The sequence below is a fragment of the Halobacillus sp. ABR2_026 genome (assembly GCF_056158545.1).
Window position 1 is genome coordinate 2,731,016 of record NZ_JBSWTM010000001.1, and the last position, 115,343, is coordinate 2,846,358.

110 protein-coding genes and 3 other annotated features (2 of these 113 running past the window's edge) are annotated in these 115,343 nt (G+C 42.9%); of the genes, 23 read left to right on the forward strand and 87 right to left on the reverse strand.

The genetic code is table 11. The features are described 5' to 3' along the window. The 3 genes from pheT to ACXADE_RS14230 form a co-directional block, all read right to left on the reverse strand. Window positions 1–2,202, reverse strand: partial view of a phenylalanine--tRNA ligase subunit beta gene (gene pheT / locus ACXADE_RS14220; protein ID WP_474981105.1) — the 5' portion only. Its footprint begins 225 nt before the window's first position; 2,202 of the gene's 2,427 nt are visible here — the first part of the coding sequence; the start codon lies at window positions 2,200–2,202; the stop codon falls past the left edge of the window. Window positions 2,203–2,217: 15 nt separating this feature from the next. Further along, window positions 2,218–3,252, reverse strand: a complete 1,035-nt coding sequence (gene pheS, locus ACXADE_RS14225) for a phenylalanine--tRNA ligase subunit alpha (RefSeq protein ID WP_474981106.1) — start codon at window positions 3,250–3,252, stop codon at window positions 2,218–2,220. 65 nt (window positions 3,253–3,317) lie between these two features. Then, window positions 3,318–3,536 (reverse strand) — a binding site (T-box leader). A gap of 58 nt (window positions 3,537–3,594) precedes the next feature. Further along, a complete protein-coding gene (locus ACXADE_RS14230) occupies window positions 3,595–4,329 on the reverse strand; it encodes a TrmH family RNA methyltransferase (protein ID WP_474981107.1) in 735 nt (244 codons plus the stop codon). A gap of 115 nt (window positions 4,330–4,444) precedes the next feature. On the opposite strand from ACXADE_RS14230, the gene sspI reads away from it, so the two are divergent. Beyond that, on the forward strand, window positions 4,445–4,660 hold the full coding sequence (sspI, locus tag ACXADE_RS14235; RefSeq protein WP_474981108.1) for a small acid-soluble spore protein SspI: 216 nt from the start codon (window positions 4,445–4,447) through the stop codon (window positions 4,658–4,660). Window positions 4,661–4,706: 46 nt separating this feature from the next. Here the strand turns inward: sspI and ACXADE_RS14240 are convergent, their stop codons facing one another. Together ACXADE_RS14240 and ACXADE_RS14245 are read right to left on the reverse strand one after the other, a co-directional pair. Continuing rightward, the gene (locus ACXADE_RS14240; protein WP_474981109.1) at window positions 4,707–5,792 is read right to left on the reverse strand and encodes a M42 family metallopeptidase; all 1,086 of its coding nucleotides are present in this window, start codon (window positions 5,790–5,792) and stop codon (window positions 4,707–4,709) included. A gap of 84 nt (window positions 5,793–5,876) precedes the next feature. Continuing rightward, a complete protein-coding gene (locus tag ACXADE_RS14245) occupies window positions 5,877–6,359 on the reverse strand; it encodes a dUTP diphosphatase (RefSeq protein WP_474981110.1) in 483 nt (160 codons plus the stop codon). A 115-nt stretch (window positions 6,360–6,474) separates the two neighbouring features. Here ACXADE_RS14245 and ACXADE_RS14250 point away from each other — a divergent pair, with 115 nt between their 5' ends. Continuing rightward, window positions 6,475–6,894 (forward strand): sigma-w pathway protein ysdB, encoded by a 420-nt coding sequence (locus ACXADE_RS14250; RefSeq protein WP_474982235.1) that lies wholly within the window; start codon window positions 6,475–6,477, stop codon window positions 6,892–6,894. Between the two features lie 17 nt (window positions 6,895–6,911). On the opposite strand, the gene ACXADE_RS14255 is transcribed toward ACXADE_RS14250, so the two are convergent. From ACXADE_RS14255 to citZ, 25 genes are all read right to left on the reverse strand, one after another. Then, window positions 6,912–7,484 carry a TVP38/TMEM64 family protein gene (locus tag ACXADE_RS14255; protein ID WP_474981111.1) on the reverse strand — a complete coding sequence of 191 codons (573 nt, stop codon included), beginning with the start codon at window positions 7,482–7,484 and terminating at the stop codon, window positions 6,912–6,914. Between the two features lie 38 nt (window positions 7,485–7,522). Next, a complete protein-coding gene (locus tag ACXADE_RS14260) occupies window positions 7,523–7,804 on the reverse strand; it encodes a DUF1294 domain-containing protein (RefSeq protein ID WP_474981112.1) in 282 nt (93 codons plus the stop codon). Window positions 7,805–7,931: 127 nt separating this feature from the next. Next, the gene (gene rplT, locus ACXADE_RS14265; RefSeq protein ID WP_035509566.1) at window positions 7,932–8,288 is read right to left on the reverse strand and encodes a 50S ribosomal protein L20; all 357 of its coding nucleotides are present in this window, start codon (window positions 8,286–8,288) and stop codon (window positions 7,932–7,934) included. 30 nt (window positions 8,289–8,318) lie between these two features. Further along, the gene (gene rpmI, locus ACXADE_RS14270; RefSeq protein WP_079479460.1) at window positions 8,319–8,516 is read right to left on the reverse strand and encodes a 50S ribosomal protein L35; all 198 of its coding nucleotides are present in this window, start codon (window positions 8,514–8,516) and stop codon (window positions 8,319–8,321) included. 32 nt (window positions 8,517–8,548) lie between these two features. Next, window positions 8,549–9,052, reverse strand: coding sequence for a translation initiation factor IF-3 (gene infC, locus ACXADE_RS14275; RefSeq protein WP_474981113.1), 504 nt, complete (start codon window positions 9,050–9,052; stop codon window positions 8,549–8,551). Between the two features lie 82 nt (window positions 9,053–9,134). Next, window positions 9,135–9,257: a sequence feature (ribosomal protein L20 leader region), on the reverse strand. A gap of 911 nt (window positions 9,258–10,168) precedes the next feature. Next, the gene (thrS, locus tag ACXADE_RS14280) at window positions 10,169–12,115 is read right to left on the reverse strand and encodes a threonine--tRNA ligase (RefSeq protein ID WP_474981114.1); all 1,947 of its coding nucleotides are present in this window, start codon (window positions 12,113–12,115) and stop codon (window positions 10,169–10,171) included. Window positions 12,116–12,439: 324 nt separating this feature from the next. Continuing rightward, the gene (gene ytxC / locus ACXADE_RS14285; protein WP_474981115.1) at window positions 12,440–13,258 is read right to left on the reverse strand and encodes a sporulation protein YtxC; all 819 of its coding nucleotides are present in this window, start codon (window positions 13,256–13,258) and stop codon (window positions 12,440–12,442) included. Between the two features lie 178 nt (window positions 13,259–13,436). Then, window positions 13,437–14,369, reverse strand: a complete 933-nt coding sequence (dnaI, locus tag ACXADE_RS14290) for a primosomal protein DnaI (protein ID WP_474981116.1) — start codon at window positions 14,367–14,369, stop codon at window positions 13,437–13,439. A 13-nt stretch (window positions 14,370–14,382) separates the two neighbouring features. Next, window positions 14,383–15,741, reverse strand: coding sequence for a replication initiation and membrane attachment family protein (locus ACXADE_RS14295; RefSeq protein ID WP_474981117.1), 1,359 nt, complete (start codon window positions 15,739–15,741; stop codon window positions 14,383–14,385). A 96-nt stretch (window positions 15,742–15,837) separates the two neighbouring features. After that, window positions 15,838–16,302: a transcriptional regulator NrdR gene (nrdR, locus tag ACXADE_RS14300; protein WP_474981118.1), complete on the reverse strand. Its 465-nt coding sequence runs from the start codon at window positions 16,300–16,302 to the stop codon at window positions 15,838–15,840. 31 nt (window positions 16,303–16,333) lie between these two features. Beyond that, window positions 16,334–16,714, reverse strand: a complete 381-nt coding sequence (locus ACXADE_RS14305; RefSeq protein ID WP_474981119.1) for a cytosolic protein — start codon at window positions 16,712–16,714, stop codon at window positions 16,334–16,336. 220 nt (window positions 16,715–16,934) lie between these two features. Next, the gene (gene speD, locus ACXADE_RS14310; RefSeq protein WP_474981120.1) at window positions 16,935–17,312 is read right to left on the reverse strand and encodes an adenosylmethionine decarboxylase; all 378 of its coding nucleotides are present in this window, start codon (window positions 17,310–17,312) and stop codon (window positions 16,935–16,937) included. Window positions 17,313–17,543: 231 nt separating this feature from the next. After that, on the reverse strand, window positions 17,544–18,578 hold the full coding sequence (locus ACXADE_RS14315; protein WP_474981121.1) for a glyceraldehyde-3-phosphate dehydrogenase: 1,035 nt from the start codon (window positions 18,576–18,578) through the stop codon (window positions 17,544–17,546). A gap of 132 nt (window positions 18,579–18,710) precedes the next feature. Continuing rightward, window positions 18,711–19,310, reverse strand: a complete 600-nt coding sequence (coaE, locus tag ACXADE_RS14320) for a dephospho-CoA kinase (RefSeq protein ID WP_474981122.1) — start codon at window positions 19,308–19,310, stop codon at window positions 18,711–18,713. A gap of 12 nt (window positions 19,311–19,322) precedes the next feature. Continuing rightward, window positions 19,323–19,925 (reverse strand): sporulation membrane protein YtaF, encoded by a 603-nt coding sequence (ytaF, locus tag ACXADE_RS14325; RefSeq protein ID WP_474981123.1) that lies wholly within the window; start codon window positions 19,923–19,925, stop codon window positions 19,323–19,325. A gap of 47 nt (window positions 19,926–19,972) precedes the next feature. After that, window positions 19,973–20,812, reverse strand: coding sequence for a DNA-formamidopyrimidine glycosylase (gene mutM / locus ACXADE_RS14330; protein ID WP_474981124.1), 840 nt, complete (start codon window positions 20,810–20,812; stop codon window positions 19,973–19,975). 15 nt (window positions 20,813–20,827) lie between these two features. Further along, a complete protein-coding gene (gene polA, locus ACXADE_RS14335; RefSeq protein WP_474981125.1) occupies window positions 20,828–23,464 on the reverse strand; it encodes a DNA polymerase I in 2,637 nt (878 codons plus the stop codon). 185 nt (window positions 23,465–23,649) lie between these two features. Continuing rightward, complete coding sequence (hflC, locus tag ACXADE_RS14340) at window positions 23,650–24,576, reverse strand: protease modulator HflC (RefSeq protein WP_474981126.1); 927 nt, start codon at window positions 24,574–24,576, stop codon at window positions 23,650–23,652. Next, window positions 24,573–25,532, reverse strand: a complete 960-nt coding sequence (gene hflK, locus ACXADE_RS14345; RefSeq protein ID WP_474981127.1) for an FtsH protease activity modulator HflK — start codon at window positions 25,530–25,532, stop codon at window positions 24,573–24,575. The genes hflC and hflK overlap by 4 nt, the downstream gene beginning before the upstream one ends. 296 nt (window positions 25,533–25,828) lie before the next feature. Beyond that, on the reverse strand, window positions 25,829–27,583 hold the full coding sequence (pnpS, locus tag ACXADE_RS14350; RefSeq protein WP_474981128.1) for a two-component system histidine kinase PnpS: 1,755 nt from the start codon (window positions 27,581–27,583) through the stop codon (window positions 25,829–25,831). Continuing rightward, window positions 27,584–28,279, reverse strand: a complete 696-nt coding sequence (locus ACXADE_RS14355) for a response regulator transcription factor (RefSeq protein WP_474981129.1) — start codon at window positions 28,277–28,279, stop codon at window positions 27,584–27,586. 222 nt (window positions 28,280–28,501) lie between these two features. Beyond that, window positions 28,502–28,978, reverse strand: coding sequence for a MaoC family dehydratase (locus ACXADE_RS14360; RefSeq protein WP_474981130.1), 477 nt, complete (start codon window positions 28,976–28,978; stop codon window positions 28,502–28,504). A 142-nt stretch (window positions 28,979–29,120) separates the two neighbouring features. Further along, complete coding sequence (mdh, locus tag ACXADE_RS14365; protein WP_474981131.1) at window positions 29,121–30,059, reverse strand: malate dehydrogenase; 939 nt, start codon at window positions 30,057–30,059, stop codon at window positions 29,121–29,123. Window positions 30,060–30,082: 23 nt separating this feature from the next. Continuing rightward, a complete protein-coding gene (icd, locus tag ACXADE_RS14370) occupies window positions 30,083–31,357 on the reverse strand; it encodes an NADP-dependent isocitrate dehydrogenase (protein WP_474981132.1) in 1,275 nt (424 codons plus the stop codon). 108 nt (window positions 31,358–31,465) lie between these two features. Beyond that, the gene (gene citZ, locus ACXADE_RS14375) at window positions 31,466–32,584 is read right to left on the reverse strand and encodes a citrate synthase (RefSeq protein ID WP_474981133.1); all 1,119 of its coding nucleotides are present in this window, start codon (window positions 32,582–32,584) and stop codon (window positions 31,466–31,468) included. A 407-nt stretch (window positions 32,585–32,991) separates the two neighbouring features. On the opposite strand from citZ, the gene ytvI reads away from it, so the two are divergent. Then, window positions 32,992–33,957 carry a sporulation integral membrane protein YtvI gene (gene ytvI, locus ACXADE_RS14380; protein ID WP_474982236.1) on the forward strand — a complete coding sequence of 322 codons (966 nt, stop codon included), beginning with the start codon at window positions 32,992–32,994 and terminating at the stop codon, window positions 33,955–33,957. 45 nt (window positions 33,958–34,002) lie between these two features. Here the strand turns inward: ytvI and ACXADE_RS14385 are convergent, their stop codons facing one another. The 9 genes from ACXADE_RS14385 to dnaE all read right to left on the reverse strand — a co-directional run bounded on the left by ACXADE_RS14385 (window position 34,003) and on the right by dnaE (window position 44,788). Then, entirely contained in the window at window positions 34,003–34,395 is a 393-nt protein-coding gene (locus ACXADE_RS14385) for an FxsA family protein (RefSeq protein WP_474981134.1), read from the reverse strand. A 108-nt stretch (window positions 34,396–34,503) separates the two neighbouring features. Continuing rightward, the gene (pyk, locus tag ACXADE_RS14390; RefSeq protein WP_474981135.1) at window positions 34,504–36,267 is read right to left on the reverse strand and encodes a pyruvate kinase; all 1,764 of its coding nucleotides are present in this window, start codon (window positions 36,265–36,267) and stop codon (window positions 34,504–34,506) included. Between the two features lie 28 nt (window positions 36,268–36,295). Beyond that, window positions 36,296–37,255 (reverse strand): 6-phosphofructokinase, encoded by a 960-nt coding sequence (gene pfkA, locus ACXADE_RS14395; protein WP_474981136.1) that lies wholly within the window; start codon window positions 37,253–37,255, stop codon window positions 36,296–36,298. A 219-nt stretch (window positions 37,256–37,474) separates the two neighbouring features. Continuing rightward, complete coding sequence (locus tag ACXADE_RS14400) at window positions 37,475–38,437, reverse strand: acetyl-CoA carboxylase carboxyltransferase subunit alpha (protein ID WP_474981137.1); 963 nt, start codon at window positions 38,435–38,437, stop codon at window positions 37,475–37,477. Beyond that, window positions 38,434–39,294, reverse strand: coding sequence for an acetyl-CoA carboxylase, carboxyltransferase subunit beta (accD, locus tag ACXADE_RS14405; protein ID WP_474981138.1), 861 nt, complete (start codon window positions 39,292–39,294; stop codon window positions 38,434–38,436). The genes ACXADE_RS14400 and accD overlap by 4 nt, the downstream gene beginning before the upstream one ends. 102 nt (window positions 39,295–39,396) lie before the next feature. Further along, on the reverse strand, window positions 39,397–39,780 hold the full coding sequence (locus ACXADE_RS14410; protein WP_474981139.1) for a hypothetical protein: 384 nt from the start codon (window positions 39,778–39,780) through the stop codon (window positions 39,397–39,399). 35 nt (window positions 39,781–39,815) lie between these two features. Then, a complete protein-coding gene (locus ACXADE_RS14415) occupies window positions 39,816–40,031 on the reverse strand; it encodes a FadR/GntR family transcriptional regulator (protein WP_474982237.1) in 216 nt (71 codons plus the stop codon). Between the two features lie 43 nt (window positions 40,032–40,074). Further along, window positions 40,075–41,313, reverse strand: a complete 1,239-nt coding sequence (gene ystJ / locus ACXADE_RS14420; protein WP_474981140.1) for an NADP-dependent malic enzyme — start codon at window positions 41,311–41,313, stop codon at window positions 40,075–40,077. 121 nt (window positions 41,314–41,434) lie between these two features. Next, window positions 41,435–44,788, reverse strand: a complete 3,354-nt coding sequence (gene dnaE, locus ACXADE_RS14425; protein WP_474981141.1) for a DNA polymerase III subunit alpha — start codon at window positions 44,786–44,788, stop codon at window positions 41,435–41,437. 130 nt (window positions 44,789–44,918) lie between these two features. Here dnaE and ytrH point away from each other — a divergent pair, with 130 nt between their 5' ends. Together ytrH and ytrI are read left to right on the forward strand one after the other, a co-directional pair. Beyond that, on the forward strand, window positions 44,919–45,251 hold the full coding sequence (gene ytrH, locus ACXADE_RS14430; RefSeq protein ID WP_089650537.1) for a sporulation membrane protein YtrH: 333 nt from the start codon (window positions 44,919–44,921) through the stop codon (window positions 45,249–45,251). After that, window positions 45,251–45,748 (forward strand): sporulation membrane protein YtrI, encoded by a 498-nt coding sequence (gene ytrI / locus ACXADE_RS14435; protein ID WP_474981142.1) that lies wholly within the window; start codon window positions 45,251–45,253, stop codon window positions 45,746–45,748. The genes ytrH and ytrI overlap by 1 nt, the downstream gene beginning before the upstream one ends. A 13-nt stretch (window positions 45,749–45,761) precedes the next feature. Here the strand turns inward: ytrI and ACXADE_RS14440 are convergent, their stop codons facing one another. After that, complete coding sequence (locus ACXADE_RS14440) at window positions 45,762–46,721, reverse strand: DHH family phosphoesterase (protein ID WP_474981143.1); 960 nt, start codon at window positions 46,719–46,721, stop codon at window positions 45,762–45,764. Window positions 46,722–46,842: 121 nt separating this feature from the next. On the opposite strand from ACXADE_RS14440, the gene ACXADE_RS14445 reads away from it, so the two are divergent. Beyond that, entirely contained in the window at window positions 46,843–47,145 is a 303-nt protein-coding gene (locus ACXADE_RS14445; protein WP_474981144.1) for a YtpI family protein, read from the forward strand. A 39-nt stretch (window positions 47,146–47,184) separates the two neighbouring features. Here ACXADE_RS14445 and ACXADE_RS14450 read toward each other — a convergent pair whose 3' ends face one another. The 7 genes from ACXADE_RS14450 to ACXADE_RS14480 form a co-directional block, all read right to left on the reverse strand. After that, on the reverse strand, window positions 47,185–48,498 hold the full coding sequence (locus ACXADE_RS14450) for a DRTGG domain-containing protein (protein ID WP_474981145.1): 1,314 nt from the start codon (window positions 48,496–48,498) through the stop codon (window positions 47,185–47,187). Between the two features lie 145 nt (window positions 48,499–48,643). Beyond that, entirely contained in the window at window positions 48,644–49,324 is a 681-nt protein-coding gene (locus ACXADE_RS14455) for a metal-dependent hydrolase (RefSeq protein WP_474981146.1), read from the reverse strand. Between the two features lie 27 nt (window positions 49,325–49,351). Then, entirely contained in the window at window positions 49,352–50,899 is a 1,548-nt protein-coding gene (locus tag ACXADE_RS14460; protein ID WP_474982238.1) for a polyamine aminopropyltransferase, read from the reverse strand. Between the two features lie 111 nt (window positions 50,900–51,010). Then, on the reverse strand, window positions 51,011–51,406 hold the full coding sequence (locus tag ACXADE_RS14465; protein ID WP_226591449.1) for a DUF350 domain-containing protein: 396 nt from the start codon (window positions 51,404–51,406) through the stop codon (window positions 51,011–51,013). Window positions 51,407–51,420: 14 nt separating this feature from the next. Further along, window positions 51,421–52,089 carry a DUF4247 domain-containing protein gene (locus ACXADE_RS14470; protein WP_474981147.1) on the reverse strand — a complete coding sequence of 223 codons (669 nt, stop codon included), beginning with the start codon at window positions 52,087–52,089 and terminating at the stop codon, window positions 51,421–51,423. A 65-nt stretch (window positions 52,090–52,154) separates the two neighbouring features. After that, window positions 52,155–52,826, reverse strand: coding sequence for a PspA/IM30 family protein (locus ACXADE_RS14475; protein WP_474981148.1), 672 nt, complete (start codon window positions 52,824–52,826; stop codon window positions 52,155–52,157). A gap of 12 nt (window positions 52,827–52,838) precedes the next feature. Next, window positions 52,839–53,351: a DUF4178 domain-containing protein gene (locus tag ACXADE_RS14480; RefSeq protein ID WP_474981149.1), complete on the reverse strand. Its 513-nt coding sequence runs from the start codon at window positions 53,349–53,351 to the stop codon at window positions 52,839–52,841. 210 nt (window positions 53,352–53,561) lie between these two features. Here ACXADE_RS14480 and ACXADE_RS14485 point away from each other — a divergent pair, with 210 nt between their 5' ends. Next, window positions 53,562–54,530 (forward strand): bile acid:sodium symporter family protein, encoded by a 969-nt coding sequence (locus ACXADE_RS14485; protein WP_474981150.1) that lies wholly within the window; start codon window positions 53,562–53,564, stop codon window positions 54,528–54,530. Between the two features lie 119 nt (window positions 54,531–54,649). On the opposite strand, the gene ald is transcribed toward ACXADE_RS14485, so the two are convergent. Together ald and ACXADE_RS14495 are read right to left on the reverse strand one after the other, a co-directional pair. After that, window positions 54,650–55,771 carry an alanine dehydrogenase gene (ald, locus tag ACXADE_RS14490; protein WP_474981151.1) on the reverse strand — a complete coding sequence of 374 codons (1,122 nt, stop codon included), beginning with the start codon at window positions 55,769–55,771 and terminating at the stop codon, window positions 54,650–54,652. 114 nt (window positions 55,772–55,885) lie between these two features. After that, entirely contained in the window at window positions 55,886–56,644 is a 759-nt protein-coding gene (locus tag ACXADE_RS14495) for an SDR family oxidoreductase (protein ID WP_474981152.1), read from the reverse strand. Window positions 56,645–56,723: 79 nt separating this feature from the next. On the opposite strand from ACXADE_RS14495, the gene ACXADE_RS14500 reads away from it, so the two are divergent. Both ACXADE_RS14500 and ACXADE_RS14505 read left to right on the forward strand, forming a co-directional pair. Then, the gene (locus tag ACXADE_RS14500; protein WP_474981153.1) at window positions 56,724–58,064 is read left to right on the forward strand and encodes a purine-cytosine permease family protein; all 1,341 of its coding nucleotides are present in this window, start codon (window positions 56,724–56,726) and stop codon (window positions 58,062–58,064) included. Window positions 58,065–58,189: 125 nt separating this feature from the next. Next, entirely contained in the window at window positions 58,190–58,654 is a 465-nt protein-coding gene (locus ACXADE_RS14505) for a universal stress protein (RefSeq protein ID WP_474981154.1), read from the forward strand. A 22-nt stretch (window positions 58,655–58,676) separates the two neighbouring features. Here ACXADE_RS14505 and ACXADE_RS14510 read toward each other — a convergent pair whose 3' ends face one another. The 4 genes from ACXADE_RS14510 to ACXADE_RS14525 all read right to left on the reverse strand — a co-directional run bounded on the left by ACXADE_RS14510 (window position 58,677) and on the right by ACXADE_RS14525 (window position 62,419). Then, window positions 58,677–59,189, reverse strand: coding sequence for a MogA/MoaB family molybdenum cofactor biosynthesis protein (locus ACXADE_RS14510; RefSeq protein WP_474981155.1), 513 nt, complete (start codon window positions 59,187–59,189; stop codon window positions 58,677–58,679). Then, window positions 59,190–60,020, reverse strand: coding sequence for an EcsC family protein (locus tag ACXADE_RS14515; protein WP_474981156.1), 831 nt, complete (start codon window positions 60,018–60,020; stop codon window positions 59,190–59,192). Between the two features lie 92 nt (window positions 60,021–60,112). Further along, window positions 60,113–61,303, reverse strand: a complete 1,191-nt coding sequence (locus ACXADE_RS14520) for an acetate kinase (protein ID WP_474981157.1) — start codon at window positions 61,301–61,303, stop codon at window positions 60,113–60,115. 123 nt (window positions 61,304–61,426) lie between these two features. Further along, on the reverse strand, window positions 61,427–62,419 hold the full coding sequence (locus tag ACXADE_RS14525) for a class I SAM-dependent methyltransferase (RefSeq protein WP_474981158.1): 993 nt from the start codon (window positions 62,417–62,419) through the stop codon (window positions 61,427–61,429). A 255-nt stretch (window positions 62,420–62,674) separates the two neighbouring features. On the opposite strand from ACXADE_RS14525, the gene ACXADE_RS14530 reads away from it, so the two are divergent. Further along, on the forward strand, window positions 62,675–63,478 hold the full coding sequence (locus ACXADE_RS14530) for an NAD kinase (RefSeq protein WP_474981159.1): 804 nt from the start codon (window positions 62,675–62,677) through the stop codon (window positions 63,476–63,478). A 183-nt stretch (window positions 63,479–63,661) separates the two neighbouring features. On the opposite strand, the gene ACXADE_RS14535 is transcribed toward ACXADE_RS14530, so the two are convergent. The 6 genes from ACXADE_RS14535 to ACXADE_RS14560 all read right to left on the reverse strand — a co-directional run bounded on the left by ACXADE_RS14535 (window position 63,662) and on the right by ACXADE_RS14560 (window position 69,875). Beyond that, the gene (locus ACXADE_RS14535; RefSeq protein ID WP_474981160.1) at window positions 63,662–65,251 is read right to left on the reverse strand and encodes an amidohydrolase; all 1,590 of its coding nucleotides are present in this window, start codon (window positions 65,249–65,251) and stop codon (window positions 63,662–63,664) included. Window positions 65,252–65,364: 113 nt separating this feature from the next. Then, window positions 65,365–66,576, reverse strand: coding sequence for a tRNA uracil 4-sulfurtransferase ThiI (thiI, locus tag ACXADE_RS14540; protein ID WP_474981161.1), 1,212 nt, complete (start codon window positions 66,574–66,576; stop codon window positions 65,365–65,367). A 5-nt stretch (window positions 66,577–66,581) separates the two neighbouring features. After that, complete coding sequence (locus ACXADE_RS14545; RefSeq protein ID WP_474981162.1) at window positions 66,582–67,721, reverse strand: cysteine desulfurase family protein; 1,140 nt, start codon at window positions 67,719–67,721, stop codon at window positions 66,582–66,584. Between the two features lie 119 nt (window positions 67,722–67,840). Then, the gene (locus ACXADE_RS14550; protein WP_474981163.1) at window positions 67,841–68,170 is read right to left on the reverse strand and encodes a hypothetical protein; all 330 of its coding nucleotides are present in this window, start codon (window positions 68,168–68,170) and stop codon (window positions 67,841–67,843) included. Between the two features lie 12 nt (window positions 68,171–68,182). Then, on the reverse strand, window positions 68,183–69,511 hold the full coding sequence (locus ACXADE_RS14555; protein ID WP_474981164.1) for a septation ring formation regulator EzrA: 1,329 nt from the start codon (window positions 69,509–69,511) through the stop codon (window positions 68,183–68,185). Continuing rightward, entirely contained in the window at window positions 69,477–69,875 is a 399-nt protein-coding gene (locus tag ACXADE_RS14560; RefSeq protein WP_474981165.1) for a septation ring formation regulator EzrA, read from the reverse strand. The genes ACXADE_RS14555 and ACXADE_RS14560 overlap by 35 nt, the downstream gene beginning before the upstream one ends. Window positions 69,876–70,034: 159 nt before the next feature. Between ACXADE_RS14560 and hisJ the strand changes: the two genes are divergently transcribed. Next, complete coding sequence (gene hisJ / locus ACXADE_RS14565) at window positions 70,035–70,838, forward strand: histidinol-phosphatase HisJ (RefSeq protein WP_474981166.1); 804 nt, start codon at window positions 70,035–70,037, stop codon at window positions 70,836–70,838. Here hisJ and refZ read toward each other — a convergent pair. Further along, entirely contained in the window at window positions 70,828–71,424 is a 597-nt protein-coding gene (refZ, locus tag ACXADE_RS14570; RefSeq protein ID WP_474981167.1) for a forespore capture DNA-binding protein RefZ, read from the reverse strand. The two genes, hisJ and refZ, sit on opposite strands and share 11 nt — an antisense overlap. A 122-nt stretch (window positions 71,425–71,546) precedes the next feature. Between refZ and ACXADE_RS14575 the strand changes: the two genes are divergently transcribed. Then, window positions 71,547–72,026, forward strand: a complete 480-nt coding sequence (locus tag ACXADE_RS14575; RefSeq protein WP_474981168.1) for a GAF domain-containing protein — start codon at window positions 71,547–71,549, stop codon at window positions 72,024–72,026. Between the two features lie 1,109 nt (window positions 72,027–73,135). On the opposite strand, the gene ACXADE_RS14580 is transcribed toward ACXADE_RS14575, so the two are convergent. Beyond that, entirely contained in the window at window positions 73,136–75,025 is a 1,890-nt protein-coding gene (locus ACXADE_RS14580) for a diguanylate cyclase domain-containing protein (RefSeq protein WP_474981169.1), read from the reverse strand. A 486-nt stretch (window positions 75,026–75,511) separates the two neighbouring features. Between ACXADE_RS14580 and rpsD the strand changes: the two genes are divergently transcribed. Then, a complete protein-coding gene (gene rpsD / locus ACXADE_RS14585) occupies window positions 75,512–76,114 on the forward strand; it encodes a 30S ribosomal protein S4 (RefSeq protein ID WP_474981170.1) in 603 nt (200 codons plus the stop codon). 136 nt (window positions 76,115–76,250) lie between these two features. Here rpsD and tyrS read toward each other — a convergent pair whose 3' ends face one another. Then, the gene (gene tyrS / locus ACXADE_RS14590) at window positions 76,251–77,516 is read right to left on the reverse strand and encodes a tyrosine--tRNA ligase (protein ID WP_474981171.1); all 1,266 of its coding nucleotides are present in this window, start codon (window positions 77,514–77,516) and stop codon (window positions 76,251–76,253) included. A gap of 95 nt (window positions 77,517–77,611) precedes the next feature. Then, window positions 77,612–77,817: a binding site (T-box leader), on the reverse strand. 120 nt (window positions 77,818–77,937) lie between these two features. On the opposite strand from tyrS, the gene ACXADE_RS14595 reads away from it, so the two are divergent. The 4 genes from ACXADE_RS14595 to ACXADE_RS14610 all read left to right on the forward strand — a co-directional run bounded on the left by ACXADE_RS14595 (window position 77,938) and on the right by ACXADE_RS14610 (window position 83,673). After that, complete coding sequence (locus ACXADE_RS14595) at window positions 77,938–81,072, forward strand: transglycosylase domain-containing protein (protein WP_474981172.1); 3,135 nt, start codon at window positions 77,938–77,940, stop codon at window positions 81,070–81,072. Window positions 81,073–81,201: 129 nt separating this feature from the next. After that, on the forward strand, window positions 81,202–81,849 hold the full coding sequence (locus tag ACXADE_RS14600; RefSeq protein ID WP_474981173.1) for a GNAT family N-acetyltransferase: 648 nt from the start codon (window positions 81,202–81,204) through the stop codon (window positions 81,847–81,849). A 4-nt stretch (window positions 81,850–81,853) separates the two neighbouring features. Then, window positions 81,854–82,501 (forward strand): acetoin utilization AcuB family protein, encoded by a 648-nt coding sequence (locus tag ACXADE_RS14605; protein WP_474981174.1) that lies wholly within the window; start codon window positions 81,854–81,856, stop codon window positions 82,499–82,501. After that, complete coding sequence (locus tag ACXADE_RS14610; RefSeq protein ID WP_474981175.1) at window positions 82,498–83,673, forward strand: acetoin utilization protein AcuC; 1,176 nt, start codon at window positions 82,498–82,500, stop codon at window positions 83,671–83,673. The genes ACXADE_RS14605 and ACXADE_RS14610 overlap by 4 nt, the downstream gene beginning before the upstream one ends. 40 nt (window positions 83,674–83,713) lie before the next feature. On the opposite strand, the gene motS is transcribed toward ACXADE_RS14610, so the two are convergent. The 14 genes from motS to ACXADE_RS14680 all read right to left on the reverse strand — a co-directional run bounded on the left by motS (window position 83,714) and on the right by ACXADE_RS14680 (window position 99,923). Continuing rightward, window positions 83,714–84,499, reverse strand: a complete 786-nt coding sequence (motS, locus tag ACXADE_RS14615; RefSeq protein WP_474981176.1) for a flagellar motor protein MotS — start codon at window positions 84,497–84,499, stop codon at window positions 83,714–83,716. Next, entirely contained in the window at window positions 84,489–85,316 is an 828-nt protein-coding gene (gene motP / locus ACXADE_RS14620) for a flagellar motor protein MotP (RefSeq protein WP_474981177.1), read from the reverse strand. Before motP ends, motS begins: the two co-directional genes overlap by 11 nt. A gap of 51 nt (window positions 85,317–85,367) precedes the next feature. Next, window positions 85,368–86,366 carry a catabolite control protein A gene (gene ccpA / locus ACXADE_RS14625; RefSeq protein WP_474981178.1) on the reverse strand — a complete coding sequence of 333 codons (999 nt, stop codon included), beginning with the start codon at window positions 86,364–86,366 and terminating at the stop codon, window positions 85,368–85,370. Between the two features lie 255 nt (window positions 86,367–86,621). Continuing rightward, window positions 86,622–87,680, reverse strand: a complete 1,059-nt coding sequence (locus ACXADE_RS14630; protein WP_474981179.1) for a bifunctional 3-deoxy-7-phosphoheptulonate synthase/chorismate mutase — start codon at window positions 87,678–87,680, stop codon at window positions 86,622–86,624. Window positions 87,681–87,841: 161 nt separating this feature from the next. Next, window positions 87,842–88,159: a bacillithiol system redox-active protein YtxJ gene (ytxJ, locus tag ACXADE_RS14635; protein ID WP_474981180.1), complete on the reverse strand. Its 318-nt coding sequence runs from the start codon at window positions 88,157–88,159 to the stop codon at window positions 87,842–87,844. A gap of 64 nt (window positions 88,160–88,223) precedes the next feature. Continuing rightward, entirely contained in the window at window positions 88,224–88,643 is a 420-nt protein-coding gene (locus tag ACXADE_RS14640) for a YtxH domain-containing protein (RefSeq protein ID WP_474981181.1), read from the reverse strand. Between the two features lie 13 nt (window positions 88,644–88,656). Beyond that, window positions 88,657–89,076 (reverse strand): DUF948 domain-containing protein, encoded by a 420-nt coding sequence (locus ACXADE_RS14645; RefSeq protein ID WP_474981182.1) that lies wholly within the window; start codon window positions 89,074–89,076, stop codon window positions 88,657–88,659. A 1,073-nt stretch (window positions 89,077–90,149) separates the two neighbouring features. Further along, window positions 90,150–91,445 carry a UDP-N-acetylmuramate--L-alanine ligase gene (gene murC, locus ACXADE_RS14650; RefSeq protein ID WP_474981183.1) on the reverse strand — a complete coding sequence of 432 codons (1,296 nt, stop codon included), beginning with the start codon at window positions 91,443–91,445 and terminating at the stop codon, window positions 90,150–90,152. A gap of 196 nt (window positions 91,446–91,641) precedes the next feature. Beyond that, entirely contained in the window at window positions 91,642–92,757 is a 1,116-nt protein-coding gene (locus ACXADE_RS14655; RefSeq protein WP_474981184.1) for a nicotinate phosphoribosyltransferase, read from the reverse strand. Between the two features lie 104 nt (window positions 92,758–92,861). Beyond that, window positions 92,862–95,756 (reverse strand): DNA translocase FtsK, encoded by a 2,895-nt coding sequence (locus ACXADE_RS14660; protein ID WP_474981185.1) that lies wholly within the window; start codon window positions 95,754–95,756, stop codon window positions 92,862–92,864. Window positions 95,757–95,908: 152 nt separating this feature from the next. Continuing rightward, window positions 95,909–96,514 (reverse strand): YtpR family tRNA-binding protein, encoded by a 606-nt coding sequence (ytpR, locus tag ACXADE_RS14665; RefSeq protein WP_474981186.1) that lies wholly within the window; start codon window positions 96,512–96,514, stop codon window positions 95,909–95,911. A 3-nt stretch (window positions 96,515–96,517) separates the two neighbouring features. After that, complete coding sequence (locus ACXADE_RS14670) at window positions 96,518–97,336, reverse strand: DUF1444 domain-containing protein (RefSeq protein ID WP_474981187.1); 819 nt, start codon at window positions 97,334–97,336, stop codon at window positions 96,518–96,520. 1,206 nt (window positions 97,337–98,542) lie between these two features. Continuing rightward, window positions 98,543–98,860 (reverse strand): thioredoxin family protein, encoded by a 318-nt coding sequence (locus ACXADE_RS14675; protein ID WP_474981188.1) that lies wholly within the window; start codon window positions 98,858–98,860, stop codon window positions 98,543–98,545. Window positions 98,861–98,894: 34 nt separating this feature from the next. Next, window positions 98,895–99,923, reverse strand: a complete 1,029-nt coding sequence (locus ACXADE_RS14680; RefSeq protein WP_474981189.1) for a PTS sugar transporter subunit IIC — start codon at window positions 99,921–99,923, stop codon at window positions 98,895–98,897. Between the two features lie 189 nt (window positions 99,924–100,112). On the opposite strand from ACXADE_RS14680, the gene ACXADE_RS14685 reads away from it, so the two are divergent. Next, complete coding sequence (locus ACXADE_RS14685; RefSeq protein WP_474981190.1) at window positions 100,113–102,257, forward strand: methyl-accepting chemotaxis protein; 2,145 nt, start codon at window positions 100,113–100,115, stop codon at window positions 102,255–102,257. Window positions 102,258–102,353: 96 nt separating this feature from the next. After that, window positions 102,354–102,794: a YtoQ family protein gene (locus ACXADE_RS14690; RefSeq protein WP_474981191.1), complete on the forward strand. Its 441-nt coding sequence runs from the start codon at window positions 102,354–102,356 to the stop codon at window positions 102,792–102,794. A 40-nt stretch (window positions 102,795–102,834) separates the two neighbouring features. On the opposite strand, the gene ACXADE_RS14695 is transcribed toward ACXADE_RS14690, so the two are convergent. Both ACXADE_RS14695 and ACXADE_RS14700 read right to left on the reverse strand, forming a co-directional pair. Further along, window positions 102,835–103,335 (reverse strand): DUF84 family protein, encoded by a 501-nt coding sequence (locus ACXADE_RS14695; protein WP_474982239.1) that lies wholly within the window; start codon window positions 103,333–103,335, stop codon window positions 102,835–102,837. A 147-nt stretch (window positions 103,336–103,482) separates the two neighbouring features. Next, window positions 103,483–104,550 (reverse strand): M42 family metallopeptidase, encoded by a 1,068-nt coding sequence (locus ACXADE_RS14700; RefSeq protein WP_474981192.1) that lies wholly within the window; start codon window positions 104,548–104,550, stop codon window positions 103,483–103,485. Between the two features lie 153 nt (window positions 104,551–104,703). Between ACXADE_RS14700 and ACXADE_RS14705 the strand changes: the two genes are divergently transcribed. Continuing rightward, the gene (locus tag ACXADE_RS14705; protein ID WP_075034533.1) at window positions 104,704–105,021 is read left to right on the forward strand and encodes a PepSY domain-containing protein; all 318 of its coding nucleotides are present in this window, start codon (window positions 104,704–104,706) and stop codon (window positions 105,019–105,021) included. 32 nt (window positions 105,022–105,053) lie between these two features. Here the strand turns inward: ACXADE_RS14705 and ACXADE_RS14710 are convergent, their stop codons facing one another. Both ACXADE_RS14710 and trmB read right to left on the reverse strand, forming a co-directional pair. Continuing rightward, a complete protein-coding gene (locus ACXADE_RS14710) occupies window positions 105,054–105,911 on the reverse strand; it encodes a YtnP family quorum-quenching lactonase (protein WP_474981193.1) in 858 nt (285 codons plus the stop codon). Between the two features lie 68 nt (window positions 105,912–105,979). Then, on the reverse strand, window positions 105,980–106,624 hold the full coding sequence (trmB, locus tag ACXADE_RS14715) for a tRNA (guanosine(46)-N7)-methyltransferase TrmB (RefSeq protein WP_474981194.1): 645 nt from the start codon (window positions 106,622–106,624) through the stop codon (window positions 105,980–105,982). 249 nt (window positions 106,625–106,873) lie between these two features. Between trmB and ACXADE_RS14720 the strand changes: the two genes are divergently transcribed. Further along, a complete protein-coding gene (locus ACXADE_RS14720) occupies window positions 106,874–107,059 on the forward strand; it encodes a hypothetical protein (RefSeq protein ID WP_474981195.1) in 186 nt (61 codons plus the stop codon). Window positions 107,060–107,265: 206 nt separating this feature from the next. On the opposite strand, the gene ACXADE_RS14725 is transcribed toward ACXADE_RS14720, so the two are convergent. Together ACXADE_RS14725 and ACXADE_RS14730 are read right to left on the reverse strand one after the other, a co-directional pair. Further along, window positions 107,266–108,072 (reverse strand): phosphotransferase, encoded by an 807-nt coding sequence (locus ACXADE_RS14725; protein ID WP_474981196.1) that lies wholly within the window; start codon window positions 108,070–108,072, stop codon window positions 107,266–107,268. A 158-nt stretch (window positions 108,073–108,230) separates the two neighbouring features. Then, window positions 108,231–109,160, reverse strand: a complete 930-nt coding sequence (locus tag ACXADE_RS14730; RefSeq protein WP_474981197.1) for a diacylglycerol/lipid kinase family protein — start codon at window positions 109,158–109,160, stop codon at window positions 108,231–108,233. 86 nt (window positions 109,161–109,246) lie between these two features. Between ACXADE_RS14730 and ACXADE_RS14735 the strand changes: the two genes are divergently transcribed. Further along, window positions 109,247–110,260, forward strand: a complete 1,014-nt coding sequence (locus ACXADE_RS14735) for an EAL domain-containing protein (protein ID WP_474981198.1) — start codon at window positions 109,247–109,249, stop codon at window positions 110,258–110,260. On the opposite strand, the gene ACXADE_RS14740 is transcribed toward ACXADE_RS14735, so the two are convergent. The 4 genes from ACXADE_RS14740 to ACXADE_RS14755 all read right to left on the reverse strand — a co-directional run bounded on the left by ACXADE_RS14740 (window position 110,247) and on the right by ACXADE_RS14755 (window position 114,282). Beyond that, window positions 110,247–111,152 carry a nuclease-related domain-containing protein gene (locus ACXADE_RS14740; RefSeq protein WP_474981199.1) on the reverse strand — a complete coding sequence of 302 codons (906 nt, stop codon included), beginning with the start codon at window positions 111,150–111,152 and terminating at the stop codon, window positions 110,247–110,249. The two genes, ACXADE_RS14735 and ACXADE_RS14740, sit on opposite strands and share 14 nt — an antisense overlap. A gap of 1 nt (window position 111,153) precedes the next feature. Then, window positions 111,154–111,714: an RNA 2',3'-cyclic phosphodiesterase gene (thpR, locus tag ACXADE_RS14745; RefSeq protein WP_474981200.1), complete on the reverse strand. Its 561-nt coding sequence runs from the start codon at window positions 111,712–111,714 to the stop codon at window positions 111,154–111,156. Window positions 111,715–111,886: 172 nt separating this feature from the next. After that, entirely contained in the window at window positions 111,887–113,260 is a 1,374-nt protein-coding gene (gene pepV, locus ACXADE_RS14750; protein WP_474981201.1) for a dipeptidase PepV, read from the reverse strand. A 2-nt stretch (window positions 113,261–113,262) separates the two neighbouring features. Then, window positions 113,263–114,282 (reverse strand): ion channel, encoded by a 1,020-nt coding sequence (locus tag ACXADE_RS14755; RefSeq protein WP_474981202.1) that lies wholly within the window; start codon window positions 114,280–114,282, stop codon window positions 113,263–113,265. 162 nt (window positions 114,283–114,444) lie between these two features. On the opposite strand from ACXADE_RS14755, the gene ACXADE_RS14760 reads away from it, so the two are divergent. Next, the gene (locus tag ACXADE_RS14760) at window positions 114,445–114,663 is read left to right on the forward strand and encodes a DeoR family transcriptional regulator (RefSeq protein ID WP_474981203.1); all 219 of its coding nucleotides are present in this window, start codon (window positions 114,445–114,447) and stop codon (window positions 114,661–114,663) included. 66 nt (window positions 114,664–114,729) lie between these two features. Here ACXADE_RS14760 and ACXADE_RS14765 read toward each other — a convergent pair whose 3' ends face one another. After that, on the reverse strand, window positions 114,730–115,343 hold the 3' portion of the coding sequence (locus tag ACXADE_RS14765) for a pseudouridine synthase (RefSeq protein WP_474981204.1). The gene runs 112 nt beyond the window's last position; 614 of the gene's 726 nt are visible here — the last part of the coding sequence; its start codon lies beyond the right edge, outside the window; the stop codon is at window positions 114,730–114,732.

Genomic DNA, 115,343 nt, shown 5'->3' on the forward strand with positions numbered 1-115,343 from the left:
ACCAGCCGTGATCTGTTCGTCTACGACAAGAGCAATATCTCTAGAAACCGACGGATGACGTGGAATCGTCTGGAACTTTTCTTCCTTCTTGTATTGATTGAACAAGAATTCCAAATTTATATCGAAGACATAGGTTTCTTTAAGTCCCAGCTGTTTTTGCAGCTTCGGATGAACTTGCCCGACAAAGCCGATAACCTGACTGTTCACAGAGACAACAGCTGTACGCCCAGGGTGCATATGATCAAGCTTCGCTTTTTCATAGGAGAAGGTTAGTTCCAGTTGGTCACTTAACCCCTCTACAATACCTTTAGCGACAAAGAAATCGACGGACTTTTTCTCCTGCTGCCACGGATGGGAAAGCCATTCCCCTGTAAGTGCTCCAGAGGCTCGAAGCATTTCATCCGGCTGTTTCGTCACTTTTTCTTCTTCACTTATAAATACGGTACCGACTTCATAAAACGCTAGATGTTCCTGTTTACGTGCAACATTATAGGAGAGAGATTCCAACAATTCCGGAATCATGCTCAAACGAAGCGTTCCATGATCTTCACTCATCGGCATAGCAAGAGCCACAGGACTTATAGCTTTATCCTTCACTTCTGGACTTACGAGCATTTGCGCTTTATCTTCATGCGTCAAAGAATACGTAATCGTTTCATGAAGACCCGCACTTTGAAAATAGGCTTTCACTTTCCGCTTCAGCAGCTGCTCGAGAGAGAGACCTCCAGCCTGTGAAGCTCCTTGAGGCAGCGTGAATGGTAAGTTATCATATCCATAAATACGTGCGACTTCTTCCAACATATCCTCAAAAATCGTAATGTCTCCTCGTCGCGTAGGGATGGATACGTAGAACGTATCTCCGTCTTGTTCATAGTTGAATTGAAGACGACGGAAGATATCCCCCATTTCCTCATTGGTAACCTCCGTACCCAGGCGGTCATTTATCTTATTTGCATTGACCGTGACTTGTTTTTCTGAGCGATCCAATTCATCATGCGACACGACTCCCTCCAAGACCGTGCCACCTGCATATTGAGAAAGAAGTTCACAAGCTCTCCGCCCTGCTCTTTCTACTCGATTCGGATCGACACCTTTTTCAAATCGTGTGCTTGATTCACTGCGTAATCCATGATCTTTAGAAGCTTCCCTTACGACTGATGGATGGAAGTAAGCCGCCTCCAGAATGATCGTTGAGGTATCTTCCTGGACTTCAGATTCTGCACCACCCATGACGCCTGCAATGGCATGGGCTTTTTCACCATTCGTAATGACAAGATGATCCTTCTTCAGCATCCGCTCCTGATCATCCAGAGTCGTTATCTTCTCTCCCTCTTCAGCTCTGCGTGTGACAATAGTATGAGAACCGAACTTGTCGTAATCGAAAGCATGAAGTGGCTGGCCATACTCAAGAAGAACATAGTTTGTAATATCCACGACATTATTAATTGGTCTGATTCCAGCTGCTGTCAGACGGTTTTGCATCCATAGAGGCGATGGACCGACTTTAATGTCTTTAATTAAGAATGCCCCATAGTAGGGGTTGGCTGTTGTATCGTCCACAACGACTGACAAACCGTCTGATGCCTTCTCTTGTGAAGTTTCAACATTCTCTTCAGCCAGTTCGTAAGTACCATCAATAGCTGCTGCTACTTCATAAGCGACTCCAGCCATACTTAACGCATCGGAACGGTTAGGAGTCAGTCCCAGCTCGATAATCAAGTCATCAAGGTTCAACAGGCTGATCGCGTTAGCTCCCACTTCGGCATCTTCAGGGAAGACGAAGATTCCGTCTGCGTATTCTTTCGGTACGTCTTTCTCATCAACACCGAGTTCCTGGAGCGAACAGATCATACCATTCGATTCTTCTCCTCGAAGCTTTGTCTTTTTAATTTTAAAATTCCCCGGCAGAACCGCTCCCGGTGTCGCAACCGCTACTTTTTGTCCTTGTGCGATGTTCGGCGCCCCACATACAATCTGCAGGGTTTCCTCGCCTACGTCTACCTGACAAACGTTCAATTTATCTGCGTTAGGGTGCTGCTCACAGGAGTGCACATAGCCAACGACAACTCCCGTGACTTTTTCCGCTACCGGCTCTACACCTTCTACTTCAATTCCTGTTTTCGTAATGATTTCTGCCAGTTCTTCAGGTGTATAGGCACTGACATCAATTAATTCCTGCAGCCAATTTAATGATACAAGCATGTTTTCATTCCTCCTTTAAGCTTTATGATACTGTTCTAAGAATCGAATATCGTTTGTGTAGAAATGACGAATATCGTCGACTCCATATTTCAACATAGCAATTCGTTCCGGTCCCATTCCGAAAGCGAAACCAGAATATTCTTTCGGATCATATCCAGCCATTTCAAGAACGTTAGGGTGGACCATCCCACCACCGAGGATCTCAATCCAGCCGGTTCCTTTACAAACAGAACATCCTTCTCCTCCACACACTTTACACGAGATGTCCATCTCAACAGAAGGTTCTGTAAACGGGAAGAAACTAGGACGAAGACGAATGTCACGATCTGCTCCGAACATTTGCTTGGCAAAAGCATTCAAAACACCTTTCAGATCGCTCATTCGTACATTTTTATCAACAAGCAGACCTTCAATTTGTGTGAATTGATGAGAGTGAGTCGCATCATCTGTATCCCGTCGATACACTTTCCCTGGACAAATCATTTTTACCGGTTCGCTTCCATCCTTAGCTCCCATCGTACGTGCCTGGACTGGAGAGGTATGGGTACGCATCAATAGTTCCTCGGTAATGTAGAAAGAATCCTGCATGTCCCTTGCCGGGTGTCCTTTAGGAAGATTCAACGCTTCAAAGTTATAATAATCAGTTTCAACTTCAGGGCCCTCTTTTATTTCAAAACCCATCCCGATGAAAAGATCCTCAATCTCCTCTACAATACTCGTCAATAAATGAGGTCCGCCAACATTAACAGGACGTGCTGGAAGTGTGACATCAATGCTTTCTTCTTCCAACTGTTTTTCCAACTCCGCATCTTCAAGAGCCGACTGTTTCGTGTCGATGGCTTCCGCAATACGTTCCCTAACATCGTTAGCTAATTGACCAATAACCGGACGTTCTTCCTTCGATAATTTCCCCATTCCTCTTAAAACTTCCGTAATCGGGCCTTTTTTCCCTAAGTATTCGACCTTCACATCTTTCAAGCCTTGGACAGAATTCGCCTGCTCTACTTTGGTCAACGCTTCCTGCTGCAGCTCTTCTAAACGTTCTTTCATGCTTTTTCCTCCTTTTTATATTCGTTTATACAACGATGAACAAATAAAAAAGTCCCATCCCCTGAAAAAGGGACGAGACTTGTAAAAATCGGTTCGCGGTACCACCCTTGTTGACACATATACACGTGCCCACTTTGATGTATAATAACGGATAAGATCCGGGCCAAAAGGCCAGCTCCAGAGTGAAAATTCAATACATGCCACATTAGAAGCACTTCCAGTCTATGGTGCTTCCTCCCTTAAATGATCTGCATCTATCTACTCGGCTCATTCACAGCTTTTATATTCATTCATTTTTATCAACTGAATATATTATAGTCAAAGAATCTTACGGATGCAAGGTCATCCTTTTAAATGATACATCAGAACAGCACCTGCAATTCCTACATTCAGCGACTCCGCCTGACCATAGATCGGAATATATACACGTTCATCCGCTGCATCCAAAAGGGATTGCTGAATCCCTTGTCCTTCATTCCCTACAATCAGAGCCGCCTTTTCAGGTGATGACAGTTGTTTATAAGGTACAGCTTTTTCTAATGCAGACGCCCAAATCCTGACTCCTTCTGACCTCAGGACGGCAGTCGCCTCTGATAATTCTTCAGTGATCACTGGAATATGGAAAATCGAACCTTGGGTAGCTCTGATAACTTTATCATTGTAAGCATCCACTGTTCCTGACCCAAGGATTACCTGATCAAATCCAGCAGCATCTGCGGTCCGGATCAGTGTCCCTACATTTCCCGGGTCCTGAACAGAATCAAGCATCAAAGTCAAAGCCGCTGGTTGGATGGAATCCTTTTTCTGCTTGACGACTGCAGCAACCCCTTGAGGTGTCTCTGTTTCAGCGACCACCTGGAAGACAGGTGCACTCACTGTAACGGATGGAATGGTTTCCGGTACAGGGAACTGAGTCCCTTCACGTATAATCATTTCAACAATTTCCCATTCACTTTTGAGAACCTCTTCCACGAGGTGGAAGCCTTCAACGATAAAAGTTCCTGTTTGGTTTCTATACTTACGTTTATGTAGTTTTTTCCATTCCTTCACTTTCGTGTTTTGTAAGGAAGTCAACATAGCAGTTCCCTCATTTACGTGTTTATTCTCATTCATCATACATAGCCGGACCATGGTTGGTCAAACTAAAAAAGAATAATCACGAAGCTTTGCAGCAAAGGAGGATCAATGAACAATGAACTTGAATTTAAGGGCTGCCATCCTTTCCAATGTCAGCGGGCATAATGCTGAACAATTGGAAGCGACTATCGATGATGCCATGCAAAAAGGGGAAGAAAAGATGCTTCCAGGTCTTGGAGTCTTCTTCGAAACCCTTTGGAGAGAATCCAATGAGCAGGAAAAACAAGAAATTCTCGATACTTTAGCACAGGGTTTAAAACAAAACCAATAAGAAAAAGCCAACCTGCATCAGGTTGGCTTTTTTCATACGGCGGCCATTAGTTAAATGTGATTTCCTGTACTTTATCCGTATCAAGTCCTTTAATGACTTCAACGATTAATCGTACAGCATTCTCGAAGTCGTCACGGTGAAGCATCGCTGCATGAGAATGAATGTAGCGGGTTGCAATGGTAATGGACAAGGCAGGTACGCCATCATGACTTAAATGAATCGCACCGGAATCCGTTCCACCGCCTGCTAGTGAATCAAACTGGTATGGAATCTCATGGGCATCTGCTGTATCCGTCACAAAGTCACGCAATCCTTTATGGGAAATCATCGAAGCATCATATAATATGATTTGTGGACCTTCTCCCATTTTGCTTGAAGCATCTTTGTCAGAAACACCTGGGGTATCTCCGGCAATTCCAACATCTACCCCAAAAGCAATATCCGGGTTGATGACGTTTGAAGATGTGCGAGCTCCACGAAGGCCCACTTCTTCCTGAACGGTTCCCACGCCATAAACGACGTTCGGGTGTTTTTCACCTTTCAGCTGCTTCAACACTTCAATGGCAATCGCACAACCAATTCTGTTATCCCATGCTTTCGCAAGAAGCATTTTTTCATTCTTCATTTGCGTGAATTCAAAATATGGAACGACTGAATCCCCTGGTTTAACCCCAAACTCCATTGCTTCTTCTTTACTGGATGCTCCTATATCAATAAACATATCTTTAATATCCACAGCTTTTTTACGCTGTTCCGGAGGCAGAATGTGTGGAGGTTTTGATCCAATGACACCCGTCAAGTCCCCATTGCGTGTCATAATCGTCACACGCTGAGCGAGCATCACCTGGCTCCACCAGCCTCCGACCGTTTGGAAGTAAATATACCCCTGATCATCGATCCGTGTAACCATAAAGCCTACCTCATCAAGGTGACCGGCAACCATGACGCTTGGACCTTTTTTATTACCCACTTTTTTTGCAATCAAGCTTCCCAGATTATCGGTAAATACTTCATCCGCATACGGAGTGATGTACTGTTTCATAACCTCACGCGCTTCCCTTTCATTACCGGGAACACCCTTGGCATCTGTCAAATCCTTCAACATTTGTAATGTTTCGTCTTTTTTAGCCATATGTATAATTTCCTCCTTTTCCTATCCAATGGATATTATATACCTTTTGAAGCGATTTCACAAAAAATTCTGTTTCCTGTCATGTTAATATCCCTGGTCCTGACGTTCGAAATTGATGGCATTCTTTCGTTCATATGCTTCAATTAATTCCTGTTCTGCTATTCCAAGGGTAAATCCTAACGCAAGATAATCGTAAAAGGCTTGTTGATAGGACGCCTCATCTCTCTTTTCTTTGAAGTTCTCAATGGAACGATACACTTTGAGAAAGGCGGTTGTTTCAGACGCTGCTTCGACCAGTGAAGAAGATGTGTACCGGTAATCAAAATCTAAGCCTAAGGATAGGAGGAAATGGACACCGTCTACATACTCTTCCAAAATTACAGATTTTTCACTCGGCCCTTTTTTACTCCAAAATTTAAAACACCTCGTTTCATTCGCAAGTTCTCCAAGCTCAACAAGCAAGGCAAGGATTTTTTCTTCAATCTTCCCCCCCTTTTCAATCCCGTGCTGTTCTTCAATATACTGATCTAATTTCTGTTGTCTTTTGTACAAAGATTTCCAATTCATAATCTTCTTCTCCTTCATCATAAAAATTTCTCAATTAATGTACCATTTTTTGAAACAAAAGGATACGTTCATACGTATGGAAGCAAAAGAACTTGTTTACAGGGAGATGAAATCAATGATCATCCTTTTATTCCGTCTACTATTACTTATCGCTATTGCCTTTATTATTTATACTGCCTATAGATTCATTGTCAATCCAAGAAGGAAGCTGGAACTTGCCAGAGACAAAAAACAGTTCTATTTTCATGATAACAAAGAGAATACAAAAGAGAACTTCCTTATGACATTGAAAGGACACGTTTTCGAAGGTGAGAAATACTTAGGAACTACTGAAGATGCGTTTGAAGTGGTCAACATCAGCGTCAGTGTCCATAACCCTGAAAGATTACAGGGATTAGACAGAGAAGATATTTATTTTATGGAACAAGAAATACTTATCCGTTATCCTTATGCGTCGATTGAATGGAAATATCCTATGAACCGTTTAATTATTCACCCTTTAAATAACCATGATGAAAAAAAGCCTCACTCCTGAAGGAATGAGGCTTTTCTTTATGGACTTGTTTGAAAGAAATCTCTCCATAAAAGTACTTCGTATTTTTTCCGGATCATGAAACACACCACGATCAAAGCTCCTGAAAAGAGAATCATTACCGGAATGGAAAACAAAGATATCCATTGACCTACAGATGTATAAACGACAGCAAGCGGCAGGTTAGCAAAAAGCGATGACTTCGCATACTCCTTAAAATCCGAGCTGATCTCCAATAAGCAGTAAGAAAGTAAATGAAAATGAATAAATGGCACGAGCCTAAGTACAGCAACCTGCTGAACGGTCAAGTGAGTATTTTTCTTCAGCCATTTTTCCTTCAGCAACCCCAATTTCTTCAACCCTGAAGGAACGAGACGGATCGTACGGTAAAACAATAAACTCGAAAGCATGGTACCTACTACCGAATAGGCACTACCTGCAATAGGTCCAAATAATACGCCGCCTGTAATACAAACTAGCATAACAGGCAAAAAGAAAAACGGTCGTAATAAATGAATAGCTATGAATAAGAGCGGTGCCCAGGCTTCTTGATGTTCTAACCATGCAAAGATGGTACTTGCTGTGTCGCCCATCTCATCCCCCTCCCTGTCTACATATTATGACAGGGAGTTCAAAGATAGAACCGATTCACCAGGTAGACGAGGGCTATGCCATACAAGAGAGTGATAAGAGGAAACCCCATGTTGAACCATCGATGTTTCGTTTTATGTTTAAAAACCTTCATACCGATCCAGCCGCCGAATGCACCTCCCAATAATGCTATTACGTACAATTTCTTTTCTTCAATACGCCAGGACCTACGTCTAGCTCGACGTTTATCGATCCCCATCATAATAAAAAGAATTAAGTTGATGGCGATTCCATATATGCCAAAAAGGATGAAAATATCCACCAAAACACTCCTTCCTCCTTTCCACCTTAGCTCCTTATCCTTGAAAAGTCATTTCAAGATATTAGAAGAATACATAAAAAAAGCCATTTCCTACCGTTCGGAAATGGCTCTTGACTTAGTTCTTCTATTACTTAAGGGCAGATTTAGCTTGCTCTGCCAAGCTTGCGAAACCTTGCTCATCGTTTACAGCAAGATCAGCTAGCATTTTACGGTTAACTTCGATACCTGCAAGCTTCAAACCGTGCATTAGACGGCTGTAAGAAATGTCGTTCAAACGCGCTGCAGCGTTGATACGAGCGATCCATAGCTTACGGAAGTCGCGTTTTTTCTGACGACGGTCACGGTAAGCATACTGACCTGATTTCATTACTTGTTGTTTTGCAGTTTTGAATAGTGCATGTTTTGAACCATAATAACCTTTTGCTAGTTTAAGGACACGGTTACGACGCTGACGTGTCACTGTTCCACCTTTTACTCGTGGCATGGTAATCCCTCCTATTTAAATCAGTCTATATTAGTCGTTTGGAAGCATGTGCTTGATGCGGCGGTAGTCTCCAGCAGAAACTAGTGCATCTTTACGCAACTTACGCTTTTGTTTTGTAGATTTGTTCGCGAACAAGTGGCTAGTGTAAGCGTGAGAACGTTTCACCTTACCTGTTCCAGTCTTTTTAAAGCGTTTTTGAGAACCTTTATGGGTTTTCATTTTTGGCATGTGAATTTCCTCCTTTGACTTGATACAATTTCTTACTTCTCGTTAAGAGGAGCAAGCATTAAGAACATACTACGACCTTCCATTTTAGGCTTGGTCTCAACTTGGGCAATGTCTTTGCACTCTTCCGCCATGCGTTCAAGTACTTTTTGTCCAAGTTCTTTGTGTGTGATTGCACGACCGCGGAAACGGACAGATGCTTTCACTTTGTCACCTTTAGACAAGAACTTGCGTGCGTTACGAAGTTTTGTGTTAAAGTCATGGTCTTCAATCCCTGGGCTGAGACGAACCTCCTTGACTTTGATGACGGTTTGTTTCTTACGAGCTTCTTTATCTTTCTTCTGCTGCTCGAAACGATATTTTCCGTAGTCCATCACTCGGCAAACCGGAGGCTTCGCATTTGGTGCCACCATAACAAGGTCAAGATTCGCATTTGCTGCTATATCAAGAGCTTCGTTACGTGATTTAACTCCAAGTTGCTCACCATTCACGTCGATTAGACGAACTTCACGGGCACGGATTTTTTCATTAACGTTCATGTTATCCTTGCTAATATCGAGCCACCTCCAACAAATTTTAGAAAACTTATATGATATCTGTCATCGACAAGATTTCCTGATACAAATAAAAAAAGTGTCGGTACATACTGCACCCACACGTCTCCTAAAAAACCAAAGGAATAAGTGACCTGCCAACTGCTTAACGCGTCGATCAGGTGAGAAGCGGGTGCTCCTACTTGTCTCTAGATCCGTTCATTCAGTTACCTAAATTATAATAGCATGCCTTATGATACATGTCAACACGAAACCTGCGTGGACATGACTACTTAATTTAGGATAAGACATGCACCCACAAAAATCAAGGCTTTTTTAGCCACCCCCAAATCCACCTTCTTCCACTAAAGCTCCCTTCTCTTGAAGATTCAGTTTCGAGATGTTTGTGTGGGAGTTAGGGGCTGCGGGGGATGACTCGCTTTCCGCGGGAGCGCGTTGAGCCTCCTCAGGCTTACGCCTCGCGGGGTCTCACCAAGCACTTTTTTCCTCATAGATATCCGGTTTCTGCGCCTAGCAGCTAGTGAGACTTCCCTCGCTTCTGTGCGATAAGTCAACATCGAATCCCTTCGTTCTTCGTGTTTCCTTTATCTCCTCCAGCTCAGTCCAGTCCATACGCCGCTGAACGAGGCGCCTGCACACTTAAGATAGGAGTCTCGCCATCCCCCTCCGCCCCTTGGCTAGATCAGTGTCTCGAAACCCCTTCATGAATCATCCGCTCTTCTAGTTGATGAGATGATAAGGTTCATACTTCCAAGCCAAAGGGCTAGAACCCGGAAAGCTATATAGCGTTTCTTGCCTACAACAATTGAGATAGAGGAAGGCCTTCCAACGTTGGTAAAGGGGTTCGTTTATCCCCTCCTGGAATGGGGGGTGGGAAGCTAGGAGACTCCCGTGGGAGAAAGGAGATTGGCGAGATCCCACAGGGCGTAGCCCGAGGAAGCTCGGCACTCCCCCACAGGAAAGCGGGTAGCTTCCCAGCCACCCCTGGCACTCAACACAATAACGAACCCCGAACCATCTCGAAACGGAGTCTTCAACAATCCTGCCATATAGCTAAATAAAAACCCGAAAGTCTTTGGGAGACTTTCGGGTTTTATTCTTTTACTTCCGTAAAAGTTTTTGATCGATTTCGTTGCGGATTTCCTGTTTGAAAGTATCCAGTGGTTTTGTTGCAGAATCTTTTTCTCCGTAACGGCGGACATTCACAGCATTATCTTTGATCTCATTGTCACCAACTACAAGTTGATATGGGACCTTTTGAATTTGAGCTTCACGAATCTTATATCCAATCTTCTCATTTCGTTCATCCACTTCTACTCGTACACCTGCTTCACGAAGTTCATCCTCAAGTTTTTTCGCGTGGTCTAGGTGGGCATCAGCAGAAACTGGAATGATCTTAGCCTGAACCGGTGCTAACCATGTAGGGAATACCCCTTTGTACTCTTCAATTAGGAAGGCTACGAAGCGTTCCATTGTAGAAACTACACCACGGTGGATGACTACAGGACGATGATCTTCCCCATCTTCCCCAACATATGTTAAATCAAAACGCTCTGGAAGGTGGAAGTCCAATTGAACAGTAGATAATGTTTCATCTTTACCTAATGCTGTCTTCACCTGGACATCAAGTTTAGGACCGTAGAAAGCGGCTTCGCCTTCTGCTTCCACATACTCAAGTTCCATATCTTCCATCGTCTCTTTCAACATGGCCTGGGCTTTATCCCACATTGCGTCGTTGTCCACATATTTCTCTGTGTCGGCTGGATCCCGGTATGAGAGTCGGAAATAGTAGTCATTGATTCCAAAGTCACGGTAGACTTCTTGGACGAGACGTACCACGCGCTTGAATTCGTCTTTCAATTGATCCGGACGAGCAAAGATATGAGCATCATTCAATGTCATCGCACGGACACGCTGCAAACCTGCAAGAGCCCCTGACATTTCATAACGGTGCATCATTCCAAGCTCAGCAATACGGACTGGAAGGTTACGATAGCTGTGGAATTGATTTTTATAGATCATCATATGGTGAGGACAGTTCATCGGACGAAGGACAAGGTCTTCATTGTCCATCTCCATAGTCGGGAACATATCATCTTGATAATGATCCCAGTGACCGCTTGTTTTATATAGATCGACGCTTCCAAGAACCGGTGTATACACGTGATCATAACCTAGTCTTTCCTCTGTATCGACGATGTAGCGTTCGATTGTACGGCGGATCGTAGCTCCCTTAGGCATCCACATCGGCAAGCCTTGCCCTACTTTTTGATTGACTGTGAAAATTTCAAGCTCTTTCCCTAATTTACGATGATCTCTTTCTTTTGCTTCTTCTAGCATTTGAAGGTATTCATCAAGATGTGCTTTCTTTTCAAAAGCTGTTCCGTATATACGCTGCAGCATTTGGTTATCACTGTCTCCGCGCCAATACGCTCCAGAAATGCTCAGCAGTTTAAAGATCTTAATTTTACTTGTTTGCGGAACGTGAACACCACGGCATAGATCGAAGAATTCTCCCTGCTGATAGATAGTCACTTGCTCCCCTTCAGGAATCGCTTCGATCAACTCCAGCTTCAAATCATCGCCGATCTCTTTATACTTTTCAATCGCTTCTTCTCGGGAAAGCTCGATACGTTGGATTTCTATGTTCTCATCAACAATCCGCTGCATTTCCTTTTCGATCTTCGGAAGATCCTCAGGTGTGAGAGACTCTTCCATATCGATATCATAATAAAATCCATTTTCTATGACTGGGCCCACACCAAGCTTCACGTTGCCATACAAACGTTTAATCGCCTGGGCCATCAAGTGAGCAGTAGAGTGGCGGGCGACTTCCAGCCCTTCAGGATTCTTATATGTCAAAATTTCAATTTCCCCGTCTTGTTCAATCGGTCTTCTCAAATCATAAGGTTCTCCATTCAATTTAATCGCCAAAGCCTGCTTTTTCAGGCCGGGGGAAATTGATTGAGCAATCTCTTCACCTGTCGTGCCCCGATCAAACTCCTTTAAGTTACCATCTGGAAATTTGATTTGAATCGCATTCGACATGTTTAACACTCCTTTTTTAATAAATATAAAAACGCCCGCCCCTCAGCACAAAGGCTAAGGGACGAGCGTTAAATCTCGTGGTTCCACCCAAATTCCCGCAGGGTATACCCATGCGGCTTCTTTCTCCTTAACGCGGATCAGACGCTGCCCATTACTAGTCGAGTGTTCACAGACAGAGCTCCAAGGTGGTAAACAGTAAAGCCGTCAACAAGGAGCTTCCAGCCGATGACTCCCCTCTCTGGTCCTGCGTCACTTTATGTTCGTGTCCTTTTCCAAGCCGTTGTTTGAATATGTAGGTTATTATATCCATTTAGGAAAAGGAAATCAACCCATTTTAAATGGAAATTGTGATTTGGGTCTCCAGGAAGCTTTTTCTTCAAAAATATTCATCAACAATTCAAGGTTGGAATGGTCCGTTTCATCCGAGTAGATGATCAACTCATCTGGAGCATGAGCAAGTGCTGCCGTCACCGGCCACTCAATAGGCAGATGAGAGATACTCTTATCCGGATACTGCTTCATGTAAAGCTTCGTTTCTGACTCGCTGATTTCATTACCTTCGTCATGATAATAAATCAATCGGCCATCATCCAGCAGATGGAGCAGTTGGACACCTGTGTCTGTATAATGAACCCTGTGACGCCAGGAGTCTACAAGTAACTGATAGGACTCCTCCTGTTTATACTCATCAATGATTTTCCCCGTGTATTCAATGAGCGATTCATGGACGGACTGCAGACACGCTGCGCTAAGCTCATCAAATTCAACAAAAGTTCTTGCAATTAAATAATCCTGAATAAAAGCGCGCAGGTAATGATAGATGGGCGGCAGATGAAGTCCTGCAGGGGGCTTGTCGTCGAAGTCTTGTCCTATCTCCAGTATCCGTTGGACTTCTTGTGGATCTTCGTAATAATACCTATGCTTCAGTACACCTTCCATCCACCCTAGAATCTTTCTTTTTCTCAACAATACTAAAAAAGCCCGGATTGCTTCTACATAGGCTCCTCCACTTAAAGAAGCATTCATCAGCCTGACATCAAATCCATTTCTATGCTCTTTGATGATCCAAAGCTTTTGCTCGGAGACTATAGCATTGTAGAACAGGGCAGCTTCCGTCCGATTAGAAAAATGAATGCAAAACACCAAAATTCCCCCTCGTCCCGACTTCATTCAGCGGCTATGTTCATATGGGGGGCATCAAGGGCATACCTGAAACCCCCATCATAAGTTGACGCATCTGTAACATAAAGTTGTCTTATCCCTGTTATATTTATGTGGGATGAGAAGGAATCATGCTAGTGTCTTCGTCATTTATTCCAGGTTATCCCCGTCTATTTTGGCCATTGACGTGGACGCCTTCACTCAACTGACGGATTCGCTCTGTAATCCTTTTCGCTTTCACTTGTTCAACGTCGCCACGGTTGCTCGTCATCAATACCTTTTCCAGTTCATTCAAATTATAATTGGACGTGAAGAATACAGGAAGCCTCTCCATCATCCGATAGTGAAGAATGCTTCCGAGTACCTCATCTCTGAACCAGGCAGATTGAGATTCCGCACCAATGTCATCCAACATAAGGACGGGAACTTCTTTGAATGCTTCAATTTTTTCATTCATCGAGTCATCCTTGATGGAGGCTTTGATTTCCCGAACGAATTCAGGCATATAAATGACCATGGAAGGGATATTTTTTGAACTGAGCTCATTCGCGATGGCTCCAAGAAAATAAGTTTTGCCGACTCCAAAGGGACCGTGAAAGTAAAGTCCTTTACTCGGCAGTTCATCATTCAGACTTTCAATGTAATGGACTGTCCTTTCAACAGCTGCTCCGCGCTCCGGGTCTTTAAGGTCCATACGCTCCAAAGAAGCTTCTAAAATTTCACGTGGCATATGAAGACTTCTCACTAAGGATTTTTGTTCTTCATGATGCTCGTGTTTTCGTTGACGTCGGCACTTATCATAAATCAACTTCACCTCAGAGCCCTCTACTTCCATTCGAGGGACATACCCCGGAAGAATATTGATGCACTCTTCACGTGTGGGACACTTTTCACAGTTTTTTGATTGCGTTCTGTATTCATAAAGCTTAATGAGCTGTTTCTCTATAGACTCTTCTGTTAATTCCTCATGTTCTTCCATCAACTTTCTTACTTCCGAAGAATCCATAACTTCAGCCTTCATGTGATTCATCCGCTTTTGGAACTGTTCATTGTTTCGCATCCATTTTTTCAATGATTGTTGAATGGGTTCCATACGTTACCCCCCTTTAATTTCCTTTGTTCGTCAGCCGCTTGATTCTTGCCTCTATATCTTCCGTATTGACCGGATTCTGTTCCTGTTTTTCATGTTGAGCTGCTTCCTGCTGCTTAAACCACGCGGGAATGACTTCCTCTTTTTGACCTTTACGCCTCTGGGACTTCTGCTTTCCCCACTGCTGGTATTTTTGGTGCTCGGCTTTGGCAAGGTTCATGGCTTGTCGGACAGTCGTTACATTCTTCCTTGTCCAATGACTCGCAATCTTTTCAAGATAAGGTTTGGATAACTTCATATCTGTTTTGAGCAGGACGTAATGGACAAGGACATTCATAACTCCAGGCTCTAACCCTTGTTCCGTCATCACATCACGGATCATTTTCAAATCCTGCTCGGAAGCGCGGTTCCCATGGGAGACGTCCTCAAGGAGCTCTCTTGGCGATATTTCCTCTAGCATTTGTATAAATTGATCTTCTTTCGTCCCATTCAGAGAAGTATTCTCCGCTTTAATTTTCTCTCTTCGATCGAGCGCCGTATCTTTCGGTCTTTCATTCTTTTGTTCTTTCATAAAGTCATGACACGCCGCTTTGAATTCTTCTTCCACCAATTGATGATTTTCATCAATGGCCCATGTGACAGCCTTTTCTAATTCAATGTTTGACAAATCATACAATGTCGCTAATTGCACAATCAGCTTCTTATTTCGTCCGGTCAAGATTTGTTCAGTAGGATACATCCGCTTCTTCAGTGCGTGATTCAACCATTGAAAGTCCACACGATCCATGGAAGCGATTGGTCCCCTATTTTCTTGTTGAAGCTTCTTCTCTTTAGCAATGGACTCCGTTTCTCTTTGGACCGTTTCAATCATTTTATTATGGAAAACCTCATCAAAAGTGGCTGTCACTTCATTAAAGCCTTCAAATGAGGTTTTGGAAGACAACAGTCTTCCTTTTAAACGCTCATATTTTTCCTTTCCAAGTTCATAATGGAGAAGCAATGAAAGCATATCATCAAGGAAAAATTCTTCAGGTGCAAATGGTGGATGAACAGAGTATAAATAAATAGCCTGCTTTTCTTCGTCTTGCGAACGGAAAGTCCGGAGAAGCCCAATCGCCTCCAGCTTTCCTCTTGCTTCATATATTTTATCCAAAGGAGCGGAAAGGTAAGACATCAATGTATGGTGGGACTGGATTTCTCCGCCTTCTAACATATCCGATTCAGAAATGAGGACGTGATAAAGCGAGATGGCAAGCCTACCTACGATCGGTTGATATAAATGTGATAACGAGCGATGAAAACTTCGTGGAAGTTCTCCGTTCCGGATGATCTTAAATCCATCCACCGGAAGCAGTTTCCCAACAGAGTAGTTCACAGCCTCCCCCTCCTTCAATCTTTTTATCATTTGTGAGCCCAAACAGGCTTCACTTTAATGGATCTTCTCAGAAAAAGAAAATGAGCCGGTTCAGGCTCATTCATTGTCATCATGTTTAATTAACTCTTTCAATTCATCGATGAAAACATTGATGTCCTTGAACTGTCGATATACAGATGCAAACCGCACATAGGCAACTTCATCAATCGAAGAAAGTCGTTCCATTACCATTTCCCCGATATCTTCACTCAAGACTTCTGAGACACCTCGGTTTCTTAATTCCTTCTCGATATCCATGGTCACTGCTTCAAGCTCTTCCACGGCTACCGGTCTCTTCTCACAAGCTCTGATCAGCCCGCGCATCAATTTTTCACGACTGAATTCTTCCCTTGTGCCTTCTTTTTTTACAACGATCAGAGGAACTTCTTCAATCCGTTCAAAAGTAGTGAATCTGAATTGGCATTGTTCACATTCCCTGCGTCTTCTGATCGCCTGTCCCTCTTCAATGGGTCTTGAATCAAGGACTTTTGTACTTTTATAGTGGCAATTCGGGCACTTCACGTATGATCAACTCCACATCATCTTCTTTTCCTCAATTTCCAGAAGGGTCCATTTTAGTGAACTGACGATCCAATTTATCATAAAGCTGAACGATCAAGTTTCGGCTGTAACCAAAATCAACCGGTCCTCCTGAGTCTGTAGTGACGGAGAAATCGACAGCTGTTTGAAAAGGGCGCACCATAATGATTGTCGCGACTATAAAGGCACGTCTATTCCCTTTATATTTGACAGTCAGCTCTCCTCGTTCTTTAGAACTTGCCACTATTTCAGAAGGCGAGGAAAACAGTGCTTCCACTGCACGGAAGAGATCGTCATGCTTTCCCTTATAATAGTGTGTGACAAGCGCAGAATCCTTATGCTCTTCACTAGTTTCAGAATGATTACTAAAATACCTGGAAATAAATGCTTTCACTACCCTATCTCCTTCAGATCCATTCGACATAATCTCCCTTTATTTTAACATGACTTTTTAAAATAAGAAATGATTATCAAATCAAGGTTCCATCCCCTAGACCAAAAGAACGTTCTTTTATAACAATCCAAAAGCATGATATCAAGACCTTTCACTCAGGGCTGAATATGACCGACCAAAAAATAAGCCACGCAGGCGGTTCCTGCGTGGCTCATTTGCATTATAAAGCGCGGGATTGCTGGACTTCTACCGGTCCCATTCCTCGCGGCACTTCGACTGTTTCGTTTCTACCTGCTTCAAGTGCATCTACGATGTACTGAGCAGCAACATTGGGATCAATACGATCACCACATGTATAAACATCAATACTTGCATAACCATGTTCTGGGAAACTATGAATCGTCAAATGTGACTCTGATATAATGACGACTCCACTGACTCCATGAGGAGCGAACTTATGAAAGGCAACTTCCCGCACCTCAGCTCCAGCTCTCAGAGCAGCATCTACAAAAACTTGTTCTATATACGACATATCGTTCAGCTTTTCTTCATTACAATTCCATAGTTCAGAAATTACGTGTCTTCCCATTGTATCCATATAAGGATCCCCCTTTGTACATTCACTCTACTACCTCTGAAATAACAGCCATGAACTACCACGGGGGAAAGTTAGTCCTGAGAGGTCCTAACCCTTTGAGTAGACATGAATGGGTATGAAATTCAGAAGTTCAAGAGAAAGTATATATGGTTTACCCATGATTTGCAAGAAATATTTTACTGCCGCTCCTCGCAATCATTCTATGGGCATAGATACAACAGGCTCAAACGACTAAGAAACACGTGCTTCTTTCTCTTGTTTCATCAAATTGCCAACATGTTTCGCCAGGTCAACCACTCGGCAGGAATACCCCCATTCATTATCATACCAGGCAAGAACTTTCACTTTATGATCGTCGATAACTTGAGTGGATAAGGCATCTATAATTGCAGATGAGGATGATGTCGTGTAATCAATGGAAACAAGTGGTTCATCACTATACTCCAAAATCCCCTTCATTCTACCATTCGCAAGCTTTGCAAACGTCTCATTCACCTCTTCGGCAGTTACTTTCTTCTTCAAATCGACGACCAAATCAACGAGTGATACATTAGGTGTAGGTACACGTAATGCCATCCCATTGAGTTTTCCCTGAAGCGATGGAATTACTTCCCCTAGAGCTTTTGCGGCTCCCGTGGATGTCGGGATGATGGACTGAGTACAGCCACGTGCCCTTCTCAAATCTTTATGTGGATTATCGAGGTTTTTCTGGTCATTGGTAAATGAATGAACGGTTGTCATTAAACCGTTTTCAATTCCGAATTCATCTTCCAGCACTTTTACTACAGGGGCCAGGCAGTTGGTCGTGCAGGATGCATTAGAGATGACGTCATGGCTTCCCGGCATATATGTTTCTTCGTTTACGCCCATAACGATTGTCGCATCCACCTGCTTTCCAGGGGCGGTAATGATGACTTTTTTTGCACCCGACTCTAAATGAAGCCCCGCTTCTTCTTTGGTTTTGAATTTCCCTGTTGCTTCAATCACAATGTCGATATCCAACTGATTCCAAGGCAATTCCAATGGGTCCCTTGTAGAGCAAAGTTTGACTTTACGCCCATTGACATGTAAGTCCCCGCCTACAACCTTGATCTCTCCTTCAAAACGACCATGGACACTGTCATATTTAAGCATGTGAGCAATGGTTTCAGCTGGATAGCTCGCATTAACGGCAACCAATTCCATTGATTCATCCGCCACAGCCTTTCTGAATACCATGCGACCAATTCTTCCCAAACCATTAATTGCAATCTTTGTTTTCCCCATGCTGTTCCAGCCCCCTATATATGATATACTTTTAAGCTTTAATTCGTAAATTAGTATAACATATTGCAACCGCTTTTACATACAGAATGATAACTTTCAACAAAAAAATAACACGTCTACCCAGACGTGTTATTATACGATCTTCCAAACTAGAAGTATGTCTTTTAATTGTTGAAAGCTTTCCTCAATGCTTCCACTGTTATCTATGACCGCATCGGCCTTTTCCGCTTTTTTGCGAACGGGCATCTGCGACTGGATGCGTTCTTCCGCATCTTCTCTGGACGACTGGTCCCGATCCATCAAACGTTTAAGTTGAGTTTCCTCATTTACATATACAACAATGATTTTTTCTACATAATCTGTTAGACGACTTTCAAATAGTAAAGGAATATCCAGGACGACTGCCTGATTCTGTGCCTGCTTGTATATCTCCCGTTGGAGTATCATCTCTTCTCGAACCCTAGGGTGGACGATACTATTCAACTGTTCCCGTTTTTTCTCGTTTGAAAAAACGATTTTCCCGAGTTTTTTCCGATCCAGTTCATTTTTTTCATCAAGGATCTGTTCCCCGAACGTACTTATAATGTCATTGTAAGCTGGTTCCCCGGGTTCAACAACATCCCTGGAAATCTGGTCGGCATCAACAACAGGGATTCCCATGTCCCTAAACATGTTCGCAACTGTACTTTTGCCACTGGCAATACTTCCAGTCAATCCTATGACCAACGTCATCCTGACACCTCCTTAAGATAATTTAATCAAACCGATAATAATGAGCAGTACTCCGGGTAATATAGAAAGACTTTCCGCTTTGTCACTCAGCTTCGAACCACTCAATATGCCGCAGCCGAGCATGCAGAAAGTAGCTAAAGTGATCATAATCGCTGTAAATAATACAGGGATTCCCATTAACGCTCCACTGATTCCCGCTCCAATTGTATCCAGCGATAAGGCAGCTCCGAGAAGCCAGACTTCCTTCCCCTGGATCCCGCCTGAATGGTCCACATCAGCTGCAATGGGGTCATTCAAAACTTTCGTCGGGTTCAACCATGGTTCTTTTTTCTCTTCCCGCTCTTTTTCTTTTTTAAAAAACTGCCATAAAAAAAAGATTCCAATTCCTATCAACGCCAGTGCCCCTACACGCTCTGCAGCTTCAGGTGCAACTACCGCCGCCAATAAATGACCAAAATAGGAAGACAACAGGAACATCGCTCCTGAAACACAGGCGATAAGAAAGACACCCCTTACCGTCAGCCCAACCTTTTTCAACCCTAATACGCAGCCGATTCCAAAACTGTCGATACTAACTGCGGTTACGAACAAAAATATGAACATGCCAATTCCCATTCATCCCACACCTTCATTCCTTAAGCTGTGGGATAGTATATGGGTGCTTAGCTGTTAATGTGTAACGGCTGGCATGTAGGACAAATATGAGTCCCTCTGCCACTCACCTTCATTTTTTGGATAGGAGTACCGCATTGGACACAATCGGTATCCTGTTTCCCGTATACACGAAGCTTCTGCTGAAACATCCCGATCTCTCCTTGACTGTTCAAATAAGAACGGATGGTCGTTCCGCCTTGGTCGATCGCTTCCAGAATGACGGAAATGCTGGCTTCCCGTAATTGTTCAACTTCCGTTCTAGTTAACGTATGAGCGATCCGTTCTGGGTGGACCCCTGCCCTGAAGAGTGCTTCATCCACATAGATATTTCCGAGCCCCGCCACAACCGATTGGTCAAGCAGAACCGCCTTTACATTCCGGGAAGTCTTTTTAATCCTTTGATAGAAATAATCGACAGTAAAAGCTTCATTGAAGGGATCAGGTCCTAACTGGATCAGAGGTTTATTTTCAAGTTCTCCTCCTTTAGGAAATGCATGCATCGTTCCGAATTTGCGTACATCGTTGTATCGAAGTTCGGTCCCGTCAGTAAAATGGAAGATCACATGCGTATGTTTGGGTGTTTCAAGTGTTCCATCATAAACCCCAAATTTCCCTTCCATGCGCAGATGGGAGACGATCGCAACGTCATCCAGGTGGAAAATTAAAAACTTCCCTTTCCTGTCGATATCCTGAATGGTCTGCCCTATCAATAACTGTTCAAATTCCTTAGGGTCCTGCGGGCGTTTAATGATATTTCCCCAAAATACAGATACCTTCTCAATCTCTTTCCCAACAGCAAGGTGTTTGAGGGTTTTTCTGACTGTTTCTACTTCAGGTAATTCCGGCATAATTTCATTCTCCTCTTACTTCGCATCATACCATGTGTCTCCGTAGGAAGAATCCACTTTAAGAGGGACATCCAGATTCACTGTGTTTTCCATAACGGAAGATACGATTTCTTCAAGTTGTTTCACTTCTTCTTTTGGTGCCTCTATGATCAATTCATCGTGAACCTGCAGTAAGACTTTGGCCTGCATGTTCTCTTCTTTAAGTTTGGCGTCAAGGTCGATCATCGCTTTTTTAATAATATCCGCCGCACTTCCCTGGATCGGAGTATTCATGGCAGTCCGTTCAGCAAAACCGCGTTTATTGAAGTTACGGCTTGTAATATCAGGGAGGTACCTTCTTCGGTTCATGAATGTAGAGACGTAACCTCTTTCTTTTGCCTCTCTTACGGTTTCATCCATATAGGATTTGACGCCAGGATAGCTCTCAAAATATTTATCAATAAATTGCTGAGCCTCTTTTCTCGTGATTCCGAGACTCTGAGACAATCCATAATCACTGATTCCATAGACAATGCCAAAGTTTACAGCTTTTGCTTGTCGTCTCATTTCCCCTGTTACGTCATCCCTGGAAACACCAAAGACTTCACTGGCTGTTTGAGTGTGAATGTCCTCATCTGCTTTAAATGCCTGCATAAGTTTCTCATCCTGAGCAATATGAGCAAGAACACGAAGTTCAATTTGTGAATAATCGCTTGCGAACATTATCCAATCCTCTTGCGAAGGAATGAACGCCTGGCGGATTTTCCGGCCTTCTTCTAAACGTATAGGAATATTTTGTAAATTAGGATCCGTTGAACTTAATCGGCCTGTCTGTGTCAGAGCCTGGTTGAACCGGGTATGAATTTTTCCTGTTTCCTGATGGACAACTTTTAAAAGACCCTCAATATAGGTAGACTTCAATTTCCGGAGCTGACGATTGAGCAGGATTTTAGGAATGATGGCATGCTTGTCTTCCAACTGCTCTAACACATCCGCTGATGTGGAATAACCGGTTTTTGTCTTTTTAATGACAGGAAGCTCAAGCTTTTCAAAGAGAATCGGTCCTAATTGTTTAGGTGAATTGAGGTTGAAACTCTCACCCGCTAATTCATATATCTCGTGTTCAACCTTATTTAGCCGCTCCTCTAATTCTTCACCCATAGTTTCCAGACGCTCGACATCAACATATACACCGCGGTGTTCCATCTGTCCGAGAATAATGGCAAGCGGCATCTCAAGGTCTTTGTATAATTCATACTGCTCATTATCTTTCAACTGCTTTTCCATATCCTCTTTCAAGTTAAAAAGGAGAGATGCTTTTCGACCAATGTGCTCGTGTAACTCTTGATCTTCTGGTCGTTTCAGTTTAGCGCCTTTACCATACACCTCTTCATCATACTTCACCGCTGTTTCCCCCAACCGATGGCCGATTGCTGGAATGTCATGGTTATTTTCAGAAGGATTGATCAAATAAGAAGCGAGTAAAAGGTCAAAAGTTATCCCTTTCATTTCAATGCCATGGCGTAGAAGCGCAACAGACGTGCGTTTGGCATCGAATACCCATTTTTCATTGTCTGTGCTTTCCGCCCACTTTTTGAAAGTGTTTGATTGTTTAGCGTCTTCCATTGAAAGGACGAATTTCCTTTGAGCATTTACGATGGCAATACCTTCCACCGGCGCTGTATGATAGTTGTCATAAAGCATTTCCACAACAACGGATTCCTGCCCTGTAAATAGATCGTCATGGATTTCTTTTACTACTTCCACTTCAATTTCGGGCAGGTTTTCAGCGTCATCCGACTCTGTTCCACCTTCCTGCACGCGGGAAAGTAAAGATTGGAAACCTAGATCTTTAAAAAGTTCACTTACCTTTTGAGTTTGATAACCTGAATATTCAATCTTAGATACATCGATCTCAAGGGGTGCCTGTCTTTCAATCGTAACGAGCTTTTGACTCATCAAAGCCTCTTGTTTATGGGTCTCTAATTTTTCCTTAAGCTTTTTACCACTTACATCATCAAGATTTTCATAAAGATTTTCGAGGGTATCAAATTGTTTCAACAGTTTAACAGCTGTCTTTTCCCCTACTCCCGGTACACCTGGGATATTATCAGAGCTGTCTCCCATCAATGCTTTCAAGTCAATGATTTGATCAGGCCGCACTTCCATTTTTTCCATGAGGAAAGAAGGAGTGTATGTATCTACATTAGTAATGCCTTTTTTCGTCAGACTCACCGTTACATCTTCATTCACAAGTTGAAGGAGATCTTTATCTCCTGATATCACCTTCACTTCAAGACCTTCTTCACCAGCCTGAGTAGCCAATGTACCGATAATATCATCCGCTTCGTAATTGCTCAGCTGATAATAATTGACTCCGAATGCATCCAGAAGCTCCTTTAGAACTGGAAACTGTTCCGATAGTTCGGATGGAGTTTTTTGACGCCCGCCCTTATATTCCGCATATGTCTTGTGACGAAACGTCGTTTTACCAGCATCAAATGCTACAAGAAGGTGATCTGGCTGGTCTTCTTCAAGTATCTTCAGCAGCATGGTCGTAAAACCATATACCGCGTTCGTATAAACCCCTTTATCATTATTCAATAGCGGCAGTGCAAAGAATGCCCGGTATGCAATACTGTTCCCATCGATCAACACTACTTTTTCAGCCATCGGCTCACTCCTCATCATTGAAGGTCCTTTCCCTGAGGACCTTCTCCTATTACTTCTTATTCTTTGATTGTTTATGGAATCAATGTATGCTTGTCTACAACCCTTGGTTACTTTGACAAAAATAAACGCCTTTTTCTTCATTCTACCATGTTTTAAGGTAGAGAGGAAAAAGGCGCGCTCTTCCATTATTCGAAATAACCTAACAGTAATTCAGCATATGGTGAATCCTGTGGGAGGATGATGGTTGTCTCTCCATCAATCGTCTTCTTATAGGATTCCAAGGTACGATAGAGCTGATAAAACTCTGGGTCCTGGGAGAAAGATTCATTGTAAATTTGTGCGGCTTCCTGTTCCCCCTCTGCCCTTATTTTTTCTGCATTGGCTCGTGCAGTCGACAGCATTTCCTGCACCTCACGATCCACTTCTGCCCGGATTCTGCTTTTATCTGCTTCCCCTTTAGATAAATACTGTTGAGCAATCTTCTCACGATCTGTAATCATTTGGTTGAACACTGCTTCCTCGTTGGCTTCCGGAAGATCAGAACGCTTGATCCTGACATCATCAACTATAATTCCATAATTATCCCTTTGCAGATATTCGTTCACTTTGGCTGTTATTTCTTCATTCAATACCCCTCTTGAACTCTCTTCTTCATTAATGATCTCTGAGAAATTCATTTTCCCTAATTCCGAACGGACAATGGAAAAAATGAACTCTCCCATTCTTGCTTCTGCATTCATTTCGGTTCGCGCATTGGCAATCATATTTTCCGGATCTGTAATACTCCAAATCGCGTAATTGTCGATAATCATTCTTTTTTTATCCAGCGTGGTAATTTCTTTCTCATCTACGTCGTATACCATCTTCTTTTTAGATAGAGTAGAGACTTCCTGAACCAATGGTATTTTGAACTTAAGACCTGGTTCATCATGGATTTTCACTACATCTCCGAATTGACGGACGACTTTATACTCCCCTTCTTTTACAATCACAACGGAGCTTAAGGCGATGAGAAGAATCCCTATGACTGCCAAGAGAACCACTCCGCCTTTAACATATCTCTTTATATCTTTTTTCTGCTTTTCATTTTCATTGAAGATATCGTCGCTCATGAATCTTCACTCTCCTCATCCTCCGTCGATCCAGGAGGAACGACCTTTTGAGCATTTCCTTGATTTAAGGGCAGATATTTCATCGTATTGCCATCATCATTCATGATGTACACATTAGCTTCTGGAAGCACTTCTTCCAATGTCTCCATAACAAGACGTTCGCGTGTAATCGACTCATTCCCCTGGTACTCGTCCAACAAGGCATTAAAACTTGCGACTGCACCTGTAGCCTGTTGGATTCTTTCCACTTTAGCCCCTTCTGCTCTCTGAATGATGGCATCTTTTTCTCCAAGTGCTTCTTCCCGTTTCTGATTAGCATATTTTTCTGCTTCGTTCACTTTACTCTGCTTTTGTTCTCTAGCGTCTGTGACCTTTGTAAAAGCAGACCTTACTTCCTTATTCGGAAGATCCACTTCCTGAAGGCGGACATCTATAATAGACACTCCTATTTCATAATGATCGACCAAACTTACTAACCCTTCACGGACTTCATTTTCAATTTCAGCCTTACCTGAAGTTAAAGCTTCATCGATCTCACTGCTGCCGATTACGCCTCTCAGTGAAGATGAAGTAGCATTAAATAAAACTTGTTCTGGGTTTTCAGATGCAAATAAATAAGCGGCAGGGTCGGTAATCTTCCATTGGACAACGAGATCCGCCTGTAATATCATGTCGTCCCCTGTGATCATCGTTACTTTATCCGTCTCTTCCCCACTATCATCAAATCCGAAATCCAAACTGAACGTCTCTTTAGACATTTTCTCTACTTCCTGGATCGGCCAGGGCATTTTGAAGTGTAAGCCCGGTTCCGTAATGCCATCCTCAGCTTTTCCGAATGTCAGCACAACGGCCTGCTCTGACTCGTCAACGGTGTACCAGGTCGTAATCAGGGCAATAATCAATATCACACCTGTGACGACAAGCCCCGTCCATTTATAAAGTTGCTTAAGACTCATATCGACTTCCCCTTTTAATTTATGGATACTATGTTTACGGCTATGTAACAAAAAGGTTTCAAAAAAGGAAGCACGTTCCATAAAAGGAAATATTCCAAAGGAAGGTTTTATAGATTGAATAGTGCCCTTAAAGAGGCCATGTAAAAGGATATTTATTACAGGGTGGTTTTTTTACATAAATATAACGAAAAAAGGCAGAAGCGAGGGAAGCTTCTGCCAAAAAGAGAAAACACCTTGGATGAAAGGGTTTCAAAGGTATTCTATCGAAGTATTGTTAATCTAAATTTAATATAATATTAATTTTCCGTAAACTTCTTAGGGATTTCCACATAAAAAGTAGTGCCCGCATCCACTTCACTTTCAACATGGATGGTGCCTTGATGAGCTTCTATGATATGTTTAACAATGGCAAGACCAAGACCCGTCCCCCCCGAGTTTCTGCTTCTTGCTTTATCCACACGATAAAACCTTTCAAAGATACGGGAAATTTCTTCTTCAGGAATGCCCACACCATTATCTGATACCACAATGGTCACATGATCTTCTGTTTCCTTGAAGGTAAGGGTAACTTTCCCTTTATGCCCCGAATAGTTAATCGCATTAGTCATCAAATTCATAAACACTTGTTTTAAACGGCTGGAATCCCCTTGAATCCAAGTACTTCCTGTGATGGTAGCATGAAGTTCCACCTGCTTCTGATCTGCATGTTGTTCGACAATCGGCAGCAAATCCTTCAATAGCCTTTGGACTTCCACCTGCTCAAGATTCAATAAAAAATCTTCACGTTCAAGCTTGGACAATTCCAGCAAGTCCTGAATCAATGATTGTAGTCGACCACTCTCTTTCAGAATGATTTGTAAAAATTGCTCGAGCATTTTTTCATCTTTCATAGCTCCATCAAGTAATGTTTCAGAAAATCCACGAATCGAAGTGATGGGCGTTTTTAATTCGTGAGAAACATTGGCTACAAAGTCTTTCCTCATCTGTTCCAACTGCTTTAATTCTGAGATGTCATGGAAAACCAGGACAACTCCCCTCCATTTCTGGCCCTCACTGAAGATAGGGGCCCCGGTCACTTCTAAATGTTTTCGATCAATGTTTACGGGCAGAACAAATGTTTCGCTCACAGTTTCTTCGAACATATAAATTTTTTGAACGGTTTCATGAATCGTCGTATATGGGATGGCATCATGATACAAATGCCCGATGAAATCTTTCTGCTCTCCTTTAAATGTTTCAAGAAATGCTCGATTTAAGAGAAGGATATACCCCTTCTCATCAATTAATACTAATCCATTCCCCATATTGTTAATGACCGCTTCCAATTGGTTTTCCTGCATTCCTTTGGTACTGGTCATCTCCTGAAGGTTTCTGGCAAGTATATTGATGGATTGGCTCAATTGCCCAGCTTCACCAAAATGCCCTTCATAGGTTCTCGCTTTATAATTCCCTTTGGCAAGCTCCGTTGCAACATTCGCTGCTGAACGAATCGGGCGGATATAATTAGAGAATACATTATAACCAATAATAAAAATGACTAGCAGACCGAGCAGTAAAGTAATACCAATCAATAACCAAATATTCTTTGTAATGTTGGATAGGGCTTCAACAGGAGAAAGTAAGATCAGTGTTCCATCGATTTCATCTACACTGTTTAAAGCAGGATAATAAAAGATATCATCGATCATCTGCCCTTCGTTCATTGAAGCAGATCCACTTTCCACCCGCTGAATGACAGCTTCTTTTTCCTCACTGCTTATGACTGGAACCGCATCAACAGTGTCGATGATCTTTTCACCGGAATCTGATACGAAAAGTAACCCCGTATTCAATTGCCTACTGAATTTGTCCAATTCTTTCTGACTCACTTCACGTTCTTCCGTATACTGATCCAAATACGTGATGAAATATTGACTTTCAGCCTCTACTCGTTGTTCAAATATATTAATGAAATAGCCGCGGGTCAGCTGGGCAAGGACGATCCCCAACCCGAGCATGACAATGACCACCAAAACCGTATAGGTCATCAGTGGTCTGGTATTAGAAGACATTTATTTAGGCTCCTCCATCTTATAACCGAGCCCACGAATGGTTTTGATATAGACCGGTTTTTTCGTTTCCGGTTCGATTTTTTCACGTAAATGGCTGACGTGGACATCGACAATACGGGTATCTCCGGCAAAATCATAATTCCATACAGCACTCAAAAGCTGGTCCCTGGAAAGAACACGGCCGATATTCTGCGCTAGATAAAGCAACAATTCAAATTCTTTTGGAGTAAATGTCAAAGCTTCTTCATTAATAGTCGCTTCGTACTGTTCAGGATAAATAGCCAGGTCTGCAATTTGAATCACCTTCTGGTCGTTCGGCACATTCTCACGGACCATTCTTCTCAATATCGCTTTGATCCTGGCAACCACTTCTCTCGGGCTAAAAGGTTTCGTCAGATAATCATCGGCACCCAGCTCAAGTCCAAGTACTTTATCAAATTCATCATCTTTAGCAGTCAACATGAGAATGGGGGTGTTTACTTGGAGCTGTCTTAATTGCTTGCATACTTCCATTCCGTCCATACCAGGAAGCATGACATCGAGTACAATCAAATCAAAGTTGTCTTTAGAGGCTTTTTCTAAAGCGTCCGTCCCATTGTATGCAACATCTGTTTCATAACCAGCCTGATCGATATTATATTTTAATAAGGTTACAATTGATTCTTCATCATCAACAATTAATATTTTTTGTTCCAATGCCATCACCTCTACTACAAGTTACTTTCATCATACAATGAAGTTTACATTTTGAATACGTATCTTAATCATTTTTACTTAATCTTAATATAGACATCGAATTCTCCTTCATTCATCCATTCCACATACAATATATTGTTAGGATGCTATCGTATAGTAAAAAAAAGCCGTCAACCCTCTTCCTGAGGTTCAGACGGCTTTCGTTATTGGAACGTGCATTTCTTAGTAAAAATTCTCCAAAGAAAGAGAATTCATGGAGTCTGGTTCATATGGCGGCTGGACGGTAACCATTCCTTTGACAACTTCATCTCCCTCTTCATCATAACCTGCTACTTGCAGCTCAATCTGATGTTCCTCCCGATGAACGTCTGAAATCTCTACGTGAAACCGCACTTCTCCATAATGGTAAACGGGTTTTGGATACTGTAGATTTTGTTGGGTGATATGACTTCCAGGGCCCGGCAGGTGCATAGATACAATGGAAGATACCATACCAAATACCATCACCGTCGGAACAACCGGTCTTTTGAAAGGCGTTTGGGAAGCATAATCATGCTGGATGTACAATGGATTCGCATCGTCCGTCAGCCCTAAATACATGAGTAAATCTCTGTCCTCAACTGTAAAAGATGTGGTGAATTTTTCGCCCGGCTTCAAGTCATTGATTTTCTTTCCTAGCTTTCTCTTTTTACCTAACATATTCTTCACCTCTTGTAAGCGTTTTCTTATAAAAGTAAAAATGGTTTCTACTTTCATGCAGATGCGGGGCATCATACACGCATGGTTTTCAAGGATGTTGTAAAAAAAAGGATTCGAGGGCGTCCCTCGAATCCCTTCATCTTTATTTTAATACATTCAGCACATTTTTAACAGAATCCGCTGATTTATCCAACTGTTGTTTTTCTTCTTCTGTCAATTCAAGTTCAATAACTTCTTCTATTCCGTTTCCACCCAGAATGGTAGGAACACCTAGATATATGCCATCATATCCGTATTCCCCTTCCAAATAAGCAATGGAAGGAAGGATTCGACGTTGATCTTTCAGAATGGCTTCAGCCATTTGGACAAGAGAAGCGGCAGGTGCATAATAGGCACTTCCATTACCGAGAAGGCCGACAATTTCTCCTCCACCTTTACGCGTCCTTTCTACAATGGCATCTAAGCGCTCTTTAGAAATCAACTTGTCGAGGGGAATCCCACCTGCAAAGGAATAACGGATAAGGGGTACCATATCATCTCCATGCCCACCTAGAACAAAACCAGTCACATCTTTGATGGATACGTTGAGTTCTTCGGCTACAAATGTACGGAACCGAGCGGTATCCAAAACACCAGACTGTCCAATCACACGATTTTTAGGCAGACCAGCTTCTTGGAATACAGAGTAAGTCATAGCATCAACAGGGTTTGTCAATACGACAATAAAACAATCTGGAGAGTTCTTAACGATTTCCTTCGTCACACTCTTCATAATCTTTGAATTCGTGTTGACGAGATCGTCTCGACTCATGCCTGGTTTACGGGCAATGCCTGCTGTAATGATGACAAGGTCAGAATCTTTTGTATCCTTATAATCGGAGGTGCCCGTCACTTTTGCGTCAAAACCCTGGACTGGACTTGCTTCCAGCATATCCAGAGCTTTACCTTTCGTTGGATCTTCCATATCAGGAACATCCACAAGAACGACATCGCCCAATTCTTTCTGAGCTAGCATTAACGCTGTTGTAGCTCCCGTGAAACCAGCACCGATTACTGAGATCTTATTTCTTCGAATCGCCATCAAGACCCACTCTCCCTTATTGATTAATCCATATTTTTGATTAGTTCATCACCGAATTCGGAGCACTTCACTTCTGTTGCTCCTTCCATCATACGAGCGAAGTCATAAGTGACAACTTTGCTTCCGATGGTCTTATCCATAGATTTCGCAATCAAATCAGCCGCTTCTCTCCAGCCCAGGTGTTCGAGCATAAGGACACCTGAAAGAATGACAGAAGACGGGTTCACTTTATCAAGACCTGCGTATTTAGGAGCAGTACCATGTGTCGCTTCAAAAATAGCATGTCCTGTTTCAAAGTTGATGTTCGCCCCTGGTGCAATACCGATTCCACCCACTTGTGCAGCAAGTGCATCAGAAATATAGTCACCATTCAAGTTCATTGTCGCTACAACATCGAACTCTTTCGGACGTGTAAGGATCTGTTGAAGGAAGATGTCTGCAATTGCATCTTTCACGATGATTTTACCTTCAGCCTCTGCAGCATCCTGTGCTTTATTAGCCGCTTCCTTACCTTCTTTTTCAACAATGCGGTCGTATTCAGCCCATGTGAATACTTTATCGCCATATTCTTCTTCAGCTACTTCATAACCCCAAGCTTTGAAGGAGCCCTCTGTATACTTCATGATGTTTCCTTTGTGGACGAGCGTAACGTTCTTACGTCCTTCATTCAGTGCATAATCGATCGCTGCACGGACCAAACGCTTCGTACCTTCTTCGGACACGGGTTTGATACCGATTCCGGAAGTTTCAGGGAAACGAATGTTATGTACACCCATTTCGTTCTGAAGGAAGTCGATGACTTTCTTCACTTCTGGGGTTCCTTTCTGCCATTCGATACCAGCATAGATATCCTCTGTGTTCTCACGGAAGATAGCCATGTCCGTGTCTTCAGGACGCTTAACTGGAGAAGGCACGCCTTGGAAATAACGAACAGGACGCAGACATGTAAATAAGTCCAATTCTTGACGAAGAGCTACGTTAAGAGAACGAATTCCTCCACCGATTGGAGTCGTCAATGGACCTTTGATCGCAATCTTGTAATCTCTGATTGTGTCAAGAGTTGCCTCTGGCAGCCATTCGCCTGTTTGATCGTAAGCTTTTTGGCCTGCAAGGACTTCTTTCCACTCAATGGATTTTTCACTATTATAGGCTTTATCGACCGCAGCTTCGATTACTCGGCTTGCTGCTGCCCAAATATCAGGACCGATTCCATCACCTTCGATATAAGGAATAACCGGACGTTCAGGTACATTAAGTGTTCCGTTTTGTTCTACTGTAATTTTTTGTGCTTGTGTCACAATAAACCCTCCTAATATTTTATAAGAAATATGGATGGATCATCCTTTTCTATCATACGTTAAAATAGGTTGAATAAAAAGGGAGGCCCCTATGGTACCGGCTGCCTCTTATCGATTTTCAATTGGTGTATAACTCTGTCCCTTAGGACCTACGTATTCTGCGCGTGGACGAATCAAACGGTTGTTGGAGTACTGCTCTAGAATATGAGCCAACCAACCGGATACCCGTGAAACGGCAAAAATAGGTGTGAAAATATCGTGATCGATTCCAAGACTATGATAGACCGAAGCAGAGTAGAAGTCCACGTTTGCAGGCAGACCTTTATTCTCTTTAATATAATCTTCAATTTTGATGGACATTTCATAATACTTGGAATGACCAGTAAGACCCGTCAATTTACGGGACATTTCTTTCAAGTGTTTTGCACGCGGATCTCCTGAACGATAGACACGGTGACCCATGCCCATGATTTTTTCTTTGTTCTCAAGTTTCTTTTCAATCGCCGGCACAGCGTTCTCCACGCTTCCGATTTCTGTAAGCATCTTCATAACGCGCTCATTCGCACCACCATGCAATGGTCCTTTAAGGGCTCCGATTGCAGCAGTAACACCTGAATAAACGTCAGAAAGGGTAGCTACACATACTCGTGCGGTAAAGGTAGAAGCATTCAGCTCATGGTCTGCATGCAGGACAAGTGCCTTATTGAATGCTTTCACTTCCAAATCTTCTGGGTCTTTCCCATTTAACATGTAAAGGAAGTTGCCTGCAAAGCTCAAATCTTTCTTAGGTGCGACCGGCTCTTCTCCTTTACGGATACGGGCAAAAGCAGTGACCACTGTAGGGATTTTGGCTTGTAAACGCAGGGCTTTCCGCTTGTTCGCCTCTTCTTCCATGACATCAGATTCCGGGTCAAAAAGACCTAGCATAGAAACAGCTGTACGTAAAGCAGCCATAGGGTGAACGGTCGATAGGTCATAAGACTTCAGATGATCGACAACCTCTGACGGGATGTCCATATTTGAAATAAGATCTTCTTTGAACGCATCCAATTCTTCTTTATTTGGCAGCTTTTGATTCCAGAGAAGATAGACAACCTCTTCAAAGCTGGAGTTATCAGCCAAGTCATCGATATCATATCCGACATAAGTCAGTTTATCGTCGATGATGGAACTTATGGATGATTCAGTAGCTGTAATTCCTTCAAGACCTTTAGTTGATGATGACATACAATCTCTCCCTTTCAAGATATTCCAGTTTTTCTTGTGCTTATTAAGCACAAGAAAACGCTTTACTATTTGATTATTTACTTTTGTAGGAAAACTACCCCACAGACAATTATAAAGTATTCTGAAGAGAATGTGAATTGAAACCGTTTAATTTTGCTGTATTTTATCGAATGTTCTTACTTAATCACCCGCTTAACCTTTTACATCCCTTCCGGTAATTCAGGCTTTGTACCTATTCTATGCAGGGGAGATGAAGCTTATCAATAACCATTTATTACAAGTTACAACCCGCTTCATCGTCGTCGGGATTATTGCATCAGGTCTGATCATCCTGACTTACCTTTCTTGGCTCTATTTACTGCCATTTATCTTGGCTATGCTCTTTTCTGCATTCCCTCCAGCCTTTCATACAACTATTGGACAGGCATCTCCATATTCCAAGGACTGCCGCTGTTTTATTTGTCCTCCTCCTATTCAGTGGGCTCACTGGTGGGATCACCACGCTATTAATGACAGAAATCGTAAAAGGGGTGCAGTACTTAGCATCCGGTGTGCCCGGTCACTTCACTATATTCATCAAATACTCATCAGAAAAAGCTACGGACTTCCTTCATCCCATTCTATTAAAAGCGGAAAAGTTGACAGAAAAATTAAGTTTTCAACAACAGTTGACGCTGGAAGAATATTCTACAATCGCTCAGCAGAAAATTAGTGAAACCAGTATCATGATCTTAAATCATTTTTTTGAGGGAATTGGAGTTTTCCTTACATCACTGCCTTCATCTTTTGCCTTTGTTTTCATCACACTACTTTCCACATTTTTCATATGTAAAGATTGGGAAAGAATAATAGCCTTTATCAAAAGATCCGCTCCGCCGATCCTGTCTGACCGGTTTTCTATTTTTCGAAGTGAATTTATATACACAATTAAAGGGCTTATCCGTGCGCAATGCATTTTAGTAATAGTTTCTACTTCCCTCATAGCGGCCGGTTTATTCATTTTAGGTGCTCCTCACCCGCTGAGTATTACCTTTCTTGCTGCTCTTGTCGACTTCATCCCATATATCGGCACGGGAATTATTTTCATTCCTTGGATTGTTTATCAATTTTTTACAGGAAATTTTATCATGACGATCGGCTTGTCTGTTCTTTATATAGTCGTCATGTTAACCAGACAAACATTAGAGCCTAAATTACTGGCTGATCATTTTGGAGTCCCTCCCATTGTACTGATTATGTCCTTATTCCTCGGCTATCAGCTGTTCGGGGGATTAGGAGTGGTAATCAGTCCAATCGCACTCATGATGATTCAGACATTGAATAAGGCAGGGGTGTTACAAGAAGTATGGGACTATATCTCAGGAAAAGCTTAGCGACTTACCAATTAAAAACTCAGGGAAATACTTCCCTGAGTTTTTTCACTTCCTGTATATTGTTATCGTCCCTTTTTGCATGGCTTTTTGGATAGCGTTCCTTACTAGATTCTTAATCGGAAATCTCGTAGCTGGAAACAACAGAATAAAACCGATAGCATCTGTAATAAAACCAGGCGTCAGTAAAACAGCACCGCCGACTAGAATACAAGCACCATCTAAGAGGGTGTCTTGAGGCATTTGTCCATATTGTACAGACTGCTGGAAGTTCCTTATGGTTTCCAGTCCTTGCTTTTTCGCCAGCCAGGCTCCTAATGCGCCGGTCATTATAATTAATAGAATGACCCATAATGGTCCAATCATGTTTCCTGTCCATATGAGCACGCCTATTTCTAAGGCAGGTACCACTAAAATAAAAAGCAATAACCAACGAAACATAGCATCTTCCCTTCCTTCCATTTCCTTTATTATACCTTTTTTGTACGTGTAATGAAAAGAAAAGGCAGGGAAGTGAATACTCCCCTGCCTTGAACTCTTATTCAACGATTATAGAACACTTGCATGACCTTCATAGATATCACCGCGTGAGCTATCAATCGTAATATCAGCTCCATCCTTAATCAATCCAAGAGCGTCATTGACACCGACGATGACAGGGATACCCAGACTCAACCCAACTACTGCTGCATGGGAAGTAAGTCCACCTTCAATCGTAATGATTCCGGCAGCTTTTTCGATGGCCGGCATCATATCTCTGTCAGTCCCTTGGGTTACAAGGATATCGCCATCTTCAATTCGATCGATCGCTTCCTGTGCATTTTCAGCAACGATGGCGCGTCCATACGCACTCTTCTGACCAACACCTTGACCTTTAACAAGAACATCTCCGATTACGTGTACCTTCATCAAGTTTGTAGTACCACTCTCACCCACAGGCACGCCTCCTGTAATGACTACACGATCTCCACGGATAGCAAGACCAGATGCCAGACTACGCTCAACAGCTACGTCCAACATATCATCGGTGGAGTACGCGCGAGGTCCCATAACAGCATAGACACCCCATACGAGTGATAGCTTACGGTTAACCTCTTCATCAGAAGTAATGGCAACGATAGGAGCTTTCGGACGATACTTGGAAATCATGCGAGCTGTATGGCCACTTTCCGTAGGTGTAACAATAGCAGCTGCATTTAAATTGATCGCCGTGTGAGTAACAGACTGGCTGATTGCATCTGTAATGGTCATATCACTATGCTTAGAGCGCTCCTGCAACAGTGCCATATGATTCAAGCCAGTTTCTGTTTTACTTGCAATGTTGTGCATCGTTTGTACTGCTTCTACTGGGTAGTCTCCTGCTGCGGTCTCTCCAGAAAGCATAATGGCATCCGTGCCGTCAAATATAGCATTCGCCACGTCAGATGCTTCTGCACGCGTCGGGCGAGGATTGCGCTGCATAGAATCAAGCATCTGTGTCGCAGTGATTACCGGCTTTCCTGCTTCATTACATTTACGAATCAAACGCTTTTGAACAAGCGGGACATCCTCTGCCGGGATTTCAACACCAAGGTCACCACGAGCAACCATCAAACCGTCACTGACTTCAAGAATGTCATCAATGTTGTCCACACCTTCTTGGTTTTCGATTTTCGGAATGATTTGAATGTGGCTGGCATTATGCTTCTCAAGAAGCTCCTTAATTTCGAGTACATCAGAAGCACGGCGTACGAATGATGCTGCGATAAAATCAACACCCTGTTCAATACCGAACTCAATATCCTTTGCGTCTTTTTCAGTGATTCCAGGAAGGTTAACACTTACATTCGGAACATTTACCCCTTTTTTATTTTTCAAAGGTCCATTGTTTAATACTGTCGTCTTAATTTCGTTCTTCTCTTTATCAATTTCTTCCACCTGAAGTTCTACCAGGCCATCGTCCAATAGGATTTTAGAGCCCGGGTGGACATCATTGATCAAACCAGTATATGTCACAGAAAAACGTTCGGCGTCGCCTTCGATATCATCCATGGTCACATAAGCTGTTGAGCCCTTCTCCAAATATGCCTCTCCATCTTTCAAAGTTCCCGTACGAATTTCAGGTCCTTTCGTATCAAGAAGAATAGCTACAGTCTTACCAGTTGACTTAGATGCTTCACGGATGTTCGTGATTCTAGCACCGTGCTCCTCAAAATCTCCGTGTGAGAAATTCAAACGGGCGACATTCATTCCTGCTTCGATCAGCTCGGTTAATTTTTCTACAGACTCAGAAGCAGGTCCGATTGTACTTACGATTTTTGTTTTTCTAAACATTTTATTTCCTCCTCAAGTGCCTCTTGCATTATATAGATAGTTCTTTGGAAAGACGATACATGTCAAAGTCGATTGTATGCTTCGTATTCAAGATTTCTACAATATCATGATCCACCAATTGGTTCTTCTGTATACCTACCATACGGCCTGCATGACCATTCAGCAATAGATCTACAGCATACGCGCCAAGACGGCTGGCAAGCACGCGGTCCGAAGCACTTGGTGATCCGCCGCGCTGCGTGTGCCCAAGTACGGTAACACGGGATTCCAAGCCAGCGGCTTCATCAATTTTGTGCCCCAGGTCTACCCCACTACCGACACCTTCAGCTACAATAATGATGCTGTGTTTTTTCCCGCGGTCGTGGCCTCGTTTCAAACGGTCAATGATATCTTCAAATTCATCTTCTGCTTCAGGGATAATGATACTCTCTGCTCCATCTGCAAGTCCAGCCCAAAGCGCAAGATCCCCGGCATCACGGCCCATCACTTCAATAATGAATGTTCGTTCATGAGATGTAGCAGTATCTCGGATTTTATCAATGGCATCAATGATCGTATTCAATGCGGTATCGAACCCGATTGTGAAATCAGTTCCAGGGATATCATTATCGATGGTTCCCGGCACACCAATACATGGGTATCCTTTTTCCGTAATTTTTTTTGCCCCCATAAAGGTACCATCACCACCGATGGCTATCAAGCCCTCGATGCCATGTTTTTTCATTTGCTCAATACCTTTAAGCTGACCCTCTTCGGTTTTAAACTCCTCACAGCGCGCAGAATAAAGTTTTGTACCGCCCCGCTGTATGATATCCCCTACAGAACCAAGCTCCATTTTCTCGATATCACCATCAATCAGGCCCTGATAACCATACTTAATACCATAGACTTCTAATCCATGGTAAATCGCTTTACGTACAACGGCACGTATGGCTGCGTTCATTCCAGGAGCGTCTCCCCCACTGGTAAGTACTCCGATTTTCTTCATTCTCATCACCTCAAAAGTTTTCTAGTTATGTTGTCCCCAACCAAAGATGAATCGAAACCTCCGTCCATTTAAACGAGCATAGCCTATCCTCTAGTCTATACAATTAATAAAACTTCAACATTCCATCCATCGATGATAGCGTTACCATCCTGTTAAGATGCGAAAAGCCGCACCAGAGTGCGACCTTTCTTTACGGACTTATTATTTTCAACCATCCTATTATAAATCAAGATACGTATAATCGCCAATGTTTTTATACTTAAGAAAACGTTTTTCTAATAAATCTTCAACTTCAATGGGTAGTAACGTATCCAGTGCTTCCGTGATGACTTTTTCAATTTCCTGTGCCTGGGTTTGGATATCCCGGTGCGCACCACCACGCACTTCTGGAATAACGCCATCAATGACATTTAATTTCTTTAAATCATAGGAAGTGATCTTCATGGATTCAGCTGCCTCCTGCGCAAGGCCGGCATCTTTCCATAAAATAGAAGAAGCTCCTTCTGGTGAAATAACGGAATACGTAGAGTTCTCTAGCATGAAAATACGATCTCCGATACCGAGACCTAAGGCTCCACCGCTCCCACCTTCACCAATAACAACACAAATGACGGGTACAGTAAGACCTGCCATTTCCATCAAATTTCTGGCGATGGCTTCACTTTGCCCTCTTTCCTCAGCAGCTTTTCCTGGATAAGCCCCTTTTGTATCGATGAACGTAATGATTGGACGTTTGAACTTTTCCGCTTGTTTCATTAGACGAAGAGCTTTTCGGTAGCCTTCAGGATGTGGCATTCCGAAATTGCGGCGGATGTTCTCTTTCGTATCTTTCCCGCGCTGGTGCCCAATGACGGTTACCGGCTGCCCTTTAAACCTTGCTATACCAGAAACAATAGCTGCATCATCACCAAATGTCCGATCTCCGTGCATTTCAAGGAAATCTGTAAACAGATGCTCGATATAATCCAGGGTGGTCGGTCTCTCTGGATGACGGGCCATTTGGACGCGGTCCCATGGAGCCATCCTGTCATAAACATCGGTCTCTAAACGTTCCAGACGGTTCTCCAAGGTGATAATTTCATCACTTAGATCCATTTCACTATTTTCGGTCAGACGTTTTAAATCTGATATTTTTTCCCTTAACTCAATGACTGGTTTTTCAAATTCTAGCACGTGTTTCACGACTGGACACCTCCTGCAGTGTGAAGTTCGAGAACTGTAGTCAGCGTTTTCTTCATATCATGTCGATGAATGACTTTATCCAACTGACCATGTTCGAGTAAGAACTCCGCTGTTTGGAAATCATCCGGCAGCTTTTCACGGATCGTCTGTTCGATGATTCTACGACCTGCAAACCCAATCAGTGCTCCAGGTTCTGCAAAGTTATAATCACCAAGAGAAGCAAAGCTTGCGGAAACACCACCTGTGGTTGGGTGAGTCATAACAGAAATGAATAACCCTCCGTCAGCATGAAGGCGTTGTAAGGCGACAGATGTTTTCCCCATCTGCATTAAACTAAGCACGCCCTCCTGCATTCTTGCACCACCTGAGGCGGTAAAAATGATGAAAGGGATTTTTTCCTTCCGGGCATTCTCAATAGCATTCGTAATTTTCTCGCCGACCACTGATCCCATACTCCCCATACGGAACCGTGCGTCCATAACGGCTACGGCTGTAGTCATGCCATTCATTTCCGCTTTACCGGTAACCACCGCTTCGTTCAAGTCAGATTTTTGACGATCTTTTTCCAACTTCTCTTCATATTCAGGAAAGCGTAATGGGTTATTGGAAATCATGTGCTTGTCCCATTCTACAAAGGATTCCTCATCAAATAAGTGCTGGATACGCTCGTACGCACTAAGGCGATGATGATGATCACAATGAGGGCAAACATTCATATTTCGGTTCAATTCTTTTCTATAGAAGATTTTTTGACAGTTTGGGCATTTCTGCATTAAACCTTCAGGCACATCCTGCTTAGCTTCCTGGCTGGGAATGGATGCATATCTTTTTTTCTTGCTGAAAATGTCTCTTAGCAAGGTGATTCCTCCTTTGGGACAAAGCTTCCTTTCTTATCAATATACATGAATTCCATTTTGTAATATCACCTATTCTGTCGAAATGGAGTCGACAAGGTTCAATCAATGGAACAATTGTATAATTTCCATGGGATCTTCTTTATCCATAGCATCTATCATTTTTTCATACCATTCATCAGAGTAACTGACTTCATGGACCGTGTGAGTAAATCCTGAGATGAACTGCCACATTGACAGAAGGAGAGGGTGCTCACAAAGGCCGAAGAGATATTCGAATACCTTCTGGTGCCTCTCAGCATTAGAATGATTTGTAATGATCTCTGTTAAGTCCTTTACGTTGCTGTTGGACAATTGTCCGTTTAATAAGAACAAAACCTCTTTTTCAATCATTTGTTTAGCTGTCATCAATTCGCTCTTAGTCCTTGATTCGTTAAGTAAGAAATTGGATAGCAATTCAACCATATGATAAGGTCTGTATGCTCTCATGAAGGTGCCTTCTCCTCTTCTTGTCTCAATCAATCCTAAAAGCTCCATAGCGCGAAAGGCTTCTCGTATAGAGGATTGCCTACATGCAATTGTTCACTTAACTCTCGTTCTGAAGGGAGCTTATCTCCAGGCTTTAACCGATGTTCTTCAATATAGGATTTCAACTGTTGAAGAACACCTTCGTAAACTTTTCCTCGCTGCTCCTGGGTCACCTTTGATGCACACCCCTTTTCATCTCTGACCCCATGCATGATATGTAGAAGGAGAAAACCTGAGGCTTTCTCCACTCACATGTCAATCTTCATCAATCAAAGTCAGCTGTCTTGTTTTTTCCGCAACTTCTTCAGGGTCCACATGGTGACGTGCAACCCCTGACTCCATGGCAGCTTTTGCAACACTTGCAGCAACTGCCGGTGCTACTCTTGGATCAAATGGGGCCGGAATAACGTAATCTTCACTCAGTTCTTCTTCACTCACCAATGAAGCGATGGCCTCTGCAGCAGCAATTTTCATTTTTTCATTTATCCTTGTTGCTCTTACATCAAGAGCGCCTCGGAAGATTCCAGGAAATGCCAGCACATTATTGACCTGGTTCGGAAAGTCAGAACGACCTGTGCCGATTACTCTCGCACCAGCTTCTTTCGCGTCCTCAGGCATAATTTCAGGCTCTGGATTCGCCATGGCAAAAATGATAGAATCATCGTTCATTTTTGCTACTGTTTCCTTGGAAAGAAGGCCGCCTACAGATACGCCGATAAATACATCTGCATCTTCCATGACCTCTTCAAGATTCCCTTCTGTACGGTCTTTATTCGTTATTTTAGCAATTTCGTCTTTAACATCATTCATTCCATATTCACGACCTTCGAAAATGGCACCTTTGGAGTCACACATGATGATGTCACGCACTCCGAAATGATAAAGCAGTTTTATAATTGCAATCCCTGCTGCTCCAGCTCCGTTAGCCACTACTTTGATTTCCGAGAAAGATTTACCCGTGATCTTCAAAGCGTTCATCAGCCCTGCTACCGTAACGATAGCAGTTCCATGCTGATCATCATGAAAAATAGGTATGTTCGTCTCTTTCTTAAGTCGATCTTCAATGATGAAGCAGTTTGGTGCGGCAATATCTTCCAGGTTCACACCACCGAACGTAGGTTCCATCAATTTTACCGTTTGGACGATCTGGTCAATGTCCCGTGTATTCAAACAGATTGGGAATGCATCAACACCTGCGAAACTTTTGAACAAAGCTGCTTTACCTTCCATAACAGGGAGGGCCGCTTCCGGACCAATATTCCCGAGTCCAAGAACAGCTGATCCGTCGCTGACTACGGCAACCATATTACCTTTCATTGTATAATCGTATACCGTTTCTTTATGATCATAAATCTCTTTACAAGGCTCGGCCACTCCCGGGGAATAAGCAAGACTCAAGTCTCTCGCATTCCTAACCGGAACTTTAGAGTGGGTCTCCAATTTCCCTTTATTGACACGGTGTATGTGCAAAGCTTCATCTCTTAAATTCGACACGACGACACGCTCCTTTTAAGCTTAATAGTATACCGACCCTGGTGGTCTGACCACCATTAACCTCTTAATTATAACAGATGAATATAGAGTGTAAAGAAATTCAAAAAACTGGACTGAGCTTTTACTTATCGTCTTCTTTTTTTACAGCTCTTACGGCTACAGATGACTCTCCGAAAAACTCATTCAATTTAGCCAAAGAACCTTCATTCACATCCAGCTTGTAAGCTTCGTCCAGCTTGTAAGTGACCCGGTCTTCCGATCGAAATATGAAGATTGGTGTATTACCCGGGAAATATTCAGCCAGCTTTTTTAATTTTTCTATAGAGTATTGTTCTTGTTCCTGTGAGACTTTAATGAATAGCCGCTGTTTTTTTTCGACATTTCCTGAACTCATATAAAGAGGATCCGCTTGATTGATGATCAACTGCTTCTGTCCATTTCTCTCATCTACTTTCCCACTTATTCGGACGAGCATTTGCTCTTGTACCCAAACTTTGATCGCTCTATACGGTTCTGGAAAGAGCACGGCATCCAATTCTGACGTTTCATCACTGAGAGTGAGGAAAGCCATAGGGTCTCCCCGCTTCGTTCTTATTTCGCGCAGTCCGTCGATAACAACGGCTACATCTACATTTTTCTTTACATAACCTTCGGCTTCCCGAAGTGGAATAATCCCCTGTTCAGTCAGATTTCTACGTTGATGGCCTAGAGGATGTTGGGACATGTAGGTCCCTAGAACTTCCTTTTCCATTGCCAGACGCTTCAAAGGTGGGAATGGTTCGACCTCCACTAATCCCATATCCAGTTCAGTACCGAAAAAACCTGGTTGATCCTGAAATTCTTTAAAAAGTTCGCCCTGTTCCAGCGCCTGATCGATACTAGCAAGTACACTGGCCCGGTTTTGATGCAGGTCATCAAAAGCTCCTGCTAGGACGAGAGATTCAATTACTTTCCTTGAAACAACCTTATTATCTACTCTCAAACAAAAATCATTGAGATTTCGGTAAGGCCCGTCCACTCTCTGTTGGATGATCGCCTGAGAGGCTTGATATCCAACACCTTTGACAGCAGTCATACCCACCCGTATTTCTCCGGCATCATCATGATTCAATGCTTGACTTCTGTTCACGGACGGAGGCTTTACTTTAACATTCATCTCCCTGGCTTCCCGAATATACATTGTAAGCTTTTCATGATCCCCAAGGTGGGCATTCATAAGCTCTGCCATAAAATATGAAGGGTAGTGGGTTTTCATATAGGCTAACTGGTAGGAAATCATACTGTAAGCAACCGCATGGCTCCTGTTAAATCCATAATTCGAGAACTTTACAATCCAATCAAACAGTTGGTGAGCAACGGATGGTTCATATCCTTTGGCGAGGCAGCCACGAAGGAATTTCACCCTTTCCTTTTCCAGAACGTCCGACTGTTTTTTACTCACCGCTCGCCTCAATAGATCAGCTTCTCCTAAAGAATACCCTGCCACCCGGCGGGCAACTTCCATGATCTGTTCCTGATAGACCAACACTCCGAAAGTATGGGCTAAGATCGGCTCTAAATCAGGATGTGGATACTCGATACGCTTCTGTCCGTGCTTCCTTTCAATATATAAAGGGATATACTCCATAGGACCCGGTCTGTAAAGAGCATTCACTGCGACAACATCCTCAAAGTGATTAGGGTTTAACCGCGTGAGGACATTTTTCATTCCTTGCGATTCCAGCTGGAAAACTCCATTTGTCCTGCCCTTTTTCAACAATCCAAAGGTTTCCTCATCGTCCAAAGGAATGTTACTGATTGTAAAGTTTTGATCACGGTACCTCTGTACTTTCTGCTCCATTCTTTCTAGAAAAGATAAGTTCCTAAGACCGAGAAAATCGATTTTAAGAAGCCCGACTTTTTCAAGATCTCCCATGGCGTATTGCGTTAAAGCAATCGGCCCCTGATTTTTTAGTAGAGCCGTATAATTCACGAGAGGTGCTTCACTTAAAACAACTCCAGCCGCGTGCGTGGAAATATGGCGTGGAAGTCCTTCAAGCTTTGCAGCAACACGAAATAACAATTTAAGCTTCTCTGAACTCCTAATATATTCTTTTAATTCTTCCGACTGTTTGACCACATTCACTAATGATCCAGCATTCGTCTTAGGGATGTGATGTAAGATGAAAGAAGCATCACTCTCATCAACCTTCAATACTTTAAATAGCTCTCTTAGTACACTTCTTGCAGCAAACGTTCCAAATGTACAAATTTGAGCGACACGGTCTCCTCCATACTTCTCAGCCACATAAGCAATCACTTCATCTCTGCGGTGATCCGGGAAATCAATATCGATATCCGGCATCGTGATTCTTTCCGGGTTCAGGAAACGCTCAAACAACAGATTATATTCCAGAGGATCAATTTGGGTAATTCCCAGTAAATAGGCAACAATTGATCCAGCAGCAGATCCACGCCCCGGACCGGCTTGAATCCCATTTTTTCTGGCATAGCTTATGAAATCCCAAACAATTAGAAAATAGTCGCTAAATCCCATAGATCCAATGGTCGACAATTCATGATCCAGCCTTTTCTGAGCCTTCCTTTGATTATCCGGGGCATATTTTTCCAATATCTCTCCTTCACAGAGCTCCCTTAAATAATCATCCGAACTAATCTCCTCCGGGGTAGGAAAAGCAGGAAGCAACTGCTGGTCCAACTCCAATTCCACGTGACAGGCATCAGAGATTTCTTTTGTCATGGAAAGGACTTCCGGCCACCACTCCCCAAAGAATTGTTCCATTTCTTCTGGAGATTTCAGGTAAAAGTGACGATCATTATGGCCGTGTTGATACCGTCCAGATTCTTCAATTGCCTTTAAACATTGGTAGGCATCTGCATCGCTTTCATTCAAATACCGGACATCCCCAATCGCTGCGACTTTCATCCCGTTGGTCTTCACCCATTCCCGTAATGGTGTATGTAATTGACGTTCTGAATGGAGGTCACGATCCTGGATGCTGAGATATAGTCGTTCCTTTCCTAACAGATCTACCCAGCGTTCTCTGGAGGATTCAATTTTATCAGTCAAGCGATTCGATATGGATTCAGCCCATGGGGAATCTGAAGTGATTTGGATGAATCGCAAACCTACTTTATGATCGGACAAATTTTCCAGGGTGATTGTTCCTTCTTCCATTTGAACCTTTGTACTAATTGTAAGCAGATTTTGATAACCTTCTGTTGTTTCTGCGAGAAGAATCATAGGAAAGGGAAAGGATCGATCGATAACATTGGTTTTCAGTCCGATAATGGGTTTTATCCCCGAAGCCTTACATTCTTCATAAAAAGATACCGCCCCGCTCATCGTATTCCAGTCCGTAAGAGCCACAGCATCCAACCCCGTTTCCTTTGCCTCCCGTACAAGATCTTTAATTTTTATCGTACTATCCATCAAACTGAATCCTGACTGTACGTTCAAATGGGTAAACGTCATTTATCACACCTTCTTTCAATTAAATTATAGCTACTCCGCGCCTTGGATGAAAGCCTCCTGCATAAAGAGTTGGTCTGAAGAATAATGGTTAGTGAGGAGTTCATTTTCAGTCAGCGAAAAGAGGGACAAGATGGAAGATCGCCTAGTCATATCCATGATTCAATGCTTCTTTATCGCGTTCGGAGTGATCGTCGGTGGGACGATTATCGGCAGTATTGGAAGTCTTTTGACAGGGGAGGCCGCTTTGACATCCATGTTCCGTATAGCAAAAGGATTAAGGATCTGGGCCATCGTCGCTGCTATCGGCGGCACATTCGATGCGATCAGCAATTTTGAAAAAGGGATTTTCGATGGATCCACCTTTGACATTTTTAAACAGGTGATGATTATCATTGCAGCGATGGGTGGAGTCAAAACAGCCCTTCTTCTTTTTGAATGGTTGCTGGGTGATGAGGTGACGTAATGCACTTTCCCCCCTACCATAAAAGCAGAGAATGGAGACGTCTCTTCGCAGGTTTAGTTTTAGGAGCGATCATCGGTTATGCCTTTTTTGTCTATGTTCATGGTCAGCTGCAGCAAAAATATACGGAAGAACATTTAGAAATGACGGGGAAACTAAATGAATGGGAAACAAAATATGAAGCCCTGTTAAATAACCAGGACCCTGAAACAAAAGGGAAACCAATGACCGTAAAAGAGACAGAAGTCGTGTTTACGAATGCTAAAAAACTGGAAGTGGATCTCCTAACCCAACATCAGCTCAGGACTTTAGCTAAAGATCAATTGGTCAGTATCTCAGGTAAAGATGTGGCCACTGTGGCAGACCAAGTGGACCTCATTATATCGACCGTGGAAAATAAAAGCTATGTTGTCGATGATTTCACCTATGAGCTTAAAGTAACAAGGTTGATTGTTTCAGAAACAGTGAGGCTTCATCTGGAAATCAGTTTGGCACGTTAAAAACAGGAGCCGGCTATTCAGCCTGCTCCTGTTTATATTTTTCACAAACTTCTTTCAGTTCCCTGGAAATTTCAGTCGTTTCCTCCCATGATGAAGCGGAAGCCCCTGAAGCCATTGGGTGTCCGCCACCATTATGGTTGGCAGCAATACCATTGATTACTGGTCCTTTTGATCGCAGGCGGACACGGATGGTATCATCTTCTTCTACAAAGAAAACCCAGGCAAGCATTCCTTCAATATCACCAAGCAAACCAACCAATTGACTTGTTTCAGACGGAGTGACACCAAAAGCCTCTAATGTTTCCCGGTCCAGACGAACGGTCGAATAACCAGCCTCATGTACAGTGAAGTTCTGAAGGACATACCCTTTCAGTTTGGCGACATGGACAGGGGTCTTGTACATTTCATTGTATAAGGATGGCCGATCGAACTTGTAATTCACCAAGTCTGAAGCGTAAGCTAACGTTTGCTTCGTAGTACTTGGAAATAAAAATCTGCCTGTGTCTCCTACAATTCCTGCATAGAGAAGACGAGCTGCCTCATCAGGAAGAGTCATTCCTACACCTTTGAATTCAGCATACAATTCATAGATCATTTCTGAAGTGGAGCTTGCAGATGTATCCACCCATTGGATATCCCCGTACAAATCCACTTCAGGATGATGATCGATTTTAATTAAAAGATCTCCATTATTGAAGCGCTGATCATCGATGCGCCCCTGATTTGCAGTGTCGCACACAATGTTTAGTGCTCCTTTAAAGGTTTCATCAGACACATCATCCATTCTGGCGAGAAAATGAAGCGAAGCTTCTTCCTCACCAGTAATATATACATGTTTCTCCGGGAACGAAGCTTGAATCAGCCCGGCTAACCCAGCCTGGGACCCGTATGCGTCAGGGTCCGGACGGACATGTCGATGAATGATTATCTTGTCATATTCTCTAATGGCTTCCATAATGGCCTGCTTACTCATAAATATGGTCCTCCTCTATCAGTATCCATGTCATTAGATCTCAAAATATTTTGCACAGGTAGCCTTTTCTTTAGAAACAAGCTACAATTGAAAGTGAATTTTAAACGCAGGAGTCGATAAAATGATTATCTTTCCCATCCTTATTTTAGTTTCCTTTGTTCTTTACATCTACTACAAAGTGATGATTGCCCGTTCTAAGGACCCTTTGACCCAGGAATACTTGAATAGTAAGTCTAAAATGTTTCTCGGGAGTTTCATTTTCTTTTTTGGAATTAACCAATATGTATTCTACCAGACAAAACTCTCTCTTTTTGTGGGGATCGTTTTCGTCATTCTGGGCATTTTCCAATTCCGTTTAGGTTGGAAAGCCAGCAGGCATTATCAGGCGGAATTCCAGAAACATAGAACAAGTCCCCAATCATAAAGCTCTTAAGAAAAAGTCGCTGTCTTACAGCGACTTTTTTTATCGGTCAATCAATTGCGCCATAAGCAGTGCTTTACCGACGATCGCTCTTTCGTGGTGCACCTCAATGTCTACTTTAGCAAATTTCCTTCCTACCTCCAGAATTTGCGGTCTTACTTCAATATCACTTTCAATTTGTACAGGCTTGATAAAGTACACCGATATATTTTCTACAACGAGGTCACCTTTCTTATACTTCCTTAACAATCTGCTGGAAGCCTCTGTAATCAACGATGTAAAAACGCCATAAGACATAGTTCCGAGCTGATTTGTCATTTGAGGTGTAACTTTTGTTTTCCAAACTGGACGTGAGTCATCTTCTTCAATCACTTCCATCCGATTGGTAGCCAGATCATCTATAGTTTCACCCACCTGTGGTTGTCTTTGAATGTGTTGAAGCGCCTTCAGCACATCCTGGCGGGAAATAATTCCCTGCAGCTTATGAGATGGATCGACCACAGGCATCAGTTCGATCCCCTCCCATACCATCACATGGGCGGCATTGGCTAGAGAAGTCTTGGCATGGGCGGTCATAGGATTACGGGTCATCACTTTTTCAATCCGCATCTCTTTGTCTTTTCCAATTACATCTCTTGAGGTGACAATTCCGACGACACGATTCTGCTGGTCTACTACTGGATAGCGACTGTGCCCTGTCTCTGAATTGAATTCGTGCCACCTGCCTACAGGGTCTGTGGCCTGCAGGAATTTTGAATCCTCATATGAAGTATAAATATCATCCACAAGAACGATCTCTTTTTTGATCAACTGATCATAGATCGCTCGATTGATCATCGTCGCAACTGTAAAAGTGTCATAACTCGTAGAGATGACCGGCAGTTTTTTTTCATCTGCAAGTTTTTTGACCGTCTCGCTCGTATCAAATCCGCCCGTGATCAGAACAGCAGCCCCTTCTTTGACGGCTAGCTCATGAGCATTGGTCCGGTTACCTACGATAAGGAGTGATCCCGCTTCTGTGTATCGCATCATCGCTTCAAGCTTCATCGCCCCTATGACAAATTTACTCAAGGTTTTATATAAACCTTCTCGACCACCAAGTACTTGACCATCCACTACATTCACAATTTCAGCGAACGTAAGCTTTTCTATATTCTCTTTTTTCTTTTTCTCAATTCTGATGGTTCCGACACGTTCCATCGTGCTGACAAGGTCCTGATTTTCTGCTTCTTTAATCGCCCTGTAAGCTGTACCTTCACTGACATTGAGAGCTTTCGCTATTCTTCTGACAGATATTTTGCTGCCTACGGACAGGGATTCAATATGTTCCAGGATCTGTTCATGTTTTGTTGCCATATGACCACCAAACTTTCTAACTGTACTAATCCAATTGCTTATAATTGTTATTATACAGTTGATACAGATGATCCGCAATTTCCTTCCAGAAGATTAAAAAAAGCCGCTTGTCCTTTCTCAGACAAACGGCTTGTAATAACTTGTCTTATAGTTCGATTGATTCTCCCGGCTTCAATGCTGATCCTTTACCAGGCTTCACTTCCTGTGCGAAAGCATCTCCATCTTGAGCAATCAGATCGAAAGTGTTGTAGTGGATGGGAACGACCTGTTTCGCTTGAATCCATTCTGCAGCAACAAGTGCATCTGATGGTCCCATTGTGAAGTTATCTCCGATTGGAAGAAAAGCGAGGTCAATATTATTTCGTTCACCAATCATTTTCATATCCGTAAACAATCCCGTATCACCCGCGTGATAGATCGTCTTGCCATCGATTGTCAGCAGAATACCTGTAGGCATACCTGTATACACGATTGTTCCATCTTCCTCCTGATAAGAGGAACCATGAAACGCCTGAGTAAATTTCACATGACCAAAATCAAATTCATGTCCGCCTCCGATGTACATAGGATGGGCATTGAGACCTTTATTCCCCAGGTAAGTCGCCAATTCAAACGGCGCGATGACCTGAGCGTCATTTCTTTTTGCGATCTCGAATGTGTCTCCTACATGATCGTTGTGACCATGAGTGAGCAAGATTACATCTGCTTTGACTTGGTTTGCATTAAGATCCGTATTTCCATTGTCTGATATGAACGGATCGAAAAGAATCGTTTTTCCTTTTGCTTCAACTTTTACAACGGCATGACCATGATAAGATACTTTCATCCATAACACTCCTTTGTAGACATGAAATCAGTAATTACGCCAAGCCTTTTCATATTTTTGAATGAGATGCGGATTAATTAATGTATTCGGCTCCAATTCTATGACCTGGCCTTCATCATTGAGGATTTCCCCATCTTCATCCTTTCCAAACACCGTCATCGATTGAAAAACTTCTTCTGTAAGAAATTCCGTTTCTTCAGGAAAGCGGATACTGCTGATGTCCAAAGGATCTCTTGATGCAAGAATAAACCCCCAGTTTCCGAAACTAGGAACATCCACATGGAAGTTTTCGGTATACAACCCTGTGGAAGACACTGTTTTATCAATCGTCCAATATACCTCCGTCGCAAACAACGGACTTGTCGCCTGAATCATTACGGCTCCTCCAGGGTTCAAGTGATTCCTCACTAAGGAATAAAATTCTCTCGTATAAAGTTTATTTAAACTCTCGTTATTCGGATCAGGGAGATCGATGATAATCACATCATAAAAGGTTTCTGCTTCTTCTAAAAACGTAAAGGCGTCCATATTCAATACTTCCACTCGCGGATCATCCAATGACCCGTTGTTCATTTGAAGAAGGTGGTAGTTGTGGCGGGCAAGATCAGTAACGGCCGGGTCCAGATCAACGAGGGTAATATCCTTTATCTCCTCATACTGCAGCAGCTCTTTAGCTGCAATTCCATCACCACCACCCATGATTAATGCACGTTCCTTTTGCTCAGCTAAAGCGACGGGAGGGTGTACCAGCGTTTCATGATACCGATGTTCATCTGTAGAACTGAATTGGAGAGACCCGTTTAAATAAAGTCTGGTGTCCCCTTGTTCTTTAGTCAGTACTATTCTTTGATAAGCACTTTCTTCCATATGGATGATAGGGTCTTTATATAATTTCTGTTCAAATGAAAATGCCATTTCTTCCCCAAAGAACAGCCCCGCAATTAGGAGAACACCGATGATGATCCCTCCTGTTAGATGAATCCATAGAGTCTTAATTTCAGTACGGAATAGATAGAGAATGATAAGAGCCACCGCTAGATTGATACAAGCTACGAAAAACGCACTTTTCACCATGCCCATCTGTGGACGGAGATAAAAGGCAAACAGAAGACCTCCGATCAACCCGCCTGCATAATCCGAAAAAAGAACCCGGGCCGTACTCCGGTTAAGTTCCTCTCCTATCTCATTCGCTTTTCTGATCAGTATCGGCAGCTCAAGACCCGTCAATGCACCAATCGTAAAGGTCACCATATATAAAAACATGGCGTCCGTCCCCGCAGGGGCAAAAGCCGTCATCCCGAACATCGTAAAGCTCGAAAAACCACCGATCAACGCCACCATGAACTCGATCCATATGAATGTGACCATCAGTTTTTTCATAACTCTCTCACTTATACTAGCACCAATACCCATACCTGTAAGAAACAAACTGATCGTCAGCGTATACTGCTTGACACCATCTCCGAGAATATACGAACCAAGCGCTCCAAATAACACCTCAAAGATAATCCCACAGATCGAAACAATTCCTGATGCCCAATAAATAAAATGACTTTTTCTTAGATTCGCTTCCACTTGCTTCACTCCACCTAATCCTTATGTAGTGACATTGTTCCATGCCAAAGACTTTAAAAAGCCACTATGAGCATCTTTCATAGTGGCTTTTTCTTAACGTCCCCTGCTCTATTATGTAATCGATGCACCGATTACGAAAGCAAGACCGATCGAAACACCCATTGTGATGATTCCAACCGCTGTATTATTTTCCTTCAATTTCGTTTCCACTGAAAACTTCCGTGTAAACAATTCAAACAATAAATAAGCAATCATTTGAAGGACAACACCGTATGCCCCCCATATCAACGTGTCCCAAACGGTAAAGCTGTGATATATGGCAAATGACAGCACAATACAAATCCCAATAATTTTACCTGCAATAGACATCGCGACCGCTTGGTTTCCCTGTTTAACCTCTTCCCAATCCTTATACTGCCTTGTTAACCATTCAAAAATCACTAATCCGATCACAACAATCACAATTGCCATTACAAAATAACCCAATGTAGCCAAAAATGGTTCCATTATGATAACCTCCTTTATTTTCCTGTACCTGGACCTCCGCCTCGATTGGATGATCCTCTCATTGAGCTGGTTCCACCCGAATTATAATTGCCATACATTCCATAACCACCATAACAGTTACCCGCCTGCTGACAATTTGACCTACGCCTATCATACCAGTCATTCGATCCTAATGAACGGTTCAAAATCGACCCAAGGAATAACCCGCTGAAGAAACCGGGCGAATAATTATTTCTTACAAAATCATCGGATGCAAGCTCGATTGTAATGACCCCTGGTTCTTCTGAACTTTCTTGAAGTATCACAAAATGGTCAGGATAGATGAGGGCTTGCTTTTCTTCCTGCCTTTCACTGATCTCTTCAGGAGGTATGGCCGAAGACAATGCATCTCCTACCTCCGTTAACGTCAATTCCTTCGTCATGTAAATCCTTGAAATACCCTGGTCAGAACTCACTGTATCCAATAAAGGGAAATTGTCTTGGACAAGGGTTTCAATATCATTGGTTTCGGTAGTTTCGATGCCCTTTAAAATTTCCTCACGATCAGGCTCGGAAGGCAGTTCTCCATATGTATCTTCTGTATAAGAGCCTGACATCCCTCTTTGGTCATTCCCGCCAAAGACGTTGAATAATAAGAAAAAAGCGATGATTCCTACGACTATGATACCTGCATAATCTTTCAACATATATCCTCCTTTCACAAAAAATAGCCGTGCCTGACCACTCGATCAGGCACGCTTTTACCAGGTTACTCTTTGTTCATCTTCCTTTTCAATTCTTCCAATTCGTTATCTACACTGTCTTTATTATCTAAATCTTCGAATTCATCATCCAAAGAACGGCTTTCTGAGGACATGTCTTCGCTCGTTTCAGCTTCTGCTTCATAATGCATGACTTTTTCTTCCATTCGTTCAAAGCCTTGGCGGGACTCATCCCCACCGATACTGGACATGGTACGGTTCATCTTCGTACGTGTTTTGGCTGACTCAGCACGTGCTTTTAAGGAATCTTTCTTCAATTTCATTTCCTGGTATTCTTTCTTCATTTCATCTAGCTTCTGACGCAGGTTGTTGGCATCCTGTTGAGCACGCTCCCAGGAAGCTTTGAATTGATCAGCCTGATCCTGATGATTCTTTTTATCTTCCAATGCACGACGTGCAAGGTCTTCATTCCCAGCTTCGATCGCTTTTTCTGCCTGCTGCATCCGCTTATCCACAAGGGCCTGGGCATCATCGTATTTTCGCTTCAGCATCTTTTCATTAGCAATCTGTTTAGCTACCGCACTTTCCGCTTCACGAATATCATTCTCCATATCCCGCATGAATTGATCAAGCATTTTCACAGGATCTTCTGCTTTATCCAGCATTGAATTCAACTCAGACCCTACAACTGTTTTGACACGTTTAAAGAATTTAAACATTTTGCTTCCTCCTTATTTTGAACCTGCAATAATTTTAATTTCATATGATTCAATATCATATCCGAGACTGACTTCCACTTCACTGCCCCATGATTCGAGGCTCAAATACAATTCTTCATCTTCAGAAATGTATTCTGCATACTTTGATGTGCGGCCGTTTATGTTTTCACTTCTTCCTTCTCCTGTTACCCGGGCTTCCCCTTCTTCGTCTTTCGTGAAGGTCTGCCCATCGTATTCCAGTTTATTAGGAAAAGGATGGGACACAGAGAGTTTTACCGTTTCATAGATCCCTAGCTCCAACTCATCATCCATTTCAGCTGCAAGCCACTTTGTTTGGCTCCCTTCAAGCAATTGATAGGAGAACCATTCATAGCCGCCATCCCGATACGCAATCTTCCCTACCACTTCATAATCCACAAGATCGTAAGTGACAATGTCACCGACTTGGATATTCAGGGGTGTACGTTCTTTCACTTCTGGTGTCTGCTTTTCGTTCTTTGAAAATAATTTAGAAAAGAAACCCAAATCTTCACCTCTCCTTCAACTATGACCCTGTGTACCTGTATGTACGTGCGGCATTTACAAAAGGTTTCACATTTTTTCTTTTTTTACGAGAACTTCTCGATACTACCCGACTTATTGATTTTTTTCGTATTTTTCTCTTCTTCAAACCTTTGTTTTTTCTGAAAAGCGCGTATAATCAGAAAAAACATGATCCATAAGGGGTTGATACCTATGAAAATTTTAGAGAAAATCAGTCAATTTGCAGGAAGTACCTTCGCTTTCTGGGTCCTTCTTTTTGCGGCCTTTTCCTTTTTTATACCTGAAGGCTTTACCTGGATCGCACCGTATATCGTCCCACTGTTGGGCATCATTATGTTCGGAATGGGATTAACCTTGTCTAAACAGGACTTTCAAGAGGTTTTTAAAAGACCGAAAGATGTAGCGGTAGGTGTAGGTGCACAATTCATCCTCATGCCGGTGCTTGCTTTCTTATTAGTGACACTCCTCCCTGTTTCTCCGCAGGTAGCGGTAGGAGTCATCCTTGTAGGTTGCTGCCCAGGTGGAACATCTTCAAATGTCATGACTTATTTATCTAAAGGAGATACTGCACTATCTGTCTCCATCACAGCTGTATCAACACTGCTTGCGCCTCTGTTTACACCATTTCTGGTATGGGTGCTTGCAAGTCAATGGCTGGCTGTTTCTGCAGGTGCTCTCTTTGTCTCCATCGTAAAAGTGGTCCTTCTACCGATCACACTCGGCCTTATCGTACAAGCTGTCTTCAAAAATAAAGTCCAGACAGCTGTTAAAGCCCTTCCGCTGATTTCAGTGATCAGCATCGTTGCCATAGTAGCTGCTGTGGTTAGTGTGAATCAGACGCAAATAGCGGAAACAGGTGCTCTTATCTTTGCCATTGTGGTCGTTCACAACCTTCTCGGGTATTTGACTGGTTATGGTTTAGGAAAGTTATTTAACATGGAACCATCGAAACAACGCGCCATTTCCATTGAAGTGGGGATGCAGAACTCCGGACTCGGCGCATCTCTTGCAGCGGCTCATTTCAATCCACTGGCTGCAGTACCAAGTGCCATCTTCAGTGTTTGGCACAACATATCCGGTCCGATCATTGCCACCATTTTTCGTAAGCAAAAGAGCAAACGTTCAAAGAATACCAATGAGAAACATATTAAATCTGCCTAACTATTTTACCATTCTCGATTGAAAAATTGCTTTCAGCATAGAGGGAGGCATCTATTAAGCCTCCCTTGAATATAATTCCCCTGATATTCTCCCCGTGCTTATAGCGGTTTCGAGTACCGTCAAGGTCTTTTCAGAATCTCTCTTGCTTCCTTATAGGAGAGACCTTGAGCTTCAGCCACAGCTTTATACGTGAGATGTCCATCCACTGTATTCAGGCCTTTATACAGGGTATCATTTTCAAGACATGCGTTTACATACCCTTTGTTAGCGAGCTGAAGAGCGTAAGGGACCGTCACATTAGTTAAGCCGATCGTAGAGGTTCTCGGTACAGCACCCGGCATATTGGCTACCGCATAGTGGAGGACCCCATGTTTTTCGTAGGTCGGCTGATCATGCGTTGTCATTCGATCAGTCGTTTCGAATATCCCCCCTTGGTCGATCGCCACATCCACGATAACCGATCCTTCTTTCATCGACTTCACCATATCTTCTGTTACAAGACTTGGGGCTTTTGCTCCCGGGATCAGAACAGCTCCTATGACAAGGTCAGATTCTGTCAAAGACTCCTGGATATTGAGCGGATTTGACATTAATGTGTTGACTTCAGAACCGAAGATATCATCCAGCTGACGAAGGCGCTCAGGATTAAGGTCGATGATTGTCACATCCGCCCCCAGCCCCATGGCAATTTTGGCGGCATTTGTCCCAACGACTCCACCTCCAATGACTGTCACCCTTCCCCGCCGGACCCCTGGTATACCTCCCAACAGAATCCCTTTACCACCTCTTGATTTTTCCAGAAATTGCGCCCCAATTTGAGAAGCCATCCTTCCGGCTACTTCACTCATAGGTGTAAGTAAAGGAAGGGAACCATTCGGGGATTGGACAGTCTCATAAGCAATCGACACCACTTTTTCCTTGAGAAGTGCTTTCGTTAGTTCCGTTTCGGGTGCTAAATGCAAATAGGTAAACAAAATCAAACCTTCATGAAAATATGCATATTCTTCAGGAACAGGTTCCTTCACTTTCATGACCATCTCCTGCCCCCACGCCTCCTGGGCTGAGTTTACCACTACAGCTCCCGCTCCCCGGTATTGGTCATCCGTAAACCCTGACCCTAATCCTGCCCCGTTTTCAACAAATACTTCATGTCCTGAATTTGTTAAGGTTACGACTCCCGCGGGTGTCATAGCTACGCGGTTTTCATTATTTTTCAACTCTTTGGGAACTCCGATTTTCATTATCATCCAACCTCCTTGAGACTTGAATATTGAGTAGGACACCTATCGTAGAAACCAGCCATTGACAACAAGGACATACACGGGTCATTCCCTGATTTGCTCTCAGCGATTCAGTTATCTATGTCTGTGGATAACGTCCAAACCACCGGTCACTTCATAGATCGTCCCGGTAATCATATCGGAATCTTCCTGACATAAGAATCCAATGGTCCTCGCAATATCCTCTCCCGTGCCAGGTCTGCCGATTGGTGTTTCCGTGTCTTTGATTCCCCGGCTTGCTTCAATCGAAGATTCTTTCCAATCCCCTGTTATGTTTCCCGGACATATCATATTTGATGTTATCCCATATTCTGCTTCCTCGAAGGCAACAGTTTTAGTAAGAGAAACTAACCCCACTTTTGCTGCAGCGAATGCCGAGCGATAAATCCAACCAGAAGCGGATGGAGCACCTTGAAACCCATAATTGATAATTCTTCCAAATCGCTGTTTTCTCATATGAGGAACTGTTGATTTCATCAGATAGAATACGGCATCAAGGTTGCCGCGAATCATTGAATCCCACTCCTCTTCCGAATAGTCCATAAGCTTCTTCCGTTCGAAAATATAAGGACCTGCATTATTAATTAAATAATCCACCCGGCCGAAGCGTTCGATTGTTTTTTGTACAAGACGCTTTATATCCTCTTTTTGTGAAACATCCGCTTGGATGATCTGTATCCTGTCATGTTCATCTGGAAAATCATCAAGAAGGGACAACGCTTTATGTTCATCCTTGCGGTATGTAACCGTAACGGAGCAGTTCTGCTTCAGCATAAGTTCCGTTACCTTTTTTCCCAGTCCCTTCGTTCCAGCTGTAATTAGTGCATGCTTCATCTCTATTACCCTCCCTCATACTCGGCTATTTATTTACATCCATGATTCCGTTCTGTACAATAATTGGATTAGAAAGGACGTGTCGATATTGAAAGGCTCTCCTCAAAGAAAACGTGTCATAGAACAATATGGATTAGAAGCAGTCCCCGCCCAAAAACAGGACACACCCTGGTACCGCTTTGCATTCATCCAGATTGCAATCGCAGCCAACGCCGGCAACTTCCTGATTCCAGCTTTATCTGTACTGGAAGGAGGTCTTTCCTTCTGGGCAGGAGTGTTATCCACCAGTTTCGGGGCGCTCCTCGGGTTCGTTCTTGTTTCCTATTTATCCTTACCAGGTGCGAGGCTCGGCATTCCAGCTCAGTATGCTTTACGTACCATTCTTGGAATTAATGGTACCCGATATTTATCTGCACCGATCAGAAGTCTTACTTCCCTATATTGGTTTAGTGTACAGACCATTGGAGGTACATATGTTATCCAACAGCTTATCTTTCGGTTAACAGGAACAGAATTGCCTTTTTGGTTATACTCCATACCGCTATCCGTCCTCATGGTCGCCCTTGCTATTATTGGGTTTGAAGCTGTTAAGCAGGTGATGAGCTACTTTTTACCCTTGCTTTTAATCGGCGAGGCGACCATCTTGTATGTTTACTTTACTACAAACCGTGATGGGGATTCACTGATGATGCTTCAAAACGAAGGATTTGAAGGTCCTATAACTTCTATGCTCTTTTTTGCGAGTCTTGCTTTTGTCCAATACGTGTCAGGTGTAAGCGCTGCTGCTGACATGACCAGATATGCCAAATCCCCATCACACGGATTTTACGGATTACTGGTTGGTAATGGAGTCGGGTTTATCATAACAGCGGTTATCGGTTGTGCTTCTGCCTATCTTTTTCAAGATATCAATCCATATGTATCTTCCAGTGAACAGACTGATTCATCTTTACATATCGCCATTATCACGGCAACGGCTATCATTTCAATGGTGAGCATCAATGTCAGCAATGCTTATACCGGTGGATTCAGTTTATTGAATACCTTTCCGAACCTTTCCAGAATTCAAGCGGCTGTCATCTTCGGTTCTATGGGAGTGATCCTTAGTGGATTTCCGTCCCTGGTCAATGAAGCCGAATCCTTCATCTCTATCCTTGGCGGCTTCATCATTCCAATCTCTGCTGTTATTTGCAGTGATTATTTAATTGTTAAAAGGAAACAGCTGTCTCCAGAGGACCTTGCGCTTTTAACCAAACTTTTTATAAATGGCAGAGCGATCGTGTTTATAGTGTCAGGCGGGGTATTATACTTCCTTCTTCCTGTAGAATGGTCTCCCGGTTTTCTCACTTTCGTTACTATTTTTATTCTTTACCCTACCCTCTCTACCACGGTCCATAGACTTAAAGGGCACGTTACTTAGAAACGTGCCTTCCTTTTTAAAAAACGACATTCAGAAAATTGCCATAATTATATACACAGATCCTCGTCTATCCAATTAGGAAGCATGATATAATAAAAATAAGAAATAGAGAGGGGGCATCCAGCATGACTTTTGAATACAAAGATATTGTAGTGGCCGTTGATGGTTCTGTTACGGCAGAAGTAGCATTCAAAAAAGCGATTGACATCGCGAACCGGAACGAGGCAAAACTTGTTTTAGCCCACGTGGTTGATACGAGAGCTTTTGCTACGGTGGAGGCTTATGACCGGTCTCTAGCCATCCGGGCTGAACAATATGCAACCGAGCTATTGAATGACTACCAGAAGAAGGCGGAAAAATCAGGCGTGAAAAATGTAATTGTAGACATTGAATACGGTTCTCCAAAAGTTAAAATTGCTAAAGATGTCGCTCCGAAATATAACGCAGACCTCATCATATGCGGGGCTACCGGTTTAAATGCTATGGAGCGGTTCTTCATCGGCAGCGTTTCCGAACATATTACAAGATATGCTTCCTGTGACGTCCTGGTCGTCCGCCCTGAAGAGGCAGAAGAAAGCACAGACGAATAAAAGAGCCCGTAGAAGGGCTCTTTTATTTATCTTTATGCAGCTCACTCACGATATGGGTAAGTTCAGGGATAATCAATCGGTTCAATGCGAGCTTGACTGCTCCTGTTGATCCCGGGGTGGCAAATACAGCTGTACTCCCAGCAGCCCCGGCTATAGCGCGGGATAAAATAGCTGCAGAACCGATATCTTCTGTAAAGCTGAGCATTCTGAAAATCTCTCCGAATCCAGGCATTTCTTTATCCAGAATTCTCTCCATAACTTCAATTGTCACATCCCGTTCCGCAACACCTGTTCCACCATTCACCAGCACCGCATCGATGGAAGGATCATGCACTCCCGCTTCCACCCGGTCTTGGATCTCTGTTTGTTCATCTTTTACAATGTGATAGTCTTTCACGTTGTGACCTGCATTAGTAAGGCTGTCGATCATCAGCCTCCCACTTTTATCCGTTTGCTCTGTCCGGGTATCACTTACTGTAAGCACGAGACAGCTGACAAAATCTCCCGCTCGACTTTTATGGTCTTCAACAGCCAATCATAACTCTCCTTCCTTGCTCATAAGGTGACGATATTGATAAAACTTCATCGCAAATTCTGTTACTTGTTTCGTTAAATGGTAATTGGAATAGGCCCCGATTGCAATACTTATAAAGGGCAGGCCTTGAATGAGTTTTTTTCTGAACATGAGGATGAACAATGACTTGAAACACTGTTTCATAGGCTGTTCCATCCACCCTTCATCTGTCAATTGATCATCGCCTGTGAAGATAAACGGGTGCTCTTTCTTATTCACTTCTTCTATTAATTCATTCCATGCGCCTGATTTCAGCCTTTTCGGCAGGGTAGCCGCATGAAAAACTTTGAGGGAGATCATCATTTCGTAGGGGTGATTCATCTCATGGCCGAACGTCAAACCAATCAGCTGGATGGCTCTGATATTCATCAACATCATTAATGGATAATCCATACCCAGGAAGAGCCATCCACCAGCGCCCGTCAATCCACCCTGGGCAAAAGAATATAACCGGCCGCGTGTCATCTGCTGATCAGCTATGTAAGTTAACTGCTCAACCGTCAATTCATTTTGCATATCTTCAATGCTCTCAATGTTATTGGAAAAAATTCTACCTACCGTTAAAATTCGTTCCCTTGCCTCATATTGATAAGAGGTACCTTGTAAGAAAGCATGGGTATGAAAAAACCAGGCATCCAATTTTGAAAAAAATGCTTTTTTCACATTAGGATCTACATTGCTCAAACTTTGCTGTAGCCAATGGTCATAAACCATCTCAAAATCATTAGGCTGATACCCTTGATACTGCTCCAGCCAACTCTTTAGTTCTGACCGAATACGCTGATGTGACAAAGCGCTCCCTCCTCGTCTTTGCTTCCTATTATTTATTGTAGACTTAAAGCTTAAAAAAAAGCAATCGCACCTATAGTGCGATTGCTTTTTAATTACAGTCCTTTTTCAACCGTATCACGGGCAATCATGACTTCTTCATTTGTCGGAATGACCATAACTTTTACCGGAGAGTGAGGATAGTTCACGAATGTTTCTTTCCCACGTACTTTGTTTAGCGCAGGGTCCCAGTAAACACCCATAAACTCAAGACCTTTCAATACACGCTCGCGCATAGCTACACTGTTCTCACCTACACCAGCGGTGAAAATGATTCCATCGATTCCGTGCATACGGGCAGCATAAGATCCGATATATTTGTGAATTCGAGCGGAGAAGACTTCAAGAGCAAGTTCAGCTCGTTCATCTCCATTTTCCGCGCGCTCTTCAATATCTCTCAAGTCACTGGAGAAACCAGAAAGAGCAAGCATTCCACTTTCTTTATTCAATACATTCATGACTTCGTTAGCTGTTTTCCCTGTTTTCTCCATAATGAAAGGGATGAGCGCTGGATCAATGTTACCAGAACGCGTGCCCATCGTAACACCGGCTAATGGTGTGAAGCCCATAGATGTATCGATGGACTTTCCTCCCTCGATGGCAGCAATACTGGCTCCATTCCCAAGGTGGCAGGAGAGCAGGCGAAGCTCTTCTACTGGACGGCCAAGCATTTCTGCAGCACGCTCGGAAACATATTTATGGGACGTACCGTGGAATCCGTATTTACGAATGCCGTAGTCTTCATAATATTCATAAGGAAGGCTGTAAAGATAAGACTGCTCAGGCATTGACTGGTGAAAGGCTGTATCAAACACAGCCACGTGAGGTACATTTGGAAGCACTTCACGGAAAGCATTGATTCCTGTCAAGTTTGCCGGATTATGCAGCGGGGCTAAATCAGATACTTCCTCGATCTCTCCAATCACTTCATCAGTAATTAAGACAGACTCACTAAAGCGCTCCCCTCCATGGACGACACGGTGTCCCACGCCATTGATTTCATCAAGTGACGCAATGATCCCATTTGCTGTCAATTTCTTCAAAAGCATCTTAACAGCCTGCTCATGATCAGGAATGTCCGTTACGGTTTTGTCTTTATCATCATTGACTTCTATTGTGAAAACGGCATCGTCCAGGCCGATCCGCTCAACTAAGCCTTTTGTGATGACAGTTTCTTCAGGCATTTCAATCAGTTGGAATTTCAGTGATGAACTACCTGCATTTATCGCAAGAATTTTATTACTCACTATTGCTCATCCCCTTAGAATATAGGTTCGTAATTTTCTACCATTACCATTTAATCACCCGGTACCGATGATTTCAAGGTCGTCCGGCGATGATAACGTTTACTTGTTATATTCGATATTTTCTCACAATTGTGTTCTTTTATATTCGTCAAACCACTGGTTCATCTGGGCAAGGATATCTGCCATACCATCCGGATTTTTGAATGAAGGTAGCTTGGCTAAAAGCGCTTGTTTAGGAGCTTTCGTTTTTGGTCCTTTTTTCTGCAATAGCAGAATGCTCTTACCATGTTTCTCATCCTTGAATAACGAATCAGACAATTGAAGCATTCCTACGATATGAGCATGTTCACGCAAGAAAGCATTCAATGATTTGGATTGGTCACTGTCGAATAGGAAGTTCGGTACAATGAACATAAGAAAGCCGCTTTCTTTTGTATAATTCAATCCCTGCTCGATAAAAAGATGATGGGCATAGGATAGTCCCTCTTCCGCTTTCAACTGATAGCGGGCTGCTTGAGCGTCGTCCGGGTAATAGCCAACTGGAAGATCTGCGAGTACAAAATCTACGGGCTCCATCAAGAAAGGGGCCAGGCTGTCCTGGTGGAAAAATTCAATCTCATTTTTTTGCAGGTTCGCATTGGCTACAGCCAATTGGATGAGTGTGGGATCGACTTCACTTGCGTAGGCGTGAAGTGGCATTTCCAATTGATTCATTACAGAAGTCAGCAGATTCGCACTTCCAGAGGCTGGATCAAATAATTTAAGGTCATCTTCCCCTTCAAACAGCTTGGAAGCTAAATACCCCATGAACATCGCTACAGAGTCCGGGGTGATCAAGTGCTGCTGCTGCGTTGCTCCTTTCATTCCTTTAAGGATGGCGAGCTGGACAGCTTTTCGGATTTCCTCTTTCTCAAACTCCTCTTTTTTCACTTTAACGAGTTCATTCGTTAGGAAAGTCTGCAAAGAGTCCCCCATATCATCAAAAGGCTGACCGTTGAACAGAACGTCCATTGTTTCTGCAATGGCCTCCAGATAAGTGATGTTTAAATCTTCGGAAATGACAGTGGATGTATCATCCATCCATTGAAATAGTTTTTCCACTTGTTCCTGCTTCATAATCATTCTCCTTACATAAAGTCATAAAGTAAAAGCGGATGCTCTTTTAGCTTCTCTCAAAGAAAATTGGCGCAGCAGTTTGTTTTAAACGTGATGCGCCAACGATCGTTTACCTTTTCATCTATACCAACCATATCGAATTCCATCCTTCAATTCAACAAAGATAAACTTTACCGATTAATTTGAAAATTGTGTGCGGTTTCACAGTTGAAATGATAAAATGACATCAAGCTGTACACTAAAGGAGGATACAAGGTGAACGATCAACGAAGAAACTTATACTTTTTTTATCAACAAACCGAAGAGTTGAACAATAAATTGGAATCCTTATTCCAACTGGCCCGTGACAATGACTTCCATGTGGTAGAAGATTCAGCACAGGCAAACATCATCATAGCTGTAGGAGGCGACGGCACATTCCTGCAAGCCGTCCGCAAAACAGGCTTCCGCCAAGACTGTTTATATGTTGGAATTCGCACAGGAAACGAAGCTGGACTTTACTGTGACTTCGATATTGATGATCATGACGAAATGATTGATGCTATGAAAAACTCTGAAGTGGAAGTCCGCCGCTTTCCAGTCATCGAAACCACAATTAATAATGAATCGACTTTCATGTGCCTGAATGAATGCAGCGTACGTTCAACACTGATTAAATCTATTGTCATTGATGTACATATTGATGACCTCCACTTTGAAACCTTCCGGGGCGACGGTTTGGTTATTGCAACACCGACAGGAAGCACCGCCTACAATAAGTCCATAAATGGTGCAGTCGTTGATCCGAAGCTCCCATGCTTCCAAATCAGTGAGCTTGCTTCTCTCAACAATAACCGTTACCGTACGCTTGGCTCTTCTTTTATTTTGAGCGGAGAACGGACCCTCACCCTAAAAGTTCGTCAAGACGGTAATGATTATCCAGTGATCGGGATGGACAATGAAGCTTTTTCCGTCCGGAACATCCATGACATTACAATCAACCTTAGTGAAAATGTCATTAAGACAGTCAAACTGAAAAACAACACATACTGGAACCGTGTAAAGCGCACGTTCCTATAAAAAAAAGCTTCCACCCTAGCGGTTGGAAGCTTTTTTCTCTGGCCTTAGGACGACTTACCATGGTGATATCCGGGAAGGACATGAATACTCTTTCTGTCACCGTGCTTGTATAAGACGGTACGAGGGATGACTTGGTTCCAGTAGAAACCGTGCTCTTCCCGAACCACAGGCATTGACAGGTGATCAAGAGCGTTGGTAAACGATTTCTTCATCTACTACAGTCATTGTTACCGTGGCATCAGCAAGTTCGTGCGATTTAAGAGCGAATAGATCCCTGTCTAACACTGTGAAGTCAGCTAAATACCCTCCCTGAATCATTCCTTGTTCATCTTCCTTGTGAATCGCCTGGGCGCTTCCTTTCGTATAAAGCGAAATGGCCTCATAAACCGTAAGCTTCTCCTCGGCCTGATAAACAGCATGATCATAAGTAGCTCTTCGATCCACGGCCGCTCTGATTCCCAGTAACGGATTGATTTCTTCAATCGGTGCATCCGATCCGCCAGCACATTTGATCCCAGCATCAAGAAGTGTTTTCCATGAATATGAGTTTTTCAATCTCAAATTTCCTAACCGCTCAATGACCCATGGAAAGTCAGAGGCAACAAAAGTAGGCTGGATATCAAGTACTATATTTAACCGCTGCAATTGATGGATCAACGTTGGACTCAAAATTTGAGCGTGGATAATTCGATCACGTTCCCCGTTTGCCAATGGATTTTCAGCAATAGCACGAGCAACAGCTTCGACAGCCCCGTCACCGATTGCGTGGACCGCTACAGGCATTTCTCTTTTCCTTGCTTCTTTCAGCAGTCGATCCAGCTCTTCATCGGTGTGGATAGCAACCCCATAATTCCCTGTATCATCTGCGTAATCTTCCTTCAACCAGGCAGTCCTGCCGCCGAGTGCTCCATCTGAAAATATTTTTAACGCTCCCAATTCTACAAAATCTGTACCCTTTTTAAATCCGAGACCTTCCTGGTCGACTTGTTCAATCACTCCATGGTGAATGAGCAAATGAGCACGGAACTTCGTTTTCACACCATCAATGACATGCAGAAAGGCATCATACGTTTTTCTAAACCCACCATAGTAATTTAAATCTTCACTATGCCCCCCGACGAGCCCGTAGGAGTGCATATCCTTGACGGCTAGATCGGCTGCTTTCCTCAAATATTCAGGTGTGACTTCCGGCATTGCCCCTTTGATCAATTCCTGTGCCTGATCATGGAAATAACCTGTGGCCGCCCCTTGTCCATCTCTGACGATCACTCCTCCTTGAGGATCTGGAGTTTCAGTCCCTATGCCAGCTCTATTCATAGCATTGGTATTAGCAAGCAAAGCATGCCTGCACACACGGGTAAGCATCATAGGGTGGTCTTGTGAAATTTCATCTAGCTCATCCTTATGTATGATGCGTTTCTCCTCCCATTGATTTTCATTCCACCCATCTCCAATGATCCACTCCCCTTCAGGAAGCTGCTCAGCATGCTGCTGAAGAGCCTGCTTCACTTCTTCCGCTGACTTCATAAAAGATAAGTCAAGCCTCATCAATCGTTCCCCATGTCCGATGATATGAAGATGACTATCTGTAAATCCCGGGTACATGACCGCCCCTTTTAAATCGTGTTCATCCGTAATGTTATCTTTGTACGTTTGATATAGTTGCTGGGTATCTCCCACGGCTTGAACCTTTCCGTTCGCAGTGACAATCGATTCCACCCATTCGCCTTCTTTTCTCATCGTGTATATTTTCCCACCGTACCAAAGCTTCACGTGGCACACTCCCTCTCAACCTTTTACCTATACATTAATCCATATGAGCACAGAATTGAAGTACAAGCCATTGGAAAGAAAAACCCTCTGGAAAATCTTCCAGAGGGAAATCATCATAGTAAATCGTCAAATTCTTCGTCCTGCTGACTGGATGGGCCTGCAGGTGATACTTCGATCGTATAGCTCTCTGCCAGCGCTTTTTCAATATCCATAGAGAAATCTGAATTAGATTCATAGTAATTCGCATTCTTTCGGGTCGGCTTCGTTTTGGGAGCTTTTGGTACAAATACCGTACAGCAATCTTCAAAAGGGCGGATAGATATTTCATAAGCCCCGATTTTTCTTGAGATATCGATAATTTCCAACTTATCCATGGCCACAAGAGGGCGGATGATAGGATAGTTAGTGACCTCATTGATCGTATTCATACTTTCCATGGTTTGGCTGGCTACTTGGCCAAGGCTTTCGCCAGTCGTGATTGACAGCAGTTCATTTCGAGCAGCAAGTTGCTCGCTTATCCGCATCATCATCCGACGCATGATGGTCATGCTGTATCCTTCCGGCATTTCGCGATGTATCTTTTGCTGAATAGCCGTGAATGGAATCACATGTATTTTCACTTTAGAACCGTAATTGGACAGTTGCTGAGCCAGATTTATTACCTTTTGTTTGGCCCGTTCACTTGTGTAAGGAGGAGAATGAAAGTGAACCGCTTCAATTTCTACTCCTCGCTTCATCGTCAAATAGCCAGCTACCGGACTGTCAATACCGCCGGATAGCATCAATAGACTTTTTCCAGTGGTACCAACAGGAAGCCCTCCTGCCCCAGGGTAGTCCTGAGCCGTTACATAACAGCCTTCGTGACGGACTTCGACTTTTATTTCCACGTCTGGATGATGCACATCCACCTTCACCCCTTCTGTTTGGCGGAGGATATGTCCACCAAGTAATGGATTGATTTCCTGAGAAGGGATTGGGAAAGTTTTGTCTGTCCGCTTGGAAGATATTTTGAAGCTGGAAGCCTTCTCGGCATCATGAAATGCAAGCATAGCAGCAGCTTTCATCTGCGCTTCATCTTTCTCTACCTTTACAGCAAAGCTGAGGCTGTGAATCCCGAATACTTCCTGACATTCTTTCATCACTTCCTGGGCGTCTTCTCCATTTAGCAGGACAAACATCCGGCCCTGTGTCTTCTGGATAGTTGTTCTTGGATATTTATTCAACTTCGTGGCGATATTGCTTTGAAGTTTCTGTTCGAACGCTTTTTTATTTTTTCCCTTTAATGCCATTTCACCATATCGAATCATAATTCGATCAAATTTCATCAGGATCACCTCATCGTAGCTTTCAAATTTTCAACGACTTCATCTAACTTCTTTAAGAAATATTCAATTTCCGACCATTGATTCAATGGAGAAAGACTGACCCGTAAGGCGGAAGTCGTCCGTTCATAATCAAAATTACACGCCTTCAAAACGGCACTCACATCCGGCTGTTTGGATGAACACGCAGATTTGGTGGATATATAAATCTCTTCTTCTCCGAGTGCATGAATAATGACCTCCGGTTTAAAACCCGGTATAGAAAAGTTCAGAATATGCGGCGCTCCGTCAGAGGGCGAATTAATCACACTGTACTCCCTTTGATAGAGCCCCTCCCATAAAGCAGTTCTCATTTCACGCAACTGGCCTTTTTTTTGATCTTGGTTTTCATGAAGCAGACGGAGAGCTTTTACAAACGAGACGGTCCCTGGCAGGTTTTCAGTGCCTGCTCGGACTTCTGCTTCCTGACTTCCACCATGCATCAACGGGAAAATGCGCACATGTTTTTGCATAATTAACGCGCCGCTTCCTTTTAAACCATGGATCTTATGACCAGATAATGTGCACAAATCAATGCCCCAGTTTCTAACGGCTAAGTCCACTTTCCCGAGCCCTTGGACATGGTCGACGTGGAAAAAAATCTTCCGATGCGATTTCAGCATGGCTCCGATTTCTTGGACCGGCTGAACCGTACCCAATTCATTATTCACGCTCATCACACTGACTAGAATGGTATCTTGCCTGATCGCATTTTCAATATCTTCAGGATTAACTTTCCCGTTGCGATCGACATTTATATAAGTGACTTCAAAACCCAACGTTTCCAATGCCTTGAAAGCTTCCAACACAGAAGGGTGTTCAATTTTAGTTGTGATCAAATGTTTGCCCCTGGATTGGTGTTGGAGAGCAACACCTTTAATCGCCATATTGTTCCCTTCCGTTCCTCCAGAAGTAAAGATGACCTCTTCAGGATCCACACTCATAAGTTGAGCCGCCTGTTTACGGGACCGTTCCAATAAACGTTCAGCTTCACTTCCAAGTCGATGAACGGAAGAGGGATTTGCAAAAAACTGGTCGGCCACCTTTTGAAAACTATTCAACACTTCTGGATATGGATGTGTTGTAGCACTGTTATCTAGGTAAATCATGGGCTTTGACTCCTTTTTATTCGAATTGCAGCTCATTATTTTATCATAACATGAAGACATAGGGAACACCGGGCATCAGCACAACAAAAGAGCACCTGTCCTAAACAGATGCTCTTCCCTCAGCTATTATCCTTGCTCTTTAATTCCAATGTCTCCAAAAGGGTGTCGATGCTGAGCTTTCCATCTTCCTGTACATCATCCACCCAAGCTTTCGTCAATGTCCTGGTACCCATAATGGTGTGGACTTGACCTTCAGGATCCGTTTCCCGTTTCAAGAAATTGGTGATTTGTTGTTCGTTCAAGCTTTTCCCTGCACTTGCTATGTGGGCATTACTATGATTTCCGCTGTTCAGCCCCCGCTGTCCTTCAGGCAGGAAAACAACGAGAAGAACACTTGACCATATGAGAATAGCAGCTGAAATCAACCCTATCATCATTCGTTTCTTCACGTTCCCCACGTCCTAAACAAGAGCTTCTTCTTCTTTGTCAATTTTGGACAAAGCCTTTGGATCCACATCTTTTATTGCTTCTGAGGCAAGTGTCAAAGCTTCTTCGTACTGGCAGGAACGGAATTTATCCTCTGCTTCCAAAAGCCTTGCTGCAAGGATTGGATATTTACTTCTGTAACGATTGCCGTATTGAATCACACGTTCAGCATATTGGGCAGTTTCCATAACCTTTTCCGCATCCTGACTTAATTGTTCTGTCCTACTCATCGCTTCTTCCAACTTTGCATTCACGACAACCATATCCAACGGCTGGGCTTCGAGGCTTTGAAAAACCTCATCAACTTTGAAACTTGCATCTTTCATATCTTCATAGATGGACGCCGGGATACCTGGAATATTACTCCGCTTTAAACGTCGATGGGTTTCTAAAAGAAGACTTTCCATCTTATTAATTTTTTGTTTAGCTTCCCGTTCGTCTTTTCTTAAGTTTTGCACACGTTCATTGAAGTATCCGTGTTGTTCTTTAAGCTCAAGTAACTGCTTTTCTGTATCTTCCAGTTCGTCTCGGAGCAGGGAAAAAGAAGTTTCTCCATCTGCTTTCCTGAAATTAAGACTCGTCACACGTTTGCGCATTTGATTGAACCATTTCATCAAGCTTCGGTGAGACTCCAAATGCTCTTCTTCTATTTGGTAGGTCTCTTGAATCTCATCTAATTCACGCTCTGTATCCGCAAGCACGTACTCCAACTCATCCAATTGAGCTTTAAGAGGCTCAAACTGTTTTTCTACATAATGATGAGCTACCGCCTCGCTTTCAAGCAGCTGGTACATTTCCTGGATGCGTGTTTGTATGTCTTCCAATTTTTCTTCTACTCCGGATTGATCGCCCTTCTCCAATTGCGCGAGCAATTCCTCGAGTGACCGTTCATAGTTATGTAACTCGGGAAGAAAATCAAAATGTGAGATTCTATAACCTTCTGCTTTCATCTCTTCGACACCGTTTTTCAACTCCCGCAGCTGTTCAGGAAGTTCAGACTTCGCCTGTTTCCAACGGTCTGGGAAATGCTGGACGGCTTCAGACAATTCATTGGTCTCCTGGCGGATGGTTTGAACCAGGGTATTGGCTTCAATATAGTCCCCCTGATCAGTTAATTGATCATATTCTCCAAGCTTGTCCTTCAGCTCTCCGACTCTTTCTTCAAAGATTCGGACGGCCTTTCCGTATTGGTGACGGTTTTGAATAAGGAGTTTGGTAAGTTCTTTCAGTTCCGGCTCCATAGACTCTATTTCCAGTCTGCTTTGCTTCTCAGAATCCAGGAGGTCCTCCAATTCTTGAAGCATTCTTTTTGATGTCTTCCTCAATGGCTACTAACTTCTTCTCTGTGTTGGCCAGTACGGCTTTAACCCGCTTGAAACGATAACGGTCCGCCGCTTCTTCAGCATCGAAAAGGTCTTCTTCAAGCTCAGGAAGCTCCTTGGTTAAAATTTGATCCCAACGTGCTCTCCAAGCTTCGAACTTTTCCTGAGTCTCACCAGAAAGGTTTAAGCTTTTTACTTTGGATAACTCTTCGGTAACGCGCCGGTTCATAATATCCATTTTCCAACCTTCCAGGCGATCCACTTCATCATAGACCTTTTTCCGCCAAATCAGCCCAATGATGAACAATGCGATGAGTAGTAAAATAGCCCCGATGACGTACTTCATAAACAGCCTCCTTACAATAAACATGCCATACGGATGTATTACGTTCCGAATTATGATTTAGTTGTTTATAATGATACCATGTAAAACATCCTTTTGGCTAAAATATTTCAAATTATTTATCTTATTGACAAAAAATTCAAGCATGAAGGAGTGAATGAAATGATCGATGGTCATATCCATACGCCTTACTGCCCCCATGGCTCTTCAGACTCACTGAAGAGTTATATAGAGCAAGCCATCAAAAAGGGGTACAAAACAATGTCATTTACCGAGCACGCCCCTCTCCCCCCTTCGTTTTATGATCCAGTACCAGACAAAGACAGCAGCATGTCCCGTCACCAGGTGGAGCCTTATTTAATGGAGATCGAAAAAGTTCAAAAAGAATATGCAGATGAAATACAAATAAAGAAAGGGTTTGAAGTCGATTATATCGAAGGGTATGAACAAGAAATCACGGATTTTCTTAACACCTACGGCCCTAACATTGACGACAGTCTTTTATCCGTTCACTTTTTAAAAGGGGACAATCAATGGTACTGCATCGACTTCAGCCCGAATATGTATCAGGCAGCAATCGAGGATATCGGTGGTATCGATGAGCTTTATCAATCCTATTACGGCGCACTGTCCAAATCCGTTCTATGTGATTTGGGAAAATACAAGCCTACAAGAATTGGACATATGACGCTCGTGAAAAAATTCCAAAAGCTTCACCCAGCCCCTGAGAACTGGCAAGTGAAAGCTTCTATGTTTCTGGACCTTGTTAAGAAAGAAGGTTATTCTCTCGATTACAACGGGGCCGGCATGAAAAAAGAGCATTGCAAAGAGACTTATCCACCCTTATCAATAGCTAGACAAGCCTCTTCTATGGGAATTCATTTAGTTTATGGTTCTGATGCACATACTTCAAATAGTCTGAAGCAGGGGTTGGATGCTGTAGATCCGGACCTTCTTATGCTTTAGCCAGTTCTTTTACAGACGTGTGATCGTTCATCAGTCCACTGTACATTTCTACAAAATGATTGAGCGAAGCGTCTGTGATAAACGGGTCCTTGAATTCGTGCGGCATCATAAAAGGTGCATTGAGCAGCCCTTTAAGTTGAAGTAGACACAGTTTTTCCTTGAATGTAACATCCATATGTGAATGTTTACGGAATAGAATTTGGGTTAGCAAATGATTCTCTTTCGCCAAATAAGTAACCAGCATTTCTCTTGCAAACGTTGTATTTAAGGTCAATTCCCTGTTTAACAAACAAGATAGTTGATAATTCGACTGTTTATAATGTAGAATTTTTTTCACTAATTCATTTAAACGATGTTCACCTTCTGAGGGTTGCTCGTCCAGCATGGCTAGATAAGGTTCGAAATAACTGACGGCGAGCGATTCAAAAAGGCCTTGCTTACTCTTGAAGTAGTAATGGATCAACGACACATTCACATTAGCTGCCTTTGCGATATCCCTGACTGATGTTCCGTTGAAACCTTGGCTGTAAAAAAGTCGGCAAGCTACATCTAGCACTTTGTCGCGTGTTACATTTGGTCGGCTCATAATTTTTCCCCCTCAGGAAAGGATTCTCTTTGTTTGGTGAAAATCCTGCCCTATTCGTCCACCAAATACCGACAGAAGAATATGGTTTTTGTCGAATATACTAAGTTTAGGAGGTTCACTTCATGTTTCAATCCACATTTTATACAGGAACGAAGAGCGAAAATTACGATCTGGTCGTCAAACAATTGAAAGCCCTAATAGAAGACGAGTCCGATGCCATCGCAAACTTGTCCAATGCCTCTTCTCTTCTTAATCAATTTCTAGAAGATGTTAATTGGGTGGGATTTTACTTGTGGAAAGAAGACCAGCTTGTTCTAGGTCCATTTCAAGGTCTTCCTGCATGTGTCCGAATTCCTTCAGGGAAAGGAGTATGTGGGACAGCAGTTGCTGAGAATAAGGTTCTCCGTGTAGAAGATGTCCACCAATTCCCTGGTCACATTGCATGTGATGCGGCCAGTCAATCAGAAATTGTCGTCCCAATCGTGAAGAACGATGAAATATACGGGGTCTTAGATATCGACAGCCCTTCTAAAGGAAGGTTCGATGAAATTGATGAGGAGAAATTAGTAGCATTCGTACAAACGCTCCAAAATCACTTATAAAATAAAGCCGCTGGAATATCCACTCCAGTGGCTTTATTTTTGGCTCTGTTAAAGTTTAGTATTGATGTTACTGCAAAAAGGAACTCCCAATTTTATGGAAGTTCCTTTTTTTTGCAGTTGGTTTTTTCAACTAAAGCTCCCTTTTCTTGAAGACTCAGCTTCGAGATGTTTGTGTGGGAGTTAGGGGCTGCGGGGGATGACTCGCTTTCCGCGGGAGCGCGGTGAGCCTCCTCAGGCTTACGCCTTGCGGGGTCTCACCCAGCACTCTTTTCCTCATAGATATCCGGTTTCTGCGCCTAGCGGCTAGTGAGACTTCCCTCGCTTCTGTGCGATAAGTCAACATCGAATCCCTTCGTTCTTCGTGTTTCCTTTATCTCCTCCAGCTCAGTCCAGTCCATACGCCGCTGAACGAGGCGCCTGCACACTTAAGATAGGAGTCTCGCCATCCCCCTCCGCCCCTTGGCTAGATCAGGGTCTCGAAACCCCTTCATGAATCATCCGCTATTCTAGTTGGTGAGAGGATAAGGATCATACGCCTAAACCGAGGTGCTCGAACCCGGAAAGCTTGATACATAGCGTTTCATGCTTACAACAACCGGGGTAATGGAAGACCATCCAACGTTGGTAAAGGGGTTCGTTTCTCGCATGATCGAATGGGGTGGTTGGGAAGCTGCGAGACTCCCGTGGGAGAAAGGAGATCGGCGAGATCCCGCAGGGCGATAAGCCCGAGGAAGCTCGGCACTCCCCCACAGGAAAGCGAGTAGCTTCCCAGCCACCCCTGGCACTCAACACAATAACGAACCCCGAACCCTCTCGAAAGGTAGTCTTCAACAATCCTGCCATTTAGCTTAAAACTCAGTTTCGAAATAATAATCTAACAAGATTCAATGGTTACATCGTGAAAGGAAATCCTCTCAAGGTTTTGATACTTGGAAATAAATTCCCTTTTACCATCCTATCATTTATGGTCACTTCCATCCGTTGATGCAAATATCAACATTGAACTTTAACAGAGCCTTATTTTTTGTCTCTATTAAGATTCCGTGTTGGTAGATCTATCCCAAAAAGGAACTTTCAATTTTATTGAAGTGGCTCATCTTATATTAGACTCATTCAACGAACGATCCCGGTTGTATGCTTCCCGGCATGCGTTTATCTATTTCACCGGATGGGTGGGCGGTTACAATTCGGTTTCTCCCTGAACTTTTTGCTTGGTATAAAGCTTGATCCGCCTGTTGGACAATTTGTTTGCGGTCTGGTCTCACCCACTCCGCCTTCCAAGAAGCGATCCCGCAGGATACAGTCACAGCCGGAGATGTGGACCCGGCAATCTTTTCACGGATCCTTTCAGTCATATCATGTGCTTTTTCCGTTGATAAAGATGGCAGATAAACCGCGAGTTCCTCCCCACCCCAACGAGCGGAAAGCCCTTCTTTTCCAATAACCTCTTTTATAATGGCGGCTACCTGGCAGATCACTTCATCCCCCACTTGGTGTCCATAAGTGTCATTGATGTTTTTAAAATTATCGATATCAAACAATAGTAAACTGCCATGATTATCTTGCTGAACATGCTTTTCCACACATTGATCCAAATACACTCTAGAGTGAAGTTTAGTTAAATAGTCTGTAATAACCGATTTCTCCAACTGTTCTCTAAGGATGGAATTGGCGAAAGCGAGTGTAGAATGGGCAACGAGAGACTGAAGAAGTTTAAAGGATTCAAAGGTAAAAAAATAGGGCTCTTCATGAAGGACTATGGCAAGACCATTAATATGTTCGTGATCTTTCATAGGAACAGCCATGAACGAGCGGTATTTACCTTCTACCACCTTCTCGCCCATGTCTCCGATAAAGAGGGCACCATCCTGTTGAGATAACGCTTCTTTCCCATATTCAATCAGCTTACACGATTCAAGAGAAGTGAAAAACTCTGTACTGCCTTCGAGTACTTTATATTTTGAGGTGTCGTCATAAGTAATAAACCCTACTTCGTCTGCATGAAAGGATTGTTGGATCTTAAAAGCCATGTATTTGATCTTTTCCGTCAACCTCATATCGGAATTAAGTTTTTGGGAAGTAGAGTTGATCAATTGCAAATCGCTGTTCAACTTCCTGGATTGCTGATATAACTGTGCATTTTCAAGTGCTTTACCAGCGGTGTTTGCTATAAAAACAAAAAATTCAACGTCTTTTTTTGGAAAGTACAAATACCCAGGAGTTACAACCTGAAGTACTCCATAAATCCCCTGCTTTCCTTTTAAAGGTGCATAAAGGAAAGAACGTTCCTCTACTAAATGATCCTCCATTTGTACTTCACCTGAAACATAAGCTTGCGTACTTGCGCTGGACTCCATGTCCATTTCATAGGTAAGTTCCCGCACAGGCAAATCATCGTCCTTAGTATAATCATTTGACAGTAATAAGTAATATTGAAAATCAGGATATGTTTTTCTAAGTGTCTCAATAATCTCCTTCAACACTCCATTGATATCAATCGAAGAATGGAAATGTGAGGTGATTTTGTACAGAAGTTCATACTTTTTTTCTTCCTCTATGGATGAATAATAACCTTCCATTTTTTTAATATAAGCTGTGACCCCTGAACTTAAGGTTTTCATCCATCTTTCATCCAGCTCAGCCGATCCTTCCCCTCCTAATACTAGGTACCCGAACACCGTGCGACCTGAATGAAGAGGAACGACTCTTAATGATGAATGCTTCCCCTCTTCATCGATGAATTCCTTAACAGTTGTTTGGTGGGTGGATGGGGCGAAGACATCATCTATTGAAAAATGGCTGGTCAATGATTGCTTCAATTGACCGTTCCCTGCATATAACTGAAACCGGCCTTTCCACTCATCCAATAAATAAACCACGCAGAAAGAAACTTCCGTATAATCCTTGATATCATCCAGAAGGTTGATCAGAAACTGTTCATACGTACAGGGAGTAGCTGATGTAAAAGACCGGAACAGCTGACTCTGTAGTTTTTCCATTTTTTTCTCCAGGAGGGATTGGACAATCATTTGACTCACCTATCTTCCCTAACAAACGATTTGAGTATATTGTACCATTACTTTAATCACGAATACGACTATTATTAATTAAAAATTATAAAAATTATTCCTGTTGTTATCTATTTCAAACAAACTTATTGAGCGAGGTTCTATGATTCTCGAGCTATTTCCTGTGAATAAAAATAGCTGCAGGCATAACTTTTGATGAAGAAAAACCTCCACCGGCCAAAACGATTTTCTTAATACCCTTGACTTATTCCTCCTATAAGATTACAATATTCGTTGTGTAAAATAAATGGCAGCCTATGTGAACCACCATTGTTATCATTTTGTTCCTCTCTTAAGAGGTGCATCGCGTAACTCTCTGCTGCTGGGGCGAAGGTGCATGAAAACATAATGAGCAATGACTAAAGGGACACACTGTTTTTATTTTATGCAAAATAAAATAAAAAGGAGGAAATTCCTATGGCACGTTATACAGGTCCAACCTGGAAAAAATCACGTCGTTATGGTATTTCTTTAAGCGGAACTGGTAAGGAGCTTGAAAAGCGCCCTTACGCTCCTGGACAACATGGTCCAAACCAACGTAAAAAACTATCTGAATTCGGTCTTCAACTACAAGAGAAGCAAAAGCTTCGCTTCATGTACGGTCTGACTGAGCGTCAATTCCGTCGTATGTTTGAAGAAGCAGGTAACATGAAGGGTATCCACGGTGAAAACTTCATGATCCTTCTTGAATCCCGTTTAGATAATCTAGTTTACCGTCTAGGTCTTGCTCGTACACGTAACCAAGCTCGTCAGCTAGTTACTCACGGCCACGTTACTGTTGATGGCGGTCGCGTTGATATCCCATCTTACCGCGTAGCTCCTGGTCAAGTGATCAGCCTTCGTGAAAAATCTCAAAAGCTTAACGTCGTAGAAGAAGCGATCGAAGTAAACAACTTCGTACCTGAATATCTTACTTTCGACGAAGATAAGCGTGAAGGAACGTACACTCGTTTCCCTGAGCGCGCTGAGCTTCCTTCTGAAATCAACGAAGCTCTTATCGTTGAATTCTACTCTCGTTAATCTGCTTTTGCAGACGATTAAGAAAGCGTTCATGGAATGTTCTTTTACATTCTATGAACGCTTTTTTTGTTCCTATAAGTTAAAAACCTATAAAAAAGCGGCAGTCCTTATGGGCTGCCGCCTTTCTCATTTATTATTAAAATTTGATCAAGTAATATTTTTTCTTCCCTCGGCGGATAATCATAAACTGGTCTTCGATACGATCTTCCTCTCCGATGGTGTGTTTAAGATCTTGATTACGCTCTCCATTGATATAAACCGCTCCGTTTCCGATATCCTCTCTCGCCTGACGCTTGGAGGAAGAAATTCCAGCATTCACGAGGAGCTCGAGCAATTGAGGTTCTTTTTCTTCAGACATATAAGTAGGAACATCTTTGAATCCTTGCTCAATTTCTTTGCCGGATAAAGCTTTAATGTCTCCACTGAATAATGCAGAGGAAATGCGCTCCGCTTGTTTCAGTGCTTCTTCATCATGCACAAGCTTTGTCATTTCTTCTGCTAAACGTCTCTGCGCCACTCTCTTTTCAGGTTGAGTTTCTACTTCTTTTTCCAACTCAGTAATTTCGTCAATGCTCAAGAATGTGAAATATTTCAGGAAGCGAATGACGTCACGATCGTCAGCATTGATCCAGAATTGATAGAATTCATAGGGAGATGTTTTCTCAGGGTCAAGCCAGATAGCTCCACCGGCAGTCTTTCCAAACTTCGATCCATCTGCTTTCGTAATCAATGGAACCGTTAAGCCATAGGCTTCGACCTCTTCTTCACCTGCAGCCGTACGTCTTAATAGTTCAAGACCTGCTGTAATGTTCCCCCACTGATCACTTCCACCGATTTGTAGGGTACAATTTTCTTTTTGATACAACTGTTGGAAATCAAGAGACTGCAGAATCATATAGGAAAATTCAGTATAACTGATCCCCTGCTCGATTCGGGATTCCACAGAATCTTTTGCCAGCATATAATTGATTCCGAAATGTTTTCCTGTATCCCGTAGAAAATCAATGATTGTCATCTGGGAAAGCCATTCGTGGTTATTACGCGCAACGGCTGCATTTTCCCCTTTATCAAAGTTAAGAATTTTCGCTAACTGCTCCTTAATTCTTTCACTATATCCATGGACGACCTCTGCACTGTTTAGTTGTCTTTCGCTAGACCGGCCACTTGGATCACCAATCATTCCGGTACCGCCTCCGACGAGTGCAATTGGCCTGTGACCCGCTTTTTGGAACCTTTTCAACATGAGCACCGGAAGAAGGTGTCCAATGTGAAGACTGTCTGCGGTTGGATCAAAACCGCAATACAGGGTAACCTGCTCCTGCTCCAAGTGTTTCTTCAAACCTTCTTCGTCCGTCATTTGGTTAATTAATCCGCGATTCTGTAAATCCTGCAAAATATCCATACGTTCACTCCTCATTCTATTCGTTAGTAGACTTGTGCTTTCCATGAAAGGTCTTAGAGATGAATTTTCTGAAAACAAAAAAGACCCCCTCCCTTAAAAGGGACGAGGTCTCGCGGTACCACCCTTGTTGCACAAATGAATGTGCCACTCCGATCGATAACGGCTTTTCACCGTCTTCTGATTCATACCAGAAGAGATGCTCCAGGTCGTAATTCAAAAACATATGTGTACCGGCTCACACCAGCCGCCGGTTCTCTGAAACAGGGAAATGTTTTCTACTCCAGTCCTTCAACGCACAATTATTCATCTACGTATATATTTATCACAACACAACTCAAAAAGCAATAAAACCCCTTGTAGAATTATATCCTAACCTCCCCGGGTGTGTTATAATATTGTTGGAATTTTAGGAGGTATTATCATGTCTAATCAACCGAAAAAAGGGAGAAATAAGCTGGATATACGCTCTTTATGGCAGAGCGGGACCATCCAGAAAAATGGCCGGATCACCTATGATGTCGTGTGGAACGTCATCTTATTTTTTATCATCATCGGTGTCATCGGGTTATTTTTCGCAGGTGGTGTAGGCGCCGGCTACTTCGCTTCTCTTGTGAAAGATGAAGAGGTGAGAAGTGAAGATCAAATGAAAGAAACGATTTATAACTATTCAGAGACCTCGACCATGTATTTCAATGATGGAAATACAGAAATTGGAGATGTAAGGTCAGATCTCTATCGTGAAGAAATACAATTAGATCAGGTGAGTGAAGATTTAAGAAACGCTGTTATTGCGACAGAAGATGAATACTTCGGAGAACACAAGGGAGTTGTTCCTAAAGCCGTTATGCGTGCGGTCGTTCAAGAAGTAACCAATTCCTCAGTAAAAACAGGGGGAAGTACGCTGACCCAACAATTGGTTAAAAACCAGATCCTTACCAATGAAGTGTCTTTTGAACGGAAAGCTAAAGAAATGCTTCTTGCTTTAAGAATTGAACGGTTTCTTGATAAGGATGAAATTTTAGAAGCATACTTAAACATTGTACCCTTCGGAAGAAATGCGAACGGTCAAAACGTAGCAGGTGTCCAGACGGCTGCTCAAGGAATTTTCGGGGTGAATGCGAAAGAATTGTCCTTGGCTCAATCTGCATTTATTGCCGGCCTTCCACAGTCACCATTCGGATATACTCCTTTTTATAATGATGGATCCATCAAGGAGCCTGAGAATCTCGAAGCCGGGATCGATCGTATGCACGAAGTACTTGAGCGCATGCTTGAAGCGGGTTATATCGATCAGGCCGAATATGATGAGGCCATGAAGTTCCAGGTTAACGAAGAAACACTTGCAGAGCCTAAGTCAACGGTGCTAGGTACCTATCCTGCAATTAATCAGGAAGTTCACAAAAGAGCCAAACAGCTAATCCAGAAACATTTGATGAAGCAGAACGGTCACACACAAAAAGACTTGAATGAAGATGAGTCCCTTAAGGAAGAATACGACACCATGGCTGAGCGGGAACTCTCTGCCGGCGGCTATCAGATTCATACGACGCTGGACAAAGAAGTCTATGATGAGATGCAGGAAGTAAGAGATTCCTACACGGAAAGTAATTGGCCCTGGGGCAAGGAAACCGCATTGAACAGCGAGGGTGAGGAAATTAAGGTTGACTCCCCGCTTCAGCTTGGAAGTATCATTATTGAAAACTCGACTGGTAAAATCTATGGATTTATCGGGGGATATGATTTCGAAGAGGAAAACTTGAACCATGCCACTCAAGCGCGCCGTTCCAACGGTAGTACGATGAAACCGCTTCTAGTATACGGACCTAGCTTTGATATGGGGGCTGCACAGCCTGGCTCTGTCATTGCCGACGTTCCTTATTATTATAATGGCGGTAAGGAAGTACGTAACTTCTCAAGAAACCACAGAGGCTTTGTGTCCGCACGTTATGCCCTTGCTCAGTCTTATAACGTACCTGCGGTCAAACAATACCATAAAATTCAATCCCAGGATCCCGTAAAAAATTATCTGGTTAAAATGGGAATGGGAGAAAATTTGGTGAAAGATGATTATACAAACGAATCGATGGCATTAGGAGGACTGACTTACGGGATTACAGTTGAAAACAATGTCAATGCCTATGCAACTTTCGGAAACATGGGTAAATTCGTAGACGCCTATATGATTGATAAAATCGAAACTAAAGATGGAGAAACCATCTATGAACACGAAACAAAAGAAACAGAAGTATACAGCCCACAGGCTGCCTATCTCACTCTCGATGTCATGCGTGATGTACTGGATTACGGGACTGGGCAAAGAGTGAGAGGCATGCTCTACAACCGCGGTGTCGACTGGGCTGGTAAAACAGGGACCTCCCAATCGACAAGAGACTCCTGGTTTGTAGCGACGAACCCGAACGTTACTGTCGGTATGTGGACAGGTTTTGCTGAAGGCAACATGCAGCACTTGAATTACAACCAGCGAACCCAGGGACTATGGGCTGATGTCGTGAACGCTGTTTCTGAAATCCGCCCTGAACTGATGGTTCCAAATAACAGTTTCCAAAGCCCTGGCGGCTTAGTAACGCGTTCATATTGTGCAACATCAGGACTACTCGTTTCTGACTTATGTTCTTCTGTAGATCTGGCTGAGAGTGATATTTATGATGCGGATTATGCCCCTTCTAAAGTAGATGACAGCTTGATTGGCGGCGATTTTGTAAGGGTTAAGGATCAACTCGTTATAGCCGGTCCAAATACGCCTGGGGAATTCATCATCGATGGTGGCGGAGTTACATTGAACCCTGAATTCCTTGAAGAAAATGGCTATACTAGTCCTGAGGTTCTTAGAGAACTATTACCGAATTCAGGAGCCTGGTCGAATGTAGCCCTACCCTCCACATCAAGTATTGGATCTACAGCTTCATCTATTGATAATGATGGTCAGGCACCATCAGCACCTGGAGCAGTGAATGTCAGTGGATCTACAATTTCATGGACACCATCCTCAAGTAGCGATGTCGTTGGTTACCGTGTATATCGTGCGTCTACACCTGGGGGATCGTTTAGTCAAATCGGAAGTTCTGTAGATACCTCGCTCAGCTTCTCAGGAGGCAGTGGCGTTTATGCCGTAAGGGCTGTGGATTATTTCGGTCAATCCTCCGGGTTATCAGCCTCTACAACGGTTGGAAACCCAGGAGCCCCTGAACCATCCGAAGAGGAAGATGATTCTTCAGGTAACTCAGGAGGTAATTCTGACGACAGTTCCTCAAATGACAATTCATCGAATGATGGAAACGGAAATTCAGATGATTCGAATGGGAATGACTCAGAAGAGAATGATTCCGGTAACGGAAATTCCGATAGCGGAGAATCGAATGAAGGCGACGGATCTGGAAATGGAGATTCGGGCGGCAGTGATGATGAGGGCGATGATTCTGGCCAAAGCGGAGATGATTCCGGCGGCTCCGGAGATGGGTCTGGGGACGGTTCCGGAGATGGTTCCGGGGATGCCGGTTCCGGGTCTGATGAAGACTCAGAATCTGATAATCCTTAAAAATCTGACAAAAATCCGATCGGGAAACCGGTCGGATTTTTTATGCACGATGAAATATAAATACGATTTCATGTATAATGAAGGCAAACAGCAAAGATAAACTATGAATCTATGACAGGTGGTGGCTGAATGAATCATAAGAAAACGTATCATTACGAAGCCTTTGACACAGAACATGGACCTGTCATCGTAGAAGGTCCATTACCTGCTGATGTCCTCAATAAGTATACCTTTCATGAGGGCTTAATAGCATTCCGTCCTCCAGAAAAACAGTTCGAAGCTGTTAAAGGCATTGCCGACTTTGAAGAGGGAAGGATCATAATTGCCAGACATCACGAAGAAATCATCGGGTATGTGACGTATTTACATCCAGATCCCCTTGAACGTTGGTCAGAAGGAAACATGAAAGACCTCATAGAGCTTGGGGCAATTGAAGTTATTCCCAAATTCCGCGGATACCGGATTGGCTCCCGGCTGCTTCAAGTGTCTATGATGGATGAGTTTATGGAAAACTACATCATTATCTCAACAGAATACCATTGGCATTGGGATCTGAAAGGGACAGGTCTCAACATATGGGATTACCGGCGAGTAATGGAAAAGATGATGGCAGCCGGAGGGCTCACTCCTTCCCCCACGGATGACCCCGAAATCATCTCCCACCCTGCTAATTGTTTGATGGTTAAGATCGGTCATCATGTCCCTGAATCGTCCATCCAACAATTCGACAGGCTTCGTTTTTTAACACGACATCAATACCGTGAGGCAAGGAGGTAATTCTATGTTAGTGGAAGAAATCATGAAAAAGGACGTCATTACTTTATCTCCCGAAGAAACCATTGAAACAGCTTTGAGGCTTCTTCATGAACATCACATCCGGCATATACCCATCGTTAATGAGGAAAATGTCGTTATCGGGATTGTCTCTGACCGGGATGTAAGAGATGCCAGCCCTTCAACCTTTGAAACAGAAGCGGACCATCAAGAACTTAAGCATCCAATCCAATCCATTATGACTTCTCCTGTAACAACGGTCCATCCATTGGATTTTGTAGAAGAAGTCGCTTCCATTTTTTATGAACAGGAAATAGCCTGTGTCCCGGTAACCCGCGACGAAAAACTTGTCGGAATTATTACAGAAAAAGATATGCTGTACACACTCATTCAGCTTACAGGGACGCACGTCCAGAGTTCCCAGATTGAAGTTAAAGTTATCAATAAGCCTGGAATCCTCCCTCAGGTCACACAGGTTTTCGGCAAAAGAAAAGTGAATATAAGCTCTGTCCTTATCTACCCTTATAAACCGGATTCCAAATATAAGATTATCGTCGTCAGGATTCAGACGATGAATCCCCTTCCTACCATTGAAGATTTAAAATCTGAAGGCTACGAAGTTCTGTGGCCTAAAATGCCAGGGATCCCATCATGACCTGCCATACAGGATTTGTGTACTCCGATGATTTTACTTCCTATCGCTTTCGAGATGATCACCCCTTCAATCAGATGCGTGTGGTAATGACGAAAGAACTGTTGGAAGCTTCCGCTCAGCTGACAGCGAAAGACATGATCCCTCCGCGTTTGGCTACTGAAGAGGAACTTTCCCTTGCTCACAGCAAGAAGTATATTGAAGCCGTCAAAAAAGCTGGCCAGGGGTTATTAACGGAAGAGGAAGGCATGGAGTACGGGATAGGGACAGAGGATACTCCTATGTTTAAAGGAATGCATGAGGCATCTCAATTACTAGTGGGAAGTACATTATCGGCGATCGAGGCCGTTATGGATGGAAAAGTTCAACACGCCTTGAATCTCGGTGGTGGTCTCCATCACGGGTTCGAACGCAAAGCTTCCGGATTCTGTATTTACAATGATGGAGCTGTTGGTATAAAATATATCCGTGAAAAATACAAGGCAAAAGTTCTCTATGTAGACACAGATGCGCACCATGGTGATGGTGTTCAATGGGCTTTTTATGATGACCCCAATGTCTGCACTTTCTCCATTCATGAAACTGGACGCTACCTGTTCCCTGGGACCGGAAACGTGAATGAACGGGGGCTGAAAGAAGGCTACGGTTATTCATTCAATCTCCCCATCGATGCCTTTACGGAAGATGAATCTTTTCTGAATGTTTATGAATCCGCTTTCAGGGAGATTGTTGACTTTTTCAAACCTGATGTCATCATTACCCAAAACGGTGCAGATGCACACCATTTGGACCCCTTGACACATTTATGTTCTACAATGAAAATATATGAGGCGATCCCTCGATTAGCACATGAACTTGCCCACACCCATTGCGGCGGGAAGTGGATAGCACTTGGTGGCGGCGGCTATGACATTTGGAGAGTCGTGCCAAGAGCATGGGCGCAAATATGGAAGATCATGAACGACCAAGTCCCGTTTCAGGGCCCCTTGCCTGAGGAGTGGTTACAAAAATGGCAGAAAAAATCGCCCGTTGATCTGATTAAGACTTGGGAAGACCCTCCAGATGCCTGTAAACCCATCCCACGACGAGACGAAATAACAGAAAAGAATAAAAAGGTTTTAGATAAGGCTCTTCAATTAATTTATAATCAAAAGAAATACAATTCGATACAATAAATAAATGAAAGCCACTACTTTACAAAGTAGTGGCTTTCATTTATTCTGAAGAACTTTCATAATCCGGATCAAGGATGACAATTTCTACCCTGCGGTTTTTGCTCCAATTCTCTTCCGAATCATTCGGTACGACCGGTCTCGTTTCTCCGTATGCAACAGCCGTGAAGCGCCTTGCATCCAATTCTGCCGTGTTTGAAAGTATGTAGCGGATGACACTGCTTGCGCGTGCACCCGATAACTCCCAATTGGAAGGGTAACGATAAGTATTGATCTGCCGGTTGTCAGTATGACCTTCTACTTTCACGAAATTAGGAATGTTCGTTAACAATGTCCCCACTTTCGTCAAAAAAGGCTTTGCACCATCCAAAATTTCAGCCCGACTTGTTTCGAAGAGCAATTGCTCTTCTAGCACAAGCACCACTCCTCGTTCGGTTTGTGTAGCGGAGATAATATCACTGAGGTCATTTTCCTGCAAGTATTGATCGACTTCCTTCTTTAAATCCTCAAGATTTTCAGTCGAGTCTCCTTCACTAGCTGATTCATCCATAAACTCTTCAGGCGTTTCGAATTCATTATTCTTCTCGCCGTTTTCCTGAGTCTTTGTCTGCTCTGTAGGGTGCTCATTTTCGACCACTGATGGATAAAAATCAAAAATCATACGATTTCGGAATGATTCAGCAATCGCTTCAAATTTCACAAGATTAATCTGAGACATGGAGAACAATAGAATGAAAAACACGAGAACCAATGTAATCATATCCGCATATGTAGTCATCCATTTCGGAGCACCATTCTTTTTTTCTTTTCTTCTTGGCTTAAGATTCATTAGCGGCAGCTCCTAATGCCTCTTTCTCCTGCTGCCCTTCTTCTTTCGTGTTTTTGTCGGACTCAGATAAAAATGCACTCAGTTTCTCTTCCAAGATCTTTGGATTTTGACCGGACTGAACGCCGATGACACCTTCAATGATCACTTGTTTAATAAATATTTCTTCATAGGTTTTATTCTCCAACTTTCCGGCCATCGGAATGAAGACCAAGTTAGCTAAAACCGTCCCATAAAACGTTGTAAGCAACGCTACAGCCATTTGCGGGCCTAAAGTCGCAGGATTGGATAAGCTTTGCAACATCAGGACAAGACCGATTAATGTCCCGATCATTCCCCAGGCCGGAGCGTATTCTCCCGCCTTTTCAAAGATTGCCCTTCCTTTTTGATGACGCTCCTCAACAGCCACAATTTCTGCTTTCATAATATCATTGATGACTTCCGGTTCGATTCCATCGACAGCCAGAAGAATCCCTTTCTTAATAAAAGGGTCTTCCACCTCTTCCAATTCGGCCTCCAGTGCGAGTAGTCCTTCTCTCCTTGCCTTTTCAGATAATTGAACAAACAAAGAGATCAATTCACGCAAATTCATGTCGTTGGCTTTAAAAGCCTCTTTCGTTACTCGGAAAGTCAGCTTTACTTCATTCATATTAAAGTTTACTAGAATAGCTGCAACGAGGCCTCCGAGCACAATGAATATCGAAGACACTTGAATAAACGAAGTAACACCTCCGAAACCAGCGTTTGCCATGATTCCAAACATGACCATGGCAAAACCGACTGTAATTCCGATGGGTGTCAATAAATCTTTTTTTGTCATAAAACTCTCTCCTCAGTTTCGAACGTGTACCTTATAGTACATATATCGGTACTATTTCTGCTGAGTTGAGTTTCTTTCGATAATTCGATGTGGCAAAATAACGTTCTGTTCTTCTACTTCTTCCTTATTCATGAACTTCGTAAGCAGCCTCATTGCCACTGCTCCGATGTCATACATAGGCTGGACCACCGTTGATAGAGTTGGTCGTACCATTGTTGCAAGACGGGTATTATCGAATCCGAAGACTTCCATGTCTTCCGGCACGCGAATGCCACGGTCCTGAGCTCCATGAATGACTCCAAGTGCCATTTCATCTGAAGATACGAACACTGCTGTCGGCTGTTCTTCCATCTCCAGGATTTGTTCCAGGGCTTCAAGACCAGAATCATATGAATAATCTCCCGTAACCATCCACTTCTCAGGCTGGTCTACAGCACTTTCTTGCATGGCACGCTTAAAGCCTTCCACTTTCTCCGTATTGATCACAGTGTTTTCTGGTCCGGATACGAAAGCGATTTGCTTGTTGTTCTCCAAGAGTAGCTTCGTTGCATCATAAGCAGCTTCTTCATAATTAATATTAACGGAAGGAGTTTCTTTCGTTTCATCAACAGTTGCCGCAAGAGCGATAGGTACAGAAGATGTTTTGAATTCACGAATGTGGTCATCTGTAATATCACCGCCCATGAAGATCAGACCATCCACTTGTTTTCCAAGCATGGCATTAATTAAATGAAGCTCTTTGTCTTTATTCTGATCTGAGTTACTCAGAATGATATTATAATTATACATGGTGGCAATATCTTCAATTCCCCGTGCAAGTTCAGCGAAAAAGATACTGGAGATGTCCGGGATAATAACACCGACAGTCGTAGTTTTCTTGCTTGCTAATCCTCGTGCAACAGCATTTGGGCGATAACCAAGTCTCTCAATGGCATCGTGCACTTTCTTCCGAGTCGCAGGTTTCACATTAGGGTTTCCATTCACGACCCTTGATACAGTGGCCATGGAAACATTGGCCTCTCTTGCTACATCATATATTGTTACATTCATCATGTTTCCTCCTTCATCCATTCCATTCGTACATTTTTGTTCAATAGGATAATCATACGATATATCGCTTACCCGCGCAATATTCATAGCATTTCTCCGTATTATTATACCCTATTTATTATAACGGATAGCCCTTTCACAGCAAAACTACAAAGAAAGAGGGTGTTCCAAAAATAAGTTGTTCCATTGAGAACGCAAAAAAGTTAGGCTGACAGGCAGCCTAACTTCTTTCTGCTTAGGAACTTACTAGGAAAGTTATTTTTTCAACTCTTCCATGAACGAGTGGAAGGTCGGGATATCCATCTGCTGTGCTGAATCAGACAAGGCAACGGCAGGATCAGGGTGAACTTCTGCCATAACACCATCTGCTCCGATGGCCAAGGCTGCTTTTGCAGCAGGAAGCAATAGATCACGACGTCCAGTGGAGTGGGTCACATCCACCATAACCGGCAAATGAGTTTCCTGTTTCAAGATAGGTACAGCGGAAATGTCCAAGGTATTTCTTGTTGCTTTTTCGTATGTGCGAATGCCCCGCTCACACAAGATGATGTTCTGGTTTCCTCTAGATATAATATATTCTGCTGCATTGATGAACTCAGAAATTGTTGCCGACATTCCTCTTTTCAGAAGGACAGGTTTATTTACAGAGCCAGCAGCTTTTAGAAGTTCGAAGTTCTGCATGTTCCGTGCCCCGATTTGAATGACATCCAAGTAATCCAAGGCTTCTTCCAAATCAGCAGGATTTACGATTTCACTTACAACGGCCAGGTCTTGCTCATCAGCCGCCTGTTTCAGCATTTTCAAACCTTCAATTCCGAGCCCCTGGAAATCATATGGGGATGTACGCGGTTTGAATGCACCTCCACGTAGAAGCTTAAGACCTTGATCCTTAACGGCTTTAGCTACAGTGGAAACTTGCTCGTAACTTTCAACAGAACACGGTCCCATAATGAAGGATGGGGAGCCGTTCCCTACTTTTTCACCTTTGATTTCTACAACCGTGTCTTCAGCCTTTTTCTTCCTTGATACAAGAAGCGCTTTCCGGTGATCATCTTCCTGCAGTTCAAGAGCAGCTTTGAAGATTTCTTTGAATAAGTGAACGATGGTAGAATTCTCAAAAGGTCCGTCATTATGCTGTGATAATTGATCGAGCATGGCTCTTTCCCTTACCGGATCAAAACGGTTCATCCCTTGTTGTTCCTTAATTTGTCCGATATCCTTTACCAGTTCACCGCGTTTATTGATTAAACTAAGAAGCTGTAAATTAACCTCATCTAGTTGACTACGCAGTTGGTTAAGATTTTGATTACTCATTATGTTCGTCCCCCTACCAAGAATTTAATGTTATGAATTGGGTTGATGCTATAAATAATTAGGGACAATTATAGCTAATATTTCGAACGTTGTCACCCCTAGAAAGGGATTTCATAAAATTCTTTAGCGATTTTTTGCTTAAAACCGCTAAAGTACCTATTTTAAATACTCATTAATCGATCTTTTGTTATAGCTGAATGACTGTCATGCCAAACAGGTTGACCCTTTTGAAATTGAATTACTTGCGGGGATTCATGACGTATTCCCGTTATTTCTGCAATATGATTACACAAATCCCTTGCTTCCTGTACATGAACGACGAAACAAGGAACGGTGCTTTCTTCATGGAAACGATTGAACTGATTGGATGCAGCGCCACTTATTGGACATGTTAAACTATGCTTCAATAAGAAAAGCTCTTCATTATTTTCGAGAATTTGTCTGAATTCTTCTTTATTAGAAACTAATTGTATTTCCAATTTCCTTATCCTCCTTCAATAAAAAAAGATGGAGGTTACACGTTCACCTCCATCTCACTTTTCATTATAAATTAGATGATGTCGTGGAATCTTGCTGCTTCTCAAGTTCCTGAGCTGCTTCTTCGATTGCTTCAGCAACTTCTTGAGCCGCTTTTTCAGCTTCATCCTCTTCACTTGTGCGGAAATTCTTCACCTTATCTTTAACAGCTCCACTGAACTGCTGAGATTTCTCAGAGACGTTCTTAGAAAGCTGAGAAGAAGATTCGACAGCTTTTTCTTTCCATTCGCCACCTTTTTCATAGGCGACATCTTTCCATTCCCCTGCACGCTCTCTCCATTCACTGGAGTTGGTATTGATATTCTCTCTTAGTTCACGACCGGATTTAGGTGCGAACAGAAGGGCAACAGCGGCCCCTACTAGGCCTCCTATCAAAGAGCCCAGTACGAAATCTCTCCCATTACCATTTTGTTTTTGTTGACTCATAACGAATTCCTCCTTAAGATTTAGTCTCTTCTTTCTTTGCTTTCTTCCACAAGTTGATGGCTACCTGCCCCCACTTCATGGCTTGAGCAGCTGTCTCTGTATTGTCCCGGGCAGATTGAGTTAAACCCTGCGATACAGAACGGATGGACTGGTTAAACTCTTGAACTGTGTCTCCAATACCTTTGACCCCGTCTACAAGAGTATTCAACTTCTGTGACTTCTCCCCGACATCTTCAGCCAATTTATTGGTTTTGTTCAAGAGCTCCGTTGTTTCTAAGGTGATGCCTTCCATTTGCTTTTCCACACCTTCAAGTGTGTCAGCAACATTATTCATTGTACGGCGAACGGCCGTAAGGGTTCTCGCCAGGAATATGACAAGAACAGCAAAAGCCACTGCTGCAATAAGAGCAGCAATGTACAAAATGATAATCATTCCCCCTGCACACTCCTTCTTATGTAATCAACACAGTTTAGATTATACCCTAAAAAGGCTTTTCTAAACGTGGTGGCTACTATAAATGGTCTTATTCGCTATCCTGTCCCTAAAATCCTTCACCATTCGTATATTTTGTTTGGAAAAGTTTACTTTTACCTCAAGGAACGATCAAATACGCACTGACGAACTTATTCTCAGGATACAAAGCAGTTACCCGAACCGTTGACAGTCCTTAAAGTAAAGGCTCTGTTAAAGCTTAGTGTTGATATTACTTTTTTTATATTTGGCTTCTCAAACGAAAGCTCCCGTTTGTGGAAGACTCAGTTTTGAGATGTTTGTGTGGGAGTTAGGGGCTGCGGGGGGTGACTCGCTTTCCGCGGGAGCGCGGTGAGCCTCCTCAGGCTTACGCCTTGCGGGGTCTCACCCAGCACTCTTTTCCCGCAGGAGTCTCGCCATCCCCCTCCGCCCCTTGGCTAGATCAGGGTCTCGAAACCCTTTCATGAATCATCAGCTATTCTAGTTGGTGAGATGATAAGAATCATATTCCCAAACCGAGGGGCTCGAACCCGGAAAGCTTGATACATAGCGTTTTATGCTTACAACAACCGGGGTAATGGAAGACCATCCAACGTTGATAAAGGGGTTCGTTTCTCGCATGATCGAATGGGGTGGCTGGGAAGCTGCGAGACTCCCGTGGGAGAAAGGAGATCGGCGAGATCCCGCAGGGCGATAAGCCCGAGGAAGCTCGGCACTCCCCCACAGGAAAGCGAGTAGCTTCCCAGCCACCCCTGGCACTCAACACGATAACGAACCCCGAACCCTCTCGAAATCAAGTCTTCAACAATCCTTCCCTTTAGCGAAAGGCTCCGTTTCGAAATAATAATCCAACAAGATTCAATGGTTGGATCATGAAAGAAGATCATCTAAAGGTTTCAACACTTGGGGATAAATTCCTTTTTATCGTCCTAACATTCATTGTTACTTCCATCCGTTGATGCAAATATCAACACTGAACTTTAACAGAGCCAAAGTAAAAAACATGCGGCTTGTAAGATAAGCCGCATGTTCAATTAACTATCGTTTTTTTCATAAGCTTCCTGGAACTTTTGAATGTCTCCTGCTCCCATAAACAAAAGTACTCCATGGTCATGGGCTGCCAGCTGGTTGACTTCTTCCAGTTGCAATACATGAGAATCAGGAATCAACTCCTGTAAATGATGAATCGTCAACTTCCCTTCATTTTCACGGGCTGAACCGAAGATATCGCATAAGTATACTTCATCTGCTTCTTGCAGACTTTCAGCAAATTCCTTAAGGAAAGTCTTGGTTCTTGTGAACGTATGAGGCTGAAAAATAGCGACCACCGGTCGTTCTTTATACTTTTTACGAGCCGTTTCAATGGTGGCTGTGATCTCAATAGGGTGGTGCGCATAATCATCAACGAGTACCTGGTCATGCCATTTCTTTTCGGTGAAACGACGCTTTACACCTTTGAATGTAGATAGCTTCTTGATTTCATCCGGCTGCATGTTCTCATAATGGCACAAAGCGATGACGCTTAAAGCGTTCAGGACCGTGTGGTTGCCGAATTGTGGAATCATAAAGGTATCATAGTAATTATTTCTTACGAAAACATCAAAAGAGGTGCCTTCAGAGGTTTCCGTTATGTTTTGGGCTTGAAAGTCATTGGTATCTGCCAGTCCATAATACAACACCGGCACGTTTGCCTGGATGTGCTGTAAATGCTCATCATCCCCGCAGGCAATGATGCCTTTTTTCACTTGTTTAGCCATTTCCTGAAACGCTTGAAATACATCATCGATACTGTTGAAGTAGTCAGGATGGTCGAAATCAATGTTCGTCATGATGGCATAGTCCGGTTCATAGGAAAGAAAGTGTCTGCGGTATTCGCAAGCTTCAAACGCAAAATATTGAGCATTTTCGTGCCCTTTCCCAGTACCATCACCGATCAGGTAGGAAGTCGGATAATTTTCGGTTAGAACATGAGCCAATAATCCAGTCGTTGATGTCTTCCCGTGAGCTCCTGTCACAGCAATGCTTGTATACTTTTGCAGCCATTCCCCGAGAAATTCATGGTAGCGGTAAAAGGAAAGCCCTTGTGCTATAGCTTCCTGAATTTCTTCGTGGTCATCACTGAAAGCATTTCCAGCGATAATCGTCAATCCTTCTTGAATGTTTTCTTTTGAAAAGGGCAAAATCTCTATATTCTTAGCTTCTAAAACTTCTTGAGTAAAGAAACGTTTCTCAACATCTGATCCTTGAACTTTCTCACCAGAATCGTGGAGAATCTGGGCAAGCGAACTCATTCCTGTTCCTTTGATACCAATGAAATGGTAAGTTGTCATAAACAAGAACCTCCAAAATAAAGTGGGTCACTTTAAGTATAGTATATGTAATATTCATGGATATGCGATTTAAAGTTACACGCTCGGAAACTACACATCTGCATTTCCTAATCATATCACGTAATGGTCTTTGGAAAAAGTAAATATGACCCAATCAAAAGGCACCAACACTCCTGTTTGTGCCTTAATCAAGTGATCATTCTTCTGCTTCTGTATATTCAACATATTCCAATCGTGGATTATGCTTGTACCTTCTACCTTCTTTTGCTTCCGGCTTACCATCAATCAATACATTATCACCGGTAAAACCGATTCCGATTTTTAATAAACTTCCTCCGACACCGTACATATCTACGGGTACCTTCTTTTCTTCGAAGGCGCGGATTCGTTCTTTTGTAAACCCACCGCTTACAACGATTTTCACATGTTTGAACCCTTCCTGATCGAGCGCTCGCCTTAGCGCGAAAATCAACTCCGGATTCACACCTCTTGGGTCAAACGTACCCATTAAGTGTTGATTTCTTAAGAAGTACTTGTCCACAAGATTACGAGAGGTATCCAGTCGAACACCCTTCAGTTTATCTCCAAATTCTCTGGCTACCTTCAATGAGTCCGTGATGACATCATTGTTATAATCCACCAAGGCCATCAATTGGTCATCAGGAAACTGTTGGTGATAGGCTTTCGTCGCGGCAACGACATCGCCTTGAAACATTTGGATGAGGGCGTGAGGCATCGTGCCCATACCTTCTTTTCCCCACCATTCATTCATGGCATGAGTGGCTTGCGCTGTAGATCCCCCGATAAAAGCAGAATATCCATCTCCAGATTGCTGGGTGAAGTGATCGTCACGATCCCCCATGAAGATAATCGGCTTCTGCTTCCCGGATGCACGGGCAGCTTTTACCACATTATACACATTGGTGGCTACAGAAGTTCGTCTTGCCAGGATACCGTCAATAATTCCTTCTAAGAACCCAAAGTACTGGTATGGTCCCGTAACGGTGAGGACGGTCTCATAAGGAGCGATCTTATCTCCATCCTTAAGTGAATGGATTTCAAGCTCTTCCGGGTTCTCTGCAAATGTATGGATCAACGCAATCACTTCATCGGTCCCACACAACACCGCATGATCCTTTTGGAAAAACTGCATCGTTACTTTATTATCAGGCAGATGATTTTCTACAATATCCCTTGTCTTTAAAAAGTAGACAGCTGAAAACCAACCTTCAGCTACACGCTCGTCGAATTTAAATGTTTTATTCGTTAACCGGCTGATTTCGCCATTCAACTTCAGTGCTATTTCCTTCATGGCTTAACTCCTTAAACATAGAGGTCATAATAACTCTGTTTTCATTCATTGTTAATCATATAAAATTGAGAAGTTTTGCACAAGGTTTTTGCCAAAATGATGGATTACTCCATCATTTCGTCTATTTGCTGCTTCGTTAATAGGATGTCCCTGGGCTTGCTCCCTTTTTGTTCTGAAATGATCCCGTATGCTTCCATTTGATCGATTAATCTTGCTGCACGGTTATACCCTACTTTGAACCTGCGCTGGATAAGAGATGCGCTTGCTCCATTCTGACCAACAACGAAATCTACAGCTTCATCGAACAAAACATCGGTTTCTTCTTCCGTGGATACTTGTTTCATCAATTCTTCCTGATGAAAAAGGTACTGCGGCGGGGCCACCTTTTTGACGTGGTTGGTCACCCTTTCAATTTCATCATCAGATACAAATGCTCCCTGGATCCTTACAGGCTGCCCTGATCCATTTTCAATAAACAACATATCTCCTCTTCCCAGCAGCTTCTCTGCGCCCCCGGAGTCGATAATCGTTCTGGAGTCCACTTGAGAGGAAACGCTGAAAGCGATTCTTGTAGGGATATTCGCCTTGATCAAACCAGTAATAACATCAACTGACGGCCGCTGTGTTGCCAGAAGGAGGTGGATTCCACAAGCTCTCGCTTTCTGTGCGATTCTACAAATGGCATCTTCTACATCCTGAGGGGACACCATCATCAAGTCCGCCAGCTCATCAATAACGATGACTAAATACGGCAGCTTTTCGGCCTTTCTATTCTGCTTGGTCATTTTCTCGTTGTACCGTTCAACATCGCGGACGCCTTCTTCCACGAATTTTTCATAACGTTCTTCCATTTCTTTCACAGCCCATTTCAACGCTGTCGTAGCCGCTTTTACATCCGTTATGACTGGAGACACCAAATGTGGAAGCTCGTTATATGGAGCGAGTTCCACCATTTTTGGATCGATAAGTAAAAACTTCACATCTTCATGGTGGGCTTTATACAGGAGGCTGATCAAGATTGTATTTATGCAGACACTCTTTCCGGAGCCTGTCGCTCCCGCAATCAATCCATGAGGCATCTTTTTAAGATTGGTAACAATGGAGTCTCCGCCAATGTCCAGTCCCAAGCCTACCGTTAAAGGGGAAGCGTCGCTCTGGAAAGCCTCAGACTCAAAGATTTCCTGCAAACCGACCATCATGGATTGTTTATTCGGGATTTCAATCCCCACCGCCTGCTTACCAGGGATTGGAGCTTCAATCCTTATATCACGAGCAGCCATACTTAGTTTGATATCATCCGTGAGGTTTGTAATCTTACTGACTTTCACACCAGGCTCCGGTTGCACTTCAAACCTTGTCACAGTCGGCCCTTTCATGGCATTGACAACCTTGGCACGAACATGGAAATGCCTTAACGTTGTTTCCAGAAGTTCCATTTGTTCTGTGATCCAGCTATCATCCGATGAGGAAGGCAGGACAGGATCTTCCAAAAGGTGCATCGGGGTTTGGTATTCCACCCGCGGTTGTGTTTCTGATTTCTCTACTGAAACCTTCTGTTCCTCATTCTTTTCTTCTGTTCGCTCCTTGCGCGGTTGCGGATTCCCTTGATCACGATTCCGCTTGTCTCTTGGCGTCATAAGGACATTGAATGGAACGCTTCTTTTTTCTTCTTTCTTATTCGGAGGCGTTGCCCCATTCCTGGAGACTGATCGTTCCTCTGTTGCCAACTGTGCCTTGGACGTTTCTTCTTCTTTAGGTTTTTCCACTTCCGTCTGTTGATACATTACCTCATCTTCTTCAATGGAATCCGTTGGTGGAAGCGGTTCGTCATATGAAGTTTCATATTCGCCTGAAGTCAATGGTTGATCTTCTGAGAATGACTCGTCATCGGAGTCTTCTCCCGCTTTGCCACCCTCATGTTCTTCTCGACCTGAAGATGGAAGGGGATGACGCTCCTTTCCTTCCTCAGGAGGGGACTCAAATAAATCGGGTTGGCTTTCGGCTTCTATAAGTTCCTCAGTGTCAGAAGATGTAACTAGAGGCTCACGAGCCTCATTTTCTGATTGTTCCTCTTCCAGTTCTGAATCAGTGTCCGGCTGTCCATCATCCAATTCATCTTCAAGTTCCAATAAAGGAACATCATGCCTCGCACTCCGGAATTTATCCTGTTCACTTTCATTTTCCTTAGAAGGCTGTTCGGTTATAGGAAGAGATACATCCTGCGACTCTTCTCCTCCATCCACTGGAGAGCCTCCCTCTACATGTTCCTCATCAGACTCTTTCCTCTCTTCTGCATCAGAACCCCCATCCTTATCCTCTTGACTAAAAGAAGACTTTGGACCTTCCTTGGAAGGGTTCCCTGTATCTCTTTTCAACTTTTCAGGAGCGTCATCCGTAATCTCATCAGAAAGGGAATGAGTTTCAGTGGAAGCTGCCTCTTCCCTCACCTCTTCAACTTCCGGAGCATCGGCCGGGGTTGAGTTACCATGATCCACGCGGGCTCTCATCCGCTCTCGTAACTTCTGCCATTGTTTTTCATCATGAGAATCTGTAAAAAATTCAGGCTGTGTTTGTTGTTCTTCCACAGCATATTCTAACTTTTCCAAACCCTTAGTCAGCTGTCTGGACTGATAGCCATAGATCGGAGAAGGAACATCAGTCGGTGTAAATGGGATCGGCGAAGTTTCCGGCAGCTCTACAGAAAAACTTTCATCCTTACGAGTCCGCTTTATTCGCTGTGGAGAGCTCTCTGGCTGACTCCGCTCTTCCACGGGTTTCTTCCGACGAGGGCGTTGGTATTCACTGTTGTCTGTATTCAATCTCTCGTTAGAATCCGGGATAACAGGGAAACGGAATTCTCCTTGTTTCGGGTATCGGTAAGTCATTTTTGTTTTGGCGTTTACTTCATTTCTTTCCTGTATGTTATGTAGCGATTCTTGTTCCGTTTTCTCTTCTGGTTCCAACCATTTTTTCATCTTATTTTTTAAGTCTTTCCACATTACGTTCACTCTCTTTTCAAGTATTAAATCACTTATAGGATTATCCCTATTTTAACAGGTTTCCGGACCTGGTTGGTTTACAATACCTTTAAAAATGACTTTTGCATCAAAAAAAGCAAAGCAGTTAACTGCTTTGCTTCAATGTATCTTGATTAAACTTCGAAAGGCTGCCCGACAACAGCATCTTCATCAAGGACTAAAATCCCTTTTTCTGTTGGTGCATCCGGCAAGTTCAATTCTTTTGCGGAACAGATCATCCCTGAAGAAGGAACGCCTCTAAGTTTTGCATCTTTGATCTTCATCCCGCCTGGCATGACTGCTCCTACTTTAGCCACAATGACTTTCTGCCCCTGATCAATATTCGGGGCCCCGCAGACAATTTGTAGCGTTTCATCTCCGACATCTACTTGGCAGACACTTAATTTATCCGCATTCTCATGCCCTTCTTTCTCCTTAACATAACCAATAACGAATTTCGGGCTCAAGTCAAAATCAAGCACATCATCCAATTGATTTTTGGTGAACAAATTTTTAATCGGAGTCAGCATTTCTTCCGTCAAGCGCATTTTCCCTTGGCCTTCGATATTAAAATACTGCGAAGCGTTGAAAATATTATACCCCAGCAAAGAGCCGTCCCTGCTGTCTGTTATTTTAACAACGTCTCCGTAGGCTTCCTGCTTAAACGTATCACGATCGCCTTCTTTAATAGGAATGATCAGGACGTCCCCGATCCCCTGGTTGTTATAAAATACATCCATGTTCTACTCTTCCTTTCGATCCTTTTTCGGTTTCTTTTGAGCAAGAATGAATATTGGTTCCAACTGCTTATCTTCATACAGGAAGGATAAAGAGGTCACAGGCACTGTGCCCTCAGCAAAGAATTTCATAGCCATCTGAGCTAATATATCATATCCTTCTGAATTTTGGACATCTGCAAAGATAATGACATCCTGGTGAGGAATACTGATGGCAAGCTCCCCTTTACATTCAGCTTTCAGCTTTTCGAGAAGCGCTTCATTCAAAATTCTGCTGGCATCATATCCGTCTCTGGCAGAGTGGAAATAAAAATCATTCCCATATACACTGTCCTGTTTTAATTCTATGGGTAGAGAGCGCACATTAAAGCCGGCTACTTCTTTAATCCGATCCATGGTCCAACCCTCGTTCTCAAGCATCTTCTCATCAATTAATTGATAGGATTTACCAAGATCCAGAGCATAATATATACGGGTTTCGGCCGTGTGATCAACATAAATCAACTTTTTCCCCTGCTCGGTTTCAGTCGGGAAGGAAGCAGCTCGAATCACAGGAAAAATGTGTTGTTCTTTCCCTGAAAGCTTGTGATCTTCATTCATAACTCGAAGAGCTTCTGTCACATGGTCTTCCAGTTCATCGACAGCCTCTTCCCCACGAGCTTCATACTTGGAAATCACATTAGGAATGGTAATGGTTATGCCCTTTCCCGTGTCTTTCCACTCGATACGGAAAGTGTCTTTATCTCGATTAAATGTCGTTCTCCACTCATCTCGTGCCAAACGTTCTTCAAGTTTTTTCTTCATTTTTATACTAGTCATCTTCATCTTTTTTCCTCCTTTATTATGGGAAGAAAGAATTTCGTTCCTTCAAACTACACCATTTTCTATTATACACATATCACCGTGCATCACAAAACAAGAAGCAGCTCTGACCTTCGTGAATATTTACCCCTTAGAGATCCTGGAGAAATGTAATAGATGATGTCTTTTTGTTTAGGCTCTGTTAAAGATCAGTGTTGATATTTGCATCAACGGATGGAAGTGACAATGAATAATGGGAAGGTAAAGGAGATTTATTTCCAAGTATCAAAACCTTTAGATGATCTACTTTCACGATCCAACCATTGAATCTTGTTGGATTATTATCTCGAAACGGAGCCTTTCGCTTAGGTCAGGATTGTTTAAGACTCAGTTTCGAGACATTTGTTGAGTGGATAGGGGCTGCGCGGAATAGCTCGCTTTCCGCGGGAGCGCGGCGAGCCTCCTCAGGCTAACGCCTTGCGGGGTCTCACCAAGCACTCTCTTCCTCGTAGATATCCGGTTTCTGCGCCTAGCGGCTAGTGAGACTTCCCTCGCTTCTGTACGATAAGTCAACATCGAATCTCTTCGTTCTTCGTGTTTCCTTTATCTCCTCCAGCTCAGTCCAGTCCATACGCCGCTGAACGAGGCGCCTGCACACTTAAGGTAGGAGTCTCGCCATTCCCCTCCGCCCCTTTGCCATATAAGTCTCTCGAAACCACTACTTAAAAAATCAGCTTGTATGGGTAAGAGAAGGGAATGATATCATCTCTACCCCATGAACGTTTAGCATACGCAAATGCTTGCTACTACGCACGATTTGCCTGCCTAGGGGAGAAGAATTGGAAACTTACGAATCCATACAGATGTTCGAACCTCAACCATTCAAGCTCACCCTTTTTAAAGTGGCTTCGAGTCACTTATAAGGTCAAGGGGGCGGAGGGAAACGGTGAGACTCCTATGGGACGTGTGGGACAGGTGAGACCCCGGAAGGCGTAGCCTGAGGAGGCTCACCGCCCGCCCCATGGAAAGCGAACCTTTTCCCGGAGCCCCTAGAATCACACAAACATCTCGAAGCTGAGTCTTCAAGAAAAGGGAGCTTTCGTTGAATAAGCCAAATATAAAAAAGGAACTTCCATAAAATCGGAAGTTCCTATTTGCAGTAATAGCAACAGTAAACTTTAACAGAGTCAAAAAATAAAAAGGCCGTACTACTGCACGACCTTTCCTGTGTTACTGGTTAAGCTTTTGAATGAATTCTTCTATTTGTTCTTTTGTTTTTCTATCCTTGCTTACAAACCGACCGGCTTCTTTACCGTCTTGAAAAGCAAGAAAACTTGGGATCCCGAAAATGTCGTTTTCTGCGCAGATGTGGATGAATTGATCACGATCCACGTAAACAAAGTTCCACTCCTTATATTTTTCTTCCAACTCGGGAAGGAATGGTTCAATCACTCTGCAATCCGGGCACCAGTCTGCAGAGAATAAAAAGATAACAGATTCATTATTTTGAAGTTCTTTCATTTGCTGATCTGACTTTAATGTAATCATTACTCTTCACCTCCAACGACATTTTAGCATACCGTCAATCATAATCGATAATCATATCACCTGGCTGAATCCATCCCTTTTTCCGGAACCAGAGGGCCAAAAGATAACTGATCAAAGCCGGACCTAGAAAATGAAAGATAATGATCAGGGTGAAAATTCCCCATGAAAACCCCATCGACTCAAAGGTCATAATTTGTCCTACAAAACCACTTGTCCCCATACCTGCTCCTGCAGCGTTGTTCTCCATGTTCCACCAGACTGTGGCAATTGGAGCTAATACAGCGCCTGCAATGGTTGGGGGGAGGATGATGAGAGGCTTTTTAACCACGTTTGCTATTTGAAGCATCGATGTTCCTACCCCTTGGGCCAAAGCACCACCAAAACCGTTATCTTTATAGCTGATGGTTGCAAACCCTATCATTTGAGCCGCACAACCGATAGTAGCCGCTCCAGCTGCGACACCTTCCAGTGAGAGCATCAAAGCGATAGCCAGACTGGAAATAGGTGCTGTCAAAGCCAATCCCATTAATACGGCTACTAAGGCCCCCATGATCAGAGGCTGCTGCTGGGCAGCCCAATTAATGATGCCCCCGATGCCCGTCATGAATTGACCAATGGGTGCCCCAATGGCCGACCCTACAATGTAACCGACAATAATCGTAACGAACGGAGTCAGTATGATATCGAGTTTTGTTTCTTTACTAATCATTTTTCCGAATTCAGTAGCCAGTAACGCAGCGATATAACTTCCAGCAGGGCCTCCAAGTTCCGCCCCTGAAGCACCACTGAACAATGCTGCGAAAATGACTAATGGGGGGGCTTTTAATCCATAGGCTATAGCAGCTCCTATAGCACCGCCCCATATTTTCGTATCCATAGCAAATGTCCCCATCTCAACAAAGGTGTCTGAAAGGACAATAATATTCGTCTGTTCCCCTATCGTTTTAATAATCAATCCGATAATTAATGATGAAAAAAGTCCCAAAGCCATATAGCTTAGTGCAGTAACAAAATATGCTTGAAAGGAAAGGTGTACACCTTTCCTTTTTAAAAATGCACGCATGGAATAACCTCCTTTTTACCAAAAACAATCATACACCTATTTCAAACAGGTGTAAATACACAATTGATCTCACTCATAAGCCTAAAGACTCACTCAAACAAATCTTTCTCCTATTGTTTTACTAGATAAAAAGTTCTATAATTAATCAGTATATAAAGAAATTTGTGAATTTTTAAAAGGAGGAGTCACATGAAGTCGATTAGAGGACGGATGCGTTTTCTATTGATTGCAGCGATTGTAGGGATTTTCGTCGTATTTGGTTTTTCTACATACTTTTTCCAGGAGCAGAAAGAAATGGCTCAACAAACGAAGACGATCCAGCAATCTCTAGTAGACAGTCAAGAAATCAATTATTTGATGGCACAGACATTGAATGAACAACAACAATTTTTTTATGATCCAAGCGCCGAACAAGGTGAAGCGGCAGCGGGTGCCATCCAGGCTGTAAAAAATTCCGCTGGCACGTATGCCAAGGAGTATCAAAAATACCCTGAAATCGAAAGCAAGTTTACAGAAATCACAAAAAAAGCGGTTCAATATGAAGAAGAACTAGAACCATTGGTCAACATGTACAAATTGGTGGGTTATTCTGAAGATCAGGGGCTGCACCAACATATCCAATCCTCTTATGACCAATTCAATAAAGTTATCGACACTTTAGGAAATGAAACTCTGAAAAATTCACTTCTTTCCATGAAGGTAAGTGAAAGGAATTACATCAATAATCCTAATGCTGATCAATTGTCTGCATTTAAATCAAGCGCTCAGAACTTTGAAGACACGATTACTAATCTAAATTTGGATGAAGATCAAGCGGCTACGTTGAACAGAAACCTATTAAAATATGAACAGACGATCAACTCAATGGATAACACATTCTCCCAGGCCAACGCTATTCGATCCTCTTTTGAAAGCATTGCAGCAGGCGTCTCCAGTGAAGTGGAAGCCGTCATGTCAACTGCAAATCAATTAAATGCCTCCATGCTTGAACAACAGCAGCAGCGCCAGCAATGGTTGATGACTTTGCTCGCACTGATCGGAGGGGCCATCTTATTAATCATTTTGATCACCGGTGTCATATTAATTCGATCAATTAAGAAATCCATTGACCGACTGAAGGAAAGTGCGACAATCATTGGTGAAGGAGATCTTTCCCACCGGGTAGACTTGACTTCCAAAGATGAAATGGCAGAACTTGGCCTTCAATTCAACCATATGGCAGACCGTATGGAACAGTCCGTCCGAAAAGTTCTACAAGCCACCACCGTGCTGAATTCCTCGTCTGAAAATCTTGCACATATTTCGGATCAGACGACCAATCAAGCAGAGGAAGTAAATGAAGCCATCAGTCAAGTAGCTGCGGGTTCCCAGGATCAGGCGCAAAAAATCGATGAAACCCATCATTTCATCGAGGAAGTGACAGCAGCAATCACAAATACTAAGAAAGCAACCGGGACGATTGAAACGAAGCTAAAAGAAGCGGAAACCGAAGGAAATGCAGGCTTACGTACAGTGGCGGAGTTAGAAAAGACTTCAGGCAACTTCATAAAGCTTGCCTCTCATATGACGGAAGAAGTTCAAAACGCCTCCCGAAAATCTGAAGAAGTCAACAAAATTGTAGCCACTATTGAAGGAATCGCAGACAGCACGAACCTCTTGGCGTTAAATGCAGCCATTGAATCAGCCCGAGCGGGGGAAGCGGGCAAAGGCTTTGCAGTCGTCGCAGATGAAGTGAGGAAATTAGCTGAGAGGTCTAAGAAAGAAGCAGGAAGCATTCAGGAAATGGTCGCTGTCATGTCCGCTCAGATGAATACCTTATCTGAGGAATCAGAAAAATTCCAGGACTATCAAACTTCACAAGATGAAGCTGTGACCCAGACCAAGGATGCATTTAGTCGTATCGCCTCATATGTCCAGTCGATGAATAAACAGATTAAAGAAGTGAACGACGCAGTCGATGGTGTAGATCGAGTGAATGAAGAAGTAAAAGAACGACTGCACAGCATCAGCGTCATATCTGAAGAAGCTGTGGCAACCGCCGAGGAAGTCGCCGCATCAAGTGAGAATCAATTGACCTCCATAGAACAAGTTCATACCTCAGCGACAGACCTTCAGGGACTGTCCCAGGAATTATCAGCTGAAATCAGTCAATTCAATATGAACGAACGCCCTGAGTCAGAAGAAGCTGATCATCCAGATGCCTCCATTTCTACACAAAGTGAAATATTTGCTGAAGCTGAAGATCAATTGGAACTTGAAAGAACAGAAGACTTAAATTCTGAAGAAGCAAGCCATACGGATACACACGTGGAAGATGAGAGGTTGTCTTCCTAAATTCCAGGAAGTCCAGGAGCAATGTACTCTACTGGACTTCCTTTTCCATATCTTTCATACTAAAAATATGAAAAATATACATGGGAGGGATATCCATTGGATTTAACCATTTACCTGGCAGGCCAGATTCATGAGGATTGGCGTGGAGAATTGAACAAGCTGACGAAAGAACAGAATTTATCCATCCACTACGTAGGTCCACAAGAAAATCATGCCCACTCCGATGATATCGGAGAGAAGATTTTAGGAGAGCAGCCCAACAAAATTTACAGAGACGATGCTGCTTCAGGCGTTAATAATTTCAGAACACGCCTCCTGCTGCAAAAATCTGATGCTGTAATTGCTTATTTCGGTGAATCATATAAACAATGGAATACAGCTATGGACGCGGGAGCGGCCCTTCAAGCTGGGAAACCATTGATCTTAGTCAGACCAGACTCCCTCGTTCATCCTTTGAAAGAAATATCGAATCAAGCGGATGTGACGGTGGAAACCTTGGAACAAGCCCTGGAAGTTCTCGCCTACGTGTATGAATAAGCCTTCAAAAAAGGATGCGTCCCTATGGACGCATCCTTTTTTATTGATCATATGACCATTGCCCTTTTAATAATTTAACGATATGGGTGAACATTTCTTCTCTGTCAATTAAACCATTGGTGAAAATACCGATGGCCCCTTCATTTTTCCTTACGTCGTGTTTATCCGTGTATTCATCCATGACCTCTCCAAGTTCTTTTCCTTTTTCCAAACCCGCTTTAATCTCGTCAGGAAGGAGGATGCGAGCACCACTTGCGGTATACACGTTTTCCTTGTCATCTACTAACGCACCCCAATTGCATAAATAGAGGTCATCCTCAATTTCCATAACCCCACCTTCAAGACCAATTCCTAAGTGGGCTTTACTCTGAAGAGCGCCTTCCCGCGCACGATTGATTGCACCTTCTAGAGTCTCTTCATCAGAAAAAGGTTGAGCGGCAACTTTAGACTCTACTTCGACTCCGATAACAGCCATTTCCGTGAATACACTTTTTACAGATTCAACCTTCGTAGGGTTTTGGGATCCCACATAAATTTTCAGCATTTCGAGCACCTTTCTCCTTCTCTAGCCGTATATTGCCATTATTTCTCTTGATTCATTCTTTATACAAGATCAATGGGACCTGTTCAACCATTCTAGCATAAAGCCATCTCTTCTGAAATCTACTTACACGACATCCTTTTCCAATCAAACATTCCTTCTAATCTGATCTACTGTATTCTGGTCAGTCGCTTTGACAAGTCGAACCAGAAGTTCTTTAGCTGCGGCGTAATCATCGACATGGATGATAGAGGAAGATGTATGAATATAACGAGAGCATATTCCTACGACTGCAGAAGGTACTCCATCATTCGACATATGGACCCTCCCTGCATCCGTCCCTCCTTGAGAAATGAAATATTGATAAGGGATATCATGGGATTCAGCAGTGTCGAGAATAAACTCACGCATCCCTCTGTGTGTAACCATCGAACGATCCAGAATTCTTAAAAGCGCGCCTTTCCCAAGTTGACCAAATTCTTTCTTATCTCCACTCATATCATTAGCAGGGGAAGCATCCATCGCATAGAAAATATCAGGTTGAATCATATTTGCAGCAACCTGAGCCCCACGCAGTCCCACTTCCTCCTGGACAGTAGCTCCTGAGTAAAGTTTATTCGGCAGATTCTCTCCTTGAAGTTCCTTTAAGAGTTCAATGGATAACCCACAACCATAACGGTTATCCCAAGCCTTCGCCAGCACTTTCTTATCGTTGGCCATCGGGGTATAAGGACAAACAGGCACAACCGGTTGCCCTGGTTTAATTCCGATTTTTTTTGCATCTTCTCTATCATCAGCTCCGATATCAATCAGCATATTCTTGATTTCCATCGGTTTCTTTCGCTGCTCAGGTGTTAAATTGTGAGGAGGAATTGAACCGATCACACCTACGACGGGGCCTTCTTCTGTCATAATTTGAACACGTTGAGCAAGCATAACTTGGTTCCACCAGCCACCAAGGGTTTGAAAGCGGAGCATGCCATTTTCGGTAATTTGAGTAATCATGAAACCGACTTCATCCATATGTCCTGCAGCCATGACAGTAGGCCCTTTTCCGTTCTTCACCCCAAAGACGCCCCCCAGACGATCCTGGACGACTTCATCAGAGTACTTTTCGAGTTCCTGCCTCATAAACTGGCGTACGAGGTGTTCATTCCCAGGTGCTCCGGGAAGTTCTGTCAAGGTTTTAAAAAGATTTTGCGTTTCCTGATTCATATATGTACATCTCCTTTTTTTCCTTCTTTCCATAGTTTAACGGAATTTTGAAAACGTTTCTACAAATGAGTCATCTTTATCAGTTTTGATTTTCTTTTAACGGGAATATTTAGTATACTGAAGATTAGAAATAAGTTGTGAGGTGATTGGTTTATGAACTGGAAAAAAGTCGCACTAGCTGCAGGTGTAGGAGCATTGGCAGGCTACGTGGTTAAAGAACAATTAAGCAATGGGCAGGGCGTAACCCCTGAGAAAGCATTAAAAATTGCCAAAGAAGCTTTCAAAAAGCAAGGGCCGATCAGCGGATCATGGATTTATATGAAACCTGAAGAGCTGAACAAAAACGGAATTAATTACGATGTTTACCGTGGAGGGATCTCAAAGAATCAGGACGGTGAAACCTCTCAGTTTGAATTTTATATTGATACAGAAACTGGTACAATTGTGGATGTCGCGGAAACGACCGCTTAATACAAAAATACCCTCGTCAACGAGGGTATTTTTTATGGGTGATAATGATGTTTTTCTTCTTTCACCTCATCAATCACTTGGCCTTTTTCATCAAACTTTAAAGCTCTATATACGGCATCGTGATAAAAAACATACCACGCGCTGTTTTTGTATCCGTAATCCATCCATTTCTTCTTCTCATGTACAGATGTAACAGGATAATCGTCATAGGCAAGCGCCCAAAGAGGATTTTGGTGAGCGTGCGTAGGCATCAAATCTGCCATATGGATAAACCTGTCCTCCCCGTCTTCGAAAGTAAGGATCGAGTGCCCACCGCTATGTCCACCCGTATGGGTCATCATTAAACCAGGAAGGATTTCAATGGAAGTTTCAAACGTATGTACCAGGTTTTCCACAGCTCTCCAATTTGACTCCCAATACGTGTTTTTCGACCTCATATTCGGGTTACGCATTTCTTCCCATTCCACTGCACTTGTATAGATCGAAGCATTCGGAAAAGCAGGCACCAGTTCCCCCTCTTCCCATTTCGTCAAACCACAGGCATGGTCAAAATGCATATGGGTCATGAGCAAGATGTCAATCTCCTCCGGATGGATATTGAGTCGATCTAAACTCTGAATGACAGAAGATTCTTCCCATACCCCGAAATTCTTTTTCAATTTTTCACTCATTTTGTCATTCCCTATGCCTGTATCGACAAGCAGCTTCTTCCCGTCCACTTCCAACAAAATGGGGTCCGTCCGTAACTCAATCTGGTTGTTATCATTGACCGGGTACTTTTTACTCCATAAAGGCTTCGGAACAACACCGAACATGGCTCCTCCATCCATATGCGTAACCCCACCATTCAACCATGTTAGTGAAGCACGGCCTACTCTTAAGTTTTCCACCAGGAATCTCCTCCTACATAAAAGATAGCTCTAGTCTACCATATGAACTAGAGCTGGTGAAAACGTTATCATTCGGGGAAACGTGCGGTACAACGATAAATCGGCTGTCCTTTAGCAGCAAATTTCTCTTCATATTCTGTCTGAACATTCAAAGGATCTTCGTCCGCATGTAAATCCACAGACACGTCTTCCAATACCATGCCATAGTTAGAAAAACTCACAAGAGAATATTCAAATAACCCTTTGTTATCAGTCTTTAATGTGACTTGACCCTGTTTTTTCAATACCGCTTGATATTGTTCTAAGAAAGTATGGAAAGTCAACCGACGTTTTTCATGTTTATTTTTCGGCCATGGATCGGAAAAGTTCAAATAAATATGATCCACCTCATTGTCCTGAAACAGGTCTCTGAGATCTTTGGCATTTTCATTTACCATCCGCACATTGGAAGTTCCGGCCGCCAGGACCTTCTTAACTGCTCCTACAATGACACTTTTGACAAATTCCAATCCGACAAAGTTAATGTCTTCGTGCTGCTTCCCCATACCCGCGATAAACTGTCCTTTACCGGATCCTATTTCTAAATGCAAGGGCTGTTCTTGATTTTCAAAAAGCTCCTTCCATCTGCCTTTCATTTCAAATGGTTCTTGAACGACAACCTCATCATTCTCTCTTAGAAAGTCATCGGCCCAAGGTTTATTTCTTAAACGCATGTATTGAATTCCTCCTTCTTATCGATAAAATGGTACCACGAAGCCGGCAAAAATAAAAATTTTTCTCATATTTGTTGCTAAAGAAGGATAAATAGAAGGAAATCGCCTATAAGAGACCTAACGTGAGCTATACAACAGTCAACAAGAATCCCATGGATATTTTTATCAATATGCGAGGTTTACGGGGTTGGAGTGTAAGCGCTTACTGATTTAAGATTGATACCGTGATCAATTCAATGAACAGGAGTGATGATCGAATCTATGAAAATGTTAGCTAAAACGATTGAACTGACTGTATTGGCCGTTTTCTCTGTCTTCTTTGCAGGATACGCTTTATTCATATACCCTTTTGAAAAATTATCAGAAATGATGAGTACGGAAGTAAAAGAAAAGAAACTTAAATATACACCCACTGCTGAAAAAACCGCTGCCTAATCAGCGGTTTTTTTATGGCTCATTTGTCCAATTTCATCATTTGAGCGAGAGGAAGAGGACTCGGAATAATGGAAGCCTCCCTCCTCCGCTTTTCTATGTGTGCTAAGCAGGAGACTATTGATAAGAATTCCTGCGACAATATGAGACGTTTCTTAAAAGCTCTGCCCGCAAAAAAAAGTTCCATCTGATAAACAGATGGAACTTTTTTATATGATTTCGTGTTTCTTCATAATAGTTTTTAATTTCTCCGTTCTAATGGATGCCTCATCATACTCCCCGCGCATTTGATGCCATTGGATGAATGCTAATGCCTGCGATACGGAATACCACTTCATTCGTTCAAACATATGGGAATCCGGATAAATGCCGTATTCTTTTAACCATACGTTCCAGTGATCTTCAGGGATATAATTGTATAGCATCATCCCAAGATCCAGAGCCGGGTCTGCAACCATCGCATTATCCCAGTCAATCAGATATAGTTGGTCTTTGGAAGATAACAGCCAATTGTTATGGTTTGTATCACAATGACAAACGACGTGGACATCATGATGGACCTGGTGGGCATGTTTTTCTAAAAACTTGATGGCCTGATGAATTTCAATCCGGGGATCAAGCTGATCAAGTACCTTTTGATTGGCTTTAATATCCTTCAGGATTTCATCCGGTGTTAATGGATGTTTCCCAAGTCTCATCAGCATATCAAGAAGTTCTGAAGAATGGTGGATCTTACTGAGAAGGTTCGCCACACGTCGATGCTTCATTTCTTCAGGGTTCAGTTCGCGCCCTTCCAGCCACTCCTGTGCTGTAATGACATCTCCATTTTCAAGCCGTTTGGTCCAAACAAGCTTTGGTACAATACCTTCAGCAGACAATACAGCCAAAAAAGGAGAAGAATTACGCTTAAGGAATAAACGCTTCCCTTCCGTCTGAGCATAGTAGGCTTCTCCTGTCGAACCGCCTGCCGGTGTTATCGTCCAATTACTACCAAGTATATGTTCCAACCAATTCACCTTCAATTCCTCAAATCCTCTTGTGATTGAATCACGTCTTTGTTTGTTGTTCTAGTATATCGTACTTTGGTAATGATCCAAAACTTTCATGATACCGGTCCAACAGTTACCTTATTTTAGATTAACCCATCATTCTGTTAAGTTTCAAGAGATATCTATCAATCCAAGTAGAATGTTGTCGATGTTTCCGCTTTCTTTAAGCTACACTCATAACATGTACCACTTTGACCATCCACCTGATAAGGCAAGGGGCGATTAGAAGAGATCTCTATATCGGAAGCTCTCCATTCCTCTACTTCCCTCATTTTTGTATGAAGTCCAAAAAAGACACTGATGAACAAAGCCATCAATTTCATCTTGGAGATTGGTTTAACAACTAAAATAGAGAAGTCATTCCGTGAGATTTTGGCACGAGGAGCGATTTTCATTCCTCCCCCATAATACGGGTGATTGGTGATTGTCACCATCATAGCTTTAGAAATACTCATACGCTTTCCATCAAGCGTTAAATCCATGGAAATAGGCTCAGCCTGAGAAATCGATCGAAGTAGAGCCAATGTATAGGTAAGCTTTGTAATTTTGAGCTTTTTAGTCCATAAACGAAAGGTTTGGTCATTAGCTGCAGCAACCACAACCCCATCCAGTCCGAACCCTATACTATTAATAAATGTTCTTTTACTATTGGCGTTCCTTTTGTTCAAAGTATAGCTCCCCAAGAAAAATTTGGAACCTTTTGGGGTTGTTACGTAAGAGTGGAATAGCTGCACACCCTTCTCCTTTAAGTTTATACCTCGTGCGAAGTCGTTACCCGACCCTGAAGGTATAAATCCTATCGGTACATCGGGACTGTACTTTAATCCATTCACTACTTCATGAAGCGTTCCGTCTCCCCCAATAACGATCATTCCTTTTAATGATTCTCTATGAATTTTGGATAACTGGACAGCCATTTTTTCCGCATGGCCCTTTTCCTCAGTAAAAAAAGAGCGGCACTTCTTTTTTTCATATCCCGGTTCCTTTTGAATTCTGCGGAATACTTCCATGGCTTTTCCTTTTCCGGCAACCGGATTAACAATGATTATGTACATAAGACATTTCTCCTACCATCTATCATATCATTATACATTTTACCTATTATTCTAGTATACTATTAGTATAAAAGGAGGGGTATACAATGGCGAAAGACTGCCAATTTTGCGGAACTTCCGTACAAATACCAGAACAGGGGTCGTTAATAGTACGTTCAGACGGACTTAATGGAAAAAGACTACCACTTTCATTAAGGCATCAAAACACAGAGGCTTGCGTTTATGCTTACAACAGCAAAGAAGAAGTGAGAGATGCCCTTCAAACGATCGATCAGAAGTCTAACCCTACGGATTGGGTACATATTATGAACACCGATGGGTCCCATTCATTCCCTATCCCTCTCCAACATTTATATGAAAGACTTCAATTTCCGGAATGGGCTGAACTGATTCATTCAGGGCATTTCCAATCCCATCTGCAACCTATTATAGACATGAAACATCATCAGATTTATGGCTATGAATCCCTGCTTCGAACCAAAGATCTATCTGTCTCTCCCGGTGAACTATTCACCTATGCCAGCCGCTCCGGCCTACAATCCATGCTTGATCAAAAGGCGCGCAGGACAGCGGTCAAAGCGAAATCTGAACATTTACGTCCAGGAGAGAAAATATTTATCAACTTTCTTCCCTCGACTATTTATGTCCCTGAATTCTGCTTAAAACACACCTTCCAGATCATCGAAGAATTTGATATCGATCCAGGAGATATAGTATTTGAAGTTGTGGAGACGGAAAAAGTAGAAGATGTAGGGCATTTGAAATCCATTTTGGATACGTATAAAAAATCAGGGATGAAAGTTGCTCTGGATGATGTAGGATCAGGTTACAGTACATTAGAGATGTTGACGATGCTCCAACCCGATTACTTAAAGATCGATCGTTCCTATGTGCAGGACTGTCATTCGGATGAACATAATCAGGCGTTCCTGCACGAGGTCATGGAACGTGCAAAAAAACTGGACATCAAGGTTCTGGCGGAAGGAATCGAAAAGCAACAAGAATGGGAATGGCTCCACCAACTTGGGGTGGATTTTGGCCAGGGGTATTTCATAGGTAAACCTCAGGAAGTGCCGGAGAAAGTGCTTATTCTTCCGTAAAGTTCTCATCCATTTCCCATTCCGGACGTTTCACAGCAATTGTCCGACAATGTTTCAAAAGGGCTTCTGCTACCTTCAATTGATCGTGTTTCAATGGGGATTTGATCGTTCTTTTCTGCTGAAGCCACGATGAATACTGATCTTTCCCAATCCAATCCGTTAAATAAGGCTCCTGACCGGGCCCGAAGTTCATTTCTTTTGAAACGATTACTTTGCGATAAGGAAAGTCGATATTATACTTATTCAGCACGCTTCTGACAAATGTTTCTGCTCTGCGAAGGGAATGCATCGGGCTCAGCACCTTTGTCTGAACTCCCTGCTTTTCAAGCAGCCAGCTATGATCTGAAGTCGGATGGACAGTTCCTCCTTCTGAATGTTCCAGTAACGTAATGATTTCAATCCCATAAGGTCCTATAAGAAGGTGATCGATTTCAATTTCCGCACTCTTCATTATTACGACCGGATGAAACATAAGAAGAAATGTATCGGGAAACCTCTGAAGAAAGTACTTTAAATCGGCATTAGCTTTGTAAGATGGATCAGGAAATGATTTTTCACGAAGAGTAGTGGTGGCCCATTTCAATTGAAATGGGATCAGTCCGTCCAAGTAAAACTGCTTTAATTCTTCTTTAGATGAAGGTACGTGAGGAGCGTCCTCTTTCTCTTCCATTTTATCTTTTTCTTCCTGTTTTCCTTTAAAAAAACGCTTGATCCCTTTCACTTCATCTTCAGGTTCCCTTTCATCTTCCGCTTGCTCAAACAATCCCTGCTCGAAACGGTGCTTCATTTTCTTCCAATGATCCGTTTTCAGCTTAATGAATTGGCTTGGATATTGGTAGATGTTTGTCTCGTATCTTGATATATAATCTTTCAACTTTATCAATTGTGCCATATCAGGACGTTCTACCACCTTTGATTGACGAAACTTTCTCGTACTTTGGATTTTTTCCAGGATGGATACGGAAGACAGCAAATTCATGCACGGTCAAGTCATACGTATCATAAAGGACCGAATCCTCTGTTGCAGTCATAAGCGGGGAGACGCCTTGAGCATTCTTCTTTGCAAGCGTGATATGTGGATGATACTTGCGCTTCTCCCTGGGGAACCCCAACTCTTCTCCAATACGCTCGACTTTTTCCTTCGTTTCTAGTAATGAGACCGCCTTTTCCACTTCAGCGTGGAAAACTCTCGGCCTTTCAGGATTACCAAACGCCCCAGCAGGCCCTACAGCGATTTTGTATGGGGAAGGCCACTCCTGTTTTTTCAATTGTTTTACAAAGTCTTCTATCTTTTCATCGGAACAACTTCCCAGGAACTTTAATGTAAGGTGCAGATCCTCTTTGGTGCTCCATTCTTTATATTCCATTGTTCTCTTTACTATAGACTGCCAATGCATCAATGTCGCACCTATATCCTCGTTCACTTCAATTCCTATAAAATAATGATGACTCATACCACTCGTCCTTTCCTGATCACTGAATCCTTACATTTCCCTTACACAGAAACACAATTCCACGGATGAGGTCATTGAAATCGAATCAAAAAATTGAAACCCTGCCTTTGGATATATCGGTGCGTCATTTAGGACTGCTGGTAGGCTGATGCAGGAACGGCCCCTCCGTATCTTACTTGGTCAATACATATAAACTATGCGCATAAATTTCGACCGCTCTGATCATATCGGAAATTTTGACGTGCTCATCTTTTTGATGGGCGGTATCCGGACTTCCGTCAAACATGGCTCCGAACGCAACCCCAGCATTTAGAGAACGCGCATAGGTAGCTCCTCCAATGGATATAGCCTCTCTATCTTCTCCCGTTACATGGTTATAGACAGAAAGCAGCGTTTCTACAAACGGATGGTCCATTTCAAGGTGGATAGCAGAAAGGTGATCATAGGTTTCATACGTACCTCCAAGTTCTGCAGCCCAATTTTTTAGGCTCTGTTCAATAACGTTGAAGTCTGCACGGACAGGATACCTAAGGTTGATCCCGAACCTGCCAGAGCTTTCGTCCATCTCAATCGAGCCCAAATTGAACGTAAGAGGCCCGGAAACATCATCTTCCATGTTCAGATTCAACCCTCTTCCGTCAGTCGTTTCTAATGCCCTGGAAACGACGGTCACGAATGATTTTTCGCTATCTGACAGTGGAAGGGTCTCCAGGAATCCGAGCAGTGCAGTGACAGCATTCACCCCATCATCTGGTTTGCTTGCATGGACAGGCTCTCCATGTAGAACAATCTGAAAATGTCCATCCATCGTCTCGATACTTCCTCGCAAGTCATAATGGTCCAGGTACTTGTGAAACATCTCTTCGATATCCTGGGAGGAGACAACTTTGGCGGACGCTACATCAGGAACCATGTTCAAACGATCCCCACCCTCAACGGAAAGGATGCTTACTGCTCCTTTTTCCTTAGGTACAGGAAGAGTGATATAACCGTCCAACAAACCTTTTTCAGCATGTATGACGGGAAAAGAAGCATCCGGTGTAAACCCTACCGAAGGCATCTGTTCCTTTTTAAAATAGTAATCGATTCCCTTCCAATCACGTTCCTCATCTGTCCCAAGAATCAAGCGGATTTTTTTCTTTGGTTCAAACCCTTGATCTTTCAACAGTTTCATAGCCATATAGGCTGCCATCACTGGGCCTTTATCATCCTGAGCCCCTCGTGCGTACAGCTTTCCTTCTTTTATTACCGGTTCGAATGGTGGAGTCGTCCACCCTGATCCTGCTGGAACGACATCCAGATGACCAAGCACACCGATGATCTCTTCCCCTTGTCCATATTCAACATGTCCTCCGTGCCCATCCACATTTTTAGTCAAAAAACCGTCTTCCTCAGCTATTCTAAGCATTGTCTCCAACGCATCATGGATTTGTCTGCCATAGGGGAAATTGGAGTCTTCTTCGTAAACACTGGGGATTTTCAAGAGTTCCTGCACTTTTTCGATATATTCCGTTTCATAGTACTCACTCAAAGATTTGAAATCCATCCTTATTCACCTCCACTAAGAATCTTTTCATAGGTCGTTCGATCACAGACCGCGTATAATTCAGCCTCTTCTGGAATAGACTTATCCAATTTCCGGTTTATAGTCAGGTCATTTTTATCAGCAATAAGAGTCGCGCCTTGATCAAGAAGAGATTGAAAGGCATCCCGATACGTATTCCAGGAGTTATTTTTAGGAATAAAGTAAAGGTCTTCCCCTACAGACCTCTTCAAAAGCTGCCCGTAGATACCTGAAACACCATTCCTGAAAGCGGACCTTACCGCAAGTGAAGATATGGTTTCATTAGACACGATGAACTCATCAATTTGAGCATGCTTGAAATTTTTCACATGCTTTTCTTCCATAATTTCTACGATGGTATGAACATCGGGGGCTGCTGTTTCAATAGAAGAAGCAATCAAGAGCGTTTTCCCGTCTGTCATTTGTTCATTCCCCATCCGTTCATCAGCAAATACAAGAACAGCTTTCGCTTTGGAGATATTGGCTTTTTGGAGAGTCATTTCATCAGAAGCATCCCCTTTTATGTAATGAATATTGTCGCTGAGGACAGGAGCTTCTTTTAATTGATCAATAATGACAATTTTGCAGTTCTTATTTGTTTCTACCATTTCCTTCACTGCAAATTGAGCCTTTTGAGACCATCCGATAAGGACGAAATGACCGCTTTCTTTAAACACAATATCACCTTCCAGTCGTTTTTTTCTGAATATGGCAAACCCATCAATGATTTTTCCTATAACAATACCAATAAGACCGATGCCTAATACATACAATAGTATGGCAATGGAACGACCAGCAACCGTCACTGGATAATAATCCCCGTATCCCACAGTTGTGACCGTAGTCATTACCCACCAGAAGCCGTCAAACAGAGTCGGAAATGTATTATTTTCTACCACGACGATTAAAATAGTGGAAGAAAGGATTAAAAGGGCACTTGCTATGAAAAGGACCAAATGGTTCACTCGCACCATTTTTAGTAGAAGTTTCCTGAATATTAACATGAATCGATCCTCCTAATTTTAATATCTTGTAAATTAGATGAATAATCTGTAAATTGAAACGATTATTGTAGCAAGAGGCTCTACAATATTGTAGAATGAAACCAACTTCAGAGATTCACTAGCACCACAAGTTCCATACAATGACGATTAAGGAGTGGTTTTTTGAATCATCCATCATCCCGCATGCTCAATCGTATCAAAGCTGTTTACCTTTACATTAGAGATCGAGGGACAGTCTCGACCAATGAGTTAGCAGACGAGTTCGGTATTACGGATCGGACGATGCAGAGGGACTTGAGCATTTTGGAATATAACGGGCTTGTAGCAAGTCCGAATCGTGGAAAATGGGCAATCACTGAAAAGAAAGTCAAAATTTCATAGAAACCATTGATATAGATGACACCCGGAAATGGCTTCCGGGTGTTTTTTTGAAGTTCCTATGGAAAGTTATTGTTCTAAATTTGTAATCTGCATCAGGTAATCGATTTCTTCATCTGTAAGCTCTCTATACTCCCCAAGATCAAGCTCATCATCTAGTGATAGTTCTCCGACCATCACTCGTTTAAGGTAAGTCACTTTTTTATCGACGGCTTCGAACATCCGCTTCACCTGATGAAATTTCCCTTCCGTGATGGTCAGTTCAATTTCTGATATATCCCCGGATTGCAGGATCACTAACTGCCCCGGCTTCGTCTGATATCCATCATCGAGTGTAACCCCGTTGGCGAATTTCTTTACATCTTCATCAGTTACCTGCCCGTCAATCACCGCGAAATATGTCTTGCCTACATCTTTCTTAGGAGAAGTGAGGCGATGATTCAATTGCCCATCATTTGTGATCAACAGCAGACCTTCTGTATCTTTATCGAGCCTTCCAACTGGGAACGGATCAAAAACCTGATCCTCTGGCTGAAGGATATCAATCACTGTAGTCTCATGAGAATCTTCAGTGGCTGAAATCAAATCCCCAGGCTTATTCATCATTAAATAAATGTACTCCCTGTACGCTACCTCCTCTCCCATCACCGTAATTTGATCCTCTTCCGGGTTCACATGGGTTT

Bases quoted from the DNA above. Each gene is read 5' to 3' on its own strand.
- pheS (WP_474981106.1), bottom strand. From the start codon at position 3,252: ATGAAAGAACGTTTAGAAGAGCTGCAGCAGGAAGCGTTGACCAAAGTA.
- ACXADE_RS14230 (WP_474981107.1), bottom strand. From the start codon at position 4,329: ATGTTGACTTCCTTACAAAACACGAAAGTGAAGGAATGGAAAAAACTA.
- sspI (WP_474981108.1), top strand. From the start codon at position 4,445: ATGAACTTGAATTTAAGGGCTGCCATCCTTTCCAATGTCAGCGGGCAT.
- ACXADE_RS14240 (WP_474981109.1), bottom strand. From the start codon at position 5,792: ATGGCTAAAAAAGACGAAACATTACAAATGTTGAAGGATTTGACAGAT.
- ACXADE_RS14245 (WP_474981110.1), bottom strand. From the start codon at position 6,359: ATGAATTGGAAATCTTTGTACAAAAGACAACAGAAATTAGATCAGTAT.
- ACXADE_RS14250 (WP_474982235.1), top strand. From the start codon at position 6,475: ATGATCATCCTTTTATTCCGTCTACTATTACTTATCGCTATTGCCTTT.
- ACXADE_RS14255 (WP_474981111.1), bottom strand. From the start codon at position 7,484: ATGGGCGACACAGCAAGTACCATCTTTGCATGGTTAGAACATCAAGAA.
- rplT (WP_035509566.1), bottom strand. From the start codon at position 8,288: ATGCCACGAGTAAAAGGTGGAACAGTGACACGTCAGCGTCGTAACCGT.
- rpmI (WP_079479460.1), bottom strand. From the start codon at position 8,516: ATGCCAAAAATGAAAACCCATAAAGGTTCTCAAAAACGCTTTAAAAAG.
- infC (WP_474981113.1), bottom strand. From the start codon at position 9,052: ATGAACGTTAATGAAAAAATCCGTGCCCGTGAAGTTCGTCTAATCGAC.
- thrS (WP_474981114.1), bottom strand. From the start codon at position 12,115: ATGTCGAATGCGATTCAAATCAAATTTCCAGATGGTAACTTAAAGGAG.
- dnaI (WP_474981116.1), bottom strand. From the start codon at position 14,369: ATGGAACCCATTCAACAATCATTGAAAAAATGGATGCGAAACAATGAA.
- speD (WP_474981120.1), bottom strand. From the start codon at position 17,312: ATGGATACAATGGGAAGACACGTAATTTCTGAACTATGGAATTGTAAT.
- ACXADE_RS14315 (WP_474981121.1), bottom strand. From the start codon at position 18,578: ATGGGGAAAACAAAGATTGCAATTAATGGTTTGGGAAGAATTGGTCGC.
- coaE (WP_474981122.1), bottom strand. From the start codon at position 19,310: ATGACGTTGGTCATAGGATTGACTGGAAGTATTGCCAGTGGCAAAAGT.
- ytaF (WP_474981123.1), bottom strand. From the start codon at position 19,925: ATGGGAATTGGCATGTTCATATTTTTGTTCGTAACCGCAGTTAGTATC.
- mutM (WP_474981124.1), bottom strand. From the start codon at position 20,812: ATGCCGGAATTACCTGAAGTAGAAACAGTCAGAAAAACCCTCAAACAC.
- polA (WP_474981125.1), bottom strand. From the start codon at position 23,464: ATGGCTGAAAAAGTAGTGTTGATCGATGGGAACAGTATTGCATACCGG.
- hflC (WP_474981126.1), bottom strand. From the start codon at position 24,576: ATGAGCGACGATATCTTCAATGAAAATGAAAAGCAGAAAAAAGATATA.
- hflK (WP_474981127.1), bottom strand. From the start codon at position 25,532: ATGAGTCTTAAGCAACTTTATAAATGGACGGGGCTTGTCGTCACAGGT.
- pnpS (WP_474981128.1), bottom strand. From the start codon at position 27,583: ATGTCTTCTAATACCAGACCACTGATGACCTATACGGTTTTGGTGGTC.
- ACXADE_RS14360 (WP_474981130.1), bottom strand. From the start codon at position 28,978: ATGTTAGGTAAAAAGAGAAAGCTAGGAAAGAAAATCAATGACTTGAAG.
- mdh (WP_474981131.1), bottom strand. From the start codon at position 30,059: ATGGCGATTCGAAGAAATAAGATCTCAGTAATCGGTGCTGGTTTCACG.
- citZ (WP_474981133.1), bottom strand. From the start codon at position 32,584: ATGTCATCATCAACTAAAGGTCTTGAAGGAATTACAGCTACTGAATCA.
- ACXADE_RS14385 (WP_474981134.1), bottom strand. From the start codon at position 34,395: ATGTTTCGTTGGTTATTGCTTTTTATTTTAGTGGTACCTGCCTTAGAA.
- pyk (WP_474981135.1), bottom strand. From the start codon at position 36,267: ATGTTTAGAAAAACAAAAATCGTAAGTACAATCGGACCTGCTTCTGAG.
- pfkA (WP_474981136.1), bottom strand. From the start codon at position 37,255: ATGAAGAAAATCGGAGTACTTACCAGTGGGGGAGACGCTCCTGGAATG.
- ACXADE_RS14410 (WP_474981139.1), bottom strand. From the start codon at position 39,780: ATGAGAGCATACAGACCTTATCATATGGTTGAATTGCTATCCAATTTC.
- ACXADE_RS14415 (WP_474982237.1), bottom strand. From the start codon at position 40,031: ATGCATGGGGTCAGAGATGAAAAGGGGTGTGCATCAAAGGTGACCCAG.
- dnaE (WP_474981141.1), bottom strand. From the start codon at position 44,788: ATGACGTTTACCCATTTGAACGTACAGTCAGGATTCAGTTTGATGGAT.
- ytrH (WP_089650537.1), top strand. From the start codon at position 44,919: ATGGAAGATCGCCTAGTCATATCCATGATTCAATGCTTCTTTATCGCG.
- ytrI (WP_474981142.1), top strand. From the start codon at position 45,251: ATGCACTTTCCCCCCTACCATAAAAGCAGAGAATGGAGACGTCTCTTC.
- ACXADE_RS14440 (WP_474981143.1), bottom strand. From the start codon at position 46,721: ATGAGTAAGCAGGCCATTATGGAAGCCATTAGAGAATATGACAAGATA.
- ACXADE_RS14445 (WP_474981144.1), top strand. From the start codon at position 46,843: ATGATTATCTTTCCCATCCTTATTTTAGTTTCCTTTGTTCTTTACATC.
- ACXADE_RS14450 (WP_474981145.1), bottom strand. From the start codon at position 48,498: ATGGCAACAAAACATGAACAGATCCTGGAACATATTGAATCCCTGTCC.
- ACXADE_RS14455 (WP_474981146.1), bottom strand. From the start codon at position 49,324: ATGAAAGTATCTTATCATGGTCATGCCGTTGTAAAAGTTGAAGCAAAA.
- ACXADE_RS14465 (WP_226591449.1), bottom strand. From the start codon at position 51,406: ATGGAACCATTTTTGGCTACATTGGGTTATTTTGTAATGGCAATTGTG.
- ACXADE_RS14475 (WP_474981148.1), bottom strand. From the start codon at position 52,826: ATGTTTAAATTCTTTAAACGTGTCAAAACAGTTGTAGGGTCTGAGTTG.
- ACXADE_RS14485 (WP_474981150.1), top strand. From the start codon at position 53,562: ATGAAAATTTTAGAGAAAATCAGTCAATTTGCAGGAAGTACCTTCGCT.
- ald (WP_474981151.1), bottom strand. From the start codon at position 55,771: ATGAAAATCGGAGTTCCCAAAGAGTTGAAAAATAATGAAAACCGCGTA.
- ACXADE_RS14495 (WP_474981152.1), bottom strand. From the start codon at position 56,644: ATGAAGCATGCACTAATTACAGCTGGAACGAAGGGACTGGGAAAAAAG.
- ACXADE_RS14505 (WP_474981154.1), top strand. From the start codon at position 58,190: ATGACTTTTGAATACAAAGATATTGTAGTGGCCGTTGATGGTTCTGTT.
- ACXADE_RS14525 (WP_474981158.1), bottom strand. From the start codon at position 62,419: ATGAAGCAGGAACAAGTGGAAAAACTATTTCAATGGATGGATGATACA.
- thiI (WP_474981161.1), bottom strand. From the start codon at position 66,576: ATGAAATTTGATCGAATTATGATTCGATATGGTGAAATGGCATTAAAG.
- ACXADE_RS14545 (WP_474981162.1), bottom strand. From the start codon at position 67,721: ATGATTTACCTAGATAACAGTGCTACAACACATCCATATCCAGAAGTG.
- ACXADE_RS14555 (WP_474981164.1), bottom strand. From the start codon at position 69,511: ATGCTTCAAGAATTGGAGGACCTCCTGGATTCTGAGAAGCAAAGCAGA.
- ACXADE_RS14560 (WP_474981165.1), bottom strand. From the start codon at position 69,875: ATGAAGTACGTCATCGGGGCTATTTTACTACTCATCGCATTGTTCATC.
- hisJ (WP_474981166.1), top strand. From the start codon at position 70,035: ATGATCGATGGTCATATCCATACGCCTTACTGCCCCCATGGCTCTTCA.
- refZ (WP_474981167.1), bottom strand. From the start codon at position 71,424: ATGAGCCGACCAAATGTAACACGCGACAAAGTGCTAGATGTAGCTTGC.
- ACXADE_RS14575 (WP_474981168.1), top strand. From the start codon at position 71,547: ATGTTTCAATCCACATTTTATACAGGAACGAAGAGCGAAAATTACGAT.
- ACXADE_RS14580 (WP_474981169.1), bottom strand. From the start codon at position 75,025: ATGGAAAAACTACAGAGTCAGCTGTTCCGGTCTTTTACATCAGCTACT.
- rpsD (WP_474981170.1), top strand. From the start codon at position 75,512: ATGGCACGTTATACAGGTCCAACCTGGAAAAAATCACGTCGTTATGGT.
- tyrS (WP_474981171.1), bottom strand. From the start codon at position 77,516: ATGGATATTTTGCAGGATTTACAGAATCGCGGATTAATTAACCAAATG.
- ACXADE_RS14595 (WP_474981172.1), top strand. From the start codon at position 77,938: ATGTCTAATCAACCGAAAAAAGGGAGAAATAAGCTGGATATACGCTCT.
- ACXADE_RS14600 (WP_474981173.1), top strand. From the start codon at position 81,202: ATGAATCATAAGAAAACGTATCATTACGAAGCCTTTGACACAGAACAT.
- ACXADE_RS14605 (WP_474981174.1), top strand. From the start codon at position 81,854: ATGTTAGTGGAAGAAATCATGAAAAAGGACGTCATTACTTTATCTCCC.
- ACXADE_RS14610 (WP_474981175.1), top strand. From the start codon at position 82,498: ATGACCTGCCATACAGGATTTGTGTACTCCGATGATTTTACTTCCTAT.
- motS (WP_474981176.1), bottom strand. From the start codon at position 84,499: ATGAATCTTAAGCCAAGAAGAAAAGAAAAAAAGAATGGTGCTCCGAAA.
- motP (WP_474981177.1), bottom strand. From the start codon at position 85,316: ATGACAAAAAAAGATTTATTGACACCCATCGGAATTACAGTCGGTTTT.
- ccpA (WP_474981178.1), bottom strand. From the start codon at position 86,366: ATGAATGTAACAATATATGATGTAGCAAGAGAGGCCAATGTTTCCATG.
- ACXADE_RS14630 (WP_474981179.1), bottom strand. From the start codon at position 87,680: ATGAGTAATCAAAATCTTAACCAACTGCGTAGTCAACTAGATGAGGTT.
- ACXADE_RS14640 (WP_474981181.1), bottom strand. From the start codon at position 88,643: ATGAGTCAACAAAAACAAAATGGTAATGGGAGAGATTTCGTACTGGGC.
- ACXADE_RS14645 (WP_474981182.1), bottom strand. From the start codon at position 89,076: ATGATTATCATTTTGTACATTGCTGCTCTTATTGCAGCAGTGGCTTTT.
- murC (WP_474981183.1), bottom strand. From the start codon at position 91,445: ATGACAACTTACCATTTCATTGGTATCAAAGGAACAGGAATGAGTTCG.
- ACXADE_RS14655 (WP_474981184.1), bottom strand. From the start codon at position 92,757: ATGAAGGAAATAGCACTGAAGTTGAATGGCGAAATCAGCCGGTTAACG.
- ACXADE_RS14660 (WP_474981185.1), bottom strand. From the start codon at position 95,756: ATGTGGAAAGACTTAAAAAATAAGATGAAAAAATGGTTGGAACCAGAA.
- ytpR (WP_474981186.1), bottom strand. From the start codon at position 96,514: ATGGATGTATTTTATAACAACCAGGGGATCGGGGACGTCCTGATCATT.
- ACXADE_RS14670 (WP_474981187.1), bottom strand. From the start codon at position 97,336: ATGAAGATGACTAGTATAAAAATGAAGAAAAAACTTGAAGAACGTTTG.
- ACXADE_RS14675 (WP_474981188.1), bottom strand. From the start codon at position 98,860: ATGATTACATTAAAGTCAGATCAGCAAATGAAAGAACTTCAAAATAAT.
- ACXADE_RS14680 (WP_474981189.1), bottom strand. From the start codon at position 99,923: ATGCGTGCATTTTTAAAAAGGAAAGGTGTACACCTTTCCTTTCAAGCA.
- ACXADE_RS14685 (WP_474981190.1), top strand. From the start codon at position 100,113: ATGAAGTCGATTAGAGGACGGATGCGTTTTCTATTGATTGCAGCGATT.
- ACXADE_RS14700 (WP_474981192.1), bottom strand. From the start codon at position 104,550: ATGAATCAGGAAACGCAAAATCTTTTTAAAACCTTGACAGAACTTCCC.
- ACXADE_RS14705 (WP_075034533.1), top strand. From the start codon at position 104,704: ATGAACTGGAAAAAAGTCGCACTAGCTGCAGGTGTAGGAGCATTGGCA.
- trmB (WP_474981194.1), bottom strand. From the start codon at position 106,624: ATGCGTTTAAGAAATAAACCTTGGGCCGATGACTTTCTAAGAGAGAAT.
- ACXADE_RS14720 (WP_474981195.1), top strand. From the start codon at position 106,874: ATGATCGAATCTATGAAAATGTTAGCTAAAACGATTGAACTGACTGTA.
- ACXADE_RS14730 (WP_474981197.1), bottom strand. From the start codon at position 109,160: ATGTACATAATCATTGTTAATCCGGTTGCCGGAAAAGGAAAAGCCATG.
- ACXADE_RS14735 (WP_474981198.1), top strand. From the start codon at position 109,247: ATGGCGAAAGACTGCCAATTTTGCGGAACTTCCGTACAAATACCAGAA.
- ACXADE_RS14740 (WP_474981199.1), bottom strand. From the start codon at position 111,152: ATGGCACAATTGATAAAGTTGAAAGATTATATATCAAGATACGAGACA.
- thpR (WP_474981200.1), bottom strand. From the start codon at position 111,714: ATGAGTCATCATTATTTTATAGGAATTGAAGTGAACGAGGATATAGGT.
- pepV (WP_474981201.1), bottom strand. From the start codon at position 113,260: ATGGATTTCAAATCTTTGAGTGAGTACTATGAAACGGAATATATCGAA.
- ACXADE_RS14755 (WP_474981202.1), bottom strand. From the start codon at position 114,282: ATGTTAATATTCAGGAAACTTCTACTAAAAATGGTGCGAGTGAACCAT.